Raw genomic sequence first — 113983 nt, forward strand, 5'->3', positions numbered from 1 at the left:
ACCGATGATCACCAGGAGCAGCCAGGCAAGGGCGGAGGCGTACCCCATGTCGAAGTTGCCGAAGCCGCGCTGGTACAGGTAGAGCGTGTAGAACAGGGTGGAGTCCGAGGGGCCGCCGCTGCCGCCCGAGACCACGAACGCCTGGGTGAACGACTGGAAGGCGTGGATGACCTGCAGGACCAGGTTGAAGAAGACGATCGGTGACAGCAGCGGGATCGTGATGCTCCTGAACTGCGTCCACCTGCCGGCCCCGTCGGTGGCGGCGGCCTCGTAGTACATGGCGGGGATCTGCCGCAGACCGGCCAGGAAGATCACCATCGGCGCGCCGAACGTCCACACGTTGAGCACGATCAGCGTCCCCAGCGCGCTGTCCGGGTCGGAGATCCAGCCCTTCCCCTCGATGCCGAACGCGCCGAGCACCTGGTTGAACAGCCCGTCGGCGCCGAAGATCTGCTTCCAGAGCACCGCGATGGCCACGCTGGAGCCCAGCAGCGACGGCAGGTAGAACGCCGAGCGGTAGAACGCCAGGCCGCGCAGCCCCCGGTCCAGCAGCAGCGCCAGGCCGAGGGCGCAGACGAGCTGCAGCGGCACGGAGACGACGACGTAGACCAGCGTCACGCCGAGCGCGTGGTGCAGGCGCTCGTCGCCGAGCATCCGCGTCCAGTTGTCCAGGCCGTTGAAGACCGGCGGCTGGATCAGGTTGTAGTCGGTGAAGCCGAGGATCAGGGAGGCCACGATCGGGCCGGCCGTGATGAGGAGCAGGCCCACGAACCAGGGCGCCAGGAACGCGAAGGCGGCCTTGTTCTCCTTCTTGCCGCCGAGGGTTCCGCCGCTGCCTCTGCGCATGCGCTGCAACTCGCCGAGAGCGCTCACGCGGGACTCCTCGACGCGATCATTCGTGACCTCCTGTTACCAAGAGGCGGGGGGTGGCCGCCTTGGGAAAACGTATTCCGCAGTTTGCATGCCTGTTACGCGAGCGTCAAGAGTGTTACGAGGGATCCACCCCGAGTGTGACGAGATCGCCGGTCACCGGAGTGAGCGCCGCCGCGGCGGCGGCGCTAGGGGCTTCACCTGGGCGAATGTCGCCTGTGGAGTGCGTGGCGGCCCTTCGGGGGTGTGGCCTCGCGCGATCATCGTCCCGCCGCGCGATGACGGCGGCGCCTGCGGTGGCGTGGCCGGCGGGCGGCGGGCGGCCCGGAACGGAGATTACTCAGCGTGACTTTCGACGGGACGGGCGCTGTCACGGACGATCAGGTGGCCCTCCAGGGCCAGCCGCTGCGGGGCGGCCGAATCGCCCAGGGCGAAGCGGATCGCCTCCGCCCCCGCCCGCGCCAGCGGGAGCGCCACGGTCGTCAGCCGCGGCGTCACGTCAGAGGCGAGCGAAATGTCGTCGATCCCCGTCACGGAAACGTCGGCCGGCACCTCCACACCGGACTCGCGAAATCCCGAAAGAGCGCCGATCGCGATGGCGTCGTTGACCGCGAGAACCGCCTGCCCGCCGTCCATTCCGGCCCCGGCCAGTTCGCGCGCCGCGTCGAATCCGCCCTGCCGGTTGACCTCGCAGGAAATGATCCGGATATCCCGCTCGTCAACGCCTCCGGCCCGCAGTCCCGCGATGAATCCGGACGTCCGGTCGGCCATGTTGCGCAACTCCCGGGAGCCCGCGAATATCGCCACCCGCCGGTGCCCGATTTCCGCGACAAAGGCGCCCATCGAGCGCCCGGCGCCGTAATCGTCGAAGACGATCGACGAGAAAGGCATGTCCGTCTCGCCGACCATCACGACCCGCCCGCCCTCCTGCTCGTACGCGCGGAGCTCTTTCAGCAGCCGCCCCTCGGCCGCGCTCGCCAGAAAGCGGCTCGACGTGACGACCAGCGCGCGCGGGCGCAGCGAGCGGAGCACGCGGACGGTCTCGGCCTGCCGCTCGGCCGCGCCCATGGTGGACGACACGGTGACGAAGGCCCCGGCCGTACGGGCCTCGCGCTCCATCGCGGCCACCACCACGCCCATGGACGGCGTCGTGAGGTCGTCGGCGACGAGCGAGACGGAGTCGCCGGCCCGGCGCATCGCCCTGGCGGCAGCGTCCATCGTGTAGCGCAGGGCCGCCGCGGCGGCCAGCACGCGGGCCTCGTACTCGGGGGCGACCTTCCTGGTGCTGCCGCCCAGGACCCGGGAGGCGGTGGAGACCGAGACCCCGGCCGCCGCGGCCACGTCGTGCAGCGTGACCGTGGGCCTCGCCGCGTGGGGCATCCGCAGTGTCCTTTCCGAGAGCCGAACCGACCGGCAATGAAGAGTACTGTGCTCCTGCTCGCCCCGGCTGCGGCAGCGCCACATGATCCATGTCATATGGAACCGATGACACGGTGGACTAACCCGGCCGTCCCGGCGCCACCATGCTGGCGGCATGTCAATTCGCCAGTTCGGTCACAAGACCTCAAATCGTCGCGCCGTCCTCGCCCTGGCTGCGAGCCTGCTGATCGCCGCCGTCCCGGCCCAGGCGGCCGCCGCCGGCACCGACCTCGACGGGCAGGTGTTGCGGCAGTCGCTGGACGCGGTGCACGAAGCCGGCATGTACGGGATCTACTCCCAGGTACGGGACGGAGCCCAGAGCTGGCGGGGCGCCTCCGGCGTCGCGGACGTGGACACGGGCCGCCCGGTACGGCCCGACATGGTGCACCGGGTCGGCAGCATCACCAAGACGTTCACCTCGGTGGCCGTGCTCCAGCAGGTGGCCCGCGGCACGATCGAGCTCGACGCCCCCGTCGCCCGCTACCTGCCCGACCTGGTGCCCGGCGAGCGCGGCCGGCAGATCACCGTACGGATGCTGCTCAACCACACCAGCCACATCGCCGACTACGTGGGCCCGGCGTTCCCGTCGCTGCTGGAGGGCTCGGGCAGGAGCCTGGACGACAACCGCTCGCGCACCTTCACCCCGCAGGAGCTGGTCCGGCTGGGCCTCGGCGCCACGCCGACCGGGCAGCCGGGGGCCACGCCGGGGTCCTACTCCAACACCAACTACGTGCTCGCCGGCCTGCTCCTGGAGAAGGTGACGGGCATGGACGCCGAGCGGTACATCACCCGCAACGTCATCCGCAAGGCGGGCCTGCGCCACACGTCCTTCCCGCGCACGCCGCACATCCCCGGCCCGCACTCCAAGGCGTACGAGTCGCTGTACGGCCTCATCGACCCGCCCAAGGACTACAGCGTCTACGACATGTCCTGGGCCGCCACGGCGGGCGCGGTGACGTCCACGATGGACGACCTCAACCGCTTCTACCGGGCGCTGCTGCGCGGCGAGCTGATCGGCCGGGAGCAGGTCGCCGAGATGCAGAAGACGGTGCCGGTGCTGGCCGGCGGGGCGCCGCTGAACTACGGGCTCGGCATCTACTCCTACGACCTGCCGTGCGGGCGGTTCTGGGGGCACAGCGGCGGCGTGTTCGGCATGGGCACGGAGTCGATCTCCAGCCCGGACGGCGGCCGCCAGCTCTCCATGGGGATCAACCTGATGAAGTACCAGCGCCTGGACGAGAACGGCTATCCCCAGGTGAGCCCGATCGACGTGGCGACCGTGAACCACATCCTGACAGGCCTGTGCGGGCAGAGCGCGGCCCAGGCCAGGGCGGCGCAGCCGTCGTTCGTCCCGTTCGCCGTGGACGGGCTGTCGGTCAAGCGCTGAGGTGTGTCGCTGATCACCCCCTATGTGTGGATTCCTGCACAGATGATCGCGCCAGGTCTCCGTACTGTCTCTTCTGCCGGAGCACCCCGGCAGCACCGACAGGGGAGGAATTCCGAAATGCGTAAGACCTTTGCGATCGCGGCGATGGCCGGCTCGATGGCCCTCACGGGCCTCGCCCTCAGCCCCGCAGCCGCCCAGGCGGCCACCCAGTCCACCGCGACTCAGGCCACCGCGACTCAGGCCACGATCCACACGGGGACGAGCTGGGGCAAGTTCTTCTCCAGCGACCGCAAGGCGTACACGTTCGGCAAGACGTGGAAGTCCGGCGGCAAGGTCCACACGAAGTGGTACGGCGTGGACAAGGTCGGCGGCAAGAAGGGCTGGGTCTGGTTCGAGTACTACCAGAACGGCGGCTGGCACAAGTTCAACAAGTCCTGGGACGGCAAGGTCGTCGGCTCGTGGAGCGGCCGGGGGATCAAGAAGGTGTACACCTACACCTGCTGGGCCGGCAAGTTCGACAACTGCGGCAAGAAGTACCGCATCTACTAAAGGACATGTTGGACAGCTGAGGCCCGGCGAGCGCTCGCCGGGCCTCAGCGCCGTACCAGCTCCAGCACCTCCGCCAGCGCCCGCGGCGTCGGCATGATGCGCAGCGCCTCGTCGATCTCGCGCTCCGCCCACTCGCGGTGCCGCCGCTCGGCCCGCGGGTCGAGGGCCACGCGCGTCTGGCCCAGCAGGAAGTTCAGCCGGGACGCGACGAGCATCGAGAAGTCCGCCGGCTCCGTGATCCGGCCGGGCCCGCCCGCGCGGACGTACGCCTCGTACATGTCCCGCATGGCGCCGAGCTCGGCGACGGGGTCGCAGAACCAGTCGAACAGGGCCCGGGCCAGCTCCCGCCCCGGCGCGGCCGGTCCGAGCTGGTCCCAGTCGACGACCACCAGCTCGCCGCCGGGACCGGCCAGGACGTTCTCCGGATGCAGGTCGCGGTGGCAGACGATCAGCTCGGCGGGATCGGCGGGGCCGACCGCCGCGCACAGCTCGGGCACGGTGGCCAGGCGTTCGCCCAGGCGCGCCGCCCACGCCGCCCCCGACGCCGCCGCCCGCTCCCACTCGTGCGGAGCGGGGGCGCGGTGGTACCAGGCGGCGGGCGGTTCCCCGCCCGGCGCCCCGGTCGGCGCCCCGGTCGGCGCCCCGGTCGGTTCTGTCGCCGCGGCCGGCGCGCACCGGTGCAGCCGCGCGAGCAGCGCCCCGAGCTCTCCGGGAGTGGCCGGCGCCGCGAGATCGACCGGGCGCAGGTCGATCCAGTCGTACAGGCGCAGCCACGCCCCGCCGGGCGCCTCGACCACGTGGCGGCCGTCGCGGGCCGGATGGCCGGCCGGCAGCCGCACCCCGGCCCCGGCCGCCCGCCGGGCGAACGCGAGCTCGGCCTCGACCAGCGCCTCCGGCGGCGGCCCGCCGAAGATCTCCTTCAGCGCGTACGAGACGCCTCCGGCGTCCACCCGCCAGATCTGCCCCAGCGCGCCCCGCCGCCCCGCGGACACCACGGCGTCGACACCCCACCCGAACGCCTCCCGCGCGTACGCCACCAGTTCCTCGGTCACACACCAAGAGTGCACCCGGGAGCCCGCTCAGCGCTCCCCCTGCCGCACGCCTCCTCGCCACACGCCGGCGATCGCGCGGGTGGCGGTGATGTCGGCGGTCGGGTCACCGTCCACGAGCAGCAGGTCCGCCCGCAGCCCGGCCGCGATCCGCCCCCGGTCCGCGAGCCCGAAGCACCCCGCCGTGACGCTCGTCGCGGCCGCCAGCGCCTCCTCCGGCGTCAGCCCCGCCTCGGTCAGGAGCAGCAGCTCGTGGTGCAGGCCCGCCCCGTGCACCGGCCCGAACGGCGTCGCGTCCGTCCCGGCCGGCAGGGGCACGCCCGCCCGCAGCAGCGCCGCCGCCGAGTGCGAGGCGTTGACCACGCCCCGCGAATGCATGGGCACGCCGGTGATCTCGCGCTGGAACGTGGCCTTCGCCCGCTCCGACATCCGCCCGGCCGTCCTCGGGTCGCGCAGCAGCTCGGTCCCGCCGGGGTCGCCGGTGACCGCCTCGATGTAGGCGAGCGTGCTGATGACGAACGCGTCGTACGCGGCGATCCTGGCCGCCATCTCCTCCGCCCCCTCCTCGTCCACGTCCGAGTAGAGGTGCGCCAGGCCGTCGGCCCCCGCGTCCAGCGCGATCAGCGCCTCCCTGGCGGTGACCGTGTGGGCGATGACCTTGAGCCCGGCGGCGTGGCCCGCCGCCACCAGGACGGCGGCGAGCTCGGGCGTGAGGACCGGCAGATCCATGCCGGACACGCCACCGTCGTCGACGGCGATCTTCAGGTAGTCGGCGCCCTCCGCGAGCCTGGCCTCCACGAACGCCCTCGCCTGGCCGGGGTCGGCGACCGTGTCCAGGCCCGACTCCAGGCCGAGCGAGCGCATCAGGTCAGGGGTCATGAGCTGGGTCGGGTGACCGCCCGGGGCCGTGGCGATCATGCCGGAGCTGCGGAAGTCGGCCACGTCGTCGCGCTCGGCGGCCAGGCGGCGCTGGGCGGCCACGATGGGCGGCAGGTTGTTCATCTCCAGCTCGGTGGTGACGCCGAACCTCAGCGCCTCCGCCAGGTCGCCGTCGTAGGCGTGCGCGTGGGCGTCCATCAGGCCGGGCAGCAGGGTCTTGCCCGTGCCGTCCACCTCGACGTCCACGGGCCCGCCCGGCTCCGCGATGCGGTCGCCGTCGATCAGGACGTCGGTGCCGGTCAGGGTCCGCTCGCCGTCGAACACGCGGGCGTTCCGGATCAGGGTACGCATGTCTCCCCCGGAGATAGTTTTACATCGAATTAACCTCTCTTGGGATAGTACGGCGTCTAATCACTTTGGGCAAGGAAAGGGCCCGCGCCCCTCACGCGGAGCGCGGGCCCGGAGATCGATCAGTGCGAGTACGCCTGGAACTCGGCCGCCCTGACCTGATCCCGTTGCGGGCTGGCCGTGGCGCAGTCCGTCGCCGAGTTCGGGTCGGCGTCCTGCTCACCGGCGTACAGCGGGTTGCCGGTGCACTGCGTGGTGAGCGCGCGGAACATCAGGTGGGTGGCGCTCGTGGTCCGCACGTCGAACGACTTGAAGATCATGTCCGCGCCCCGCGGCCGCGGCAGCCCGGACTGGAACGCGTCCGCCGGGCTGGTGTAGATCTTCCGGAAGCTCGCCGGGTCGGCGCAGTTCGCGCTGCAGGCCAGCACCTCGAAGGAGCGCAGGCTGGAGAAGCGGTTCTGCCCGCCAGGGTCGGCCGGGTCGCCGATGTTGGGCCGCAGCATGGTGCTCACCTGCACCCTGCGGATCTTGACCGGCGCGTCGCCCGCCAGGTCCACGACCACCGACTTGCCGGCCGGCGCGCCGGTGAGCGAGGCCCAGTTCGTGGCCTCGGTCTCGTCGATCAGCCTGGCCTGGTTCACGCCGTCGCCCGTGGCCGTCGCCCCGCTCGCCGCCGAGGCGTGGTTGCGGGTCAGGGCCAGCGGGACCGGCAGCGTGATGCCGGGGACGACCGCGTACTTCAGCCGCTTGTGGCCGAAGCCGGCGCCCGCCACGACGAAGTCGTACAGGCCGGGCGTCATCTGGACCGTGTCGCCGAGCGGGGTGGCCGGGTCGGTGTCCGCGACGGGGACGACGCGGCCCTCGTAGTCGCCCACGTACAGCCGCAGCGCCGCGCCCTTCGCCTCGCCCAGCGGCTTGAGCTGCAGCGAGCCGTTCTTGCCCGCCGGGTTGACGAAGCTCGGCGTGGCGTCGGCGTCGTTCTGGCCGTTGCTGGCCGCGCCCTCGCCCAGGCCGTGCTCGGCGAACGCGCGCCACATGATGTCCTGGTTCGCGCCGCCGAAGCGGATCCGGTCCGCCGCCAGCAGCGCGTCGCGGTGATCGACGTAGCTGACCGCGCCCGAGGCCATCAGCAGCAGGGCGTCGAACGAGAGCTGGGCCCAGCGCCGGTTGCCCGGGCACTTGTCGACCGGCGTCTGACCGTCCGCGCACGCCCGCTGCTGCCTGGCCGTGCCCTGGCCGTACCGCTTGACGAAGGCCGCCCGCACGTCGAACTGGGTGGCCGACCAGATCTCGCCGTCGGCGTGCGACTGCGTGCCGACGATGTCGTAGCCCAGGTCGCTGTAGTTGAGCGGCGACTTCGACATGTCGTAGTTCCGGATGCCCGCCGCCTTGTCGCCCGTGACGTACCCGCCGGTGACGTACGGGGTCTGGCCCGAGGGACGGAAGCCGTACTCGAAGAGGTGCTCCATGGCGAACAGGTCGGAGGTGCTCTCGTTCATGGCGCCGGCCTGGGAGCCGCTCCATCCGGCGTTCGGCCCGCCGACCATGCGGCCGGAGATGGCGTGCGTGTACTCGTGGCCGATGACCGACATGTCGTAGTCGCCGTCCACGCAGGGCGCGTAGAACGAGCCGGCGATCGGCTGCCACAGGTACATGTTCGTGATCGGCGCGACCCCGTCCGGCCCGGTGATCTGGTTGGCGTTGTCGCGTACGGACAGGACCCGGGCGCCCGCCTGGGCGTTGCCCTGCTCGGGGTCGTTGCCGAGGCCGCCGCGCTCGCCGTTGTCCGCCTGCATGTTCCAGGCGGTCTCGGTGAACCCGAGCCGGTAGGACCAGTCATGCATGCGGTTGTGCATGGCGTTCAGGTTCGCCATGGCCGCCTCGAGGTCGGCCTCGCCCGGCTGGTCGAACACCGCGGGGTTGCACTTGGCCTCGTACCAGGTGTTCTTCCAGGGGTAGGTGTAGTTCCTGCTCGGCGTGAGCACGTTGGAGCGGGTGCCGACCGTGAACGCGTCGCCGCTGGCCCGGTTCTCGAAGGTCCTGGCCGCGTTGCCGAGGCTGGTGTTCGTGGGCGCGTCCGTCGTGTGGTCCACGTCCCACGCCTTGCCCGTCCCCGGGTCGCCGCCGCTGATGTAGTCGCAGCCCGGGCCGGGCGCGAAGCACCAGGTCTGGCGGGTGTCCTTGGAGGAGTAGTCGTCACGGGGGTTGGCCGGGAAGACGGACCAGTGCGGATTGTCCGGCTCGGCGTGGTGGTCGACCAGGTTCTCCCGCGTGATGATCGCGCCGCTGACCGCGTCCACGTGGGTGGTGAAGCCCGCCTCGGCGCCTTGCGCGCCACCGATCAGGACCACCTGGTACGCGCTGTGCACCCCGTCGGGCGCCGGCACCGCCACCGGGGTGGCCTGCTTGGTGATCGCGGTGGCCAGGTCGATGCCGCCGTCCCTGGCCGCGATCTCCAGGGCCTGCTGCGCGGTGATCGCGGCGGCCGGCGGCGCGCCCGTCTCGCGCGACAGCGAGGACGTGACGTGCCTGATCTGGCCGCCCGCCACGCCGATCGCGACGAGACCGTCCACGCCGGCCGGCAGGTCGCCGAACCGCTGGCGCAGCAGCACCGCGTGCCCCGCGCCGATGGGGTTGACCGCGACCGTCTCCAGAGCGTCCACGGCCTCGGCCGCCAGCCCGAAGACGCTCTCGTTGTTCTTGAGGTAGTCCTTCGCGGCCTGGACCGGGTCGGAGCTCAGGCCCTCGGCCAACGGTTCGGCGCTGACGACGGACGCCGGGGTGCCGAGTGCGTTCCAGCGGACCTCGGCGGCGGGACCGGCGCTGCGCCGGTCGGCCCCGGCCGGGGGCGGCACCCTGCCCTGGCGGTTGTCCACATCGGGTTTGCCGTGGTTCTCCGCCTGGAAGTCGTGGATCACCGGGGCCTGCCCGCCGGGTTCGCCCCGGGCCGCCCCTGTGAGGGGTAGAAGCGTCGCGGTGGCCGCGACGCAGATGAGCGTGCTGCGTAACCAGGACTTGGTCGACACGTTTCCCTCCTGCGTGTCAGGGATGCGCAGATTGCGCGCATCTTCGCAAGAGGTAGCACCCGCATCTCGGGCTGACAAGATCTTGTTAAGTCGGAAATATGAGCGTATAAGCAGTTGAAAAGTGCGGGACAGGTGGCCGGCGCCTCGACGAACCTGCAGAGTCGTTATAGACGACCATCCCTTACATGGAATGAGGGTTTCGTCCGCCGCGCCCGGCGCAGTTCCCGCACTGATCATTCAACCGGCGCCCCCGCGGCCGCCGCAACCGGTTTACCCGCCGGCGAACACCGAGGCGTACACGGTCCGCCCGTGCTCGGTGACCACCTGCCCGGCCAGCCCGCCGCCGGTGAGTGTGGACAGCCGCAGGTCGAGATAGCGCTCCTCCTCGACCAGGCGCACGTCACCGGCCGGGGCCGGCATCCAGGAGGCCACCTCGGCCAGCCGCGCGCCCCGGTCGCGCGCCAGCTCGGCCCGCAGCTCCGCCATGCTCCCGGCGTCGTACGGCTCCGCCGCCGCCCGCCCCGGCTCCGCCTGCCAGGCGGCCACGCCGTACGCGAAGCAGACCAGCGCCATCCACAGCTCGGCGAAATAGGCCGCGTCGGGCGCCAGCTCCAGCCCCGCGAACCGGTCGCGGACGAAGAACAGCGCCCCGAGCTGCCCCGGCATCAGCTCAAGCCGGCTCCGGAACTGGGTGAGCGTCGCCCGCTTGCGCGACAGGATCTGCTCCAGGTGCCCGCGGGACGGCAGCCCGTACGCGCTGTTGAGCGCGCTGATGTCCGGCCACAGCTTGGCGTAGTCGGACCGCCCGCGCAGCCGCAGCGCCTTGGCCCGCAGCTCCAGCGGCAGCACGAAGAACCACTGGTCGCGGCCCTCCAGGTAGCCGCCCTGGCCGGCCTGGACGCAGCAGGCGTCGTCGAAGCGCCTGGTCTGCCCGGCGCCGAGCAGCGCCGCGGAGCACAGGGCGTGGTTCTGCGCCGCGTCCTGGATGTAGCCGAGGTGCAGCGGCACGATGGCCACGCCCTCGCGGGCGCCGTTGTGCAGCTCCACCTGGCCGTAGCCGACGACCCGCTTGAGCTTCAACCCGGAGCGGGGCGGCACGATGCCCGGGCGTTCCGGGCCGTACACCGGCACCATGGTCAGCGCCCCGGCGCGCTGCGGGGTGCCCACCCGGTGGCCGCCCAGGTCGAGCGGCACCGGCATGAGCGTGTCCAGGCTGGTCATGTCCGTCCTCCTTCCAGCCGGTCGAGCATCGTCGTACGGATCCAGTCGCGCCCGGGCGCGCAGTGGCCGAACATCCACGGCAGCAGGCCCGCGAAGTCGTCCTGGTGCCAGAAGGACTGGCGCGGCAGCTCCGGCGCGGGGTCGCGCAGGGTCAGGTCGTCGCCACGGGTGAAGGTCGCCAGGCACAGCACCACGGGCGTGGTGACGCCGGCCCGCGGCAGCGTGGCCGCCACCCTGGACAGGTCGCCCGGCAGGTGGTTCTCGTAGCCGTCGGTCACGATCACCACCAGGTCGGGCGCCGTGTCCAGCGCGTCGAGCAGCCCGCCGGCCAGGTCGGTGGCCCCCGCCGGAACCCCCTCCGTCCCGCCGGTCTCGATCACGGTGAGCCGCTCGCAGACCTCGGCCAGCATCAGCCGCAGCGCCACGGCCTGGGACATCACGGCCCACTCGCGCTCGCCGTACCCGCGCATCGAGCCGGACGTGTCCAGCACCATGGCCACGCTCGCGTCGAGGCGGGGCAGCCCGCGGGTCGCCCGCGCCACGTACCCGGCCAGCGCCGGGCGCAGCTCGGCGGCCGGTCCGCCCTGGTAGAGGTGGACCAGCGTCGCGGCGATGTCACCCCGGTTGGTGGGCGTGACGATCGGCGGGTGCTCCCTGACCGGGTCGAGCGGCGCGGGCGGCTCCTGCGGGGCCGCCGCGCCGTACGTGCCGGGCGCGTAGAGCGCGCGCACCCGCTCGACCGCCCTGGCCGGGTCCGACGTGAAGCGCAGCAGGCTCCTGCGCAGCCGGCCGGACCCGGTGTCGCCCCCGGCGATCAGGCGGGCGCACCCGCGCGCGGTCGCCTTGCCGAGCGCGTGCTCGAAGCAGTCGACCAGGGCGGGACGGCGCGCCTCGATCAGCGCGTCCACGTCCGGGTGCTCCAGGACGAAGGCGACGATGGCCCGGGTGGTGTGCTTGTGGTTGGCGCGCAGCCGGCGCAGCGCCAGGAGGACCGTGAGCGCGTACGCGGGCGGCAGGCCGAACATGAGCGCCCTGGTCACCTTGGCCAGGGTGGCCCGGGTCCGGTCGTCCAGCCCGGCCTGCGAGGCGGCCAGCGTCCGCAGCAGCACGCGGGCGCGCTGCCAGGGGAGCACACCGGGCACCAGCGCGAGCAGCGCGTATCCCTCGGGGTCGCTCCGCTGGGCATTCCGGTGGAGCTCCGCGTCGTCCCAGACCGGCTCGCCGCCCCTGGACAGAACCAGTGGGACATCATGCGTCCGGAAATGCAGGAGAAGAGGTGGGGTGTCCACGGTATGCGAGTTTAAGAATTAGCTCCGGAAAATCACACCGATTTTCTTCCGTCACGATTCGCACGATTTCCGGAAATTCGCCGGGCGGAAAACGCGGTCAGCCGACGGCCATCCTGACGTCGAGCCAGACGAGGCGGTGGTCGGAGCTCGGGAAGGGGAAGACGCCGGTCAGCCGGGACAGCGGGTCGGCCTGCGGCGGCCAGAAGACGCCACCGCCCACGGCCCTCAGCCGCCTGGCCGGCAGCACGTAGTCGGCGCGGAGGTTTCCGGGCGCGGTGTCGGCGAAGTCGGCGGTGTCGTACTTCGGGTCGCCGGTGTGCGTGGCGTTCGCGCCGCCCTGCAGCGCCGCCGCCTCGGCCGCGCCCGCACTCGACGGCGCGGACCGGCCGTCGATCCTCGGGTGGTCGAGGAGCTGGTGGATCGCGCCCTGGTAGCTGTCGCCGTCGCTCGGGTCGGCGTTCTGGTCGCCGGCGATCACGAAGGCCGCCCCCGGCTCCAGCCCGCCGCGCCTGCCCCGGTCGTCGTAGAGGTAGCCGCCCCGGCCCGGATGCGTGTAGTCGGCCCACAGCCTGATCTCGTCGTGGTTGCGGCGGCCGTTGCGGTCCTCCGCGCCGTCGAACGTGGGCGGCGTCGGATGGCTGGCCAGGAGGTGCACGGTACGGTGCCCGACGCGTACGGGCACGTCCCAGTGGCTCTTCGAGGACAGGCGGAGCACCCGCAGCTCCTCGGCCGAGTACCAGCCGGGCGGCAGCGCGGCCCCGGGCATGTCCTTCCAGAGGAACTTCTGGAACGTGCGCACCCCCCGGGTGTCGATCGGGTGCTTCGAGTAGACGACCATGCCGTACTGCCCGGGGAAGGCGCCGAAGCCGTACGCGTCGTCGCCGTAGCCGGGGGCGCCCGGGGTGGTCACGGCGGAACCGTCGTTGTTCAGGTCGAAGCCCGAGGCCAGGCCGGTGTTGCTGGGTGCGGTGAACCGGTACGGATAGCTGATCGGCCGCGCGCCGCCCTGCCCCACCGACAGGTAGTTGTCCTGGAAGAGGCGGGCGGCGGCACCGGAGACGTCGTGGTCGAACTCGTTGATCAGCAGCACGTCGGGCCGCGCCCGCTGGACGATCTCGGCGATGACCTTCGCCTGCGCGTTGTCCGGGGTGGACAGGTCGCTGACGAGCTGCCCCTCCGCGCCCCGGTTGAGCGAGGCGTTGAAGGTGGCGAACCTGACCCGCGTCTGGGCCTGCGCCGGGACGGGGACGAAGACCGCCGCCGCGACGACGACCGCCAGGACACTACGGAAGATCATGGTGTCTCCCCTCGCACGGGCCCGTGGCCGGATCATGGCATCTCGCGACCGGACGCGCCAGTCACCATTCCCCCGCGATCAGCGGCGCGCGCGGTCCTCGATCACGGAGGCCGCCTGGGGCGCGACCCGGTCCGCCCAGACCGCCAGGACCTCCGCCAGCCGGGGCAGCTCGGACTCCAGCACCGCCAGGCCGGGGGTGGGCACGGTCGCGCCCAGCTCCACCAGCAGCGGGCGCAGGTGCACCTCGACCGCCAGCGCGTGCTTGGCGTCCCCCATGACCAGCACCGGCAGCGCCGCCTTGCCCGCCAGCGCCTGGGACGGCAGGCGGTCGAGGAACGACTTGAGCAGGCCGGTGTAGGTGCCCTTGTAGGTCGGGCTGGCCACCACCAGCACGCTCGCCTCCGCCACCAGCTCCAGCGCCACCTCCACGCCTGGGGACGAGCCGGGGGACAGCAGGTGCGGCCCGAGCGCGGACAGGTCCACCACCTCGAACGGCACCGCTTCACCGAGCCCGACGGACCCGTTTCCGGCCGCCCTGATCCCGGCACCCCCGGCACCCCCTGCCACCCCGCCCCCAGCCACCCCGGGCCCGGGTGCGTCGAGGCGTCGCTTGACCGCGCGGGCCGCCTCCGCCGCCACGGTCAGGGTCCTGGAGCCCTCCCGCGGGTTGCCGACCAGTGCGACGACGCTCATCGGCCCACCGCCACGATGGCGCGCGCCCAGCCGGTGACGAGGCCCGGCCACCTCCTGCGGCCGAGGTCCGCGCGGGGTTCCGCGTCGAGCCCGAAACCCTCCTCCGCCTCGTCGTCCGGGAGGTCATACCAGTGGACGTCGCCCTCGCGTTCGCCCGGCGCCGGATCCCAGCGCGATGTCGTCGTCTCAGCCATGGGAGGCCGTCACCTTCCGTTCCCGCGCCCGCGCCGCGGCGAGTTCGTCGCGCAGCAGGCTTCCTACGTGCCGTCGGTGCTCCGCGAACGCCGGATGCGCCCGCGAACCGCCCTCCATGGGATCAATCCCCACTTTCACCACTTCCTTGACACGGCCCGGGCCCGCCGTCATCACCGCGACCCGCCGCCCGAGGTAGACGGCCTCGCCGACGTCGTGCGTGACGAAGACGACGGTCTTGCCCGTGTGCCGCCAGACGCGTACGAACCGCTCCTGCAGCCACTCGCGCGTCCGCGCGTCCAGCCCGGCGAACGGCTCGTCCATCAGCAGCACGCCCGGGTCGAACGCGAGGCTGCGCGCGATGGCCACCAGCTGCCGCTCGCCCCCGGACAGCTCGTACGGATACCGCTCCTCGACGCCGGACAGCCCCACGACCCCGAGCAGCTCGCGCGCCCGCCGCGCCCGCTCCCGCACCGGCACCGCCCTGGCCTCCAGCCCGAACTCCACGTTGGCCTGGGCCGTGCGCCACGGGAACAGGGCGTACTGCTGGACGACGACGCCCCGGTCGAGCGCGGGCCCGGTGACGGGCGCGCCGTCTATGAGGACCTGGCCGGCGGTCGGCCGGGTGAGCCCGGCGATGAGGGCGAAGACGGTGGACTTGCCGCAGCCGCTGGGGCCGACGAGCGTGAGCAGCTCGCCGCGGCGCACGTCGAGGTCGAGGCCGGACAGCGCCGTGAACGGCTCGCCGGCGTCGCCCTGGAACGTCTTGGTCACGTTCCTGAGGCTGAGGTGAAGGCCCTGGCTCATGCGTACGAAGCTACGAGCAGGCACGCATGAAGTCAACATTTCCTACATGAGATATAGAGAATACCCCGGTCGATAGGCTCGTCCCCTGACAACGCTGACGATCGAGAGAGCTCATGATCTTCATCACCGCCAAGTTCCGCACCCTGCCCGAAGACGCCGACCGCTGGCCGGAGATCACCGCCGAGTTCACCGCGGCCACCCGCGCCGAGCCCGGCTGCCTGTGGTTCGACTGGTCCCGCAGCCTCGACGACCCCACCGAGTACGTCCTGGTGGAGGCGTTCCGGGACGGCGAGGCGGGGGCGGCGCACGTGCAGTCGGCCCACTTCAAGCAGGCCCAGCGGACGCTGCCGCCCCACCTCGCCGAGACGCCCCGCATCGTGAACACCACCCTCGACCAGGACGGCTGGTCCGAGCTGGGCGAGATGGCCGTCCCGCCCAAGGCCGAGTGACCCAGCGGGCGCTGCGCACGCCTCGTTACGCGAACGTTACGAGCCCCGTGCATCCTCGATAGGGGCGTTCTTCCAGCTCACAGGCCACGTGTCAGGGCGGATACGTTTTTTTCCGGGTTATTGACGAAAAAGCGGGGGCGTCGGCAGACTCTGCACATGTCACATCCCCGTGGCCCCCTGTCACAACTCCGGCGCGGGCACGAAGAGCTCGTGCTCGGGCTGCTGCGCAAGCACGGCCCGCTAAGCCGGGGCGAGCTGGGCAAGCACTGCGGACTGTCCCGCACGACCCTGTACGACATCCTCGCGGACCTGGTCTCCAGCGGCGCGGTCGTGACCGCGACCGCGCAGGAGGCGCCGCGCGGGCGCGGCAGGCCGGCTGAGACCCTGACCCTCAACCCCGACGCCGGCCAGGCGATCGGCATCGACTTCGCGCGCCGCGGGCTGCACGTCGCCGCCGTCAACCTGGCCCACGAGATCGTCGGCTCGGCCAGCGAGCCGCACGCGGCCGACCTGCCGTGGGAGCAGCGCGTCGCGCTGGCCGAGCGGCTCGTCGGGTCGCTGACGGGCACGGGCTCGGGGACGCTGCGGCTGGGCGCGCTGAGCGCGATCGGCGTCGGCGTGGTCGGCCCAGTCAGCGGTCCCGCCAGCGGACCCGCCGATGGCCCCGCCGATGGCCCCGCCAGCGGCCTCGCCGGGGAGCCCGCTGAGGAGGCGGGGGCGGACCGTGGGGACGGAGACGTTCGCGAGGCGGTCCCGCATCCCGTGCAGACGCTGTTGCGCGAGCGGTTCGGCGTGCCCGTGCTGATCGACAACAACACCCGCCTCGCCGCGCTCGGCGAGGCGATCTGGGGGGCCGCCGCCGGCGGGCGGGACGTGCTGTACCTGCGCCTGTCCCACGGTGTCGGCGGCGGGCTGGTGGTCGGCGGGTCGCTGCACCGCGGCGCGTACGGCCTGTCCGGCGAGTTCGGCCACATCACGGTCGAGCCGGACGGCGCCCGCTGCGACTGCGGCGGGACCGGCTGCCTGGAGACCGTCGCCTCGATAAGGGCCGTGCTGGACGCCTACCGCGCCGCCGGTGGCCGGGCCGGCGACGTGCGCGAGCTGGTGAAGGCCGTGGAGGGCGGCGACGCGAGCGCGCTGACGCTGCTGGACGGCGTCGGCACCAGGATCGGCGAGATGCTCGCGGCCCTGTGCAACGCGATCGGCCCCAGCGTCATCGTGATCGGCGGCGAGCTCGCGGAGACCGGCGACGCGCTGGCCGGGCCGATCGAGCGGGCGCTGCACGACCACGTCATGCCGGTCTCCCGGCATCGGGTGAGCCTGCGCCGGGCCACGCTCGGCGAGGTGGCCGGCGCCCTCGGCGGGATAGCCCTGGTGCTGCACGAATCCCCGCTGCTTTCTCGCTATCCGGCAGGACCGGATCTCGCAACAGAGGACTTGATGAACCCATGACCCAGCTCACCGCGCTGGGCAAGTCGTCGGCGGCTCCGGCCGTGCGGCGCGGCCCGAAGCGCTCGCGGCGCGCCATAGCGCTCAACCTGATCGCGGTCGTCATCGGCCTCCTCATCTGGACGTCGCTGGCCACCATCGGCGTGCAGGGCCTGCCCAACCCGCTCCAGGTGGCGGGCAAGGCCGGCGAGCTGGTCGCCGACGGCACGCTGCTGATGGACTCCCTGGCCAGCCTGCGCCGGGTGCTGCTGGGCTTCCTGCTCGGCACGCTGCTGGCGGTCCCGATCGGCTTCCTGATGGGCTGGTACGCCACCGCGCGCGGCCTGCTGGAGCCGTACGTGCAGTTCTTCCGCACCATCCCGCCGCTGGCGATCATCCCGCTGGCCATCGTGCTCATGGGCATCGGCGAGGTGCCGAAGGTCTTCGTGATCTTCCTGGCGTCGTTCCTGTCCAGCGTCGTGGCGACGTTCCAGGGCGTGGTGGACGTGGACAAGACGCTGATCAACGCCGCCCGCGTGCTCGGCGCGTCGGACCGGACCATCTTCCTCAAGGTCGTGGTGCCGGCCTCGACCCCGTTCATCCTGGTCGGGATGCGGGTGGGGCTCGGCTCGGCCTGGGGCACGCTGGTGGCCGCCGAGCTGATCGCCGCCCAGGAGGGCCTGGGCTTCCGGATGCAGCAGGCCCAGCTCTACTACGACCTGTCCACGATCTTCGTGGGCCTGATCGCCATCGGCGTGCTCGGCCTGCTGATGGACCGGCTGCTGCTGCTGGCCGAGCGACGCCTCACCAACTGGCAGGAGCGCCGATGAACACCAAGATCTCGTTCAGGGACGTGGTCAAGACCTACCCGATGAAGGACGAGACCTTCACCGCGCTGGACCACGTGTCGCTGGACGTCGCCGACCGCGAGTTCGTCACGGTCGTGGGCCCCTCGGGCTGCGGCAAGAGCACGCTGATGAGCATGGCCGCCGGGCTGGTCGAGCCGGACTCGGGCGAGGTGCTCGTGGACGGCCGGCCCGTCACCGGGCCGGGTCCGGACCGGGGGGTGATCTTCCAGCAGTACGCGCTGTTCCCGTGGCTGACCGTGCGCAAGAACGTCGAGTTCGGGCTGAAGCTCATGGAGCTGCCGGCCGATGAGCGCAGGCGGCGGGCCGAGCGGGCGATCGAGCTGGTCGGGCTGTCCGACTTCGCCGACGCGCTGCCCAAGATGCTGTCCGGCGGCATGAAGCAGCGCTGCGCGATCGCCCGCGCGTACGCGGTGAACCCGGGGGTCCTGCTCATGGACGAGCCGTTCGGCGCCCTCGACGCCCTGACCAGGGTGCAGCTCCAGGACCAGCTCCTCGACACGTGGAGCCAGGAGCAGCGCACGGTCATGTTCATCACCCACGACGTGGACGAGGCCGTCTACCTGGCCAGCCGGGTGATCGTGATGGCCGCCAGGCCCGGCCGCATCCAGCAGATCATCGACGTGGACCTGCCCTACCCGAGGACCGAGGAAATGCGGTTGTCGCCCGAGTTCGGGCGGATCCGCAACGAGGTCTGGCACGCCGTGTACCACCAGGCACCCGCCGCATCGGCGGCCTGACAAACCCCCCAGAAAGGACTGATCCGCCATGCGTTCTCTTCGTCGCGCCCTGACGGCCGCCTCGGCGGTGAGCCTGATAGCACTCTCCGTGACGGCCTGCTCCGACGACGGCTCCACGGTCAGGTTCGGCTACATCAGCGACTACAACGGCGCGAGCCTGCTCGCCATCGCCCAGAAGCAGGGCATGTGGGAGAAGCAGGGGCTCACGCCCGAGATCAAGGTGTTCACCAACGGGCCGCTGCAGATCCAGGCGCTCGGCGCGGGTGACCTCGACTTCGGCTACATCGGCCCGGGCGCGATGTGGCTGCCCGCCTCCGGCAAGGCCAAGGTCGTCGCGATCAACACGCTCGCGTACGCCGACCGTGTCATCGGCCGCCCCGGCGTCAAGACCATGCAGGACCTCAAGGGCAAGAAGGTCGGCGTGCCGGAGGGCACGTCCGGCGACATGGTGCTCAACCTGGCGCTGCAGAAGGCCGGCATGACGGCCAAGGACATCCAGAAGGTGCCCATGGACCCGGCCACCGTCGTCTCGGCGTTCGCCGCCGGGCAGATCGACGGGGCCGGCATCTGGTACCCGCTGATCGGCAACATCAAGCAGCAGGTGCCCGACATGGTGGAGATCGCCAGCACCAAGGAGTTCCCCGACAACTCGTTCCCGACCGCGTTCGTGGGCGGCACCGGGGTGGACGCCGAGCTCACCAACAAGGTGATCAAGGTGCTGCAGGAGGCCAACGACTGGCGGGCCGCGCACCCCGAGGAGTCGATCACCGAGGCGGCCGCCCTGCTCAAGCTGGACGCGGCCAAGGTCAAGGCCGACGCCGCCAACGTCCAGACCATGACCACCGCCGACCTGGTCGCCAAGACCAAGGACGGCACCGTGGCCAAGTGGCTGAACAGCCTGGGCGACTTCTTCGTCGGCACCGGCCAGCTCAAGTCGAAGCCGGACCCGGCGACGTACTACACCGGCGACCTCTACGAAAAGGCCTTCACCAAGTGAACCTGCTGTTCCTGATGACCGACCAGCACCGCGTCGACACCCTGGGCTGTTACGGCAACCCGCACGTGGCCACGCCCAACCTGGACAGGCTGGCCGCCACCGGCACGCGGTTCGATCGGTTCTACACGCCGACGGCCATCTGCACGCCCGCGCGGGCCAGCCTGCTCACCGGGCAGGCCCCGTTCCGGCACCGGCTGCTGGCGAACTACGAGCGCAACGTCGGTTATCTGGAGGACCTGCGGGAGGACGCCTTCACCTTCCCGGAGGCGCTGAAGGACCGCGGCTACCAGCTGGGGCTGATCGGCAAGTGGCACGGCGGGACCAGCCGCAACGCCGCCTCGTACGGCTTCGACGGCCCCGACCTGCCCGGCTGGCACAACCCGGTCGACCACCCCGACTACCTGGCGTACCTGGAGGAGCGGGGGCTGCCGCCGTACCGGATCTCGGAGCTGGTCCGGGGCACCACGCCCAACGGCAACCAGGGCAACCTGCTGGCGGCGCGGCTGCACCAGCCGGTCGAGGCCACGTTCGAGCACTACCTGGCGACCCGGGCGATCGAGCACATGGAGCGGTACGCGGCGGACGGTCGCCCGTTCTTCCTGGCCACGCACTTCTTCGGGCCGCACCTGCCGTACCTGCTGCCCGACGAGTACTTCGACATGTACGACCCGAGCCTGGTCGAGCTGCCGCCGTCGATCGCGGAGACGTTCGAGGGCAAGCCCCCGGTGCAGCGCAACTACAGCGCGCACTGGACGTTCGACACGATCCCCATCGAGGTGACCCGCAAGCTGATCGCGGTCTACTGGGGCTACGTGACGCTGATCGACCAGCAGATCGGCCGGATCCTCGACCGCATGGACGAGCTGGGCCTGTCGGACCGGACGGCGGTCTTCTTCACCGCCGACCACGGCGAGTTCACCGGCGCCCACCGGCTGCACGACAAGGGCCCGGCGATGTACGAGGACATCTACCGCATCCCCGGCATCGTCCGCATCCCCGGCCGGCCACCGCAGGTCAGGAACGAGTTCGTCAACCTCACCGACTGCACGGCGACGATCCTCGACCTGGCGGGCTGCGACACCAAGCCGGCCGTGGACAGCCGCAGCCTGGTGCCCCTCGTGCGCGGCGAGCACCCCGAGTGGCCGGCCGAGCTGCTCGCGGAGTTCCACGGCCACCACTTCCCCTACCCGCAGCGCATGATCCGCGACGACCGCTACAAGCTGGTCGTCAACCCGGAGTCGGTCAACGAGCTGTACGACCTGCGGGACGACCCGCACGAGCTGAGCAACCGGTACACCCACCCGGAGCTGGCCCCGGTCCGGCGCCGCCTGATGCGCAGGCTGTACGACCTGCTGCGCGACCGCGGCGACAACTTCTACCACTGGATGACCCCGATGTACGACATCGGGACCTCGGACTACGACCCCACGCTGAGTTCCTTCGAGAAAGAGACCACTGGCCGATGAAGGGAGTCATCCCAAGGACGAGCTCAGGATCGGCCTGATCTCGATGAACAGGACCGGCGCGGTCGCCAAGTTCGACTACGTCCGGACTTATCGCGACTGATCCTCCGATTCCCGTTCTGCGAAACGTGTCCCGTCCGGTACTCCCGGTGTGCTTGACTCCCGCCTGGTAACCACACCCTCTGGGAGGGTTCATGGGGGAGTTCGTAGGGATCGACCCCCGCGGCGCACAAGAACTGATCCGCCGGTTGGAGGCGGGCAAGGGAGTCCTCGGCGGGACGCGGCCCGGGCTCGACGCGGCGATCGCCGAGGCGGGCCAGGACTGGACCGGCCGCCAGGGCACCACGGCCATGCACCGCACCTGGGCGTTCTACCACGAGTCCCAGCAGGACTTGAGGTGGCGCATCGACACGCTGGAGCAGCTCGTGCCGGTGCGCGAGCGAGGCATGCTCACCGGAACGTTCCCCTTCGGCAGCGAGGCGGAGGCCCGGCGGGCCGCCGAGGATACGGCCGTCGCCATCCGCGCGGCCGAAGACGCCGCAGCCGAAGACGCCGCGGCCGGCGGCGAGGTTCCGGACATCGAGGGCAAGGCCGGCGATCCCGCGTACGCGGCGGCGCTGCTGGCGGCCCTCGGACCGGACGCCTTCACCCGGGCGCTGGACGGCGGGCTGGCCGAGGCGTTCGCGAGCGCCGAACGCACCGGGCGGCTCGGGGACGAGTGGTACGCGCTCGTGGAGAGCGCCCCGCCCGACGTGCTGACCCGGCTGGTCACGCTGGCCGGGCAGTCGGGCACGTTCCTCAACCGGGTGGCGGTGGGGCTGCTGAACCGCCTGCCGGATCCGGGCTGGAGCCCGCAGGGCCTGATCGCGGCGTACGGGCGCGACCCGCTGGCCTTCCAGCAGCTGCTGGCCGAGCACCCGCGCGAGACCCGCGTCCTGCTGGCCGCCGCCGCGGCCGACCCCGCGATCGAGGAGGCGCTCGCGGGAGTGCTGCACGAGGCGATGAAGCCCGGCGCCGGCGCCGACGGGCTGCGGGAGCGGGCCTGGGTCAACGTCGTGCGCGGCATCGACGAGATCGACGCCGAGGCCGACGCGGAGACCGAGGGCCGCTGAGCATGCACAACAGGCACCAGTTGCTCCGCGAGGCGGCCGAGAAGGAGTCGCTGGCCGCCGCCTTCACGCGGTACGCCAGGGGCCTGTCGGACGCGTTCGAGGGCATCCCGACGCGCCCGGGCGACTGCGCGTCCTACTGGACGGGCCCGGCCGCGCAGCGGTTCCTGACGCAGGTGCTGCGGCTGCGCCGCGAGATGGACGACCTCGAGGACTCCTGCCTGTCCACCGCCGAGAACCTGCGCCGCCGGGCCAGGCGGCTGCGCGAGGAGGCGGCGGCCGGTCAGTGCGGGCCGACGTCGGACGACAACCGCTGGGCCAGGTAGATCGGCACCACCGAGGTCACGATGAGCGCGGCCGCCACCACGTTCACCACCGGCGCCTGGTTCGGCCGGAAGAGGTTCTCGAAGATCCAGATCGGCAGCGTGCGCACCCCGGCACCCGCCGTGAACGTGGTCACGATGATCTCGTCGAACGACAGCGCGAACGCCAGCAGCCCGCCCGCCAGCAGCGCCGACCGGATCATCGGGAACGTCACCAGCCGGAAGGTCGTGAACGGCCCCGCGCCGAGGTCCGCCGACGCCTCCTCCATGCTCGTCCCCGTACGCCGCAACCGCGCCAGCACGTTGTTGTAGACGGTCACCACGCAGAACGTGGCGTGCCCGACCACCACCGTGAACAGCCCGAGCCCCACCCCGAACGGCTCCAGCACGGTGCGGAAGGCGTTGTTGAGCGCGATCCCCGTCACGATGCCGGGCAGCGCGATGGGCAGGATGATCACCAGCGACACGGTCTGGCGGCCGAAGAAGCGGTAGCGCTGCACGGCGAAGGCCGCCATCGTCCCCAGCACCAGCGCGATCGCGGTGGCCCCCAGCCCGGCCCGCACCGAGGTCCACAGCGCGTCGCGCACCCCCGACGAGGCCCAGGCCGCCTCCCACCAGCGGAGCGTCAGCCCGGACGGCGGCCAGCCGAACGTGCGGTCGGCGTTGACCGAGTTGAGCAGCACGACCAGCAGCGGCACGTAGATCACGACCAGCCCGGCGGCGAGCGCGAGCCGGAGCAGCAGCCGGGACAGGCGGGACAGCTTCACAGGTTCTCCAAGGCCCCGGTACGGCGCACCGCCGCCAGGTAGATCAGCATGATCACGACCGGCACGGTCGCCACGGCCGCCGCGAACGGCAGGTTGTTGGCCGCCCCGATGTTGTCGTAGACCACGTTCCCGATGAGCTGGCTCCGCCCGCCGACGATCTTGACGGCGATGTAGTCGCCCAGCGACAGCGAGAACGTGAAGATCGACCCCGCGATCACGGCGGGGAACGTCAGCGGCCAGATGACCGTGCGTAAGACCCGCCCGGCCCGGGCCCCGAGGTCCCCCGCCGCCTCCAGCATCGAGCCGGGCAGCCGCTCCAGCCCCGCGTAGATGGGCAGGATCATGTACGGCAGCCACAGGTACGCCAGCGTCAGCACCGTGGCCGTCACCCCGAAGCCCCAGCCCAGCAGCCCGCCCGACGACAACATGACCCGCCACGCGTACGCCTTGACCAGGTAGCTCGCCCACAGCGGCGTCAGCACCGCGATCACCAGCCAGCGCCGCGCCCGCGGCGAGGCCAGCTTGGCCATCGCGAACGCCATCGGGAAGGCCACCACCAGGTCGATCGCCGTCACCGCGAGCGCCACCCCGATCGAGCGCAGCGCAATCGTCCGGTACACCTCCACCGTGACCAGGTCACGGAAGTTCGCCCAGGTGAACGTCCTGATCAGCTCGCCGGTGAAGGTGTCCGTGCTGTAGAACGCGGTGACGAGCAGCGCCCCCAGCGCGCCCAGGTAGGCCAGCCCCAGCCACGCCAGCGGCGCCGACAGCAGCAGCGACAGCCGTACGCCCGCCCTGCGGTGCAGGAAGGCCGCGACTCGGGTCAACCCTTGATCTCCGTCCAGGCCCGCGTCCACTCGGAGTAGTCCTTGCACTTCACGTCCGTGCGGCCGTCGAGGCACTGGGCGATCGGGGTGGTCCAGTAGTGGACCTTCGAGAAGTACGTCTCGTCGGTGGCGTGGAAGGTCTCGCAGTGCTTGGCGTCGGCGGTCTCCTCGCACGCCTTGGCGTTCGAGGGGGCCTCACCGAAATACTCGGCGACCTGCGCGTTCGCCGTGGGCGAGATGATCCAGTCGAGCCAGCGGTAGGCGCAGTTCGGGTGCGCGGCCTTGGCGGCCACCATCCACGTGTCCGACCAGCCGGTGGCGCCTTCCTTCGGCAGGACGGCCTCCACCGGGGCCTTCTCGCTCTTGGCCACGTTGACGATGACCTGCCAGGTCGTGCCCACGACGGAGTCGCCGCTCTTGAACGCCTGGATCTCCTTGGTGTAGTCCGACCAGTACTCGCCGACGATCTGCTTCTGCTGCTTGAGCAGGTCGACGGCGGCCTGGAACTGCTTGTCGTCCAGCGCGTACGGGCTCTTGATCCCGAGGTCGGGCTTGGTCGCCATCAGGTAGACGGCGGCGTCGGCGATGTAGATGGGCGAGTCGTAGGCCGTGACCTTGCCCTTGTACGGGGAGTTCGGGTCGAACACCACGCTCCACGAGTCGGGGGCGGGCTTGACCGTGTCGGTGCGCCACATCAGCAGGTTGGCGCCCCTGCCGTGCGGGACCCCGTACGGGACGCCGTCCACGGAGTTCCACGGCTTGCTCTTGAGGCCGTCGAACACGTCGGTGTAGTTCGGGATCAGGCTCGTGTTGACCGGCGCGACGGTGCCGGCCGCGATCAGGCGCAGGGAGGCGTCGCCGGAGGCCGAGACGGCGTCGTACTGGCCGGTCCTCATGAGGGTGACCATCTCGTCCGAGGTGCCCGCGACCTTGGTGTTCACCTGGCAGCCGGTCTCCTGCTCGAACGGGGTGACCCAGTCCACCTTGGGGTCGTTGGTGCCGTCCTCGACGTAGCCGGCCCAGGCCACGAGGTTGACCTCGCCCTCGCCGGTGCCGAGATTCTGCAGGGCGTCGATCTTCGGCGGGACGAAGCCGGTCTGGCCCGGCGCCGGGGCCGCGCCGCCGGTGGGCGTGGTGGAGCCGCCACCGCAGGCCGTGACCAGGACGAGTGCCGCCGCGGTGATGACTGTTCCGGTCGGTCGCATGCCTTCTCCTATTGACGATGCTCCTGCTTCGAGGGCTCCTGCTTGACGGGGACTCCTGCTTGACGGGGGCTCCTGCTTCACGAGGTGATGGCGAACTCGTGCCGCCGCTGCCACACGAGCCGCACCCGGGCCCCTCTCAGCCCCATCACCTCCATGGACGAGACCTCGAGGTTCTGCTGCAGCGCGATCAGCCGCCCGCCGGCGTCGAGGTCGACGACGAACCTGGTGGCCGCGCCCGCGTACACGACCTCGGCGACCGTCCCGGTGGCGGAGTGCTCCCCGGGGCCGGCCCCGCCGGACTCGCCGGGCACCACGCGCAGCTTCTCCGGGCGCACGCTGAACGTGCCCGGACGGCCGAGGATCTTCTCGGCGGCGGCGCCGGAGATGAGGTTGGAGGTGCCCACGAACCCGGCCACGAACTCGGTGGCGGGCCGCTCGTAGATCTCGGCCGGCGTGCCGACCTGCTCGATCCGGCCCCGGTCGAACACCGCGACCCGGTCGCTCATCGTCAGCGCCTCCTCCTGGTCGTGCGTGACGAACAGGAACGTGATGCCGACCTCGCGCTGCAGCTCCTTCAGCTCGACCTGCATCTCCTCGCGCAGCTTGAGGTCGAGGGCGCCGAGGGGCTCGTCCAGCAGCAGCACGCGGGGCCGGTTGACCAGTGCCCGGGCGAGCGCGACCCGCTGGCGCTGGCCGCCGGAGAGCTCGCCGGGGCGCCGGCTCTCGAAGCCCTCCAGGCGTACCGAGCGCAGCGCGGCGGCGGCCCGCTCGCGCCGCTCGGCCCTGGGGATCCGCTTCACGCGCAGGCCGTACTCGACGTTGGCCCGCACGTTCATGTGCGGGAACAGCGCGTAGTCCTGGAAGACGGTGTTGACGTCGCGCTCGAAGGGGGCCAGGCAGGTGACGTCCCGGCCGCCCAGCTCGACCGTGCCGGCGGTCGGCGTCTCGAAACCGGCGATCATGCGCAGGACCGTGGTCTTGCCGGATCCGGACGGGCCGAGCATCGCGAAGAACTCGCCGTCGCGGACCTCGAGATCGATGCCGTCCACGGCCGTGACCGGCCCGAACTCCTTGCGCAGCCCGGTTAACCCCACGGCCGCGTCGCTGCCTGGCATAACCGAAAACATATGATTTCAAATGTTTCGCGATAAGAGTGTTTCCTGTAGCAATGTCGTTGACGTGGGAGGGGTGGGGGCGATGGCGGCGAGCGGGTCCCATCTGGCCGTGTTCGCACCCGTGGGAGGCGCCGGCCGGGTGGACGCCGTCGTACGCCGGCTCGCCGACGCCATCGCCCTGGGCCTGCTGGCCGACGGGGAGCAGCTCCCCTCGGAGGCGGAGCTGGCGGCGCGGCTCGGCGTCTCCACGGTGACGCTGCGGGAGGCGCTCATGGCGCTGCGCCAGCGGGGGCTGGTCGAGACGCGCCGCGGGCGGGGCGGCGGCAGCTTCGTCCGCACGCCGCGGGAGCCGCTGGAGCTCGGGGCGCGGCTGCGCGCGTTCGCCGTGGACGAGCTGCGGGACCTGGGCGACCACTACGCGGCCATCGCCGGCGCCGCCGCGCGGCTGGCGGCCCGGCGGGCGCTGCCCGGGGACGTGGCGCCGCTGTGGCGATCGCTCGACGACATGGCCACGGCCTCGGCGCAGGCCGGCTCGGGGGCCGCGCTCCGGCGGCTGGACGGGCGCTTCCACGTGGAGGTCGCGGCGGCTTCGCAGTCGGCACGACTCACTCAGGAGGAGATCCGGTTACAGGCCGACATCGGGCCGTTGCTGTGGCTTCCGTACGACGAGCCGGGCGGGCACCATGAGGCCACGGCCCAGCATCGCGCCATCGCCGAGGCCATCCGCCGCGGTGACCCCGGCGAGGCCCGCGACCTGGCCGAACGGCATGTGCTCGACGCGATCGAACGGCTGATCGAGCTGCGGCTGCGGCTGGCGGACGCCTGACCGCAGGGCGGATCGGCGGCCGGCGGGTGGTGGCGGGCCCGAACCAGGCACGGAGGTGCACGATGCCCCAGCCCCCGACCCCAGCCCCACCGGATCCCCGCGACGGCGCGGATGGAGAGGTGGGGCGGGCCGTGGCGTGCGTGCGTGCGGCCGTGGAGGGCGTCTTCGCGGCGCTCGACGACGTACGGGAGCGCACGGCGGTCCTGATCGCCGGCCGGACGCGGGCGGGACGGCCCCTGGGCAAGGCGGACCTGGCGACGCTGCGGCCCGCGTTGTTCCGCCGTCTCGGCGGGCTCGTCGCCGGCATCGGGTTCATCGCCGCCCCGGGCCTGCTGGAGGACGCGCCGTGGTGGCTGGAGTGGTGGCAGGACGACCCGTCCGGCCGGCCGGTGCAGCTCCTGCGCGACCTCGACCCGGCCAGCAGCGCCTTCTACGACTACACGCACTGGGAGTGGTACACGGGACCGGCCGGCGGGGCCGAGCGGACGATCTGCGGGCCGTACGTCGACTACCTGTGCACCGACGAGTACAGCCTGACCCTGTCGGTGCCCGTGACCGCCGGGGGCGGGTTCGCCGGGGTGGCGGCGGCGGACGTGTTCGTGCGGCGGTTCGAGGGGGAGATCGTGCCGGTGCTGCGCGAGGTGCCGGTGCCCGCGTTCGTGATCAGTGCGGCCGGGCGGGTGGTGGCCTCCAACACGGCCAGGTGGATCGGCGGGTCGGTCTTCCGGGGTGAGGCGGGGTTCGAGACACACCCGTGCGGCGGGCTGCCCCTGTCGCTCGTCGCCGCAAGCACCGCAAACGGCTTATGGGTTTAACGCAAGAATTTGAGGCATCGCTGAAAGTAGTTCACAGGGCCTTGTGGAGCGGTGTGCGGGGGGCCTAATGTCGCCTCACCCCCAGAACCAGCGCCAGCGAACCGGCGCCGGCGGAACCAGCGAGAATCGAGCACGCGATGCCTCGTACCCTCACCGCGGCGCTCCTCGCCGCCGCCCTGGCCTGCGGCCTCACCGGCCCGGCCCTGGCAGACTCCCCCGGGCCCGCCCCGGTCGTGACGCGGGCGGCCCTGGATCCGGCGCTGGTCGCGGGCCGGGGCGCCGACGTGGCCTTCGCCGAGCAGGAGGCGGAGAACGCCACGACGAACGGCACGGTGATCGGGCCCGACCGCAGCGCGTACACGTTGCCCGCCGAGGCGTCCGGGCGCAGGGCGGTCCGGCTGGCGCCCGGGCAGCACGTGGAGTTCACGCTGCCGGCCAGGGCCAACGCGATCACCGTGCGCTACAGCATCCCCGACGCGCCCGGCGGGGGCGGCATCACGGCGCCGCTCGACGTCACGGTCAACGGCAGGGCCCGCACCACGATGACGCTGACGTCGCAGTACGCGTGGCTGTACAACCAGTACCCTTTCACCAACGACCCCGGCGCCGGCCTGCTGCACCCCGACTGGTGGATCACCGAGTGCTCGTGCGTGCCGAGCGCCACCACGCCGCCGCCCGTGATCGCGAAGCCGTTCCGGCCGAACCACTTCTACGACGAGCAGCGCCTGCTGCTCGGGCGCACCTACCGCGCGGGCGACCGGGTACGCCTGACGGTCCCGGCCGGCAGCAGGGCCGGATGGACGGTCGTCGACCTGCTCGACTCCGAGCTCGTCGGCCCGCCGAAGGTCGAGCTCCTGGCGGCCGACGTGCTGGCGTTCGGCGCCGACCCCACCGGGCGGCGCGACTCGGCGAACGCGATCGACAAGGCCATCGCGTTCGCCAAGCGCAAGGGGCTGAAGGTGTACCTCCCGCCGGGGACGTACCAGGTGAACCGGCACATCATCGTGGACGACGTGACCATCACCGGCGCCGGGAGCTGGTACACGATCGTCAAGGGCCGCGAGGTCGCCCTCCCGAGCCCGGCCCCCGACGGGTCCTTGCACACGGGCGTCGGCTTCTACGGCAGGCCCGCCGCCGAGGGCGGCAGCCGCGACGTGCACCTGTCGGACTTCGCGATCGAGGGCGACGTACGCGAGCGCATCGACACCGACCAGGTCAACGGCATCGGCGGCGCGATGAGCGACTCCACCATCGACGGCCTGCACATCCGCCACACCAAGGTCGGCATCTGGCTCGACGGCCCGATGACGAACGTGCGGATCACCAACAACGTCATCGTCGACCAGATCGCCGACGCCCTCAACTTCCACACCGGCGTCACGAACTCGGTCGTGTCGAACAACTTCATCCGCAACACCGGCGACGACGCCCTGGCCATGTGGTCGGAGAAGAGCGCCAACTCCGGAAACACGTTCGACCACAACACCGTGCAGACGCCCACGCTGGCCAACGGCATCGCCGTCTACGGCGGCGGGGACAACACGATCTCCGGCAACCTGATCGCCGACCCGATCAGGGAGGGCAGCGCGCTCCAGGTGGGCTCCCGCTTCGGGGCCGAGCCGTTCACCGGGCGGCTGGACATCACCGGCAACACGACGGTCAGGTCCGGCACCTACGAGCTGAACTGGAACATCGGCCTGGGCGCCATCTGGTTCTACGCGCTGGAGCGGGACATCTCCGCCGACATCAGGGTGACCGGCAACCATTTCCTGGACAACACCTACAACGCGATCATGCTGGTGAGCGAGTGGTCGGTGAAGGACCTCTACTCGATCGACAACGTGCACTTCAAGGACATCCGGGTGGACGGCACCGGCACCTCGGTGGTCAGCGCGCGGGTGAAGGGGTCGGCCACGTTCGAGAACGTCGACGCGCGCAACGTCGGCGCGGTCGGGGTCAACAACTGCGGGTCGTTCGGCTTCCCCGCCACCGGCTCGGAGTTCTCCCTGGCCGATCGCGGCGGCAACGACGGGGGCTGGCTGGCGCCGTGGCTGCTGCCGAACACCATCACCTGCGACGACCGCCCGCCGGTCGTGGCGCCCCCGCCCCCGTCACCCTGGTGAGGCGGGGAACAGCGAGCAGAAGTTCCGCACGAGCGGGTTCGGGTCGCCGGTGCGCCAGGTCACGTCCAGCGTGACGACCCTGGTCTCCGGCGACAGCGGCCGGAACACCACGTCACCGCGCCGCAGCCGGGCCACCGACTCGGGCACGATCGACACGCCGATCCCCGCCGCGACCAGGCCCACGATGGTCTGCATCTGCACGGCCTCCTGGACGATCCCGGGCTCGAACCCGGCCGCCCTGGCCACGGCGGTGATCTGGTCGTACAGGCCGGGCCCGTACCGGCGGGGGAACATCACGAACGGCTCCCCCGCCAGCGCCGCGGCCGGGAGCGGCGTGCGGGTGGCCAGCGGATGGCCGCTGGGCAGGGCGGCGAGCAGCAGCTCGCGGGCCACCGTCCGGGTGGACAGCATTTCGGCGGCCGCCCCGGCCAGCGGCGCGTGCAGCAGGCCGACGTCGAGCAGGCCCTGCCGCAGCTCCTCGGCCTGCTGCGCGGTGGTCAGCTCGCGCAGCTCCACCTGCACGGCGGGGTAGCGGGCGCGGAAGCGCCGCAGCACCCTCGGCAGGGTCAGGTTGGTCGCCGACCCGACGAACCCGATCGCCAGCCGCCCCGCCTCGCCCCGGCCCGCCCGCCTGGCCGCCTCGGCGGCCAGCTCGGCGTGCGCCAGGCTCGTACGCGCCTCCGCGACGAACGCCTCGCCCGCCGGCGTGAGCCGCACCTGCCTGGTCGTCCGCTCGAACAGCTGCACGCCCAGCTCCTCCTCCAGCTTGCCGATCTGCTGGCTGAAGGGCGGCTGCCGGACACCCTCGCGCAGCGCCGCGCGGCCGAAGTTGAGCTCCTCGGCGAGCGCCACGGCGTAGCGGAGCTGCTGCAGGTTCACGCCATCACCGTACGGTCACCGCACGGTCACCGCATGGCCGCCAGGCCCCTGACCACAGTGGTGGCCAGCGTGCCGATCTCGGCGATGCCGATGGTCACCGTGTCGCCGTCCTGGAGCGTGAAGGGCAGGTCGGGAACCAGGCACGTGCCCGTGGCCAGGATCGCGCCGTCCGGGAAGGCGTCGGCCCGGAACAGGTAGCCGGCCAGGTCGTCCAGGCGCCGGTTGAGCTGGGAGGTGCTGGCCTTGCCCGCCCACACGGTCTCCCCGGCCCTGGCGATGCTCAGCGAGATGTCCAGCGCGTACGGGTCGGCGACCTCCCACGCGGGCCTGATCGCCGGCCCCACCGCGCAGCCGCCCAGGTAGATCTTGGCCTGCGGCAGGTAGAGCGGGTTGACGCCCTCGATGGTGCGCGAGCTGACGTCGTTCACCACGGTGTAGCCGACGATCTCGCCGTGCGCGTTCAGCACCAGGCCGAGCTCGGGCTCCGGCACGTCGATCTCCGAGTCCTCGCGCACCGCGATGCGGCCGCCGTCGCCGGAGACCTTCCACGCGACCGACTTGAAGAACAGCTCGGGCCGCTCGGCGTCGTAGACCAGCTCGTACACGTCGGCGGCCCGCTCGCTCTCCAGCACCCGGGCCTCGCGCGAGCGCCGGTAGGTGACGCCGGCCGCCCACACCTCCATGCGCCCGTCCACCGGGGCGAGCCGGCTCACGGACCCGGACGGGTGCCGCGGGCCGTCCGCCGCCGCGCACCGCTCGCGCAGCCCATCGGAGGACAGCCGGAGCAGCTCGCCCACGGTGGTGACCCCGGACAGCTCCACCACCTGCTCACCGTCGTCGACTCCGACCGCGTCGGCGCCGGTCAGGGGGCTGGTGAACCGTACGATCTGCATGCCTGCTCCTAAGCTCCGTCAGAAGAGGGGCACAATGTCATCCGATGAATTGTCCCCTACGGGATCAACTTAGTAGTTTGCCGGGGTTGATCGGGAGGGTCCTGGGCCGATCAGATCACCTCGAAGTCCGCCATCATCGCCATGTCCTCGTGTTCCAGGTTGTGGCAGTGGAGCATGTACCGGCCACGGTAGCCGTCGAAGCGCAGGAGCACGTCCACGACCTCGTACGGGCGCACGTCCACCGTGTCCTTCCAGCCCGCGTCCGTCGCGGCGGGCGGCCGGCCGTTCCTGGCCAGCACCTGGAAGTGGGCCAGGTGCACGTGCACGGGGTGGTGGAAGTCGCTGGTCAGCCGCCAGACCTCGGCGGTGCCCAGGCGCGCGCGGGCCAGCGGGACGCCGGGACGGTAGGGGTGGCCGTTGACCGTCCAGAGGTCGTCCGTCCTGCGGAAGTCGAACGCGCGGGTCGTGACGGCGCGCGGCCGGTCCGGCGGGCGGGACAGGCGGGCCGGGACGGCGCTGTCGTCGGGGGCCCGGCGGGTGACGACGAAGCGCATGACGTTCCCGGCCGGGCCGCCGGCCAGGGTGTTGACCAGGGTGACCGCCGTGCCCACCGGGTACGCGGAGAAGTCCACGACGACGTCGTAGCGCTCGCCCGGGGAGATCGGGATCGTGTCGTGGACCACGGGCGCGGCCAGCAGGCCGGCGTCGCTGCCGATCTGGATGAACCGGCCGCCGGGGGTGAGCCGGAGGCGGTACCTGCGGGCGTTGGAGGCGTTCAGCAGCCGCAGCCGGTAGCGGGTGGCGCTCACCTCGGCCACCGGCCAGGGCGCGCCGTTGACCAGGATCACGTCCCCCTCGACGCCCTCCATGTAGTCGCCGTCGAGCGCCTGCCAGTCACCGCCGCGTCCACCGCCGTGCCCACCGCCATGCCCACCGCCGTGCCCACCGCCATGCCCGCCGCCGTGGGCGGCCCCGTGCGCGGCCGTCCCGCCGCCGTGGGCGGCCGGGTCGCCGCCGTACGCCTGGGGGTAGCGGAAGGAGCCGTCCTCCTCGAACGCCCGGTCGCAGATCAGCAGCGGCAGCTCCCGCTCGCCCCCGGGCAGCGGCAGCGCGTCCTCCTCCGCGTCGCGGACGAGCGCGAACCCCGCCAGCCCCCGCCACACCTGCGGCGCGGTGAAGTCCATGCGGTGATCGTGGTACCAGAGCGTGGCGGCCCGCTGCTCCACCGGGTAGCGGTAGTCCTTCACCACCTGGTGCAGCACCTCCCCCGGGTGACCGCGGTGCGGGGCGTGGCCGGCCGGCACGACCAGGTCGGTCGGGTAGCCGTCGGAGGCGGGCGGGGTGACGCCGCCGTGCAGATGGGTGGAGGTGGGTACGGGCAGCTCGTTGCGCACGCTGACCGTGACGGGGACGCCGCGCCGCAGCTCGAACGTGGGGCCGGGGAAGGTGCCGCCGTAGCCCCACACCTCCGTGCGCAGGCCGGGCAGGATCTCCGCCGCGGCCACCCGCTGCGTCACCTCGTAGTGCCCGGGACGTACCGGCCGGGCGGCCTCGGGGATCGGCAGCGGGACCGTGAAGGGCTCTGGCAGGGGAGCCCGGCTGGTCAGAAGCTCCCCCGCGCTCTCGTGCGGCCCGCCGCACCCGGCGACGGCGGCGACCCCGGCCGCGCCCAGCACCCCGAGAAACGCCCGCCGGGAAACGCCCGCGCTCATGCCGCGCCCGCGCCCGCGGCGGCGGGGGTGCGGAAAGCGCGCCAGGCCCAGGCGGTGAAGGCGGCGGACAGGCCGAAGACGGCCATGCCGAGCGGGAAGTGCGGCGCGACGAGCCGGGACTGCCCCAGCACCACCTGCACCGTCTCCGCCGCTACGATGCCCAGGCTGGCCGGCGCCGGCCACAGCGGCCCCCGGCCCGGCCGCCACAGCAGCACGGCGGCCACGAGCTGCAGGTAGAGCAGGCTGTGGGTGACGCCGGCGTTGTCCCGGTGCCAGGTCAGCAGGTCAACGTCGCCGGTGACGAACAGCCCGGCGAGCACGGCCTGCGCCAGCACCCCGGTCAGGTGGGCGGCGGCCAGGACCCGCAGCGACCAGACGATCCAGCCGGGCGGCGGTGCGGTGTTCAAGGAGGTCATGGCCGACATGCTCCAAGGAGGAGCCCCTGGTCACATCCCACGCGGGAGGGCCTCCCCGCGTACTCCCGGGGTCGTACGCAGGACGTCCTGAGCCGGGAACGTACGACCGGGGGATGACGCCCGGTCTGAACGCGGTCGCCTACCTTGTTCTGCATGAACCCCCGGAAGATGGACGCGCTCGTCGCGCTGGGCGCCCTGGTGGCGATCGTGCCGGGCACGTACGCGAACCTGTCGTGGACCGGGCCCTTCGAGCGGCCGCTCGACCCGCTGGGCCTGACGCTGATCACGGTCGCGGCCCTGTCGCTCGCCTTCCGGCGCACCGCCCCGCTGGCCGCGGGCATCGTCGCGGCGGCCTGCGGGGTCGTCTACTACGCGGCCCACTACCCGGGCGTGTTCGCCGCCGCGCCCGCGCTGGCCTCGATCTACACCCTCGCCGTGCTCGGCCGCCGCCGGGCCGCGATCTGGCTGGCGGTGGCGCTGGCCGGGGCGGTGTACGGGCTGATGGCGCTGTCGCCCGCCGATCCCGCCGCCGGCAACTCGATGACGCTGCTGAGCGGCTGGCTGGTGGCGATGGTGGTGGCCGGCGAGGTGATCAGGGGCCGCCGGGCGTACCTGCGGGCGGTGGAGCAGCGGGCGGAGGAGGCCGAGCGCACCCGGGAGGAGGCCGCGCTGCGCCGGGCGGGCGAGGAGCGGCTGTGGATCGCGCAGGAGCTGCACGACTCGCTCACCCACAGCATCTCGGTCGTCAACGTGCAGGCCGCGCTGGCCATGGAGCTGCTGGAGCGGCATCCGGAACGGGTCAGGGAGGCGCTGGCGGCGATCAAGGAGTCGGGGCACGAGGCGATGCGCGAGCTGCGTTCCACGCTGGGCGTGCTGCGCCACCCGGAGGAGGTCGAGACCGGGCTGTCGGAGCTGCCCCGGCTGGTCTCCAGGGCCGAGGGGGCGGGGCTGCGGGTGGCGCACACGGTCTCCGGCGACCCGTACGCGCTGCCGCCGGCCGTGGACCGGGCGGCCTACCGGATCGCGCAGGAGGCCCTGACCAACGTGCTGCGGCACGCGGGCGCGGCGGCCGTCACGGTGGCCGTCGAGTACGATCCCTCGATGGTCGTGCTGCGGGTGGAGAACGACGGCGAGCCGGGTCCCGTCCCCGGCCCCGGGATGAGTCCCGGGATGGGGCTGATCGGGATGCGCGAGCGCGCGGTCGCCGTCGGCGGCTCGCTCACCGCGGGTCCCGGCGAGGGCGGCGGCTTCGCGGTCCGCGCCGAGCTCCCCGTCCGGGTCGCCGCATGATCAGGGTGCTGCTGGCCGACGACCAGCCGCTGATCCGTGCGGGCTTCAAGGCCCTGCTGGAGCTCACCGACGACATCACGGTGGTCGGCGAGGCGGGCGACGGCGCGCAGGCCGTCGAGCTGGCCCGGCGGCTGCTGCCGGACGTGGCGCTGCTCGACGTGCGCATGCCGCTGATGGACGGCATCCAGGCCACCCGCAGGATCGGCGCCTCCCGCGACCTGGACGCCGTACGCGTGGTGATCCTCACCAACTACGCCCTCGACGAGTACGTCTTCGCCGCCCTCAGGGCCGGCGCCAGCGGCTTCCTGCTCAAGGACATCGAGCCGGGCGACCTGCTGCAGTCGGTGCGGGTGGCCGCCCGCGGCGACGCGCTGCTGTCCCCCTTGGTGACGCGCCGCCTGATCGAGGAGTACGTCAGCACCCCGCCCCGCCCCGTCGCCTCCCCCGGGCTGGACCTGCTGACCGCCCGCGAGCAGGAGATCGTCACCCTGGTCGCCAAGGGCATGTCGAACGACGAGATCGCCGCGCACCTGGTGATCAGCGGCGCCACCGCCAAGACCCACGTGAGCAGATCGATGATCAAGCTCGGGGCGCGCGACAGAGCCCAGCTGGTGGTCTTCGCGTACGAATCGGGCCTGGTCGTCCCCGGGACGAGCGCCTAGAAGGCCACCAGGAACTCGTACGCGTTCAGCAGCCAGACCAGCAGCCACAGGGCCATGGCCGGGAGCCGGAACAGCCCTCGGCCGGTTCCGTCAGCAGGCACCCGCAATCACAACGCCTTCCTTCGACGCCGGTGTCATCCTCCCAGTCTGCGCCCCGCGCTCCGTACCCGCGCGAAGCGCCCGACCGGTGCTATCCATTGACCGGTTCGCCCAGTGCGCTACCGGCCAGCCACTCCTCCCATGACTTCGCCCACGGCGTCGGCCCGTTGCCGAACTCCAGCTTCCTGGAGGTGCCGGTGACCTCGATGATGTCGCCGCGCTGGGTGAACTCGTAGAACCAGCGGGCGTTGGCGGGGCTGGCGTTCACGCAGCCGTGGCTGACGTTGGAGCTGCCCTGCGCGCCGGTGGACCAGGGGGCGGCGTGGAAGAAGGTGCCGCTGTAGGTCATGCGGACGTTCCACTTCGTCTTGATGCGGTATTCGCCGGGCTCGCCGATCGTGGCCGAGTCCATGACGATGTCCGCGGCCTTCTCCTGGGCGATCATGACGCCGGAGTAGCTGTCGTCGCCCGGCCTGCCCAGGCTGACCGGGATGGTCTTGACGACCTCGCCGTCCTTTCGGACGACCGCCCGGTGGGTCGCGGCGCTGACCTTGGTGATGTGCTCGGGCCCGACGGTGAAGGTCAGGCTGCGGTCCTTGGTCCCCCACAGGCCGGGCCCGGCCCGCAGGCCGGCCAGGTGCGCCACGACCGTCACCTTCTGGCCGACCGGCCAGTATTCTCGCGGCCTGAACTGGACCTCCCGGTCGCTCACCCAGCTCCACGCGCCCTCGACCGGCTGCGACATCCGCACCACCAGCGACCGCTCGACCGCGGCCCGGTCCTTTCTGGCCGTCACCGGCTGCGAGAGCAGCAGCTGCACGGGCATCCCGACGCCGACCTTCTCGCCGTCCAGGGGCGACATGCCGCTGTCCAGCACCCGTTTCGGCTTGAGCGTGGTGAACGTGGACTCCCCCGTCACCTGCTTGCCGTCGGTGCCGGTGGCCTGCGCGCTGACCGTGTACGCGGTCGAGGGACGCAGTGGCCACTGGGGCCGCCACATCCCGTCCGCGCCCACCGATCCCTTCACCGTACGGCCCTTGGCGTCGGCCACGGTCATCTTCGTGACCTGCCCGCCGGTGGCCTTGACGCTGATCCCGGTGTCCGGGGCCACCTTCTTCGTCCCGTCGGCGGGCGTGATCGACAGCCTGGCCACCGGGCCCTGGGTCCGCGGGGACGTGCCCGGCTCCCCGGCGCCGCCGCCCGAGGAGGTGCAGCCGGCGGTCACGAGCAGCGCCGCCGTGAGGGTGCTCACGAGTATCTTGCTGGTCCGGCCGTTCCGCATCGCCGATGCCTCCCGCGCCTGACTTGTAGGCAATCATTCACATTAGACCGTTTTCGGAGATTCGGCGGGACTCCTGCCCGCATCGGCCTCGCCCATGCAGGCCGGCACCGAAGGATGGCGCTCAGGCGGGCGTGAGCGCCCCGTCGGTGCCCAGGCTGACGAAGGACCTGGCCGAGACCTGCGCGGCCGGGCCGCCGGAGGCCGACATCTGGGCGCCGGCCAGCGCCTGCGCCGCGGTCCTGCCGGCGGCCAGCAGGCGGTGGAAGGCGATCATGACGGGCGCCGTCCCGAGGTCGGGGATGGAGATCACCGGGACGATGATCTGGCGGGTCCCCTGGGCGAGCAGGGTGGCGCACAGCCCGAGGATCTCGTCGCCGGCCAGCACGGCGGACCGGCCGACGTCGCAGGCCGCGAGGACCACCAGCTCGGGGGCGCGGGGCAGGGTCTCCAGGTCGTAGGCCGTCAGCGGGCCGTCCGACAGCAGGATCGAGGAGAACAGCGGGTTGGTGGAGTGGACGCGGCCGTGGGCCGCCAGGTGCGCGAGCGCGGCACCGTCCAGCGCCGCCATGACGTCCCGCACGCCGGCTCCGGGTCCCAGCATCGGCGGGACGCCGTGGAGGGCGGCCACGCCCCTTGCCTCCTCGTACGCCCCGGGCAGGTCGGTGCCGCCCCGGTCGGGGCCGGCGACCACGACGACGCCCCCGCGACCGGCCGGCCGGTCGCGCCCGGCCTGCCACAGGGCGGCGGACGGAGAGACGGTCACCGGGCGCCCCGCGCAGGAGGGCAGCAGTGACCAGGGCACGGACTGCAGGAGCCCGGTGGGCACCAGCACGAGCGGCCGGTCGCCGGCGAGCCGGGCCAGCGGGGCGAGCAGCACTCGGTCCACGCGGGAGGTGATGTCGGCGAGCAGGGAGCGGGCCGCCACCCGGCTCGGCTCCAGCGTGCGGGGGCTGACCAGCCGCTGGAGCACGAACGGGAGGAAGGCCAGCGCGTCGCGCAGCTCGGCGGCGGGCCCGAGGCCGGTCAGCCGCAGCCGTCCGCCCGCCAGCGTGATCGCGTGGAGGGTCTCGTCCAGGTGGACGAACTCGACGAGCGCCGCCTCGCCCAGCGCCGCCTCCAGCCGGGCGACGCTGACACCGGGCAACCGGCCATGGCCCGTTCCGGCCGGATGCGTCCTGCGGTGATCGCGGATCCGCCGCTCCAGCGCGACCTGCTGCTGCACGAGCCCCGCCGGGACGCCGCGGCCGGCGGCGTCCCTGATCTCCCCCATGACCAGCCGCAGATCGGCCAGCAACGCGGCCAGCGCCGGATCGGCGGACGGCCGGACCGGGCTGGAGGTGAGCCGGCCGGCCCGCCCCTGCTCGGCCCATTCGAGCACCTGACGGGGCCGCCCGCCCTCGAGGGCCAGGCGCAGCCCGAACTCGGCGAGCTCGACCCGGTGGGCCGCGGCGTGCGCGCGCAGGTCCGTGGCGCCCAGCGTCGCATGGTGCTCGGCCAGGATCCTGACCCCGGTACGCGCCGCCAGCGCGGCCCCGCGCCGGTTCCCGGCCGACAGCCGGAGCAGGGCCTCCGCGTGCCAGCCGAGCGCCCGCAGCCGGGCGGGCCCCCGGCGGCGCCGGGCGCTCACCTCGGCCAGCTGCCGCTCGCCCCGCCCGGCCCGGCCACGCGCCAGTGCCAGCCGGCCCGCCACGATGCCGGTCTCGGCCGCGGGCGTCTGCCAGCCCGCGGCCGCCAGGGCCCGTGCCAGCTCCTCCACCCTGGCCAGGGGCATCCGCGCGGGCCCGTCCCGCCGTAACCGGGCCTGGAGCGCGGTGAAGCGCGCGAGCGCCGCCCACCCGGGCCGCTGCTGCCGGGTGAGCTCGCGGACCGCGAGCCCCGCCTGGCGCAGCGCCGAGTCGGGATCACCGTCGAGCGTCAGCGCCTGGGCCAGCATCAGGCGCGCCTCCGGCAGTCCGATCCGGCGCCGCTCCTGCTCGAACGCGGTGACGGCCGCCTGCGCGCTCTCGCGCGCCTCGGCCGTGAGCCGCAGGGAGAGCAGCAGGTCGGTACGGTCCATCAGCAGCCACGCCACCTGCGCCTTCTGCTCCCGCAGCCGCTGCTCGGCCTCCTCGAAGAGCTGGAGCGCGGGCAGCGCGTGACCCTGCACGGCCTTGATCCAGCCGTGGTTCTGCAGCACGAACGCCAGCCTGAACCCCAGGTCGTGCTCGACGCAGATGCGGCCCGCCTCGGCCAGGTCCGCCTCGGCCCGGGCGAACTGCTGCCGGCGACCGCGCACGATGGCCCGGTTCAGCAGGACCCGCTGGACCCAGAGGTGGTCTCCGGCGTGACGCAGGATCGGCAGGGCCGTCTGGTAGCTCTCGTGGGCCTCCTCCAGCCGGCCGAGCTGGGTCAGGATCGCCCCCCGCTGGGCCTGCGCCCGCGCCCACGCGACCCCGTTCAGGGCGGTCAGCGCGGCGTCGATCTCGCCCAGCGCCGGCCCCGGCTTGCCGCGCACGTTCAGCACGAACGCGAGCGTCATGCGCGCCTCGGCCGCGACGAGGCCGGAGCCGGAGCGGTTGCCGAGCTCGACCGCCTCGCGGAGCCGGCGCAGCGACGCGTCGGGATCCTCCAGGTGCAGCAGGGCTAGGCCCACCGCGCGCAGCGCCACCGCGGCGGAGGCCAGGTCACCGGCGGCCCGCGCCTCCCTGGCGATGCCCTCCGCCAGCTTGACCGACCGCGCCGGGTCGGTGTCCGCCAGGCGCAGCGCCTCGCGGGCTCGCTGCTGGCCGGGGCTGACAGTCACACCTGAGAGAAACGCGGAAACGAATGCGGTGTCAAATGCATATTTACCGGCCGCGGGTGTATCAAGGCCGGGCGAGCGCTTTCTGATTCTGGCGAGACGGTGACCGTCCACCACGGAAGGAGCGCTCACCATGTCACGTGTGTTCGGCGCCAGAGAGATCTACGAATCGGGTCAGCTCGTGGTGGCCCTGCCCTACGAGGACTTCGTCTGCCGGGAGCTGAACAGGCTGGCCACCAGCCGCTACGCCTCGGTCGCCGACCGGAGCGAGCTGCTCGGGCTCGCGCTGGTGGAGATCGAGGACACGGACGCGGTGCCGGACAAACTCCTGGTCCATTATCCGGATTTCGAAATGGATCAGGCGTACACCCGTTCCCCGAATGCCATAGATCGTATTCTCGCGCTGCTGCGGCACCACTTCGACCGGACGCTCGAAGGTTATGTGCCGGAGATGGGGAAGAACCGCGTCGCCCAGGTCCGCGGCGAGCCGTACGTCGACGGCGGCGGCGAGGGCGACCCCGACCCGGCCGAGGCCGCGGGCTGGGACATCAGGCCCGGAGGCGAGGGGAAGGGCATCTCGATCGGCGTCTTCGACACGCAGATCGACGACGAGCACCCCTACTTCGCGGACAAGACCGTCGAGACCCGGCCGCAGGATCGGCTCCGGAGGACCGGCGGCCCGCCCAAGCACACCGAGGGGCACTCGACCATGATCACGGGGATCATCCTCAGGGAGGCCCCGGGAGCGGGCGTGACCGTCCGCCAGGTCCTCGACTCGGTGGCCTCCGTCAACGCGTGGACGCTGGCCAAGGCGCTGGCCGATTTCGCCTGGCAGGCACCCGACCTGCTCAACCTCTCCCTCGGGGAGTTGCACACCGACGACGGCAGGACGCCGCTCATCTTCGAGGCGATCGTCCGGTTGTTCCCCAACACGCTGATCCTCGCGGCGGGCGGGAACCACGGGAACATCGACCCCGGGAAGATGCCCGGCCTGCCGCAGGGCCTCAGCAGGAGCGCGCCCACCTGGCCGGCGGCGATGCCCGAGGTCGTCTCCGTGGGCAGCCTCACCGCGGACATGAAGCTCGCGCCCTTCACGCCGAAGATCGTCCCTGCGGGTGCCGAGGAGCCGGTGGCGCCGCCGTGGCTCAGGTACGGGATCTGCGGCGTCCAGGTGCGCGGCACGTATCTCAGGGGTGAGGTCAGCATCGAGCGCCGGGGCCCGATGGGCCAGCTCCTCGTCGACCTGCGGACCAAGAACGGCAAGACGATCCCGAACCCCGAGCCCCGCGAGTTCCCCAAGGACGGCTACGCGACGTGGTCGGGCGCCTCGTTCGCCACGGCCAGGCTGACCGGGATCGTCGCCCGCACGATGGCGGCCAACCGGCTGAAGGGCCGCAGCGGCGCGCTCAAGGCCCTTGACATGTTGACGCCCCAGGACGGCATCCTCAAGTTCAACCCGTAGACGGCTCTCAGGGGGTCCCCATGGGTGACGAATCGGCAGTCATCAATCTCGTCGTCCGAGCCCGCGACGGGGACCAGAGCGCCTGGGACGCCATCATCGACCGGTACGCCTCGCTGGTCTGGTCGATCTGCCGCCGCTACGGCCTCGGCCGGCTCGACACCGACGACGTCGGGCAGACCGTCTGGTTACGCCTGCTGGAGAACCTCGCCCGGCTGCGGGAGCCGGCGGCGCTGCCCGGCTGGCTGGAACGGACGACCAGGAACGAATGCCTGCGCGTGCTGAAGTCGACGCGCAGGCTCGAACGTACGGAGGAACGGATCAAAAGGGAGCCGCACGAGCACGTCGACCCCTTCGACGAACTACTCCGAGAAGGCATCGCCCTGCGGCACAACGCGATGCTCCGGGAGGCGTTCGCGCAGCTCCCGGATCGCTGCCGGGAGCTGCTCCACCTGCTCATGGGAGATCCGCCGGCGAGTTACGAGGAGATCAGCCGGCGGCTCGGGAAGCCGATCGGCAGCATCGGCCCCCAGCGGGCCCGATGCCTGGCGGCGCTGCGGAAGAAGCTCGCCGAGATGGAACCGGCCGGTGTAGGCACCGAGTCCACGGGAAGGTGAAAATCATGTCAAGCCCGTGGAAGAGCGAGAGCGACGACGTCCTCCTGGCCGCGTTGAAAAGGGCTCTGGCGGAGCCAGACGGTGTCCCCGCCGAATTCGTGACGACCGGGAAAGCGCTTTTCGGCCTGCAGTCGCTGGAGGCCGAGCTGGCCGCTCTCACCTACGACTCCTCCGCCGCGCCGCTGGAGGAGCCGGCCGGGAGCCGGGGTGACGTCGCGATGGTCCGGCTGGTGACGCTCTCCTCGTCGGCGGCGATCATCGAGCTCGGGTTCGCGGAGCAGGAGGTCGTCGGCCAGATCATCCCCACGGCCCCCGACTCCTCCTGCGGCCCGGGCGACGTCGACGTCAAGACGCTCTCCGGCCACGTCATCACGGTCCCGCTGGACGAGGCCGGCCGCTTCCGGGTCCGGCCGACGCCGGCGGAGGCGTTCCGCCTGGTCTGCCGGCCCGCGGACGCCGCGGAGGTGCCGACCGTCTGGATCCCGCGCTAGCCGCCGTCCGGATCGCGCGCCGGGCGCGCGACACCCGCCGCCGCGCGGGTCAATGATCTTGATCCGGCGCTCGGCCGACCACAATCATGGCCCGGTGGACTACTACCTGATCTCCGCGACAGCGGGCGACCGATCGCCCGCAGGCCTCCTGGTGGAGGAGTTCGTCCTGTGTGACGACTACACGGCGGCCGGCATCGACGGCGCCGAGTGGAGACCGGACACCGGAGCCTGGTCCGCCTCGGCCGAGCTGAGCCGGGCCATCCGCGCCGACACCGCGCTGCGCGGGCGGGTGACGCCGGTGAGCAGGCAGGAGGCGTGCGCCGCCTTCGCCCGCCTCGGGGGCGGCGAGCTGCCGGAGGAGGCCGGGCTGCGCACCCTGTTCCAGGAGCGCCGCCACCTGCCCACGACGGCCCCGCTCAACCTGGGCAACGGCTCCGGGGCGCGCCGCTACCGCATCCTGTTCGCCGGGGAGCTCGGCGCCGACGGGCTGGCGAACGCGCGTACGGCCCTGCGGCTGGAGCCCACCGGCGACCCGCGCGTGGTCGGCAAGGCCTCGGCCAGCTCCGGCGGCCACGGCTTCACCTGGGAGCTGCGCCGGATCGGCGCCGGCATCGCCTGGTGCGTGGACGTGACCGCGCGGCTGGGCGCGGGCCCGGTCACCACGCTCGGCGCCCTGCTGCACCATCACCGGCAGGCGGTCCGCGAGCAGGGCCTCATCCCCGTCACCGTGGAGCGCTTCGCCTAGGAAAGCAGCGGCATAACCCGGCAACTGTCACATTTCGCCGCCCTAATCGGTCGTACTCATGACGATGCAACCGAGCCGGGTGCGGGGTGACGATGAAAGTCGGCTCATTGGCCAGGGCGCTGGACGACCGCGTCGGCGGCGCCCGATTCCTGAACAGGGCGATGCGCAAGGCGTTCGCCAACCACTGGACGTTCCTGTTGGGGGAGATCGCCCTCTACGCGTTCGTGGTCGTCCTGATCACGGGCGTCTTCCTCACGTTCTTCTTCAAACCGAGCATGCAGGAGGTCGTCTACAACGGCGCGTACGTGCCGCTGCGCGGCGTCACGATGAGCGAGGCGTACGCGTCCTCCCTCGAGATCAGCTTCGAGGTGCGCGGCGGCCTGCTGATCCGACAGATGCACCACTGGGGCACCCTGATCTTCCTCGGCGGGATCGTGGTGCACCTGCTGCGCAACTTCTTCACCGCCGCCTTCCGCAAGCCCCGCGAGCTGAACTGGCTGATCGGCGTGACCCTGTTCGGGCTGGTGATGCTCAACGGGCTGTTCGGCTACTCGCTGCCCGACGACCTGCTGTCCGGCGCGGGGCTGCGCATCCTGCACGGCGTGCTGATCTCGATACCGCTGGTGGGGACGTACCTGGCGATGTTCCTGTTCGGCGGAGAGTTCCCCGGCGGCGACATCATCCCCCGGCTCTACAGCCTGCACGTGCTGCTGATCCCCGCCCTGCTGCTCCTGCTGATCCCGCTGCACGCGGTGGTGCTGACGTGGTACCAGACGCACACGCAGTTCCGGGAGAAGGGGGTCGGCAACCGCCAGGTGAGCGGGATCCCGTTCTACCCCGCGTTCCTGGCGAAGACGACGGCGTTCCTGCTGTGGGTGACCGGGGTGGTCGCGCTGCTGGCCACGGTGTTCCAGATCAACCCCATCTGGCTGTACGGGCCGTACGTGCCCAGCACGGTCAGCGCCGGCTCCCAGCCTGACTGGTACATGGGGTTCCTGGAGGGCGCGCTGCGGCTCATGCCGCCGTGGGAGTTCACCGTGTCCGGCTTCACCGTGACCATGAGCGTGCTGATCCCCGCGCTGGCGGCGCCGGGGCTGCTGTTCACCGGCCTGGCGCTCTACCCGTTCGTGGAGCGGTGGGTCACCCGTGACAACACCGTGCACAACCTGCTCGACCGGCCGCGCAACGCGCCGAAGCGGACGGGGCTCGGGGTCGCGGGCGTCGTGTACTACGGGGTGCTGTGGGCGGCCGGGGGCAACGACGTGATCTCCTCCACCTTCGACATCTCGCTGAACGCGACGACGTGGATCTTCCGCGTGGCGTTCGTCGTGGGGCCGGTGCTGGCGTACGAGGTCACCCGGCGGATCTGCCTGGGGCTGCAGGAGCGTGACCGGCACACGGTCGAGCACGGCGTGGAGACCGGCGTGATCGTCCGCGGGCCCGAGGGCGGGTTCACCGAGGTCGAACGGCCGGTCACCGAGGAGGAGCAGGTGGCGCTCGTGCCGCCGGCCTCCCCTGCCCCGCCCGCGCTGACACCGGCGGCCAACGGGGACGTCCCTCCCCCGGCCGGCCGCCGGATCCGCGACGCGCTCCAGCGCTCCTGGAGCCGCGACTGATCGCCGTCCCCGCGGTCCCGGGGTCAGGGGACCGGGACCGCGGGGACGGTCACCGGGCCGAGGAGCGGGTTGAGCACGTCCGCCTGCGACTGCCCGGCCGGGACGATCACGTCGAGCGCCTTCGGCACCGTGCCCGGGTCCACCGCGCACAGCGGGCCGGTGCCGCCGGGCGCGCACACCCCGAACTGGTACGGCTGCGGCGTCGCGGCGAACCCCCTGGCCTGGTCGGCGCTGAACCCGTCCTGGCCGGTGAGCACCACGGCGAAGCGCCACCCCGGCCCCGGCGTGCCGAAGGCCGTCCTGGGCAGGGCGATCGTGATCGTCCGCGTGGTGCCGGACGCCCGGACCGCCGCGCCCGCCACGGCCGTTCCCGCGGCGGTCACCCACACCGGCGCGGCGAACCCCTGCGCCTCCACCCGCTGCGACCAGGCGTCCTGCTCGGCGATCCGGTGGTTGCGCTGCGGGAACGCCGCCTCCGTCGAGGTCGTGGCCACGGCCGGGTCCCGCACGTAGACGTCGAGGAGTTGGGCGCCCATCTGGTTGCCGAAGGTGGGGCTGAGGTCGCGCAGCTCGGCGCGCAGGTAGACGGTGCTCGCGTCCGTGATGACCTGGAACCTGCGCAGGTCGAACGCCCCGTCGTGGAAGTCGGCGGCCGTCGGGTAGGCGTAGGTGCCGGGGCCGTCGTCGTCGCCGTCCGGGTCGGCGACGTCGAGCACGGTCGTGGCGCCCACGATGTCGCCGATGACCGTGCGCCGCGCGTACGCGGTGCGGCCGTCGGGGGCGGTCGCCGTGACGGTGAGCACGACCTCCCCGAACGAGACCGGGGCCACGGCCGAGAAGGCGCCGTCCGAGCCGGCACGCACCGAGACGACCCGGGTGGGGGCGCCGGTGTCGATGGGCGTGGCGGCGAGGTCCACCCGCGCTCCCGGGGCCGTGGTGCCCTCGACGGCCACCGACGAGCCGGGGACCGCGGTGCCGTCGGCCGGGGCGGTGACGGTGAGCGGGGCGGCCTGCGGCATGGTCGCGTAGCGGCGCCGTACGACGTCGGGCTGCTCGACGGGCCTGGTGGAGCCGAGGGACAGGACGAGCCGGACGACCTGGGCCTGCGCCCACGTCAGCGGGGACGCCGAGCCGGCGGGCCCGCCGTCGCGGAAGCCGATGGAGGCGGTGGCCGGGTCGGTGCCGTACGGGGAGGCGGCCAGGTCGGGGTTCTCCCACGCCTGCTCGGGCATCAGGCCGGTGCCCGACGCCATCCCGCGCATGGCCGACAGCAGCGCGGCGGCCGTGCCGGGGTCGCGGGTCTGCAGCGCCTGCTCGGCCCGCTCGCCGGCCAGGACCGGCCACACGTGGCCCGAGCCCGTGTTGCCGGTGGGCCACGGCCGGCCGGACGGCGCGCAGGAGGTGGGGTCGGGCTCGTGGCAGTCGCCGTAGCCGTCCTCGGTGCCGGGGGTGTCGGAGCCGTAGCGGTACCAGCCGGGGCCGCGGGCGGTGGTGCGCCGGAGCACGCGGTCCACGACCGGCAGGCTGGCCAGCACGTCGGGATCGCCGGGCGGCAGGATGCCCAGCCGGGTCAGCTCCAGGAAGCCCGCGTCCACCACGCGCCGCTGGTCCTCGGAGGGACCGCCGTTGCCCAGGTTGTACGACACCGCCGCGTCCGGGTCGCCGGTGCGCGACAGGCGCAGGAAGTAGCGGGGCGCGTACGGGCCGGTCGTGGTGACCGTCCACGCCTTGACCGAGCGGGCGAAGTGGTCGGCCGTGGCCCGGTAGATCCTGGCCCGATCCTGGTCGCCCTGCCGGACGGCGATCTCCCCGGCCGCGACCAGCCCGGCGATCTGGGCCGCGATCGTGGACGGCGAGAATCCGGACTGCTCCTCCCACCGCTCCACGCCGAACGCGGGCCCGTGCGAGACCACGAAGTCGGCCGCCGCCCGCACGTGCGGCCACAGCCCGGCGTCGCCCGCCAGCCCCGCCTGGTAGGCCATGAGGAGCGGGTACGCGGTCTCGTCGAGCTGGTCGCCGCCGGAGTCGGGGGCCAGTTTCCCGTTCAGCAGGGAGTTGCGCGGCAGCCGGCCGTCGGGCAGCTGCTGGCGTTCCAGCAGGAAGCGGGCCGTGGCGCGGGCGGTGGCCACGTCGCCGGCGGCGAGGAAGCCGGTGAACGCCTCGTACAGGTCGCGGGAGAACACCTCGCGGTAGGAGCCGAAGTAGACCGCCTTGCCGCCGACCAGCTCCCCGGCGCCGACCGCCTGCCCCCACGGGCTGGCCAGGGACGCCACGACCGCCCCGGGGAACGTCTTGTCCTCGCTGGCCTTCAGCACGTTCGCCGACAGCCGGTAGAGGTCGCCCAGCCCGTCCGGCGGCCTGCGGAGCCCGGCGTCGTAGGCGGCCCAGCCGGCCTCGTACCGGGCCCGGGTGCTCTCGAACGGGCGGGCGGCGGCCTCCCCGGCGGTGCGCAGCGCGGCGGCCCGGCTCCGCCCGAAGCCGAGCGCGAACGTCACCTCTCCCCTGCCGTCGATCGGCAGCCGGGCGGTGGCGGCCACGTTGCCGGAGGGGGCCTCGGTGTAGGGGGTGAGCTCGCGGGCGGCGTCGAGCTGGGCGATGCCGTCGCCGGGCGTGCCGGCGTACCCGACGCTCGCCCGCGGCAGGCGCCGCTCGGCCCGCAGCGCCAGGTACGTGGGGACGGCGTAGTCGCGGGCCGGGGCGGAGGTCTCGGTGTTGGCGTCCCAGACGACGGGGGCGCCGGTGGGGCCGTCCACCACGCCGCTGTCGGCGCCGCCGTTGGGCTGCCCGCCACCGCCGTTGCCGTTCACGCTCGCGTCGAGCCGCACGTACAGCCGCAGGCCGGCGGGCTGGAGGCGGGTGCGCACGACGACGGCGTCGCTGCCCGGGTCGGTGACGTAGGTGGTGGTCAGGCGGTAGCGGCCGCTCCGGCCGGCCGAGGTGATCGTGCAGGTCATGCCGGAGCGGTCGGTGCTCACCTGGTAGGTGGTGTCACGGGCCTGCAGCTCGGTGAACGTCTTCCCGTCGGTCACGACGAACTGCATGGTCTCGACGTTGGTGTTGTCGATCGTGGGCTCGTACACGTCGGACAGGACGCCGCCGGCGACGGTGTACCAGACCTTGGAGGCGCGGCCGGCGGCCGTGCCCACGCAGTCCTTGCGGGCCATCCCGAAGTGCGACGCCGCGCCGGGCGCGCCCGGCGCGGGCGCCCCGGCGAGCGCCGGACCGGCCGGTACGACGACCGGCGCGCCCGCGGCGACCAGAGCGATGATCAGGGCAAGGACGGATCGACGGATTGGCATGCCAGGGCTCCCCTCCCGACCCCGATGGGTCGAGAGAAGACCAGCCCCGGCCGGCTGTCAAGCCCGCGCGGCCGGCGCCTTCGCGTCCACCCCGCGGTCCAGGCGCAGCCCGCGCGTCTCCTTGAACGACGTCAGCACCACGATCAGCGACACCACGGCGATCACCACCATGTAGAAGGCCGGCGCGATCGCGCTGCCCGTCGCCGCGACGAGCCCGGTCGCGGCGAACGGGGCGGTGCCGCCGAACAGCACGTACGCGGCGGTGTACCCGATGGCCGAGCCGCTGGCCCGCACCTTCGCCGGGAACATCTCCACCAGCGCCGGCACGTTCGAGGTGCCGATGACCGACACCAGCATCGCCAGCAGCGACGTGCCGACCATCGCCCCGGCCAGCCCGGAGCCCATCAGCCAGAACGCCGGCAGCGGCAGCAGCACGAAGCCCGCGCACGCGATGATCAGCATCGGCCGCCGCCCGTACCGGTCGCTGGCCGCGGCCGCGAACAGGCAGGCGATGCTGTAGGCGAGCATCGACACGACGTTCGTGAGCTGCGACTCGCTCTTGGAGTAGCCCAGCTCCTCCGACATGTACGCGATCATGTAGCTGCTCATCAGGTAGTACCCGACGGCGTTGGTGATGCTGTAGCCGAACAGCGTGGCGATCTGCCGGCCGCAGCGGCGCACGGCCGCGCGCAGCGGCGCCGGCTCCACCGCGTCGTGCTGCTCCAGCGACCGGAACACGGGCGTGTCCTCGACCTTGGAGCGCAGGTAGAGCCCGATCAGCCCGAGCGGCGCGGCCAGCAGGAACGGGATGCGCCAGCCCCAGCTCTGCAGCGCCTCGGCGGTCACCGTCGAGGTGATCAGGAACCCGACGCCGGATCCGGCCACGCTGGCCAGGCCCACCGTCACGGGCACGGCGGCGGCGAAGCGGGCCCGGCGGCCCTCCGGCGCGTACTCGACGATGAACGCCGACGCGCCGGTGTACTCGCCGCCGGTCGAGAAACCCTGGGCGCAGCGCAGCAGGAACAGCAGGATCGGCGCCGCCATGCCCCACGAGGCGTAGGTCGGCAGGATGCCGATGAGGAACGTGGCGCCGCTCATGGTGAGGATGGTCAGTGCCAGCATGCGGTTGCGGCCGAGGCGGTCGCCGTACCGGCCGAAGAAGGCAGCGCCGAGCGGCCGGGCGACGAATCCGCCGGCGAAGATCGCCCAGGTGGCGAGCAGCGCGGCCGACTTGTCGTAGTCGGGGAAGAACAGGCCGGCGATCGTCGCGGACATCACCGCGTACGCCGCCGAGTCGAACCATTCGACGAAGTTGCCGATCGCGGAGGCCATGGTGACCTTGCGCCGGACGGCCGCGGAATCCTGGGGGGTCATGCTCGCTCCTTACTTGGCGTTCCGTTGGCGGAGCCGCGCGCGCTGGATCTTCCCGGTCGCCGATCGGGGCAGCTCGTCGACGAACTCGATCTCCCGGGGGTAGGCGAAGCGCGAATGCGTGGTCTTCGCGAACTCGCGGATCTCCCGTGCCAGCTCCTCGCCCGGCCGGTGACCGGGCGAGAGCAGGACCCACGCCTTGACGGCCTGGCCGCGTACGGGGTCCGGCACCCCGGCCACCCCCACGTCGGCGACGGCGGGGTGGGCGCGCAGCGCCTCCTCGATCTCGTCGGGGCCGACGCGGTAGCCGGAGGTCTTGATCACGTCGTCGACGCGGCCGAGGAACCAGTAGTAGCCGTCCTCGTCCACCCGCGCGTGGTCCTTGGTGCGGAACCACTCGCCGCCGAACACCTCGCGGGTGGCCTCCGGGCGGTTCCAGTAGCCGAGCGGGAACTGCGGGTTGCTCCGCGCCCGCAGGCAGATCTCGCCGACCTCGCCCGCGGGGACCGGCCGCTCCTCCTCGTCGAGCAGGGCCACGTCCCAGCCGGGCAGCGGCCGGCCCATGGAGCCCTCCTTGACCGGCGTGCCGGGGAAGTTCCCGATCAGCGGGTACGACTCCGTCGAGCCGTAGTAGTCGAGCAGCGTGACCCCGAACTGGTCGCGGAACCAGCGGATCAGGTCGGCGGTGAGCGGCTCGTTGGCGCAGCAGATCGTGCGGAAGCGCTGTGGGTGCAGGATGCCCGCGTCCGGCACCCGCTCCCGCATCTTGCGCAGGAACGTGGGATTGACCAGGCCGGTCGTCACCCCGTTCCGCGCCATTCCGGCCAGCAGCCCGGCCGGGTCGAACCCCGCGGCGGGACGGTAGACGTAGTGCGTGGCCCCCGCCCGCAGCGGCCCCATGAGCTTGGCCATCGACCAGGCCCACTCCCCCGCGCCGTAGAAGACGTCGCCGGGGCGCAGATCGTGGCAGACCTCGAACTCGTTGTGGCCGAGCAGCGTGCGGTGCGCGTGCACGATGCCCTTGGCGGGGCCGGTCGTGCCGGAGGTGTAGAAGATCAGCGCCGGGTCGTCGGCGGCGGTGTCGGCGTCCTCGAACTCCGGGACGAACCGCCCGATCGCCGGGTCGTCCACGTCCACCACGACGCCCTCGTAGCCGCCCGCCCTGCGCACCGCGCCGGCCTCGGTGACCAGCACGGACGCGCCGGAGTCGGCCAGGCGGTAGGAGATCTGGTCGTCGGCCCACAGCAGCGACATGGTCACCAGCACGGCCCCGGTGCGCAGGACGCCGAGATAGGTGGCGGGCGTGTCGGTGCGCTGCGGCAGCATGACGGCGACGCGGTCGCCCGGGCGTACCCCGGCACCGTGCAGGCAGGCGGCGATCCGGCGGGAGCGGTCCTGGATCTCGCCCCAGCGGATCTCCTCGTGGGCGCCGGTGTGGTCCTCGAAGATCAGGGCCAGGTTCTCGCGCGGGTGGCGGTCGGCCACGTCCACGGCCATGTTGTAGCGCTCGGGAACGCTCCACCCGGTCATCGGGCACGCTCCCGCAGGAATCGGGTCATCTCCCGCTGCGGCTCGCCGGAGGCGTACGCGGTGGCGTGCACCTTCTTGGCCGCCTCCACCGCGTCGGCCAGCGCCTCCCGCTCCAGCTCCCGGAGCCGTCCCTTGGTCAGGGCCACGGCGCCGGGCGGCAGCGCGGCCAGCTCCTTGGCCTGCGCTAGGGCCGCCGTCAGCACCTCTCCCTCGCCGACGAGCCTGGTCAGCAGGCCGAGCCGCTCCGCCTCCGGCCCGTGCACCAGCCGCCCGGTCAGCGCGAACTCGGTGGTCCTGGCGCGGCCGAGGACGTGCCACATGGCCCAGATGCCGGTGATGCTCGGGATGCCGGACAGCACCTCCGGCTGGCCCATCCGGACGCCGGCGTGGCCGATGCGCAGGTCCGCCAGCAGCGCGAACTGGAACCCGGACCCGGCCGCCACCCCGTTCACCGCGGCCACGACCGGCTTGTCGAGGTCGAGCACCGCCCGGTAGAGCCGGTCGAAGCCGTCGATCCAGGCGTCGGAGGCCGCGTGGTCGTCGGGGTCGATCGTGGCCGTCTCGCCGAGGTCCTGGCCGGCGCAGAACGCCCGCCCGGCGCCCGTGAGGACGACCGCGCCCACCTGGGGGTCGGCACCCGCCTCGCGCAGGAGCTCGATCAGCCGTTCCCGCATGTCGGCGGTCCAGGCGTTCAGCTTCTCCGGCCGGTTCAGGGTGATCACCGCGACGGGTCCATCGCGGTCCAGCAGCACAGTCACAAGCGTCCCTTCGCAGGTCAACGGGCTTGCCGGGATACAACCAGGTGGGACCGGGCGGTGGCCAACACCAATGTCGACCCTTGGCCATACCAGAGCGATATGGTGAGGCCGATGGAGCTACGCCACCTGCGCTACTTCGTCGCCGTGGCCGAGGAGCTGCACTTCGGGCGGGCGGCGGAGCGGCTGCACATGGCACAGCCGCCGCTGTCCCAGCGCATCCGCGACCTGGAGCGGGAGCTGGGGATGCGGCTGTTCGACCGCAACCCGCACCGCGTCTCGCTGACCGAGGCCGGCGCGCTGCTGCTGGAGCACGCCCGGGGCGTCCTCGACCGCGCCGACGCCGCCCGCGAGGCCATGCGCCGCATCCGGCCGGGCGCGTCGGGGGTGCTGCGCGCGGGCGTGCCGCCGGACACCACGCCGATGGCGCTCAGGACGCTGGTGACCGGGTTCACCGAGCGCGTCCCCGACGTGCTGCTGGAGCTGCACGAGCTGACCACCGCCGGCCAGCTCGCCAAACTGCGCGCGGAGGAGCTGGACGCGGGCCTGGTCAGGCACCCCTGCGACACGGTGGGGCTGGAGTCGAGCCAGGTCGTGCACCGCAGGCTGGGCGTGGTGCTGCCGGTCGGCCACCGGGCCGCCTGCCAGGACGTCGTACGCCTGCGCACCCTCGACGGCTCACCCCTGGTGATCTTCCCGCGCGAGATGGCGCCGCACCTGTACGACCACATGCTGGAGGCGTGCCGCGACAACGGCTTCCTGCCCAGCGCCATCCGGCACGCCCGCAACCCCGACTTCGTGCACGGCCTGGTCATGTCCGGCCTGGGCGCGCACCTGAACGAGGAGCCCTACGACGAGCTGCCGGCCGGGCTGGTCTGGCGGCCGATCGACGAGCCCCGGCTGACCTGGTCCACCTCGGTGGTGTGGCCGCCGGTGCAGGGCGGCGAGGTGGTCACGGCGTTCGCCGAGGCGGCCCTGGCGGGGCTGCGCGAGGTCGGCCACACCTGACCGGTCCCGGGTCGTCGCCCGCGTGCTGCCGCCGATTTGCCTGTCGCCGCCCGCGTGCTGCCCCAGCCCCCTGTCGGCGCCCCCGCCGCCCCCGCTGCCCCCGGCCGGCTCCTGATCCGGCGGGCGTGTCATCCGGGAAGCGGTCTCCCGCGAACCAAGGGCGAACGACGGTAGTCCAATCCGTTGGAACGGTCCTGGCGGCTGCCAGGGTCGTCGCTCAGGGGTGACGCACCGGGGGCGGTGCACAAGGGGGATCGATGAACATCGGCGCGATGTCGCCGCGGCCTGCCCGGGCCGGGGCGAGACAGGGGACGGCGAGGACGATCGCCACGGCCGTCCTGCTGACGGCGACCTGCGGCGCGGGCCACCTCGCCACGACCGCGGACCCGGCCCAGGCCGGCGCCGGCGGGACCCCGGGGATCTTATCCTCGGGCGCGCGGGCCCAGTGGCTCAGCTCGTCACACGCGGCCGCCCGGAACGTGTGGGCCGAGGCGACCCGGGCGGCCTCGCTCGAACCGCTGATCACCACGATCCACGCGGCCTCCGCCAAGCCGGTCGACTGCCGCCGCGCCAAGTGCGTGGCGCTCACCTTCGACGACGGCCCCGGCCGGTACACCGACGCGCTCCTGCGCCACCTGTCGGCCTACCGGGCCCGGGCCACGTTCTTCGTCGTCGGCCAGAACGTCGCCGCGAACCCGTCCGTCGTCCGCAGGGCGTACGCGGCCGGGCACGAGATCGGCAGCCACACCTGGTCGCACCCCGACCTGACGAAGCTGTCGGTCGCCGGGATTCGCGCCCAGTTCGCCCGTACCGACCAGGCCATCAAGGCGGCCACCGGCGTCCGGCCGAAGCTCGTCCGCCCGCCGTACGGCGCGCTCAACGCGACCGTCCGCCTGCAGACCACGCGGCCGATGGTGCTGTGGAGCGTGGACACCCTGGACTGGCGTCACCGGGACAGCGCCAAGGTGGCCCGCAAGGCGATCAAGTCGGTGCGGCCGGGCAGCGTCATCCTGTTCCACGACATCCATCCCACGACGGTGGCGGCGATGCCGAAGGTGCTGAAGAGCCTGTCCAGGCGCGGCTACAAGTTCGTCACCGTCAGCCGGCTCTTCGGGGGCAGGCCGCCGAGGATCGTCTACAGCGGCGGCCCGCTCGGCCTGACCTGACCCGCCGGCTCAGGCCGTCCGGACGAGGAGGAGCGCGTCCTGTCCCGAGGCGGCGCCCCATACCTCGCCCGGCCTGCCGTGGATCTGGCGCACCCCCGCGGCCTCACCGCTCGCGGGGGTGAACCGCTCCGTGGCGGGGTCGAAGCCGAGCAGCCGGTCGCTGCCGAAGTCGCTGACCCAGACGGTGCCGCCGGTGTCCACGTACACGGCGTACGGCTGCGGGGCGTCGCCCGGCAGCGGCCACTCCTTCCACCGGTCGGTGGCCGGGTCGTAGCGGGCCAGCCGGCCGCCGGTCCACTCGCTGACCCAGACCCGGCCCTCCTCGTCGGACCAGACGCGGCGCGCGCCCTGCCCGGAGGTCGGGGGTTCCAGGACCGTGGCGCGGCCGGTGTCCCGGTCGATCCTGGCGATGTGGCCGCCCGCCAGGGATGCGTAGTAGACGTCGCCGTCCGGCGTGACCGTGATGCCGTACGGGCCCGGTCCTCCGGGGGCGTCGTACACGTCCATGCGGCCGGAGTCGGGGGCCAGCCGCCCGTACACGCCGCTCTGCCCGGTGAACCAGAGCACGCCCGCCCGGTCGAACGCCGCCGTGTTCAGGTCGGCGCCGGCGCGGTCCCCGGGCAGCGGGTAGGTGCGCGGCCGGAGGGTGGCCGCGTCCACGCGGACGATGGCGTTGAGCCCGCTGTCGGTCACCCACGCGTGCCCGCCGGGGCCCGTGATGACGCCGTGCGGCCGGGAGCCGTCGCCGAGCGGGACCTTGGTGACCTCGCGGGTTCCGGGGTCGAGCAGGCCGAGGTAGCCGGCGTTCTGGGCGGTGAACCAGACGCCGCCGTCCTGCGCGGGGGCGACGTCGTGCGGCCCCGCGCCCTGCGGCACGTCGAACCGCTCGACGGCCGGCCCGGCCGGCTGTGGCCGCGCCGTCGCCGACTGCTGCGGGCTGGGCCGGGTCGCTGACGGCTGCTCACCGGCGCAGGCGGCGAGCGTGATCAGCATCGCGAGTACGGCTGCCAGGCGGGTCACGGCTACTCCTTCAGTGATCGCCAATCGTCCACCCCGATCGTCGCCACCGGCTCCCCGCGGCCGGGCGAGAAGACGAACATGTCTCCTTCGGCCGAGGTCAGGCCCGTGGCGCGGTTCAGGTTGAAACCGTGCGAGACCAGCACGGTGTTGGTGCCCGGATCCGGCGGCCGGCGCAGGAGGCCACGCAGGGCGCGGGCCAGCTCCTCGTCGTCGGCGCCGGGGTAGATCTCGTTGATCAGCTCGCGTGTCTCCCGTACCCGCCCGAACGCCAGCTCGGCGGTCTCCCTGGTACGGCGGTAGGGGCTGGCCAGCACCTGCCCGATCGGGATCTCCAGGCGGCGCACGGCCCGCCCGATCTCCCGCGCCTGCTCCCTGCCCCCGGCGGACAACTGGCGCTGGGTGGCGGGGTCGGCCAGGTCGGGGGCGGGGTCGTCCTGGGTGCTCTCGGTCGCGGTGTGGCGCAGGTAGAGCACGTGCCCGCCCCCGCGCAACAACCGCACCAGCCCGGCCCCCGCAACCGCCGACGCGGACCCCGTGGCGCTCGGCGCAGCGCTCGCCGTAGCGGTCGGCACGACGGTTGTCGCGGCGGTCGGTGCGGCGCTTGTGGCGGCGGTCGGTGTGGCGGGTGGCGCGGCAGTGGGTGTGGCGGGTGGGGGCGGTGAGGTCGGGCGCACGGGTGCGGCTCCGCCGCCGCATCCCGTCAGGAGGCAGACGGACGCGAGCAGCGCCAGGCCGGACCTCACCCTCCGGACATTACGCCCACCCACCGCAAACCCATGTAAAGGACCTCCAACAGCTCCAGCCGCACCCCGTGGGAGCCGGGCCGTACCTGAATCCCTGTCACATCCCTTGAACTCCGGCCGCCTGCCCGCCGTATCTGTCGGTGTGAGCGGTGATCGCGCATGAACCCCGACGAGAAAGGAAGCGGCACCGGCAGCAGGGACACCGCGCAGGCCGGGCGGCCCGGCCTGCGCGGGCTGCGTGCGGCGGTGTTCGCCGTCGTCTGCGTGCTCGCCGCTCTGGGCATGCACGTGCTGGCCGGGGGCCCGATCGCCGACCTGGGCACGGTGGTCGCGGCGACCGTGGTGACGGGAGCGGGCGCGTTCGTCCTGGCCCGCCGCCGCAGATCCACCGGTACGCTGCTCGCCGCCTCCTTCGCCGCCCAGTACGGCATGCACCAGCTCTTCACCACGGGCCCCGGCATGGGCCCCGGCATGGGCCCCGCCGCCCTGCCCGATCACCATGGCGGCGGCGGGTTGTATGCCGGGGCCGGGATGCTGCTGGCCCACGTGCTGGTGGCGACGCTGTCGGCCTGGTGGCTGGACCGCGGCGAGACCGCGCTGGCGGCGCTGCTGCGGCTGCTGGCCTGCTCGCTGCACGACCTGTGGGCGTTCCTGACCGCCGCCCGCGACAGCCTGCCCCCGGTGCCCGCCCGCCGGCCACGACCGGTGGCGGCGGGCCCGGCCGCGGGAATCCGCACCTCCCAGGTGCTGGCCTGGGCTCTGTGCCGCCGGGGACCACCGCGCTAGGGGATCGACACCTCGACCTCGCGTGACGTACGGCCGTCTGATGCCGGGCGTCCGCGTGCCCTCATCACGTGACGTACGGCCGTCTGACGCCGGGCGTCCGCGTGCCCCCTCATCCCCTTCGCGCATCCGCGTGGCGTAACGCGCGACCTTCGCCGCACCGCCACGCCCTCACCCCCAGCTCGCAACGCGGCGCGCGCTGTCCACGTACGCGTGCGCGCCTCCGGAACGGAGCCCCCCATGACCTCTGTCGAGACCCGGCCGGAAACCATCCCGCCACCCTCTGCTCCCACCGCCTCCTCCGCCTCCCAGCGTTACCGGGCCGTCTGGCGCTGGCACTTCTACGCCGGGCTGTTCGTCGCGCCCGTTCTCCTCGTCCTGGCCATCACCGGCTCCATCTACCTCTTCAAGGAACCCTTCGAGGAGTGGCGCTACCAGGACGTCCGCACCCTCGCCAGCCCCGTCACCACGGCACTCCCCCTGTCCGAGCAGATCGCCGCCGCCCAGCGCACGCTTCCCGGCTCGCCCGTCATGTCCGTCATCCCGCCCACGTCCCCCGACCGCACCACCCGCGTCATCCTCCAGGGCGCCGACTCAGGCCCCTGGGCGCAGGGCATCTCCGTGTACGTGGACCCGGGCACGGCGGCCGTGGTCGGCCAGATCGACGACGGTGCCACGTTCATGCGGGTCGTGCGGACGATCCACGGCGAGCTCATGTCCGGCACGATCGGCGACCGGGTGGTGGAGATCGCCGCGTGCTGGGCGCTGATCCTCGTCGCCACGGGCACGTACCTGTGGTGGAGCGGCCGGCGTACCCGGAAGAGGGCGACCCGCTCGGCCCGAGGGCGGCTGCGCAGGCTGCACATCCTGGCCGGGGTCGGCGGGGGCGCGGTGGTCGTGTTCCTGGTCGTGTCCGGTCTGCCGTGGTCGGGCGTGTGGGGTGACGGGCTGCAGCGCATCCAGGACCGTACCGGGTCGACCTACCCGAACGCCGACGACTACCCGCACACCTCCACCCCGCCCCTGTCCGGCGACCTGTCCGCCAACCCGGACGCCAAGGTGCCGTGGGCGGCGGAGCGGCTGCCCGTACCCGCCTCGCAGGACGGGCACGCCGGGCACGGCGGGACCCACGGCGTGCTGCAGCCCGGCGCGCTGCCCGTCGAGGCCGCCCTCGCCACCGCCAGGCCCGCGATCAGGGCGTGCCCGCCCGTCGAGTGCGACCTCAAGGTGCTGCTGCCCGACGGTCCCCGGGGCGTCTACACGATCGTGGCCGAACCGCGCCGCGACCCGTCGGCCGCGCAGACCCTGCACGTCGACCAGTACAGCGGCCGGGTGCTGGTCTCCTACGGCTGGGCCGAGTACGGCGTCCTGGCCAAGGCCGTCGAGCAGGGCGTCGCGCTGCACGAGGGCCGCCGCTACGGCACGGCCAACCTGATCGTGATGCTCGGCGCCTGCCTGACACTGATCACGCTGGTGGTCACGGGGGCGTGGATGTGGTGGAAGCGCCGCCCCCGCGGCCGGGCCGGTGCCCCGGCCCGTGCTACGGACCGGCGGACGGCGTACGGGGTGATCGCCATCATGGCGCTGCTCGGCCTGCTGTTCCCGCTGGCGGGCGCCACGATGGTGGCGGTCCTGCTGCTGGACCGATTGGTGCTGCGCCGCATCCCGGCGGCCACCCGCGTACTCGGCTGACGATGCCCCCGGCACCCCAGCGCTCCGGCACGCCCCGGTGACGCGGTGACGCGGTGACGCGGCACCCGACCACCCCGGTGACGCGATACCTCAGCACTCCGGCACCCCAGCACCCCGGTGACGCGGGGCGCCGGACGCGGGACGCGGGGCGCCGGACGGGCGGGGACCGGATCGGAGCCAGGAGCGGGCGGAGCTGGTCCGGAGTAGGGACGCTCAGCGGTAGGGACGCTCAGGGGGCTCAGGGCCGGGGGTGCTCAGCGGGCTCAAGGCCGGGGGCGCTCGGCGGGTCCAGGGCAGGGGTGCTCAGCGGGCGAGGGTCCAGGTGCGGGCCGTCTGGTCGCGGCTGGCGCTGACGGCGATCGGCCGGCCGTCGAGCAGGCCGATCGCCACCGACCAGACGGCATCGTCGTGCCCCGTGAACGGCGTGCCGAGCTGCTTCCTGGTGCGCAGGTCCCAGACCCGGGCCGTCTTGTCCTCGCTGCCCGTCACCGCCACCGGCACCTCGCCCAGGTTGCTGATCGCCACCGACCAGACCGGGGCCGTGTGCCCGGTGAGGGGTGCGCCGAGGGGCTTCCGGGTGGTCAGGTCCCAGACCCGCACGGTCATGTCCTCGCTACCGGTGATCGCCACGGGAACCCCGTCGAGGTTCCCGATGGCGACCGACCGCACCCATCCGGCGTGCCCGGTCATCGGCGCGCCGAGCTGCCTGCCGGTGGCCAGGTCCCAGACCCGCACGGTCTTGTCGTCGCCGGCGGTCACGGCGATGGCCGCACCTCCGACCTGCCCGGCGGCCACCGCCCAGACGGCACCGTCGTGGCCGGTGAGCGGCTTGCCGTACTGCTTGCCCGTACGCAGATCCCACACCCGGGCCGTACCGTCGGCGGAGGCGGTGACGGCGACGTGCCGCCCGCCCATCCGGGCGGTGGCCACCGACTTGACGTCACCGGTGTGGCCGGCCAGGGTGCGCGACCGGCCGGTCCGCAGGTCCCAGACGCGGGCGGTGTCGTCGTCGCTCGCGGTGACGGCGATCGGCGCGCCGTCGAGCTGGTCGAGCACGACCGACCGCACCCATTCCGTGTGGCCGGTCAGCGGGGAGCCGAGCTGCTGGGAGGTACGCAGGTTCCACAGGCGGGCGCTCTCGTCGTCCGAGCCGGTCAGGGCGACGGGCACCCCATCGACCGCCCCCACGGCCACCGCCCGCACGTCGTTGGTGTGTCCCGCCAGGGGGTCGCCGATCTCCGTACCTGGTGGGGTGGCGGCCACGGTGGCCGGCCCGGTGACGAGAACGGGGCTCGGACCGGTCGTCCGTGGCCACATCGACACCACGAGAACGGCGATCACGGCAAGAACAGCGACCCCAGCGGCCAGCACCGCTTGAGGCGGCACCCGTCGCCAGGACGGCGAGGGCGGCGGGGGCGGTTGAGGGAGGGGCGAGGTCACGGCCGGGCTCACAGCGGAGACCGCACTCTCCGCCGCCACCGACCCCGGCACAGCGGCCGAGGCACCCGGCACCGCCACACCCGCCGTGGGCGCCGAGGTGGAGGCGCCCGGCGCTGCTGGGCCTGGAACCGTGGGCGCCGTCGCACCTCCTCCCGGCGCCTGGCCTGAGACACCTGGCGCATCTGCGTCTGCCGCCGGCACGGCGACCGTCCCCGGCTCGGTGGCTGTGGTTTCCGGCGGCGCCGTCGATCCGGCTGAGGCTCCCAGTGCAGTTGCGCCTACGCCTGAGGCTGCGGCTCCAGGTGCCCCTGTCCCTGCCCCTGACGCCGCGCCCGCTCCAGGCGCGGCGGCTGAGGGTGCTGTCGCTGAAGGTGCGGTGGCTGGAGGCGCGGTGGCTGGAGGCGCGGTGGCTGGAGGCGCAGTGGCCGGGGTCAGGGCGCTTGAGGGCGCGGTGGTCGAGGTCGGGGTGGCTGAGGGCGGGGTGGCTGGAGGCGCAGTGGCTGAGGGCGCGGTGGCCGGGGTCGGGGTGGTGGGGGTGGGGTGGCCGGTCAGGGTGCGGACGAGGTCTTCGGCCGTGAGGCGGTGTGCCGGGTTCTTGTCCAGGCAGGCCACCACCAGCCCCCGCAGCGAGTCCGGCACCCCCGACACGTCCGGTGCCTCGTACAGGAGGGCCCGCAGCACCGCCGGCACCGAGTCGCCGGCGAACGCGCGGCGCCCCGTGGCCGCGAACACCATCGTGGCAGCCCAGCTGAACACGTCCGCCGCCGGGCCGACCGAATCCATGCTGACCTGCTCCGGCGCCATGTAGCCGGGCGTGCCGACCGCCCCGGTCTGGGTGACGGCGTGGTCGAGAGCGCGGGAGATGCCGAAGTCGATCACCACCGGCCCCTCGGGCCCGAGGATGACGTTGCCCGGTTTGAAGTCGCGGTGCACGACTCCGGCGCGGTGGATGGCGGCCAGTGCGGTCGCGGTCGCCACCGCCAGCCGCTCCAGGCCGCCGCCGGTGCGGGGCCCGTCCTGCCTGACGGCCCGTTCGAGGGAATCGCCGCGTACGAATTCGCTCACGATGTACGGCCGCTCGTCGTACATCCCCATGTCGAGCACCCGGGCCGTGCAGAAGGGGGCGACCCGGCGCGCCAGCTCCACCTGCCGGAAGAACCGGCGGCGCTCCTCGGCGTCCTCCGACATCCTGCCATGCAGCACCTTGATCGCGACCTGGTCGCCGGACGGGTCGAGCCCCAGGTAGACCGCTCCCTGCCCGCCCTCTCCGAGAAACCCGGTGAGCCGGTATCCGGCGATCCGCCCGAGGTCCTGTCCCGGTCGCGGACGTGACAATGCCCACCTCTTCACCATCTGCGGAAGCCTCAGCACTGGATACTACGATTCACCGCACCCCACCGGATTACCCCAGAAGGCGATATAGACGGTCGAGGCCGAATTTCCGGGAAATAGTCAGAGAAAAGTCACTTATTATTTCCTGGCCCTTCATTTTCCGCGTATGGAAAGTAGTCCAGGCACTACCTCCAAGACGGGCCGTACCGCGATCGAGATCGGCGCGCGGAGCGGCGAGCGTAGGGGGCATGAAACTCATGGCGATCGGTGCGCTGCTCGGCGCGCTCACGACCGTTCCCCCGGCCACCGGCGAGGGCTGGGACGCGTGCCAGGGCGCCGAGCGGCCCAAGGACCTGGAGTGCTCGTCCGTCGAGGTGCCCGTGGACTGGGCCCAGCCCGGCGGCCGCACCATCACGCTGCGCATCGCCCGGCTGCCCGCCACCGGGCAGCGCATGGGCACCGTGTTCAGCATCCCCGGCGGCCCCGGCGGGTCGGGGATCGACGATCTCACGTACTACCGGGGCAGCTTCTCGAAGCTGCGCGAGCGGTTCGACGTGGTCAGTCTCGAACCGCGCAACGCCACCACGTACGGGCGGCTGCCGCAGAAGTGCTTCGCCACCGGGCCGTGGCTCAGCCGGCCCGACACGCGGGGCGAGTACGCCCGGCTCGGAGCGCAGGTGCGCCGGAGCGCGCAGGAGTGCCGGAAGGTCGACCCGGGCTTCTTCGACCGTCTCGACTCGGCCTCCGTGGCGCGCGACATCGACGCGATCCGGGCCGCCCTCGGGGAGGAGCGGCTGAGCTTCGTGGCCACCTCGTACGGCGGGGTGCCGGCCGTCGCCTACGCCCGGCTGTTCCCGGAGCGGATCAGGGCCATGTACCTGGACGGGGCGGTCAACCAGCTCCGGGACGCGATGACGGACGCGCGGGTGCGCTACCGGACGTACGAGGCGCAGTTCGGGCGGTTCCTGGACTGGTGCCGGTCCGGCGGGGACGCGTGCGGCACCGGCATGGAGGCGCGCTGGCGGAAGCTGGTGGCCGCCGCCGACCGGACGCCGGTTCCGGTGAAGGGCGAGCCGGTGACGTACAGCGGGTTCGACCTGCAGGTGGCCGCGATGCCCAACGTGGTGGGGCCGGGGCCGGCGCCGGAGTACCCGCGCTGGCGGCAGCTCGCGCAGGCCATCCGCCAGGCCGAGGACGGGGACGCGGCCGGGTTCGCCAAATACGTGCAGGCGGGCATCGGGAGCCTGAAGCCGCCGTCGTTCGTGGGCATGAACGCCACCCAGTGCGCCGACGGCCTGCGCTTCCGGGACTATCGCGACTACCGGGCCGTACGGGCGATGGGTGAGCGGGTCTCGCCGAACCTGGCCGGGATGGGCCTGTGGCACCGGCTCGGCTGCACCGCCTGGCCGACTCCCGTGACGAACCCGCCCGCCCCGCTGCCCTCCGGCCTGCCGCCGTTCCTCGGCGCGGGCACCTGGACCGACTACGAGGACACGGCGGACATCGTGCGCAGGGTGCCGGGGTCGGAGACGGTCCGGTTCGACGGGCACGGCCATGGGCTGTATCTCACGGGCAACGCCTGCGTGATCGAGCACGCGAACGCGTACCTGACCGATCTTCGCCTGCCCCCGGCCGGAACCACCTGCCGCCCCGCCTAGAGTCATGGAGGCGGGACGGCAGGCGGGCTCAGGCCAGCAGGCCCGCCACCGCCAGCGCCGGTTCGGGGTGGGCGGCGAGCAGGGCGCTCACCTCGGGGTGGCCGCCGCCGCTGCCGGGCGAGCGCCACTCGCCCGCGCAGCCGAGCAGCTCCGCCACCGCGTCGCAGGCCGCCGGATTCCCCATGAGCAGCTCCGCCACCGGCCCCGCCGCCACCGGGGCGGACGCGGCGGGAGCGGGCCTGGGGCGGGCGGTCCACGGCGGCACCCAGGTGTCCACGGCCGTCAGCGAGCCGGGGAACGTGCGCCCGGCCTCGCGTACGAGCACCGGCACCAGCTCTCCCGCCCCGTCCTTCAGCGTCGTGATCAGCTTGGGCAGCCACGGCAGCAGCACGTTGTCCGGCAGCCGCCCGAACGCCTTGGAGATCACCTCCACCACGAACCCCGACAGCGCCGGAGCCGGCTCCATCGCCTGCACGAACCCGGTGATGTACTGCGGGAACGACGGGATGACCAGCGGGTTGGCGAGCAGCTCGTCGCAGCGCGCCCGCAGCTCCTCCAGCGGCAGCAGCCCGAGCTGGTGGCGGGCCGCCCACAGCAGCGCGACCTTGGCCGGCGCCTCCGGATGCGACTGCTGCACCGCGATCTCGAGCTGGGCCCGGTCGCAGCCCAGCGCCAGGGCCAGGCTCTCCATCGAGAACAGGAACCCCAGCATGGCCGCCACCTGCCGCACGCCGGTGTCGTCGTCCACGAAGGACGTCGGCAGCAGCGTGCAGTAGTGCGCGTAACCGGCCGTCACGAACGCCTCGCACCAGGCCGGCAGCTCGGGCTCGTTGGCCCGGTAGTACGCCAGCAGCCGCCGGATCCGGCGCAGCACCTCCGGCGCGTCGTCCACGGTGCGCTCGGCGGCGAGCAGCTCCACCGCCCGCGCCCCGAGCTCGTCGGTGAAGCGCCGGCTGCCCAGGAACAGCACGGCGTCCTCCACCGCCGCCAGCGCCACGGCGGCGGTGGCCTTGGGGTCGCGCACCGAGCGCCGCAGCCGCTGCTCCAGCACCTGCTCGATGGTGACGCCCTCGTAGCCGAGCTCGATGATGGAGCGCTGGTGCTTGCCGAACGACAGGTCCCAGCTCTCCTGGATCGAACGCTCCCCCAGCCTGCGCTCGCCCATGATGGGCCGCACCGCGTCGGAGGGCAGCAGGTAACGCAGCATCCACAGCACATCGGAGCAGGGCACCAGGTCCGGCTCGGCGTTGAGGTCGAGCAGCGCCCGCTGGATCGTCCGCTTCTCCAGGTCGAGCCCGAGCGGCGCGAGCCGGTCGTAGACGTCCCTGGCCAGCGGCGGCAGCGCGTCGTAGCCGACCTCGCCGGCGCGGTCGCCGCCGAGCAGGATCTCGCACAGCCGCCGCACGTCGCGCCGGCCCGGCACGACGTCCTTCTCGATGCAGGTGACGGCCGCGTCCTGGAAGTCGTACGGGGTGGGCCTGGCCCGGTTGCGCATGCCGGCGAGCAGGATCGAGGTCTCGTAGACCGCGATCGCGTCGGCGGTGCTGGCCAGGTAGCCGTTGCGGCGGGCCAGCCGCACGATGTCCACGGACCAGCCGAGCAGCTCGGCCTCGTCGAGGGCGTCGAGAGCGGGCGGCCTGGACAGGAACCCGGTCAGCCTGTCGGCCACCTCGCCCGGCGCCACCGGCGCGGGCAGCTTGGCCGCGCGCTTGCGGGCGCCCTTCTGCCCGGCCAGCTGGAACGGGGTCAGCCTGCTCCGCGTCAGCGCCTTGGCCCACGTCGCCGCCGCGATGGACACCGAGCCGGAGGCCAGCCCGAACTGCGCCTCGATGGCCGAGTGGCTGGACGGGATGAGGCCGTACAGCCATTTCGTCCCGGTGCGCGGGCTGATCTCGAAGGTGGCCGTGGACCGCACGCCGAACTGCTCGACGTGGCTGGCGGCGTGGAAGGCGCCGCAGACGTAGAGGCAGTCGGCCGGGTCGGCGCCGGACGCGGCCAGGTGCTCGCGCATCCTGGTCCACATGTAACGCTCGCGGTCCTCGTCCACGGCCAGCCGGTCGCCGCCGGGGCCGAGCCGGCGGAACAGGCTGCCGATCAGCACCATGACCTGGCGGTAGGTGTCGTAGTCGGCCCCGGACAGGGGCTGCTCGACGTACTGGTCCCACCACTCCGACCAGTGGCGCACCTTGCCGTGGTGCAGCAGGTGCTCCTCCAGCTCGGCGAAGCGGGGGCGCAGGTCGCCGATCTCGACGCCGACCGCGTCGCCGTGCAGGCCCGTCTCCTCCTGCTCCTTGGGGGCGGCCTGCGGATCCTCCTTGGGCGCCCACTGGAAGACGTGGTCGGTCGAGCGGTCCACCAGCACCAGCTCGACGCCCGGGGTCTCCAGCGCGTAGGAGATGGCCTGGTATTCGGCCGACGCCTCGGTGATGGGCGCCACCACGCTGAGCGGCGCCCACTCCTTCGGGAAGCCGTCGATGTCGGTCGCGAACGCCTGCACCGCCACCGGCAACCGGCAGTTGCGCAGCTCCGTCAGCAGCGGCTGCAGGTCCTCGCACAGCTCCAGGTAGATGACCTTCGGCTGCTTCTCGCGCAGCCTGCGCACCATCGCCAGCCCCGAGGCCGGCGAGTGGTGGCAGACCGGGAAGATCTCCAGCTCCTCGCGCAGCGCCCGGTCCACGTCGTCGACCAGGCCCGCCAGGATCTCGGACACGGCGACGGGACCGCCGGCGAACTTCTCGGCGGCGTCGAGGAGCTGCCCCCGGAGCTCGCCGAAGGGGCTCGTCCGACCGGTCATGAGAGCGTGGAGATGGCCTCGCGGCCGCCCTCGAGGAACTCCGGCCACTCCCCGCCGTCCTTCTTGCTGCGCGGCTCGACGACGCCGTGCCAGTATTTGTTGAGGATCGCCAGGTCCTCGGGGCTGCGCCGGGCCAGCGAGCCGACCAGCGACCCGGCCAGCGTCTGGGCGCGCAGCACCCGGTCGCCGAAGAAGTGGCTGTGCAGGATGGCGTCCTCCAGCACGCCGATCTGCTCGGCGGTGGACAGCGCCGACTCCAGCTTCTCGTCGTCGCTGGTGGCCGAGGCCGCCGCCGAGCGCAGGTCGGCGAAGCTCTGCAGCAGGATGTCCAGCAGCGTGGGCGGCAGGTCCAGCTCGATCCGGTGCCTGCGCAGCAGCTCCTCCGTACGGAAGCGGACGATCTCCGCCTCGCTCTTCTTGTTCGTCACGACCGGGATGCGGACGAAATTGAAGCGGCGCTTGAGCGCGGACGACAGGTCGTTGACGCCCCGGTCGCGGCTGTTGGCCGTGGCGATGATGGAGAAGCCGGGCTGGGCGAAGACGATGTTGTCGTCGTCGAGCTCGGGGATGGAGACGTACTTCTCCGAAAGGATCGAGATGAGCGCGTCCTGCACGTCGCTCGTCGAGCGGGTCAGCTCCTCGAAGCGGCCGATCACGCCCTGCTCCATCGCCGTCATGATCGGCGAGGGGATCATCGACTGGCGGGACTGGCCCTTGGCGATGACCATGGAGACGTTCCACGAGTATTTGATGTGGTCCTCGGTGGTGCCGGCGGTGCCCTGGACCACGAGCGTGGAGTTGCGGCAGATGGCCGCCGCCAGCAGCTCGGCCAGCCAGCTCTTGCCGGTGCCCGGGTCGCCGATCAGCAGCAGGCCCCGGTCGGAGGCCAGCGTCACGATGGCGCGCTCGACGAAGCTGCGGTCGCCGAACCACTTCTGCGCGATCTCCCGGTCGAGCCCGTCGGAGCGCTCGGAGCCGAGGATGAACAGCCTGATCATGCGGGGGCTGAGCCGCCACGAGAACGGCTTGGGGCCGTCGTCGACCGACTCCAGCCAGTCGAGCTCCTCCGCGTACTTCACCTCTGCGGGGGCGCGCAGCATATCGTCACTCATTCGCGGGTCTCCTAGGTGAGGAAGTTCTTGAGCTCGAACACGAGCTTGTGGATGTGGCCCGAGATCACCGGAGTGCCCAGGTCCTTGAATTTCTTGCGGAACCACGGCTCGACGCTCTGGACGCCCGAGCTGTTGACCGAGCCGACGGGGATGAACTTCACGCCCGAGCGGTGCACGGCCTCGATGCCGTCGTACAACGGCTGGGAGCGGTCGAACTCGTAGAAGTCGGAGATCCACACCATCACGGTGTTGCGCGGATCGCTGATCTTCGGGCGCGCCATGGCCATCGCCACCGGCCCGTCGTTGCCGCCGCCGAGCTTGGTACGCAGCAGCACCTCGAACGGGTCCTGCACCCACGGGGTCAGGTCGATGGCCCGGGTGTCGTAGGCGATCAGGTGCACGTCGACCTTCGGCAGCCCGGCGAAGATCGAGGCCAGGATGGTGCAGTTGACCATCGAGTCCACCATCGAACCCGACTGGTCGACGACCACGATCAGGCGGGCCGGGGTGGTGCGGTGGGCCGTCTGCTTGTAGTAGAGCCGGTCGACGTAGAGACGCTGGTCCTCGGGGCTCCAGTTGGTGAGGTTCTTCCAGATCGTGCGCTCGACGTCGAGGTTGCGGAAGACCCGCTTGGGCGGCACCGACCGGTCGATGACGCCCGCGCTGGTCTTCTCCACCTGCGTGCGCAGCACCTCGGCGACCTCGTCCACGTATCGGCGGATCAGCGCCTTGGCGTTGGCCAGCGCGACGCCCGACAGGTTGGACTTGTCGCGCAGCAGCTGCTCGATGAGCGACATGCTCGGCGTGAGTTGCTTGGCCAGGGCCGGGTCGGCGAGCACCTCGCGCAGGCGCATGCGCTTGACCAGGTCGCCCTCCAGGCCGGCGAGCACCTTGGCCAGCTCTTCGCCGCCCGGGCTGTGGCGCAGCCCACCGGCCTCGCAGCCCATGCCGCGCTCGAACCAGGCCGCGTCCTGCTTCCAGCTCTCCAGCTGGGCGGCGGTGACGTTGCCCGAGCCCGTCGAGAACACGTTCAGCAGCAGCTTGGAGACGAGTGCGGCGCGACGCACCTCGTCGCCCGCCTCGTGCCCCGTCTCGGCCATCAGGCCCTGGAACTCGGCGGCCAGCTCGGGGAAGCGCTGCACCAGGTTGTCCACCGACACCCCGGGGTCGAGCAGCGCGAGCGGCAGGCCGAGATCGCCGACGATGCCGAGGCTGGAGGTCTCCAGCGCGGGCTGCTCGTCGGAACCGAACAGCCGGGACAGCAGGCGCCAGTAGAGCACCTGGCGCCGGGTCTGGTCGGCGGTCTGTGACGCTTCGGTCGTCTCGGTCATTTCCGCAGCAGCCGTCCCGCCCGTTCGCGCAGCACGGCGACCACGTCACCGGCCCTGGCCTCGGCCTTGACCACCTTGGGGTCGGTGGGGCCCATCGCCCAGTCGCCGTTGTGCGCGGTGACCGGCTTCTTCTTGACCGTCGCCTGCACGGCGAGCGGCTGGAGCGACCACTGCCCGGCGTCCCAGCGCAGCAGCCCTAAGCAGGCCGTGGAGGCCTTGACCAGCTCGGGGGTGAGCGGGCCCGCGGACGGCAGCCGGTCGAGGTCGAGCCTGATCGTGTGACCGCCCAGGTCGAACACCCGGCCGTCGGTCTTGTAACCCTCGACGAGGACGGGCTCGGCGATGCGCACGGGATGCCGGTCGAGCGGCGTCACCGGCGGCGCCGTCACCTCGGCGAGCTGCACGCGCGCGATGGCGAACGGGTCGGCCTCCTCGCCCGCGCGGGCCCGGTCGTCGTGCCACACCAGGTCGCCGCCGGACAGCAGCGGCATGTCCGTGATCTCCACGGCCCGGTGCTCGGCCAGCGCGGCCAGCAGCACGGGGTGGCCGCCCAGCAGCCGCCACAGGGTCGGGCCGACGATGGTGTCGACCTTGGCGGCGGCCACGCTCGTGCGTACGAGCCGGGCGGGCGCGCCTCCGGCGGCCTCCAGGATGCCGTGGACCTGGACGCGTACGGCGGTGGCGTGCTCGTGGACGTCGGCGCCCAGGATCAGCAGCCGCCCCGAGACCCGCTCGCCCCCGGCGCTCCAGGGACCCCGCTGGGACAGCAGCATGGCGCGCGTCCACAGGTCGGCCCATCTGCGGACGGGCACGCGCTCCATCGTCGCGACCGGGCACGAGGCCCGCAGCTCGGTCGCCAGCCCGTCGAGCAGCACCGCCAGCCCGCGCAGCTCGGGCACGGCCAGCAGCGCCTCGATCGTCTGGTCGGCGGAGGAGACCAGGTCGTGGTCGACGCCGCGCCAGCCGACGATGGCCAGCTCGCGCAGCCAGACCCGGCACCCGGCGAGCAGGTTGTCCGCCACCTCCGCCGTGTCGCCGTCGGGGTCGCCGGCGGGCTCCCAGGCCGCTCGCGTGCGGCCCAGCGCCGCGTCCAGGCGGCCGAGCAGCGCGTCGTGGACCGCGCCGAACAGCGCCGCCCGCGCCCCGGCCAGCGCGGCCAGATGCTCGTCGCCGACCGACCCCGCGCTCACCTTCTCCACGGCCTCGCTCACGCGCTCGCCGACGGGGGTGCCCGCCAGCGCGCCCGCCAGGGCGGACAGCGCCGCGGCCGGCTCCTCCCCGATCCGGGCGAACCCGTGGGTGAGCGCGCCGTCGAACCCCGCCACCAGGTCGAGCGCCTCGCCGGCCCCGGAGGGAGCCGCGCCGAGCAACTCGCTCAGCTGTACGTCGAGCATCAGCAGACCACCTCGCCAGCAGATCGGTCGGGCATCAGCGCACCGCCCCCATCGACGGGAACCAGTGCAGTTCGGCCAGCGGCGCGGTGCTGTCGGGCACCTCCAGGTAGGCCAGGTGGCGCAGGAACCGGCTGAACACGACGGCCGCCGGGGTGCGCTCGACGTGCCCGCTGACGTGCTGCATCAACCGGCCGCCCTCGGGGACCTCGACCCGCAGGTAGCGGGCCACCCGGTCGAGCCCGTACTGCACGACCGCCTCGTCGGCCAGCTGGTTGATGTGCTTGCACGCGTAACCGTGCAACGCGCCGCACGGCCGGTTGTTGTTGGTGCTGCAGCTCAGCGCATGAGTGCCGGCGGTGATCGACGAGACGTAGACCCGCTCGATGTCGGACCCGCTCGACACGACGCCCTGCAGCCGGCCGTCGGCCAGCTCGACGAAGGGCACCTTCGCCAGCTTGCGCGGCTCCACGGGTGGCACCACCCGGAGCACGCTGCGCTCTTCCCACGCGGTTGTGTCCGCGTCCACGGCCTCAGAACCTCCCGCCCCGGCCGGTTCGCGGGCGCGGGCGGGGGTGCCCGGGCCTGCACGACCGGCTGATCGAATGATCCGGGAACTTACCGGAGGGCACCGACAGATCGGGGCTAAATGATCAAACCCTGTGGCGGGCCGGGTTTCCCGGCTTTCGGGCGCGCGCCTGTGCTCCGGAAATTGTCCATAATATTGTCAACCGAGACATGTACGCACGGCGCCGGGAGGATCGCGTGACCCCAGGGTCCCCGCGGGAGGAAACGCTGACCGACCGGGTCAGGTCGGCCATACTCGACGGCGATTTCGTGCCCAACCAGCGGCTCGTCGAGGCCGACGTCTGCGAGCAGTTCGGCGCCCCGCGGGCCGCCGTGCGCGAGACGTTCAAGGAGCTCGCCGGGGAGGGGCTCGTCGAGATCCTCCGGAACAAGGGGGCCCGGGTCCGGGCGATCTCGAAGGCGGAAGCCGTGGAGATCACGGAGGTGCGGATGGTCCTCGAGGGCCTGTCGGCCGCCAAGGCGGCGGAACGGGTCACGCCCGAGCAGGCCGGGGAGCTGCGGGAGATCGTCACCGACATGCGCACGGCCGTGGAGGCGGGGGACCTGGACCGCTATTCGGAGCTGAACGCCGCCCTGCACGCCAGGATCCGCGCGATCGCCGGGCACCGTACGTCGGCGGCGATCATCGAACGGCTGGGGGCGCAGGTGGTGCGGCACAAGTTCCGGCTGGCCCGGCAGCCGGGGCGGGCCGGGGTGTCGCTGCCGCAGCACGAGCTGATCGTGGCGGCCATCGTGGCCCGCGACCCGGAGGCGGCACAGACGGCCATGCAGCAGCACCTCCGCAGCGTCGCCAAGGCCCTGGAGGCCAGCCCCGACTGACGCCCCCATCGCCCCGGCACCCCCGCCCCGCCGGACGCACCCGCCCGACACACCCGTCCGGCACCCGTCCGGCACCCGCCCCACGCCTCGTCTGACGCCCGCCCGACGCCCGTCCGGCACCCCGCCCGACGCCCGCTCGACACCGTGTCCCACGCGCCGTCGGCTCGGGACGCCAAGGTCCCGGGAGGGTGACGGTCCGGAGGGCAGGCCGGCGGGGGTGCGGCGGGTGCGGCAGGTGCGGCGGGTGCAGCGCGGCGGGGCGGTTACGTGGGGGGGCGGTTACGTGGGGGGGCGGTTACGTGGTGGGGCGGTTACGTGGTGGGGCGGGTGTTCGGGGCGGGGATGGGTGGGGTGCCGGTGCGGGTCGCGTGGTCGAGGGTGACGGTGGTGGCCTCCGTCATCGTGCGGGGTACGCCCAGCTCCTCCAGCATCCGCGTGGCCGCCTCCATCTCGTGCACCCGCCGTACCCCGTGCTGCCCCGCCCCCCGCAGCAGCCGGACCACGAACTCCTCGTCCGCCTCCGTCACCGTCTCCAGCGCGTGCTCCCAGAACCACTCCCCCAGCCCCGCCGCCCGCGCCGCCCGCTGCGCCTCGATGACCAGCGCGCTCAGGCCCTTCACCAGCACGCTGCGCAGCAGCTTCCGGGCGGCGGCGTCCCCGGGTGAGCCGCCGATCGGCGTGACGTCCATGCCGTGGCCGCCGGCGAAGGCGGCGAACCGGTCCGCGTGCTCCCCGCTGGCCAGCACCGGCGTGGCCAGGCCGCGCAGCGGGATCGGGGCCATGATCGCGCCGTCCACGACCGCCACCCCGTCCGGCTCCAGCAGCTCCGCGATCCGCCGCTTGTCGCCGGGCGCCCCCGTGGACAGGTCGGCGTAGAGGACACCGGGCTTGAGATGGGGCCGGGACTCGGCGCAGGCGGCGAAGCTGTCGGCCCCCGTGGTCACGGCGATCACGACGTCGGCCCCGCGCACCGCATCGGCGTTGCGGGCAACCAGCTCGCAGGAGGGCAGGCTCCCCGACGGGTGGGCCGGGTCGTACACGCGTAGGCGCACGCGTGGTGCGAGGCCGTCCGCGAGGACGTGGCCGACCTCGCCGTAACCGAGCAGCGCCACCTGGGGTCCGTCCATGAGCATCCTCCACCACCACGGCTCCCCGCCTCAGAGGAGCCACATGGTTGACAATATTGTCGGATCTTCCCGCCAGCCAGCCAGATACCCACCCACAACGCCCACATTGGCGATGAAAGTGTTGACAATCCGTCCGTTCGGCTCTTAGCGTCGGCAAGTGACCTCGGAAAAGACCTTCCCCCGCACCCTCCTGGTGATCAGTGCCCACGCGGGCGACTTCGTCTGGCGCGCCGGCGGCGCGATAGCCCTCGCCACCGCCCGCGGCGAGCACGCCAAGGTCGTCTGCCTCAGCTTCGGCGAGCGCGGCGAGTCCGCGAAGGCGTGGCGCGCCGGCCGCACGCTGGAAGAGATCAAGGCGATCCGCCGCGAGGAGGCGCGGAACGCCGCCGCGGCCCTGGGCGCCGAGATCGAGTTCTTCGACGCCGGCGACTATCCCCTGGTGGAGAGCCAGGAGCTGGTGGACCGCCTGGTACGCGTCTACCGCGACACCGAGCCCGACGTGGTGCTCACCCACCCGCTGGCCGACCCGTACAACGGCGACCACCCGGCGGCGGCCCGCATGGCGCTGCAGGCGCGCGTGCTGGCGCAGGCCGCGGGCTACGACGCGCCCGGCGAGCCGCTCGGCGCTCCGCCCGTGTTCTTCTTCGAGCCGCACCAGCCCGAGCAGTGCGACTTCAAGCCGGACCTGCTGCTCGACATCACCCCGGTCTTCGACCGGAAGCGCAAGGCGATGGAGTGCCTGCCGGCCCAGCAGCACATGTGGGACTACTACACCGACCTGGCCAAGCGCCGCGGCGTGCAGCTCAAGCGCAACGCGGGCCCCAACCTGGGGCTGGCGCACGACACCATGGGCGAGGCGTACATGCGGCTGTACCCGCAGGTGACGGACGTGCTCGCATGAGGAACGTGGTCGTCACCGACATCCCGCGCTCGGCTCCCGGCCGGGTCGACGCCCTGGCCGCGTACGGCGTGGCGACCGTGCACGAGGCCCTCGGCCGCACCGGCTACCTGGGCCCCGGGCTGCGTCCCGCCTGGCCGGGAGCGAGGACGGGTGGCAACGCGGTCACCGTGCTGTGCTGGCCGGGCGACAACCTGATGATCCACGTCGCGGTCGAGCAGTGCCGCGAGGGCGACCTCCTGGTCGTCGCCACGACCTCGCCGTCCACGGACGGCATGTTCGGGGAGCTGTTCGCGACCGCGCTGAGGCACCGCGGGGTGCGCGGGGTGGTGATCGACGCGGGCGTGCGCGACGTGGCGGAGCTGCGGGCGATGGGCTTCCCGGCCTGGAGCGCGGCCGTCAGCGCGCAGGGCACCGTGAAGGCGACCCCGGGCGCGGTCAACGTGCCCGTCACGATCGGCGGCCAGCTGGTCCGGCCGGGCGACACGGTCATCGCCGACGACGACGGGGCGCTGGTGTGCCCACGCGCGGACCTGGAGCGCGGCATCGAGGCGGCCGCCGCGCGGGCCGCCAAGGAGGCCGCCACGCGCGAGGCGTTCGAGAAGGGCGAGCTCGGCCTCGACCGGTACGGGCTGCGCGAGCGCCTGCCGGAGCTCGGCATCACGTACATGACGGCGGAGGAGTACGACCGTGCCCGATGACGGTGTGCCCTGCATGCCGATGCGGGGGCGGCACCTCGAAGGGCGCCTACATCCTGTACGTCTACGAGCCCGGCGGCCACCGCATCGAGCTGTGCAACCCGGGGACCAGGCTGATCCTGGCCCCGCCGGTCAGCCCTGCTTGACGGCCTCCCAGGTGGGGTGCTCGCCGGGCGCCAGCTCGACGAAGTCCGGCAGGTCGCGCAGCGCCTCCTCGGCGCCGCCCGGCGTGTACGTCGCGATGATCCGCATCGGCCGCCACCCCGTGTTGAACGTCGAATGCATGGTCCCCATGGGGATCCACACGGCGTCACCGGCCCTGACCGCGAACTCGGGCCCGTCGCCGACCGTCTGGCGCCCCTCTCCCTCGATGATGTAGAGGATCTCGTCGGAGAAGGGGTGCTGGTGGCGGTCGTGCCCCTTGTTCGGGTTGATCACGACCTCGCCCAGCGTGGACGAGGCGCCGGGCACGCTGCCGGGCGTCACGTGCCATTTGATGGAGCCCCAGTCGAAGAGCATCGTGGGTACGGAGTCCGGTTCGCGGTGCATGGCGTGGTCCCTCCTACGCGGGCAGGTTCTTGAAGGCGCGGAGCTGGTCGGCGATGGCGCGCTCGGCGGGCAGGCGCTCCATCGACGAGGCGCCGAAGAAGCCCGCGACGCCGGAGGTGCGCTCCTGGATGTAGCGGACGTCGTCCGGCTCGGCGATGGGGCCGCCGTGGCACAGGACGATGACGTCGGGGTTCACGGCCACGGCGGCGTCGTGCATCTCCTGGACGCGGACGGCCGACTCGTCGAGGGTGAGCGCGGTCTTGGCCCCGATGCTGCCCTTGGTGGTCAGGCCCATGTGCGGCACGAGGATGTCGGCGCCCGCCTCCGCCATGGCCGTGGCCTGCTCGGCGTTGAACACGTAGGGGGCGGTGAGCAGGCCGCGCTCGGCCGCCAGCCTGATCATCTCGACCTCCAGGTCGAAGCCCATGCCGGTCTCCTCCAGGTTCGCCCGGAAGACGCCGTCGATGAGGCCGACGGTGGGGAAGTTCTGGACGCCGGTGAAGCCCATCGCGTTCAGCTGGTCGAGGAACTGCGGCATGAGCCGGAACGGGTCGGTGCCGCACACCCCGGCCAGCACGGGGGTGTCCTTGACCACCGGCAGCACCTCGCCGGCCATCTCGACCACGATGGCGTTGGCGTCCCCGTACGGCAGCAGCCCCGCCAGCGAGCCGCGCCCGGCCATCCTGAACCGGCCGGAGTTGTAGATGATGATCAGATCCACGCCGCCGGTCTCGGCCGCCTTGGCGGACAGCCCCGTGCCCGCGCCGGCCCCGATGATCAGCCGGCCGGCCTTCCGCTCGCCGTGCAGCCTGCCGAGCGCCTCGTCCCGGTTCATGCTCTTCCCTTCTGGATCAGCTCGTGCAGCCGGTCGGCGGCCGCAACCGCGAACCGGGGCCGGTTGATGTCGTCCTCGCTCTCCACCACCTGCACGTCGCTGCCCGCCACGGCCCGCAGCACGGCCTCGAAGCAGGCGGCGTCGGCCGCCGGGTCGTGGAACGGGCCGCCCTCGACGTCCACGGCGGAGACGCCGCCGCGCGGGACGAACAGCGCGACCGGCCCGGTGGCGGCGGCCAGCTTGGCGCCGATCGTCCGGCCGAGCTCCGCGTTCTCGGCCGGCGTGGTCCGCATCAGCGTCACGGTGGGGTTGTGCACCAGCAGCAGGCGGTCCCTGAACCGCTCGGGCACGGTGTCCATCGGGCCGAAGTTGACCATGTCCACCGCGCCCAGGCTGACCACCTGCGGCACGCCGGCGGCCCCGGCGGCGGTCAGGCGGTCGGGCCCGGCCGACAGGACACCGCCGACCAGCTCGTCGGCCAGCTCGGTGGTGGTGAGGTCGAGCACGCCGGCGAAGTAGCCGCTCGCGACGAGCGCCTCCATGGTCCGCCCGCCGGATCCGGTGGCGTGGAACACGAGCACCTCGTAGCCCAGCTCCTCGAGCCGGGCGCGGGCGGCGTCCACGGCGGGCGTGGTGACGCCGAACATCGTGGCCGCCACCAGCGGCCGGTCGTCCTGCCCCGCCTCGCGCGGACGGCGGTCGTCCTGCCGCGCCCCGCCCGGGCGGCGGTCGTCCTGCCGCGCGCCGCCGGGGCGGCCGGCGGCCGCGCGGGCGTCGTACGCGGCCGCCATCGCGGCGATCGCGGCCGCCGCGTTGCCGAGGATCTGGCGGGAGATCGAGTTGATCCCGGCCACGTCGACGACGCTGTACATGAGCGTCACGTCGCTCTGGCCGACGTACGCCGACACGTCGCCGCCGGCCATGGTGGAGACGAGCAGCTTGGGCAGCCCCACGGGCAGTGCCGCCATGACGGCCGCCGCGATCGAGGAGCCGCCGCTGCCGCCCAGCGCCAGCACGCCGCTCAGCCGCCCCCGCGCGTACAGGTCGCGCGCGACGGCCGCCGCCCCGTCCGCCATCGCCCGCAGCGCGGCGCCACGGTCGCCCGCGCTCCTCAGCCGCTCCAGATCGCTCCCGCCCGCCTCGGCGACGTCCGCCGCCGTCACGTCGGGGGTCAGGGACGGGGTGCCCATGACGCCCGCGTCGAGCAGCACCACCTCCTGGCCCGCGGCGGTGACCAGGTCACGGACGTAGGCGTACTCGCCGCCCTTGGTGTCGAAGGTCCCCAGCAACAACACGGCCATGCGCCGACCCTCCTTCGAGCCCCGGTTCGCTGCCACAGCGCCACAGCGCCACCCTGCAGCCTCCCCCGAGGCGGGGACGGTCACGCCTCCACGGGCACGTGGGCCTTGATCGCCACGCTCGTGAGGGCGAACAGCAGCTCCAGGTCCGGCTCCGCGTCCACCTGCACGGCCACCCAGGCGCGGTCGGGGCAGGCGTGCACCTGGTCGCATTCGCTCAGGTAGGGCCCGAGCCGGTCGATCGCGGGGGCGGTCAGGCGCACCTGCACCTCGGCCGAGCCGGTCAGCCGCAGGATCTCGGTGCCGCGCACGGCGAAGACGGGGCCGCGCCGGGTGTCGCTCACCACCAGCGCCGGCCAGGACCGCAACTCCGCCACCGCACGGGCCACGTACGGCCCCCGGCGTTCAGCCGCCCGCCACCGGGCGGTAATTCCTGCCACACCTCAATGCTGCGCCACGGCCGCACCCCGCGTCAGCGTCCGTTCCGCAACCGTTATCCACGCCCTCGACCGCAGGGCGAGTACGCCGCGCCGCGATTTCACGATCTGACCGCTACGTATTGACGCCTTCCGCAGCCCGGAGTTAACGTCGTCTCATAATTAAAAGGAAACTTTCCTAATAGTTTCCTAGGCATCCCACCCCCCGTACACCCCCCAACCGGATGTCGGAGCATCATGAGACACACCATCCTGAGCAAGGTCCTCGCCGGGCTGGCGGCCTTAGTGCTGCCCCTCACAGCGGTCGTCGCCGCCCCGGCCGGGGCTTCGGCCGCGTCCGCGGCGCAGGCCGCGTTCGCCGACTGGGCGCCGTGGACGGCGTACCCGGCGGGCACGCGCGTCACGTACAACGGCGTCGAGTACGAATGCGTCCAGAGCCACACCTCCCAGCCCGGCTGGGAGCCCCCGAACGTGCCGGCCCTGTGGAAGACCACGGGCGGCGGCGGCACGGACACGGCCGCGCCGACCGTCCCCGGCAACCTGCGCTCCACCGGCGTCACCAACACCAGCGTCTCACTCGCCTGGAACGCCTCCACCGACAACGTCGCCGTCACCGGCTACGAGATCTACCGCGGCGGCACCCTCGTCACCACCGTCACCGGCACCACCCACACCGACACCGGCCTGACCGCCAACACCGCCTACACCTACACCGTCCGCGCCCGCGACGCCGCCGGCAACCGCTCCGCCAACAGCAACACCGTCAGCGCCACCACGACGGGCGGCGGCACGGACACGGCCGCGCCGACCGTCCCCGGCAACCTGCGCTCCACCGGCGTCACCAACACCAGCGTCACACTCGCCTGGAACGCCTCCACCGACAACGTCGCCGTCACCGGCTACGAGATCTACCGCGGCGGCACCCTCGTCACCACCGTCACCGGCACCACCCACACCGACACCGGCCTGACCGCCAACACCGCCTACACCTACACCGTCCGCGCCCGCGACGCCGCCGGCAACCGCTCCGCCAACAGCAACTCCGTCAGCGCCACGACCACGGGCGGCACCGGCGGCGGGGGTAACAAGGTGCTCGGCTACTTCGTGCAGTGGGGCGTCTACCAGCGCGGCTACCACGTCAAGAACATCGACACCAGCGGCTCCGCGGCCAAGCTGACCCACATCAACTACGCCTTCGGCAACGTGCAGAACGGCCAGTGCACGATCGGCGACAGCTACGCCGACTACGACCGCTTCTACCAGGCGGGCGAGAGCGTGGACGGCGTCGCCGACACCTGGGACGCCGGCGCGCTGCGCGGCAGCTTCAACCAGCTGCGCAAGCTCAAGCAGAAGCACCCGCACCTGAAGGTGCTGTTCTCCTTCGGCGGCTGGACCTGGTCCGGCGGCTTCGGCCAGGCCGCGCAGAACCCGGCCGCCTTCGCCAACTCCTGCTACAACCTGGTCGAGGACCCGCGCTGGGCGGACGTCTTCGACGGCATCGACATCGACTGGGAATACCCGAACGCCTGCGGCCTGACCTGCGACACCAGCGGACCGGCCGCGTTCAGGAACGTCATGTCGGCCCTGCGCACCCGCTTCGGCTCCAACTACCTGGTCACCGCCGCCATCACCGCCGACGGCAACAACGGCGGCAAGATCGACGCGGCCGACTACGGCGGCGCCGCGCAGTACGTGGACTGGTACAACGTCATGACCTACGACTACTTCGGCGCCTGGGCGGCCCAGGGCCCGACGGCCCCGCACTCGCCGCTCAACAACTACAGCGGCATCCCGATCGCCGGCTTCTACTCCGACAACGCGATCCAGAAGCTCAAGAGCAAGGGCGTGCCGGCGAGCAAGCTGCTGCTCGGCATCGGCTTCTACGGGCGCGGCTGGACCGGCGTCACGCAGGCCGCACCAGGAGGCACGGCCACGGGGGCGGCGCCGGGGACGTACGAGCAGGGCATCGAGGACTACAAGGTCCTCAAGACGCGCTGCCCGGCCACCGGCACGGTCGCGGGCACCGCGTACGCTCACTGCGGCAACCAGTGGTGGAGCTACGACACGCCGGCCACGATCGGCGGCAAGATGAGCTACTCGAAGAACCAGGGCCTCGGCGGCGCGTTCTTCTGGGAGCTCAGCGGTGACACCACCAACGCCGAGCTGCTCACGGCCATGAAGACCGGCCTGGGCTGACCGGACGGGGCCGGCCCTCCGCGCCTGGGGGCCGGCCCACCCCTCAGCCCAGCTCGCTCAGCTGGTCGGCCGTCAGCGACACCGTCGAGGCGGCCAGGTTCTCCTCCAGGTGGGCGATCGAGGAGGTGCCGGGGATCGGCGCCACGACCGGGGAGCGGGCCAGCAGCCAGGCCAGGCTGACCTGCGAAGGCGTGGCCCCGACGGCCTTGGCGACGTGCTCCACCGGGCTGCCGGGCGCGGCCAGGGCGCCCTTGGCGACGGGGCTGTAGGGGATGAACGCGATGCCCTGCGCCGCGCAGTGGTCCAGCACGCCCTCGGAGTCCCTGAGGGTGAGGTTGTAGCGGTTCTGGACGCTGGCGATCTCGACGACGCGCCGCGCCCGCTCCAGCTGCTCGACGGTCACCTCCGACAGGCCGATCGCGTCGATCTTGCCCTCGTCCCGCAGCGCCTTGAGCTCGCCGACCTGGTCCTCCAGTGGCACCTGCGGGTCGACGCGGTGCAGCTGCAGCAGGTCCAGCCGGTCCACGCCGAGCCGGCGCAGGCTCATCTCGACCTCCTGCCGCAGATACTCCGGCCGCCCCACGGCATGCCACTGGCCGGGCCCCGTGCGCACGAACCCGGCTTTGGTCGCGACCAGCAACCCCTCCGGGTACGGGTGCAGCGCCTCGCGGATCAGCTCCTCGTTGACGTACGGGCCGTAGGAGTCGGCGGTGTCGATCAGGTTCACACCCAGCTCGACCACCCTGCGCAGGACCCGGACGGCCCCGTCGCGGTCGCCGGGCGGCCCCCAGACGCCGGGCCCCGTGAGGCTCATGGCCCCGTATCCGAGGCGGTGCACGGTCTTGCCGCCGATGGCGATCGTGCCGGTGGACGGGAGCGATATGGGCATGCGGTCTCTCACCTCGTGTGTGACGTTCCAAGTCCGTGATGCAACGGATACGTGGTCAATCTTCCCTATCACCCCACCGATGAATACCTTTCGGGGCACGTGCGAATTTTGACCCGGTTCACCCTCCACGTTTCGAGGAGCAGCATGCGTTCCCGTTTACGTAAAGGCGTGCTCGGCACCATCACCGCCATGGCCGTGGCCCTGTCCCCCCTCACCCTCGCCGGCCCGGCGGAGGCGCACTCGGGCGCCCATTCCGTCCGCAAGCTGGTGCAGGCCGTCTCAGGCAAGAACGTCAAGAAGCACCTGTACGCGTTGCAGGCCATCGCCAACGCCAACGGCGGCACCCGCGTCTCCGGGACCCCCGGCTTCGACGCCTCCCGCGACTACGTGGCCCGCAAGCTGCGCGGCGCCGGTTACGACGTGACGATCCAGCCCTTCGAGTTCACCTTCGACGGCTACGTCACCCCGCCCGTGCTCAAGCGCACCAGCGGGGAGCAGAAGACGTACACGTACGGATTCTTCAGCGACTACGTCGCCATGCAGGACTCCCCCGCGGGCGCCGTCAGCGGCACGCTGCAGCCGGTGGACCTGGTGCTGCCGCCGGGGCCGGCCGCCAACTCCTCGTCCTCGGGCTGCGAGGCGAGCGACTTCGCCGGGTTCGTCGCCGGCAACATCGCGCTGATGCAGCGCGGCACGTGCAGCTTCCGCATCAAGGTGGACAACGCCATCGCCGCCGGGGCCTCCGGGGCCGTCGTGTTCAACGAGGGGCAGGAGGGCCGCACCGAGATCGACTTCAACCCGGTGCTCGGCGGGCCGGGCGTGACGATCCCCTCCTTCTTCACCAGCTTCGAGGTCGGCGACGAGCTGGCCGCCACGGCGGGCACCACCGTGCAGATGAACTGGGACCCGATCGTGGAGACCAGGACCACGTACAACGTGATCGCGCAGAGCAGGAAGGGCGACCCGGACAACGTCGTCATGCTCGGCGCCCACCTGGACAGCGTCCAGGAGGGGCCCGGCATCAACGACAACGGCTCGGGCAGCGCCGGGGTCCTGGAGGTCGCGCTGCAGATGGCCAAGACCAGGCCGAAGAACCAGATGCGCTTCGCCTTCTGGGGCGCCGAGGAGTTCGGGCTGCTCGGCTCCGACCACTACGTGACCTCGTTGACGGAGGAGGAGCGGGCCAGGATCGCCCTCTACCTCAACTTCGACATGATCGCCTCGCCCAACTACACGTTCGGGATCTACGACGGCGACGGCGACGCGTTCGGCACCGCCGGGCCCGCCGGATCCGACGTGATCGAGGAGGACTTCGAGAAGTTCTTCGCCGGGCGCGGGCTGCCGTTCACGGCGACGGCCTTCACCGGCCGATCCGACTACGGGCCGTTCATCGAGGTGGGCATCCCGTCGGGCGGGCTGTTCACCGGGGCCGAGGTGCTCAAGACCGAGGAGGAGGCGGCGATCTTCGGCGGGACGGCGGGCATCCCGCTCGACCCGTGCTACCACAGCGTCTGTGACACGATCAGGAACGTCAACGACCGGGCGCTGGACGTGAACTCGGACGCCATCGCGACGCTGGCGGGGACGTACGCGTACTCCACCGGCAGCATCGGCGCCACGACGCCGGCCCCGGCCGCCCGCACCGCCCACACGCCCCATACCCACAAGCCGGCCGACGCCGCCGGCTGACCGGCCCCGCCCCGCGCCTCCCCCGCCCGCGGCACTCCGGTTGCGGTCCTTGAGGAGGGGGAGGCGGGGGGTGCGCCGACCGCGGTGCGGCGGCCACCGCCCGCTCCGCCGGAAGGATCCCGGCCGAAGCACGGGCCGGCGGTGTCAGGGGGTGCCGGGGCGTTGGTGGCCGAAGCGGACCGGTTTGGGGCCGTGCAGGCGGACCTCCGGGTCCGGCATCGCCTGCTCGCGCCCCGCCCGCTCCACTGCGGCCTCCACGACCGCCGGCTCCTCCCCGGCGGCCACGATCCGGCGGACCAGCCGCTCGCGCAGCCCCGCCGCCACCTCCGCGTGCGACGCGTACCCGGCCAGGTTGACCAGCTCGTGCGGGTCGTTCTCCAGGTCGTACAGGGCCTGCTCGCGGTAGCGGGAGGCGGCCGACACGTCCCAGGGGTGGGCGTCCTCGGCGACGGCGTAGTACTTCCACCGCGACGTGCGGATGCCGCGTCCCACCTCCGACTCGCTCACCTGGAAGAACACCTCCTCCGGCCACTCGGCGGACCGGGGGTCGCGGATCAGGGGCAGGAAGGAGCGGCCCTGCATCTCCTCGGGCACGGGCAGCCCGGCGGCCTCCAGCAGCGTGGGCGGCAGGTCGATGGTGCTGACCGGGCGCGAGATCGCGCCGCCGCCGTCGAAGCCGGGCCCGCGCAGCGCCAGCGGCACGCGCAGGGAGGCGTCGTGGCAGGAGCGCTTGTACTCGCCGTTGCGGGTCTTGAAGTGGTTGCCGTGGTCGGAGGTGTACGCGACGATCGTGTCGTCCAGCAGGTCCATGCTGCGCAGCGCGTCCAGGAGCCGGCCCAGGCCCTCGTCCAGGCGCTTGACCTGGCCCAGGTAGCCGCCCATGTGCTGGTGGGCCGTGCCGCCGAGCGCGGCCAGGTCCGGCGGCATCCAGCGGCCCTGATAGCGCTCCTCGTAACCCTCGGGCGCCGGGTAGTTGTCCACCTCGTTCTGGTGGTGCGGCTCCAGGAACGACAGGAACAGGTAGAACGGGTCGTCGGCGTGGTCGGCGACGAAGCGCACGGCCGCGTCCACGAGGGCGTCGGAGCGGTAGCCGGGCAGCAGGACGGGGTCGTTCGCCTCGTCGAACACGATGGTGCGGTAGGCGTCGGAGGTGTGCTCCAGGGCGTTGGCCGCCAGCCACGACCGGTAGCCGCCGCGCTGCTCCTCGGGGACCGGCTCGCTGCCGGCCAGGTGCCACTTGCCGATGTAGCCGGTGGCGTAGCCGGCCGCGCCGAAGTGGTGGGCCAGCGTGCGCTCCTCGGGGCGCAGCACGCGGCCGTTGCGGTAGACGCCGGTCGTGGTCGGGTAGCGGCCCGTCTGCAGGGCCGCGCGGGCCGGCGCGCACACCGGCTGCGGGGTGAGCGCGACCGTGGCCTGCGTACCGTTCCTGGCCATTCTGTCGAGGTTCGGGGTGAAGGGACCGACGGTGTCCCACCGCTGCTGGTCGGTGAAGACGACGATCACGTTCGGGCGCAAAAGGAGGACTCCTGTCGAACTATTTGAGGCCGGTCAGCGCGATACCGCGTACGAAGTATCTCTGGGTCAGGATGAACAGGACGGCGGTGGGGACGAAGAGGATCACCGAGCCGGCGGCGGTGAGGTGCCACAGCGTGAAGTACTCCTGGTTGAACAGGGTGAGCCCGACCGGGATGGTGCGCATCTCGGGCGTGCTGGTGGCGACCAGCGGCCAGAGGAACTCGTTCCACTGGAAGACGAACGTGAACAGCCCGAGCACGGCCAGCGCCGGCCGCGTCTGCGGCAGGATGACGCTGCGGTAGATCCGCAGCTCGGAGGCGCCGTCGATACGCGCGGCGCTGATCAGGTCGTCGGGGATGGGCTGGATGAACTGTCGCATGAGGAAGATCCCGAACGCGTCCATGAGGAACGGCGTGATCAATCCCTGGTACGTGTTGAGCCAGCCCATGTTGGCCATCAGCACGTACAGCGGGATCATGCGCACGAAGAACGGCACCATCAGCGTGGCCAGCAGGGCCACGAACAGCGTGTTGCGCAGCGGGAACCGGAACTTGGCGAACACGTACCCGACGAGCGGGTCGAACAGCAGGTGCGCCAGCGTGATGAGGCCGGCCACGACGAGGCTGTTGACGATGAAGTTCCCGAACGGCGCCCGGGTGAACAGCTCGGCGTAGTTGCCCCACTGCGGCGACTCCGGCACCAGGACGGCCTCGGCCGACAGCGTCTCGGCCTCGGTCTGCAGCGACAGCGAGAGCATGTAGAGCAGCGGCACGACGGTGACGAGCGAGGCCACGCCGAGCAGGGTGTAGAGCAGCGCCTTGCGCATCAGTACGTGACCTCCCCGCGCCGCCCCGCCCGCAGCTGGACCAGGGTGAACGCCACGATCACGACCAGCAGCAGCACCGACTGCGCCGAGGAGTAGCCGAAGTCCCTGGTGCGGAAGGCGACGTTGAAGATGTGGAAGACCGACAGGTCGGTGGCGTCGCCGGGGCCGCCGCCGGTGATGATGTACGCCTGCCCGAACGCCTGCAGCCCCGAGATGACCGCCATCACCGACACGAACAGCGTGGTCGGGGCGAGCAGCGGCAGCGTGATCCGCCAGAACCGGCGCCAGGCGTCCGCCCCGTCGATCTTGGCGGCCTCGTGGTAGGTCTCCGGGATGCCCTGCAGCCCGGCCAGGAACAGCACCATCGTGTAGCCGACGCTCTGCCAGAGCGTGACGGCGGCGATCGTGAGCAGCGGCGAGGTGTTGAGCCACTGCTGCTCGGGCAGCCCCATCGCGTCCAGCGCCCGGTTCAGCACGCCCAGCTCGGGGTCGAGGATGTTGCGCCACAGCAGCCCGACGATCGCCACCGAGGTCAGGTAGGGCACCAGCAGCAGCACCCGGAAGGCCACCCGCCCCTTGAGCGGCTGGTCGATCGCCATCGCCAGGGCCAGCCCGAGCACGATCGACCCGATCACCACCATCACCGCGAAGCCCACCGTGACCAGGAACGAGTGCCGGACGGAGGGGTCGGCCAGGGCCTGGGTGTAGTTGCCCAGGCCCGTCCACTGGTCGGCCATCGGCCCCGTGCGGAAGCTCGTGGCCACCACGTTGCCGATCGGCAGGTAGAAGAAGGCCGCGAAGAACAGGATCGCCGGGAGCAGGAAGAGGTAGGCGGTCCTGGCGTAGCGGCCGGACAACGTGCGGGGCCTCACTTCAGGAAGCCCTCCGCCGTCTCGGCGAACTTGGGCAGCACCTCGGCGGCCGGCTGGTTCTGGATGATCACCTGCTGGTACATGACCTTGAGCTGCTCGTCCCACTTGCCGAGCTGGCCGGTCAGGCGCACCTCCTGGGAGGAGTCCTTCGCGTACGGCAGCGCGTCGGCGAAGACCTTAATGACCTCGTTCGACTGCACCTCGGGCAGCTCGGTCCAGGAGACGCGCGGCATGAGCATGCCCGTCTCCTTGGTGGCGGCCTGCTCGACCTCGATGGCCGTGATGCGCTTGATGAAGTCCCACGACAGGTCGGGCCGGGCCGCCTTGGCGGGCACGAACATGCTCACCCCGGCCGCCTGCGTGGCCTGCGTCTTGTGCTTCAGCGGCGGCGCGACGCCGAGCTCGATGTCGGGGCTGGTCTTCTTGATCGGGTCCAGGTCCCAGGGGCCGGTGAAGATCATCGCGGCGCGCTTGGCCGAGAACAGCTTCTGCGGTCCCGAGTAGTCGGTGCCGGACACCGGCACGGGGGCGACCTTGTGTTTGTGGATCAGGTCGGCCTGGAACTGCAGGGCGGCGACCGCGTCCTCGATGGGCGTCATGACCTTGCCGGTCTGCGGGTCGTACGGGGTGACGCCGGCCTGGGTGAGCCAGGGCCAGACGTAGAGGTAGTCCTGGTTGAGCGCGACGCCGTACACGCCGTCCTTGGTCAGCTTCTTCGCCGCGTCGAGGAACTCCTCCCAGGTGGTCGGCACCTCGACCCCGGCGTCCCTGAGCATGGCCTTGTTGTAGAAGAGGGTGTTGCAGGTCAGGTGGAGCTGCACGCCGTACACCTTGCCCTGGTACGAGTTGCGCTCGACCGTCACCGGCTGCCAGTCCGAGGGGAAGCCCATGGCCTGGCCGTCGCGGTCCACGTAGTCCTGCAGCGAGCGGGCGTTGCCGGAGACGGCGAACTCCTGCACCCACCCGCCGGGCTCCTCCACCAGGTCGGGCACGGTCCCGGAGGCGAAGTCGGCCAGCAGCCTGGTGCGCAGGTCGGGCCACTGGTACTTCTGCAGGTTGACCTTGACCTTGTTGGCCTGCTCGAACTCGGCGATCACCTTGCGGTAGGCCTGGTAGTCGTGGCCCGCGTTCCAGTAGACGGTGAAGGTGCCGGGGGCGGCGGAGCTCTGCGTGGTCGGCGCTCCCGCGCAGGAGGACAGGACGGGCACCGCGGCGGCCGCCCCGACGAGTCGGAGCAGGTCACGGCGTGAGGGGTGGGAAGGCATCTCGGATTTCCCTTCTAGGACGAGCCCCGCCGCATGAAGGTCCAGGAGCGGACGATCTCGCGGGCGGGCGGCGGCTCCTCGGCCTGGAGGCGGTCGAAGAGCAGGCGTACGACGTCGGTGTAGTCGTGCCGGATCGGGCCGACCGTGCTGAGCTGCGGATTGCTGATGAGACCCTCGTCGATGTTGCCCGCGCCGACGATCGCGACGTCGCCGGGCACGCTCAGCCCCAGGTCCCGGGCGGCCCAGATGGCACTGATCGCCGCCCGGTCGGAGGCGGCGAAGATCGCGTCGGGCCGGTCGGGGGAGCGCAGGAGCTCGGTCGCCGTCTGGTACGCCGACACGCGGTCGTCGGCGCCCCCGGTGACGATCCGCTCCTGCACGCCGTGCCGGTCCAGGGCGGTGCTGTAGCCGAGGAGCCGCCCCGCGGGCCGGTCGCGGTAGAGCTCGTGCCGGTGCGCCATGAACGCGATCCGCCGCCGGCCCGTGGCCAGCAGGTGCTCGACCGCCTCGGCGCACGCCTCCGTCTCCGGGGTGCGTACGACGTCGCAGCCCGCCAGCCCGCTCTCGTTGCTCAGCACCACCATCGGCAGCCCGGTGGCGGCCAGCCCGCCGAGCAGGTCCTGGGTGAGGTGGTCGCCGACGACGTTGATCAGGGCGCCGTCGGCGATGCCGCCGCGCAGCACGTCGATGGCGGCGTTCGCGCGGGCCTCGGAGTAGACGGCGAGCGAGACCACGGAGTAGCCCCGCGCGTCGGCCATCTCGTGCAGGTCCGTGGCCAGCCGCTCGTCGGTGGGCACGCCGCCGAACGAGCTCAGCACCAGGCAGACCCGCTGGGTGCGGCGCTTGCGCAGGCTCCTGGCGGCCTGGTTGGGGGTGTAGCCGAGCTGCCTGGCGGCATCGAGCACCCGCTGCCTGGTCTCGGCGGCCACGGGTCGGTCGCGGCCGCTGAGGACGTAGGAGACGGTCGCCACTGACACGTTCGCCAGCTCGGCCACTTGTCGCGCTGTTGGTCTCATGTTAGTCGAATAACCTAGCATTCCCTACAGGGATATGGGGAAATTTGTCGGCTCGGATCTCGGTGAGCAGGTCAATGTATGGAGAGTCTTCACCTCTCGGCCGCCGGCCGGTGTGAAACGATTAACACCGTATTCCTCACGTGCCGCCCGGGCAATAGGTGAGCGCGTTTCAGCCGAGAACGCGGACGGGGTCGGCCAGCAGGCCGAGGAACGCCTCCATCCAGGCGGCGGCCACCGCGCCGTCGACCGCACGCCGATCGACCGACAGCGTCACCCGCAGCACCGGGCCGGCCTTCACCCGGCCGCCCCTGACCACCGGCTCCTCCCGCACCGCCCCCACGGCGAGGGCCGCGGACCGGGCCGGGCCGACGGTGGCGGCGACCTCCGCCACGTCGTGCGGGCCGAGGCTCGTCACGGTCATGACCCCGCCCTCCAGCTCGTCGCTCCGGAGCGTCCCGGCCCTGGCCCGGCCGGCGAGCTCCTCGACGGCGGCGGCGACGGAGGTGAGGGACTGCCGCTCCACCGACCTGAGCACGGGGGCGACCGGGCCGCCGTCGGCGGAGACGGCCAGGTCCACCGTCTCGAACGTCCTGGTGCCCTCCGGGGTCCGGGCGACGTTCATGGCGGGGACCAGCCGGTACGCGTGCGCGGCCGCCTTGATCACGAAGTCGGTGACGGAGACGGGTCGGCCGGTGCCGTCGCCGAGGCGCCGGCGGAGCTTGAGCAGCCTGTCCAGCTGAGCCGTGCCGCGCAGGCAGAGGTGCTGCTCGCCCCCGGCCTCCCGGCCGCTCGGATGCGCCGTCATCTCGGTGAGCGCGGCGGCCACCTCCTCGTCCCTGGCGATGGCCGCCCGCTCCAGCACCTTGCTGATGCTCGGCGACGCCTCCCCGCCGGTCACCCGCCGCACCGGCTGCTCCAGCCGGCCGAAGAAGCGGCGCTGGAGTTCGTCGGCCAGCCACCCGCCGTAGGACGGCCCCACCGGCCCCTGCTCGGCGATGAGCACGTTGCGCGTCTTCCCGACGCTGGCCCCGATCGTCTCCCAGTCCAGGCTGGCCCGGTCGAGCCAGCGCAGGTCGATCACCTCCGCGTCCACCCCGGACGCCTCGACCGCCCGCAGCACGTACGAGGTCATCGCCAGGTACGTCAGCACGGTCACCCGCGACCCGGCCCGGCGCACGGCCGCCCGCCCGACCGGCAGGCAGTAGTCCAGGTCGTCCACCGGGCACTCCCCGGTCGAGTTGTACAGGTCGACGTGCTCCAGCACGACGACGGGGTCGCGGCAGAGCAGCGCGCTGTTCATCAGCCCCACGTAGTCGAACGGCGTCGTGGGCGCCACGATCCGCCAGCCGGGGGCGGTGGCGAAGAGGCCGGCGGGGTCCATGGAGTGCTGGGAGCCGTACCCGGTTCCCATGGCGACCTTGCTGCGCAGGACGAGCGGCATGGCGTCGTCGCCCCCGTACATGTGCCTGGCCTTGGCGATCTGGTTGAAGAGCTGGTCGGCGGCGACCCACATGAAGTCGGCGTACATGAGCTCGACCACCGGCGTGTACCGGCCGTCCGAGGCGATGCCGCCGGCCAGGCCGGTGAAGGCGTTCTCGCTGATGGGGGTGCCCAGGACGCGGTCGGGGAAGGACTCCTTGAGCCCGCGGGTGGCGCCGTTGGTGCCGCCGTTGAGCCGGTGCACGTCCTCGCCGAGCACGACGATCGACTCGTCCGTACGCATGCGCCGCGCCATCACCTTGGCCACGGCGTCGATGAACTTCCGCTCGGCCAGCTCCCCCGTGAACGTGTCCCGGTCCGCCGTCCGCGCGCCCGCGAACTCGGCGAGGTCGCCGCGCACGCCCACGTGCGCGAATCCCGGGTCGGGCCACTCGGCCGGCCGGATCCTGCGCTGTCCCGGCCGGCCGCCGGGGACGGGCTCGATCAGGACGCCGCCCACGTCCGCCATGAGCTCCCTGGCCCGCGCGGCGGCGGCGTCGACGTCGGGGCGCCCGAGGAGGCCGCGGCGCGACAGGTGGCCGGCCAGCCGCTCGATCGGGTCGCGGGCCCGCCACTCCCGCTCCTCCTCCTTGGTCCGGTAGCCGAAGGCGCTGCCGGGCAGGGGGCCGTTCTGGTGGAAGTAGCGGTAGACGTCCGCCTCGACGAGGGCGGGGCCGCGGCCCGCCCGCAGGTGCCCGAGCACCTCGCGCATGGCCAGGTGGACGGCCAGCGGGTCCATGCCGTCCACCTTCCAGCTGGCCACGCCGAAGCCGGGGCCGCGGGCCGACAGGCGCGGCTCGGCGGTCGCCTCGGCCACGCCGGTGGAGACGGCGTAGCGGTTGTTCTCGACGAAGAAGCAGAGCGGCAGCCGCCAGGCGGCGGCCAGGTTGAGCGTCTCCAGCGTGGAGCCGATGTTGGCGGCCCCGTCGCCGAAGTACGTGACCGCGACCGCCCCGGTCCCCGCCCGCCGGTGCGCCCACGCCGACCCCGCCGCGAACGGCACGCCGCCCCCGACGATCGCGTTGGTGCCGATCGCCCCGGCCTCCTCCCAGCGCAGGTGCATGGAGCCGCCCCGGCCGTGGCTGAAGCCCCGGTCCAGGCCGCAGATCTCGGCGAGCGTGCGCAGCAGCACCTCGCGCACCTCGGGCGAGAAGTCCCTGGTCGGATCGATGCCCTTCGGCTCCACGTACGCCAGCGCCTTGGCCAGGAACTGGTGGTGCCCCCGGTGGGAGCCGTTGACCGTGTCGCCCGGCGCCAGCGACAGGACCGAGCCGACCGCGCCGCCCTCCTGGCCGATGCTGGAGTGGGCCGGGCCGTGCACCAGGCCCGACCGGGCGAGGTCGAGCACGTACTCCTCGAACGTCCTGATCAGCAGGAGCTGGCCGAGCATGCTCGTCAGCAGGTGGGGGTCGGCGGCGTCCCAGTCCTCGTCGGTGGCGACGACCTCGACCCAGGGCGCGGGCGGTTCGAGCCCGTGATGCTGGGGCATTCCTCAGCCTTACACGCTCTGGATCCAAAGAACAGTCCTTACAGCCCTCCGAGGGCGGACGTAGGCTGGATTGGATCCAAAAGGGAAGGGGCCGGTATGAGCGGACTTCCAGGGCTGAGCCGGGTGGACCACATCGGCTTCACGGTGCCCGATCTGGAGGAGGCCAGGGAGTTCCTGGTGGACGTGCTCGGCTGCGAGTACATGTACTCGCTCGGCCCCTACCGGCACGACGACGGCCCGTGGATGAAGGAGCACCTCAACGTGCATCCGCGGGCCGTGATGGAGCGGCTGCACTTCTTCAGGTGCGGCGGCCAGGCGATCTTCGAGGTGTTCCAGTACTCGGCGCCGGGCCGGCATCCCGAGGTGCCCAGGAACAGCGACGTCGGCGGGCACCACGTGGCGCTGTACGTGGAGGACATCGACGCCGCCGTGGCCTACCTGCGGGAGCGCGGGGTCCAGGTGCTCGGCGAGCCCACCGCCAGCAGGGGGCCCAGCGAGGGGCAGCGGTGGGTGTACTTCCTGGCGCCGTGGGGAATGCAGTTCGAGCTGGTGTCGTACCCGGGTGGCAAGGCGTTCGACCGTGCGGGTGCCTGAGAGCGAGCGGGTGGCCGCGCACCTGCGCGAGGCCATACTCAGCGGCGCGATCGCGCCCGGGGAACGCATCCGGCAGGAGGAGCTGGCCGAGCGGCTCGGGGCCAGCCGGCTGCCCGTGCGCGAGGCGCTGCGCATGCTGGCGGCCGAGGGGCTCACCGAGCACCACCCGCGCAGGGGCGCGAGGGTGCCCCGGCTCGGCGGGCACGAGGTGGACGTGATCTACCAGATGCGCGAGCGGCTCGAACCCCTCGCCCTGACCGAGAGCATCCCCCACCTGACCGCCGGCGACCACCGCAGGCTCGGGCTGATCCAGGACAAGATCGAGGCCAACACCGACATCGGCGAGTTCCTGGCGCTCGACCGCGAGTTCCACCTGCTGACCTACTCCGGGTGCGGCATCGAGCAGCTCTCGTCGATGGTCGTGCGGATGTGGAACGCGACCCAGCACTACCGGCGGGCGTTCATGCGGCTGACCGGCCCGTCGCGGCGGTGGGTGGTCAACGCCGAGCACCGGCTGCTGCTGGACGCGATCGAACGGCGCGACGCCGTGGATGCGGAACGGTACCTGAGCGGTCATATCAGGCGTACCCGGGTAGAGCTTTCACAGCACCCGGAAGTGTTCGGGGACGGAGGTAAACGGGGATGACGGGGATGATCGTGAACGGCGCGGCCGTGGAGGCGGGGTCCGATCCGGACACCCCGCTGCTCGACGTGCTGCGCGGCGAGCTGGGGCTGGTGGGGACCCGGTTCGGCTGCGGGGTGGGGTTGTGCGGGGCGTGCTTCGTGCTGCTCGACGGGCGGGTCACGGCGGCCTGCGACACACCGCTGTCGGCCTGCGAGGGGCGGGAGGTGGTGACGGTCGAGGGGCTGGCTGCCGGTGACTCCCTGCACCCGGTGCAGCGGGCGATCCTGGAGGAGCAGGCGGGGCAGTGCGGCTACTGCCTGTCGGGGATCATGGTCAGCGCCGCCGCGCTGCTGGCCGCCGACCCCCGGCCGGACGAGGAGGCGGTGGTGGCGGCGCTCGACCGCAACCTGTGCCGCTGCGGGGTCCAGCGGCGCGTGGTCCGCGCCGTGCTGAAGGCGGCGGAATGAGCGGCGACGACGCGGTCACGGTGCGGGACGACGGGATCGTCCTGGTCCGGGCCGGGAAGGTGGAGCTGGGGCAGGGGGTGCTCACGGCGCTGGCCCAGATCGCGGCCGACGCGCTGGGGGCCGACCTGGGGCAGGTGCGAATCCTGCCCGCCCGTACGGGTGCGGGGCCGGACGAGGGGATCACGGCGGGGAGCCGGTCGATCTCCCACTCGGGCCCGCCGCTGCGCGAGGCGTGCGCCCGCGTCAGGGCCGCCTGCGCCGCCGAGGCAGCCCGCCGCTGGGGCGTCGCCCCCGGCGAGGTGACGGTACGGCGCGGCGAGTTCCGCTGCGGCGACCTGACCGCGACCTACGCCGACCTGGCCAAAGCGGCCGGCCCGGGCGCACACCCCGGTGGCCCGCCCGTCGGCCCCGCCCCGGAGGCCACGGTGAACGCCGTGGAGGCGGCGCCGGTGTACGTGGGGGTCAGCGTGCCCAGGCTCGACCTGCCCGACAAGGTCGCCGGGCGGCCCAGGTTCGTCCACGACCTGCGCCTGCCGGGCCAGCTCTACGGCCGGGTGCTGCGCCCGCCCTCCCCCGCCGCCCGGCTGCGCCACCTCACCCCCCAGCCGGACCTGCGCGTGGTGCGCGACGGCTCGTTCCTGGGCGTGCTGGCCGAGACCGAACCCGAGGCGGACCGCGCCCTGAACCGGCTGCGCAAGGCCGCCGAATGGGACGACCGCGACACCCTGCCCGACGAGCACGACCTGCGCACCTTCCTCCGCACCGGCCCGCACGAAACCGTCCGCGTGCGGGAACCGGCCGGGGAAAGACCTGACGGGGAGCTACGGACGGCCACCTACAGCAGGCCCTTCATCGCCCACGCCTCGATCGCCCCGAGCTGCGCCGCCGCCCGCTGGAACGCCGACGGCACCCTGGAGGTCTGGAGCCACACCCAGGGCGTCCACCCGCTCAGGACGGCCCTGGCCCGGATCCTGGGCCTGGACGAGGAGCGGATCGAGGTGCGCCACGTCGAGGGCGCCGGCTGCTACGGCCACAACGCCGCCGACGACGTGGCGCTCGACGCGGCCCTGCTGGCCCGGGAGGCCGGCGGCCGGCCGGTGCAGGTGCGGTGGAGCAGGCGGGACGAGCTGACGTGGGCGCCGTTCGGCTCGGCCATGTCGGTGGACGTGGCGGCGGTGGTGGACGAGGCCGGGACGGTGCGGTTCTGGGACTACGACGTGTGGAGCCAGGGCCACATCAGCCGCCCGGGTTACGCCGGGGTGCCCGGCCTGCTCGCCGGGGCCCACCTGGAGCGCCCGTGGACGTACCCGGCGGCCACCGACCCGCCGGAGCGGGGAGGCTGGGGGATGACCCGCAACGCGGCGCCGATCTACGACTTCCCGCGGGTCGCGGTGACCGGCCACCGCGTGCTGGAGACGCCGATCCGCTCGTCGGCGCTGCGGTCGCTGGGGGCGTTCATGAACGTCTTCGCGATCGAGTCGTTCATGGACGAGCTGGCCCTGGCCGCCGGGCGCGACCCGCTGGCGTACCGGCTGGACCACCTGGGCGACCCGCGCGGGCAGGAGGTCCTGCGGCGGGCGGCCGCGGCGGCCGGCTGGGGCGCCCCCGGGCTCGGGCTGGGGTTCGCGCAGTACAAGGGTGTGGGCGCGTACTGCGCGGCCGTGGCGGAGGTGGAGGCCGAGCAGGACGTACGGGTGCGCCGCCTGACCATCGCCGTGGACGTCGGCCAGGTCGTCAACCCCGACGGCGTGCGCAACCAGATCGAGGGCGGCGCCACCCAGGCGGTGAGCTGGACGCTGAAGGAGCGGGTGCGGTTCGACCGGCACGCGATCACCAGCGGCGACTGGGAGGCCTACCCGATCCTGCGCTTCAGCGAGGCGCCGGAGGTGGTGGTGGAGCTGGTCGAGCACCCGGGCACGCCGTCGGTGGGCGCGGGCGAGGCGGCTCAGGGCCCGGTGGCGGCGGCGATCGCGAACGCGGTGGCCGCCACGATCGAGGTCCGCGTCCGCGACCTCCCGCTGGACCGGGAAGCGGTGATCAGGGCCATCGAGTGACTCAGTAGGCGTTGGCCACGACCAGGTCCTGTGCCGGGAACAGCGTCAGCACCCGGCACCCCTCCGGCGTGACCACGACCTCCTCCTCGATCCTGGCCGCCGAGAACCCGTCGCTCGCCGGGCAGTACGTCTCCAGCGCGAACACCATTCCGGCCCGCAGCTCGATCGGCTCCCGCATGCTGTTGAGCCGCGAGATGATCGGCCGCTCGTGCAGCCCGAGCCCCAGCCCGTGCCCGAACTGCAGCCCGAACGCCGCCATCTCGTCCTCGAACCCGAACTCGGTGGCCGGCGGCCACACGGCGGCCACCTGGTCGCTCCCCACACCCGGCTTGATCATGCCGATCGAGGCGTCCATCCACTCCCGCGCCCTGGCGTACGCCTCCCGCTGCGCGGCCGTCGCGCTCCCGACGCCGAACGTGCGGTAGTAGCACGTCCGGTAGCCGTTGAAGGAGTGGATGATGTCGAAGAACGCCTGGTCACCGGGCCGGATCAGCCGGTCGGAGAAGTTGTGCGGATGCGGGTTGCAGCGCTCGCCGCTCACCGCGTTGACCGCCTCCACCTGGTCGGAGCCCATCTCGTAGAGGCGCTTGTTGACCAGCGCGACGATCTCGTTCTCCCGGATGCCGGGCTTCAGCGCCTCCATGACGTCCTGGTAGACGCCGTCCACCATGGCGGCCGCCTGGGTGAGCAGCATGATCTCGTCGGTGGACTTGATGACGCGGGCGTCCAGCATGAGCTGCTGGCAGTCCACCACGCGTAATCCCTGCCGCTGCATCTCGAACAGGAACGGCGGCTCGACGATGTCCACCCCCACGGGCGCGCCGTCCAGCCCGGCGTCGCTCAGCAGGCCTTTGATCTGGCGGACCGCGTCGGCCATCAGCCCGGCCGTGGGGGCGATGGCGCCGCGCAGGCCCAGCATGCCCGCGTGGCAGTCGGCGGGGTCCAGCCAGGGGCTGTGCAGGCGGTGGTGGCGGGCGGCGGAGCCGAAGTCCCAGAGTCTCGGCGGGGCGTCGCGGGCGAGCAGGGCGTACCTGGTCATCTTGTCGCCGAGGGCGCCGCCGATCCAGGTCTGGGTGACGTACCTGATGTTGTAGAAGTCGAACAGCAGGAACGCCCCGCACTCGCTGCCCTCCAGCGCGGCGCGGGCGCGGCGCAGCCGGTGGTCCCGGAGCCGGTCGAAGTCGACGCGCCGCTCGTAGTCCACGGACATGTGCCCGGGCGCGGGCAGCGGCCCTGCGACCGGCCCAGTGATCGGCCCAGTGATCGGCCCAGTGATCGGCCCAGTGATCGGCCCAGTGATCGGCGCGCTCACGAGCCGAGCCCGTCGTCCACGGCCACGTCCTCGGGCTTGAGCTCCAGCCCGGAGGCGGCGGCCTGGAGGTCGAGCAGGATGGCGAAGTCCTCGCCGGTCCGGCCGGTGCCGACGGCGGCCTGGACGAGCTGCGCGGTGAGCGCGGTCACCGGCATGGGCACGTCGAGGGCGCGGGCGGCGGCCAGGCCCAGGTCGAAGTCCTTGCGCAGCAGGACCGGGGTGAACGTGGGCGTGTAGTCGAGGTGCACGAACGCGGGCGACTTGTAGCGGGTGAACGCCGAGCCCACCACGCTGTCGTTGAGGAACTCCAGGAACGCGTGCCGGGGCACCCCGCCCTTCTCGGCCAGCACGGTGATCTCGGCGAGCGTCTGGGTGACGACGCCGAGCAGCAGGTTGTGCGCGATCTTCACCAGGCGGGCGGTCTCGCCCTCGCCCGCGTACGTGGCCGACCGGCCGAGCCGGGCCAGCAGGCCGGCCACCCGGTCGTAGGTCTCGCGGGGCCCCGAGCAGACGATGCTCAGCAGGCCGGCCCGCACCACCTTGCCGTTGCCGCTGACCGGCGCGGCCAGGAACTCCGTGCCGTTGCGCGCGCACTCCTCGCGGGCGGCGGCCGACGCCTCCGGGGAGATCGTGGAGCAGTCCACGACCACGCCGGGGCCGCCGTCGCCCAGCAACTCGGCGAGGACCTGCGTGAGGTCGGCCGACGTGGCGACCATGGTGAAGACGACGTCGCGGTCGCGCAGCCCGGCGATCGTGTCCGACACCAGCGCGCCGTGCTCGCGCAGCGGCTCCGCCTTGGCCCGCGTACGGTTCCACACGGCCAGCTCCACGCCGTCCCCGGCCAGCCGCGCGGCCATGGGGAAGCCCATGCGGCCGGTGCCGATCCAGCCCACCCGCCGTAGTCCTGCAGTCATCGGAAGTCGCCTTTCGCGAGCCGCTGGGCCAGCCAGTCGGCGGTGTAGGGACGGTGCCAGGGGGTGAGGTTGGCGCAGCCGTGATTGCCCTCCTCCAGCATGAGCAGCTCGCTGTCGCCGCCCGCCGCGGTGGCCAGCCGCTCGGCCTGCCGCCAGGGGATGAGCCGGTCCTTGCGCCCGAACACGACCAGCAGCGGCGCGGTGATCGCCTGCGCCGAGCCCTCCATGGTCAGCGTGTACGCGATGCGCCGGGCCTCCTCCTCGGTGGCCGCCCGGGCCCTGACGCGGAAGGTCTCCCTGGTCAGCTCGGGCAGGCCGGACCAGCAGTCGCCGAAGTCGTACGGCCCGGCGAGCGCCACGCACGCCTTGACCCGGTCACCCGCGGCCGCCGCCACCCGGGGCGCGTAGTACCCGCCCAAGCTGACCCCCCACACCCCGATCCTGGACGCGTCGATCCGCGGCTCGGCGGCCAGCGCGTCGAGCAACGCCTTGCCCGGCTGGGTCCAGTCGGCCCTGATCGGCAGGTCGTACTCGGCCTCCCCCTGCCCGGGCCCGTCCACGGCGAACGTGGCCAGCCCCCGCTCCAGGAAGAGCTGCTCGACCACCCGGTGCTCCTCCTTGGCCGAGTCCAGCCCGGACAGCATGAGCACCGCCGGGTGCGGCCCGGGCCCCGGGGGCAGCCGGAGGATCCCGACGAGCGCGGTGCCCTCGAAGCCGGCCTCGACCCGGCGGCCCGGCGGGGACAGGTGGGGCAGGGCGTCGTCGAGGCAGGCCACCGCCCGCAGGTGGGCGCGGCGCATCTGGTCGGGGTCGGCCACGAACACGAACTTGGCGAAATGGAAGTAGAGGGCGGCCTGTGCCAGGTGCCCGCCCGCCGACAGGTGCCGGCCGGTGGCCAGCGCCTGCCGGCCCAGCTTCTCGTGCTCGGCGGCCACCGACGACCAGGCGGCGCACCAGCCGTCCCAGTCGTCCAGGTCGCGGGTGACGCGCTCGAAGTCGGAGGCGGTCACGCCGTTGGCGGTGAACCGGGGTCCCCAGTGCTCGACGGCGGACGCGACTCGCTCGTCCACGATGGATCACCGACCTTTCCGCCCAGGTAGAGCGAGGCGATCTCGGGGTTGTCCCGCACGGCGGCGGCGGTGCCGGTCAGGCGTACCTTCCCGCCCTCCATGACCACGCCGTGCGTGGCCAGGCCGAGGCCGAGCCGGACGTTCTGCTCGACCAGCAGCACGGTGGTGCCCGCCCGGCCGAGGTCCTGGACGACCTCCGCCACGCCGGCCAGCCCGCGCGGGTCCAGGCCGAGCGACGGCTCGTCGAGCAGGACGAGCCGCGGGTCGAGCATGAGGCAGCGGGCGATCTCGACCATCCGCCGCTGGCCGCCGCTGAGGTTGCCGGCATGGTCGCGGGCGCGCTCGGCGACGATGGGCAGGCGCTGCTTGACCTGGTCGAGGCGCTCGCGCAGGAGCTTCTTGTCCCTGCGGATGAGGTAGCCGCCCATGAGGACGTTCTCCTGCACGGACATGGCGGGGAACAGGGCGTGCGACTGCGGCACCTGGGCGATGCCGCGGCGCAGGATCTCGTCGGGGGCGCGCCCGCCGATGGGCTCGCCGTCCATGCGGATCTCGCCCTCGGTGGGGACCAGCAGGCCGCTGATGACGCGCAGGACCGTCGACTTGCCCGCGCCGTTGGGGCCGACCAGGCAGGTGATCGTGCGCTCGGCGCACTCCAGGTCCACGCCGCGCAGCACGCTGCCGCCGCCGTAGCCCGCGACCACCGCCTTGAGCTGCAGCATCTATCTCACCACCGGCATCCAGTCGGTCCCGAGGTAGGCGTCCAGCACCGCCGGGTCCTCCCTGACCAGCCCCGGCGGCCCCTCGGCGATCAGCCGGCCGCCGGCCAGCACCGCGACCGGGTCGCACAGGTCGAGCACGAGCGGGATGTCGTGCTCGACGACGAGGAAGGTGACGCCGGCCGCGTTGAGCTCGCGGATCACCTCGGTGATGCGGCCCAGCAGGCTCGGGTTCACGCCGCCGGCGGGCTCGTCGAGCAGGATCAGCTTGGGCTCCAGCATCAGCACCTGGGCCAGCTCGACCAGCTTGCGCTGCCCGTACGACAGCGCGCCGGCCTGCCGGCCGGCGAAGCGGCCGAGCCCGACCAGGTCGAGCAACTGGCCGGCGCGCTCCGCCTCGTGGCCGCGCACGGCGTCGGACAGCATGGTCCGCCAGCGGGAGTCGGCCAGCGGTGCGACCACGTTCTCCCGTACGGTCAGGTCGTCGAAGAGCCTGGTCACCTGGTACGACCGCCCGAGCCCGAGATGGCACCGCCGCCACGGCCGCAGCCGGTCGACGCGCCGCCCGTCGAACCAGATCTCGCCGGAGTCCGGCGGCAGCCCGCCGGTGACCAGGTTGAACAGCGTGGTCTTGCCCGACCCGTTCGGCCCGATCAGCGCCGTGATCGTGCCCTGCCGCACGTCGAGCGAGACGTCGTCCACCGCGACCAGGCCGCCGAACCGCTTGGACACCCCGCGCACCGACAGCAGCACGTCCCTCTCGACAGGGACCGGGGGCACCCGGTCACGGGCGACCGGCCGGTCGATGTACTCCACGGGCGCCGGATGCCTGCGCCGCCACCACTCCCCCACGGTCGGCAGCAGGCCCTTGGGCAGGAACAGCACCACCAGGACCAGTGCGCCGCCGAAGAGCAGCACGCGCGACTGGACGCCGCCCGCGTAGACGGTGGCCGCCTCGCTGACCAGGTTGACGGCGAAGGCGCCCACGACGGGCCCGTACAGGGTGCCCCGGCCGCCGGCCAGGGCGGCCAGCACGATCGTCACGCTGCCGAGGATGGCGAAGGAGCCGACCGGGTTGATGTAGGTCAGGTAGTAGGCGTAGACGCCGCCGGCCACGCCGATGAAGAAGGCGCTGGCCGCGTACGCGACGATCTTGAAGCGGGTGGTGTTGACGCCGATCGAGGCGGCCTTTCCCTCGTCCTCCCGGATCGCCACCAGCCCGGTCCCGAGCTTGGTGCGCATGATCCATGCGCTGAACAGCACCGTCAGCACGAGCAGCAGCAGGAAGGCGTAGTAGAACGGGATGTTCTGGAAGTCGCGGTGCCAGAACGGCAGCTCCAGCGTGATCCCGTCCGAGCCGCGCGTCAGCTCCCTGGAGTTGACCGCGATGATCTGCGCCGCCAGCAGCATCGCGATCGTGATGATGACGAACGCGTGGCCGCGCGTCCTGAGCACGACCGCGCCGATGAGCACCGCGATGACCGTCGCGACCACCCCGCCGAGCGGCGCCACCCACAGCGGGTTGACACCCCACCGCAGGGCGAGGATGCCCACCGTGTACGACCCCACCCCCAGGAACATGCTGTGCCCGAGCGAGATGTAGCCGGCGTACCCGGAGATGATGTTCCAGCTCGTCGCCTGGATCGCCAGCAGGAACCCGAGCAGCAGCACCGCCTGCGGGTACGGCTGCCACGGGTTGACGACCGGGTAGAGGAGCAGTGCCACCAGGCACGCCCCCGCGACGAGGTGGGCCCGCCTCATGGCGCGTCCTCCCGCAGCCGCGCCCCGAACAGCCCCTGGGGCCTGACCAGCAGCACCGCCATGATCACCAGGTAGAACACGAGCGTGGACCAGCCGAGCGAGCCGTAGGTCGCGGTCAGCGTCTCGGCCAGCCCCAGGATGGCCGCCCCCACCAGCGCGCCGGGCAGGCTGCCCAGGCCGCCGAGCACCACGATCCCGAGCAGCCGCGAGATCCACTCGTAGTGCGAGGCCGGGAAGAAGGGATAGAGCACCGACAGGATGGACCCGCCGACCCCGGCCGTCGCGCTGCCGATCGCGAACGCCAGCGCCGCCGTGCCCGCCGCGCCCACCCCCACCAGCGCGGCGCCGGACGGGTTCTGCGTGGCGGCCCTGATCGCCCGCCCGGTCCAGGTCCGGTTGAGCACGTAGTACAGGACCGCCAGCACCCCCATCGCCGCCACGAACCCGAACACCTGCGCCTTCGGCAGCGACACCGACCCGACCCGGAACGACTCCTCGAAGTACGACGGCCCCGCCGACTTGAACTTGTTGCCCGCGGTGAGGTTCAGCACCCCCTCGATGACCAGCGCGAACCCGAACGTCAGCAGCACCGACATGGACGGCGACGACCCGCGGATCCGCGAGACGAGCAGCCGGTACGACAGCCACCCGAACCCGAACATCATCGGCGTGGTCACCACGGAGGCCACGATCGGGTCGATCCCGGTCCGGTTCCACAACCACCACGTCACCATCGCCACCAGCACGAGGAACGCGCCCTGCGCCACGTTGATGATCCGCATCACCCCGAAGATCAGCGTCAGCCCCGACGCCATCAGGGCGTAGACCCCGCCGATCAGCAGGCCCAGCGCGACCGCCTGCGCGAAGTGCGCCATGGCTCACTTCCAGTCCGGCTTGGGGTTCACCACGGTCCTGGTGGTGGCCAGCTCGGGCGGGCCGACGACCTCGACCTTCCCGCCCTGCCACTGGGCGAGCAGGAAGCTGCCCTTCGGCTCGCCGTTCTCCTTCCAGCTCAGCGGGCCGAGCAGGGTCTGCACGGTGTTGGCGTGCAGCCAGTCCTTGATCCGGTCCTGGTCGATCGCGCCGACCGCCTCGACCGCGGCCTGCAACACCTGCGCGGCGGCGAACGCGTCGGCGGCGTCCTCGGCGGGCGCGGCGTCGTGCGCCTTCCGGTACGCGGCCACGAACTCGGCGTTCAGCGGCGTGGTCGCCTTCTCGTTCCAGCTCACCGTGTAGAAGACGCCCTCGGTGTTGGCCGGGCCCACGCCGTCGCTGTACTGGCTGGAGTTGCTCGGGGCGGAGGTCTGGAACAGCAGCTTCGGCGAGAACCCGAGCTGCTTGAGCGAGCGCACCATGCCGACGCCGTCCTCGAACACCGCGCCCTGCGCGACCAGGTCCGGCTTCCGGTCGGCCAGCGTGCCGGCGACGCTCTGGAAGTTCGTGGTGTCGGCCGGGTAGACCTCGCTGTAGACGGTCTTCACGCCCAGCGCTTCGAGCTGCTCCTGCATGGACTTGATCACGGGCAGCGCGAACGGGTCGTCCTGGCTGGGGTAGGCGGCCGTCTTGGGCCGGTCGGCTTCGGGCAGCGACTTCACCCAGTTCACGAACACGTCCGCCTGCCGGGGTGCGGTGGCGGGCTGGGCGAAGAAGAGGTACTGGAAGCCGCGCGCGAACATGTCCGGCGCGCCGCCGGCCGGCTCCACGAAGACCATGCGGTTCTTCTCGGCCACGGCGGAGGCCGGGTAGTTCAGCAGCGAGGAGAACGTGCCGAGCAGCAGGTCCACCTTGTCCTGGGTGATCAGCTTGGTGTAGTCGGCGACCACGGTGTCCTGGTTGCTCGCGTCATCGACGATCTTCAGCTCGACCTGCCGGCCCAGGACGCCGCCCTTGGCGTTCACCATGTCGCGCCAGATCTCGTAACCGCGCTTGGCCTCGCTGCCCGGCTGGGCGAAGTCCCCGGTCAGCGGGAGCGAGACGCCGATGACGACGGGCCTGCTCGCCTCGCCCGCCCGGGTCTCCGACGGGCGCTGCCCGCACGCTGCCAGGGCCAGGGCGACGGCCGCGACGACCGTCACGGCCAGGCGGGCACGGCGGGCGGGGGGTTGGGCGCTCATGAGCCCTCCTTCGCTGAGCTTTCGCGTCCCCCGCAAACGATTGCACTGCCCTGGAGCATCCGTTTCCATGCGGTTACTGTCAAGAGCTGACGGCGTTGTCGTGCAAACGAGTGCACGGATGGAGTGGTCGGTCGTGCGAAGAACTCTGGTGGTGGGCGCGTTCAGCCCGTCCGTGCTGCTGCGCACCGGCCGGCGGCTCGGCCTGGTCGATCCAGGCGTCCGCGAGGTGCCGGTCGCCTCCTCCCCCGCCCAGTTCGCCGCCCTGCTCGACGGGGACATCGGCGCCGCGCTGACGAGCCCCGACAACGTCATCGCCTACCGCTTCGTGCCCGCCAACCCGCTCGGCAGGACGGCCGACGTGCGGATCGTCTCAGCCGTGGACCGCGGGCTCGGCCTGGCGCTCTACGCCCGCCCCGGGCTGAGCTCGGCGGCCGACCTGGCGGACGCGCTGTCCGGCCCGTCGGCGGGCTCGGCGGGGGGCGATGCCGTCGGGGTGGACGTGCCGGGCTCGGGGTTCGCGTTCGCGCTCTACGCGGCGCTGGAGGCGATCGGGCTGCGGCCGGGCGACTACCGTACGGTCGCGCTCGGGTCCACGCCGCGCCGCCTGGAGGCGCTGCTGGGCGGCCGCTGCGCCGCGACCATGCTCAACGCGGGCGCCGACCTGCGGGCGCGGGACGCGGGCGCGGTGCGGCTGGCCGGGGTCCCCCGCCCGTACCTGGGGACGGTGCTGTGCTCGCTGGGCCCGGACCCCGCGGTCCGCGACCTCGCCGCGGCCCTGCGCGCCACCGCCCGGGCCATCGTCGGCGGCGAGGCGGACGGCGTCGTCACCGAGGAGGCCGCCGCGGCGCTGCGCCTGCCGCCCGCCACCGCGGCGCGCTACCTTCAACGGCTGAAGGACCCCGGCGAGGGCCTCGTGGCCGACGGCCGGGCGGACGCGGCGTCGCTGTCCACGGTGCTCGGCCTCCGGCGCCGCTACGGCGACGCCCCCGCCGGGGACCTGCTCGACCAGGGATTGCTCGACTCACCGGACTCAGGAGAAGATCGCGGCCGATGACCAACCCCAGCCCGCCGCCGGCCCCGACACTCCGCGACGTCGCCGAGGCCGCCGGCGTCCACACCGCCACGGCCTCGCGCGCCCTCAACCCCAAGACCCGCCAGCAGATCAGCGCCGAGACCGCCCGCCGCGTCATGCGGGCCGCGCAGGCGCTCGGCTACCAGCCCAACTCGGTGGCCCGCAGCCTCAAGACCTCCCGCTCCAGCACGGTCGGCCTGGTCATCCCCGACCTCACCAACCCGCTGTTCCCGCCGATCGTGCGCGGCGTGGAGAGCGTCCTGGAGTCCGACGGCTACAACGTCTGGATCGTCAACACCGACAACGACGAGGAGCGCGAGCGCGCCACGATCGAGTCGCTCCGCTCCCGCCAGGTCGAGGGGCTCATCATCGCCACCGCCCGCCTGGACCACCCCCTGCTCCGGCAGCTGCACGAGCAGGGCGTCACCATGGTGCTGGTCAACCGCCAGGTCGAGCACCTGCCGCTCCCGGCCGTCACCGGCGACGACGCCACGGGCGTGGCCGCCGCCGTACGCCACCTCGCCGGCCTCGGCCACACCCGGATCGCCCACCTGTCCGGCCCCCTCACCACCTCCACCGGCCGCGTCAGGTCACAGTCCTTCCGCCATGCCGTCCGCGACCTCGGGCTGGCCGGTGACCTGGTGGTGGAGTGCGCCCGCTGGAACGAGCAGGACGGCGCGGCGGCCATGCGCGAGCTCCTGGCCAGGGCCGGCGACGTCACGGCGGTCGTGGCCGGCAACGACCTCATCGCCCTGGGCTGCTACGACGTCTTCGCCGAGCGCGGCCTGTCCTGCCCTGGCGACGTGAGCGTGGTCGGCTTCAACGACATGCCGTTCCTGGACAAGCTCCGCCCGCCGCTGACGACGGTCGCGGTGCCGCACCACGAGCTGGGGGCCGAGGCCGCCCGCATGCTCCTGGACTGCATCGACGAGCCGGACCGCCCCGCGCGCTCGCTCCTGCTGCCGGTCTCCCTGGTCGTACGCGGCTCCACGGCCCCGCCGCGAGCTTGATCACCTCCGCGTGGCGCACGGATTTCACCGTCACTCTCCGTTACCTTGCGAGGTGGATGGGGGGATCTGTTGTGAATGGTTCGTGGGCTCCGGTGTCCCGGAGGCTGTTCGTCACCGGCCTGTTCGCCGGTCTGGGCGCCGCCCCGGCAGTGAGCACAGTAGTGAGCACAGTAGTGGGCACGGTAGTGGGCACGGTAGTGGGCACAGCGGCGGGCGCCGCCACGGGGCGGCCGTCGAGGGGCGTGGTGCTGCGGGCCGCCCCCGCGACCGTCTCGCTGGGCCGGCGCACGGTCTCGACCTGGGCGTACGACGGCATGCTCCCCGGCCCGCTCATCGGGGCCACGGCCGGCGGCGTCGTACGCGCGAGGCTCGTCAACGACCTGCCCGCGCCGACCACCGTGCACTGGCACGGCATCAGGATCGACCCGAGGATGGACGGGGCCCCCGGCTACTCGCAGGCGGCGACCCGGCCCGGCGGGATGTTCGACTACGTGTTCACCGTGCCCGACCCCGGGACGTACTTCTACCACTCGCACGTCGGCATGCAGAACGACCGCGGCCTGTACGGCCCGCTGATCGTGGCCGACCCGCGCGAGCCGCTCGGGTACGACGAGGAGTTCACGGTCGTGCTCGACGACTGGCTGGACGGCGTCAACGGCACCCCCGACGACGTCCTGCGCAGGCTGAACGCCTCCACCACCCACGACGACACCATCCGCAGCCACGTGCTCGGCGGGGTGGCCGCCGAGCTGCGCCACCCGTACTACCTGGTCAACGGCCGCACGGCGGACGACCCCGCGACGTTCGCCGTGCGGCCCGGCAGGCGGGTGCGGTTCCGGGTGATCAACGCGGCCGCCGACACCGCCTTCCGCGTCGCGCTCGGCGGCCACCGCATGACCGTCACCCACACCGACGGCTTCCCCTGCTCGCCCGTCACCGTGGACACGTTCCTCATCGGCATGGGCGAGCGCTACGACTTCGTGGCGACGCTGGACGCGGGGGCCTTCCCCCTGGTGGCGATGGCGGAGGGCAAGGCGGGGCGGGCGTTCGCGGTGGTGCGGACCACGCGCGGGGCCCGTACGCCCGAGGCGAACGCCAAATGGCCGGAGCTCGGCCGGCAGAGACTGAAATATCAGGACCTGGACGCACGACCCAGCGACCACCTGCCCCGCCCGACCAGGACCGTCACGGTGACGCTCGGCATGCGCCCGTCGGGCAACGAGTGGACGCTCAACGACCGGCTCGCCGCCGACCCGCTGCGGGTGCGCGTCGAGCGGGGCGAGACGATCCGGATCGTCGTGGACAACAAGTCGCCCATGTGGCACCCGATGCACCTGCACGGCCACACCTTCCAGGTCCGCTGGACGGGCCGGCGCGGGCCGCGCAAGGACACCGTGAACATCCTGCCGCGCGAGCGCCTGAACCTCGACGTGCTGGCCGACAACCCGGGCGAGTGGATGTTCCACTGCCACAACCTCTACCACCAGGAGCAGGGCATGATGGGCGTCCTGGGCTACGGCGAGGCCCCGCCCGGCACGGGACACACCGGCCACGGCACCGGCACCGGCACTGGTACCGGCACTGGTACCGACCGCCCGGAGCCCCGGCCCCGCGCCGCCGCGCACGGCCACGGGCACGCGCAGGGCCGCCGCTGATCGGGTGAGGCGGGACGGCGGGGGGACGGGGCTCAGGTGCCCCCGCCGGCCACCATCTTCCCGACGCTCTCGGCGGCCGCCCGCTCGAACGCCGCCTCGACCGCCGTGCCCAGGGGATCCCGCCCGGCGAGCTCCGCCGCGCGCTTCCGGTCGGCCCCCGGGAACGCCTTGCCGATCAGCCGGCACGCGTGCGCCAGCGAGACCAGCGCCACCGTACGCGCGTCGGGCTCGACCCCGGCCAGCGCGGCGAGCACCCGCTCCCGCACCGACTCCCTCAGCGCCGGGTCGGCCTCGGGGAACAGCTCCTCCTTGAACACCTTGAGGTACGTGCGCCGCTTCACGGTGACGGCCCCGCGCCCCGCGAGCCGCTCCAGCAGGCGCTCGCGCCGCCGCGGCGTGTACATGGCGGTCCACCAGCCGCCGAACTCCGGCGGCTCCTCCGGCACGCAGAGCCTCCGCAGGGCCCCGTCCAGCTCCGCGTCCCCCACGGGGGCGGGGTCGGTCACGCCGAGGCGCCCGTCCCGGAAGGCGAGCCGCTCCAGGAGGACCAGCTCGGAGAGCACGGCCGCGCCGAGCGCGTGGTCGAGCATCTCCAGGTGGACGAGCGGGTTGCCCTTGGGCCGGTAGGCGAGCAGGAGGAGCTCTTCCGCGATCAGAACGTCCATGGCTTCCAGACTGTCGCATCCGCCCGCCCTCGTGCGCATCCCCGCCACCGGTCTTGCGACGTGACCCCGGCTGCGGAAGGATCACCGAATCGAACCCCCCACGCATGCATGACGACTGGAGAGGCCTGTCGTGCGCTCACAACAGAACATCGAGCAGTTCGGTTACCGGCAGGAGTTACGTCGCGGGGTCGGGCAGACCGACCTCGTGTTCTACGGCCTGGCGTTCATGGTGCCCATCGCGCCGTTCGCGATCTTCGGCACCGTCTATGCGGAATCCGGCGGGATGCCGGCGCTGGCGTACCTCGTCGGGATGATCGCGCTGCTGTTCACCGCCGCCTCGTACGCGCAGATGGTCAAGGCGTTCCCCCTGTCGGGCTCCGTCTACAACTACGCGGGCCGCGGCATCGCCCCGCCGGTCGGGTTCCTGACCGGATGGATGGTCCTGCTCGACTACCTGCTCGTCCCGAGCCTGCTCTACCTGGTCGCCTCCGTCGCCATGCACGCCAGCGTGCCGGAGGTCCCCGTCTGGGTCTGGGTGCTCATCTTCGTGGCCGTCAACACGGCGATCAACCTGCGCGGCATCCGGATGACGGTCAAGCTCACCAGAATAATGATCATCTTTGAGCTCGTGGTCCTGGCGGTGTTCCTGCTCATCGGCATCTGGGCTTTGCTCCAGGGCAAGGGCAGCGGTTTCGGCCTCTCCCCGCTGTTCGACCCGGAGACCTTCTCCTGGCCGGTGATGTTCGCGGCGGTGTCGGTGGCCGTCCTGTCCTTCCTCGGCTTCGACGGGATCAGCATGCTGGTGGAGGAGTCCACCGGCGGTTCGGCGCAGGTGGGCAGGGCCATGCGGCTGGCCCTCGTGCTGGCCGGCGTGCTCTTCGTCACCCAGGTCTGGGTCGCCGCCCTGCTCGTGCCACCCGCCGGGCTGCCGGCCGGGGCGAGCGACACGGCGTTCTACGACGTCGCCGCCGTCGCCGGCGGCGAGTGGCTCAGGCACCTCACCTCGGCCGCCACCGCGCTCTCCTGGGGCCTGGCCAACACCATGGTCGCCCAGGTGGCGGTCTCGCGGCTGATGTACGCGATGGCCCGGGACCGGCAGCTGCCGTCGTTCCTGGCCAAGGTCTCGGTCAGGCACTCGGTCCCGACGAACGCCATCGTGGTCGTCTGCCTGCTGTCGGCCGGCCTGGGCATCTGGACGGCCGGCCTCCGCGACGGCATCTCCCTGCTCCTCAGCCTGGTCAACATGGGCGCGATGGTGGCGTTCATCGTGCTGCACGTGTCGGTCATCGTGCACTACTCGCTCCGCGTCGGCTCGGACAAGGTGTGGTCGCACCTGGTCGCGCCGCTGATCGGGGCGGGGATCCTGGTCTTCGTGGTGATCAACGCGAACGTCCTGGCGCAGTTCCTGGGCCTGGCCTGGCTCGTCGTCGGGGTGGTGGTGATGGCCGTCCTGTACGCGCTCGGCCGCCGCCCGGCCGTGCGGGGCATGCCCGTCGGATCGGGATCCAAGTAGCGAGCAGCAAAGGACCTGCGTCTCATGAACCGGCTACCGCTCCACCAGGACCTGTACCTCATCGCCCACGACCAGGCCGGCAAGCTCCTGACCCACCAGTCCTCGCTGGCGCTGGGGCTGGCCGGGGCGGCCCTCCTGGACGTGATCCTGGCCGGCCGCCTCACCCTGTCAGCCGGCCGCGTGACCGGGGGCCCCGCCGGCTCGCCCCTCCCTGACGGGACCGGCGCCATCGCCGACGGCCTGGCCGCCCTCACCGCGCGGGATGGCGACGCCGGATGGGAGACGGGCACCGGGCGGGAGACGGGCGCCGGGCGGGAGACGGGCGCCGGGCGGGGGGTGGGCGCCGGGGCGCTGCTCAAGCGGGCCGCGGCCGGCGGCATCAACGACCGCACGCGCGAGGAGCTGCTCGCCTCCGGGGTGCTCGTGCGGGTGAGCGGGCGGCGCATGGGCATGCTGCCGTACACGCGGTACCAGCTCGCCGACATCGCCTCCGTCGTACGCGCCTCCTCGGGGGTGCGCTCGGCGGTCGAGGGCTGGAAGGCGCCGGACGCGCGCTGCGCCGGGCTGTGCGGGCTGGTGGCGGTGCTGCGGCTGGAGGCGGAGCTCTACCTCGACCGGCCGGCGAGCCGGCTGGTCGGCCACCTGCGCGAGATCGCCGCGACCGCCACCCCGCCCGTCGGCGAGCTCGTGGAGCTGGTGGACACGCTCGTCGCGGAGGCGGCCGTCGCCGTGTACCGCTAGCCGGTACGTCGTTACCCCTGTACCACTGTCCGTTGCGTAGACGATGCCCTATATGCGAGTTACGCTCCGCTGGCTACCAGTCGGGGGACTCTCAACGAGCATGGATGGGGGGCATTCATGAGCTACACGCTGTTACGCGGCAGCTTCGTGATCCGGTATCCGGATCTGCCGCGCCAGGGCCCCGAGCCCGACGGCGACACCGTCAAATTCCTGCCCGACTCTCCGGCCCTGGTCGAGGCGCTGCCGCGGCGCTCCGGCACGCCGCCGAACATCAACCGCCGCGGCATCTCCGTACGGCTGGAGGCCGTCGACGCGCTGGAGACCCACTTCGAGGAGACCCACCAGGAACTGGCCGGGGCCGACGCGGCCCGCGACGAGCTGCTGCGCCTGCTCGGCTTCACGAACGTGCGCTTCTGGGAGGACCTGCCGAACAAGGTGCGCTCCGCCGACCAGGACTCCCTCCGCGGCCACGTGCTCACCAACGGGATCGACGGGAACGGGCGCCTGATCGCGTTCGTGTACGCGGGCGATCACCCGGGGGCCGACGGGACCACGGTGTTCGTGGACGGGCCGCTCGTGGACCGTTCCGTGAACGGGCAACTGCTGGCCGGCGGCCTGGTCTACCCGGCGTTCTACGCCACGCTGCCGGCCGAGCTGCGTACGCACCTGGCGGAGGTGTCGCAGGCGGCCCGGCGCAAGGCCATCGGCATCTGGCCCCGCTCGGCCGCCGACCCGAACGGCGCGGCCACGATACGGGACCTGGAGGAGCTGGAGCGGCTGGTGATGTGGCCGAAGCTGTTCCGGCGGATCGTGCCGTACCTGGCGGCGGGGTTCACCGGCTTCGACGGCTTCGACGCCTGGCTGCGCGCGGACCCGGTCAACCGGGACGACGAGCTGTTCCTGATCCCCAAGCTGGAGCGGGGCAACCTGCACGACGTGGTCAAGGGGACGGGACAGCAGATCCAGCTCACGATGTGGCCGGAGGACTTCATCATCAGCCCGGACCCGGCGCCGCCGGGGACGCCGGTCAAGCCGCCGCTCGTCGCGACGGGCGACCTGCTCATCGTGGCGGCCCTGCCGGATCCGGTGGGGGCGGACCGGGGCAACGAGACCGTCACGCTCCTGAACCTCACGGCCGCTCCGATCGACCTGTCGGGCTGGGCCCTGTCGGACGCCGCCGGGGGCCGCAGGGCGCTGGCGGGCCCGATCGAGGGCGGGGCCGCGCTCCGGGTGACGCTGGACGGGGCGGTGCAGCTCGGCAACCAGGGGGACACCATCGTCCTGGTGGATCCCCAGGGGGTGTCGATCGACCAGGTGACGTACAAGGCGGACGCGGTCAGGGCGGGCCGGACGATCTTCTTCGACCGGTGACCACCGCACGGCGCCGGGGCCCGCCCCCGGCGCCACCCCCGCGCTCCCGCTGGTGCCCCTTGGGGGGATGGGAGGCGGGGGCTTCCCGCCGTGCGCCGCACCCTCGCACTCCGGCTGATGTCCCTCGGGAGGGACAGGGGCGGCCGGCGGGGCGGGGTCAGGGGAACAGGGACTGGATCTGGGAGACCACCTCGACGATCACGGACACCTCGGCCGCCCGTACCGACAGCCGTTTGAGCGCGTCCAGGATGCGGGACCGGTCCGGCTCCGCCTCCTCCAGCTCCCGCCGTACGTCCCCCACGTCCCGCCGCGCCCGCGCCGGCTCGGTCAGGGCGGCCTCGTGCTCCGCGAGCAGCCGCTCCAGCACGTCCAGCAGCCGCCCGGCCTCCCCGCCCGCCGGCCCAGTGTGGTGCACGGTGTTGTGCACGGTGGCGCGGGCGTGCGGGCCCATCGCGATCGGCCCGCTGACGTTCCCGCCGCTGACGTGCACCCCATACTCGTTACCGCCGCTCATGACAGCCTCCCTGCCGATCACTCAGCTGTTGTGGACCGTGGCCGCCGCGTGCGGGCCGAAGGCGATGGGGCCGCTCACCGTGCCGCCCGCGCCCACCGTCACCGTGTTCATGGTCACCCCGGCCGCCTGCAACCGGTACGCACCCGTCTCCACGTCCCGCTCCTCCAGGAAGTCCAGGACCGCCTCGGTGAGGCGCTGCTCGATCATCCTGACGTACTTGGCCACGTCGAGCACCTGGATGTACGTCTGCAGATCCTCGCTCGCCCCCAGCTCGCGCACGCTGCGACGGGCCCCGTACGGATAGACGATGTGCTTGCGCGGGTCGGGCTCCGCCATGTTCTGCCGCACGGCCTGCACGCCCGTCCGCACCACCCGCAGCGGCGCCGCCAGCACGTCGCGCAGCAACCGCAGCCGCAGCACCTTGACCGCCTCCCACGCGACCCGCCCGCCCGTCATCGTGGGCAGGCGGTCCACCACGTGGTACGGCCCGGACACCGGAGGCAGCACGGTCACCACGAACTGCGTGTAGAGCATCCGCCCCTCGACGGCGAGGTAGATGAACGCCGAGGTCAGCGCTTCCTGGTCTTCGGCGGGCGCGACGAGGTTGCCCTGGAGGTCGCGGATCTCCTGGCCGGCGTTGTTGATCGTGACCCGCTGGTAGTAGCGCACCCCGCCCTGCGGGTGCCGGGCGATGGCCGCGATCTCCTCCGGCGTCGCCTGGAACCTGGGCAGCCCGTCCTTGCCGATGAACGGGTGCGGCACCGCCTCGCCGTGCCAGTCCGCGACCGTGAAGAGCCCGCGCGTCACCACGTGGTCGCCGAGGTCCAGCCGCTGGATGCCCTCGTTGGGGCGCAGCACCCGGTCGCGCATCTCCGCCAGCCGCCGCCGGACGAAGGCGTGCAGCTCCACCGGGTCGATGTCCACCGGGTCGTCGCGCCGCCTGCTCCCCATCGCGTCGCGCACCCGGTCCAGCTCGACGGCGATGGACCAGCTCCGCTCGATCGACCCGGCGCCCATGAACGCGTCCTCGTTGCCGTACATGGTGACGTTGCCCCACTGCGCCCGGCGGAGGTAGTCGAGGCGGCGGCCGGTCTTGGGATGGGTCGCCCGGGTGTCCGGCTCGGGCGTGCCCGGCCTGAGCGAGCCGGCGAGGGTCAGGTAGATCGCGATCCGGTACACGACCGCGACGCCGAGCGTGACGACCGGTACGAGCAGCACCTGCGTCAGCGAACCGGCGCCCGCCCCGAGCAGCCCCAGCGGCGTGCTCTCGACGCCGTAGATCTCGGCGTACGACGCCTGCCCGTCGGTCAGGTCGTTCACCGTGGCCACGACCTGGGCGAGCAGCACGAGGAAGAGCAGCACGAAGACGGCGTAGGCCGCCCAGAGCCAGATCAGCAGCCGCACGAACAGCGGCCCCCGCCGGACCCTGCGCATGGTGAGCAGGGCGAAGGGCACGAGCGCGAACACCCACGCGATCGTGCTCAGCGGCGCGAGCACCAGCCCCAGGACGAGGATCGCGGCGATCAGGCAGTCACGCACCAGGAGCATCGCCCGCGAGCGCCGGCAGTGGTGGATCACCGGCATCACGTCGAACCCGCCGTAGGAGGGCGGGACCGCGCGGTACGGATCGGTCAGCAGCTCGTCGAGCACCCTGTCGCGAAATCCGCTGTCGAGGTATGCGGCGGCGCAGAGGTAGCGCGTCACGTTGCTCATCCGGGGACCGCCGGTATTGACGACCATGGCCCTCTCCCGTCGTTTATCGGGGTGCGGGGCGAGCATATGAGCGACGATTGCTTCGAGGGTACGTTGTTATCAAATAGTCTCGTGCCGACCGGGAAAGCGAGGGCAATCCGCAAGTCGGGCATCCAGCATTTTGCCCCAATTTCTTGTGTTATTCCGGGAGGGTGCTTTGGCGTACGAATCGGGCTCCAACCGCTTCTGCCGGCGCTGCGGATCACACGTCGGCACCCTCGCCCAGTGCCCCCGCTGCCGCGCCCAGCAGACCCCGCAGGGCGGCGAGCCCTCCGCGACGGGCCCCGGCGACGATGCGGAGCCCCTCCGGCTGCGGCGGAGCCGGCCCTGGCGGCGCCCGCCGGTGCTGATCAGCCTGGTCGTGGCCGCCCTGGCGCTCGCCCTGACCTGGTGGATCGTGACCGCCGACCGGTCCGGGCCGCAGCAGGTCCCGAGTGCGGGCCAGGGCAGGGCCCCGGTCCTGACCCCCGCGAGCCCAGGGGCCGGCACCGAGGCAGGCACGGGAGCCAGCCCAGGAAGCAGCCCCGAGACCGGCCCAGAAACCGGCCCGGAAACCGGCCCGGAGACCAGTCCGAGCACCAGCCCGGGGACCGGCGACGGGGGCACGCCCTCCCCTTCGAGCCGGATGGCCCGGCAGCAGGCCGAGGCGATGGATGAGCTGCTGTCGAGCAGCAGTTCGGCCCGCTCCAACCTGTCCGAGGCCATCACCGACGCCACCCGCTGCGAGCGCGGCGGCGTGGAGACCATCCGCGACATCACCGGCAGCCGCCGCGATCAGCTCGCCGCCGCCAGGGCGCTCGCCGTGACCGCGCTGGCGGGCGGGGCGGAGCTCAAGGGCGCGCTGGTCGACGCGCTCGGCGCCTCCTACGAGGCCGACGCCGCCTTCCTGGCCTGGGCCCGCCGCCACGTGGCCGCCGGGTGCACGGGAGCGGTCACGAGCGACCGCGACTACCGGCTCGGCCTGGACCGTTCCGAGGCGGCCCAGAAGGCGAAAACCCGATTTGTCAGGGCATGGCGGCCGATCGCGGAAACGTACCATCTGACCGCCTGGAAGCCAGATCAGATCTGATCTCCCAATATTTCCGACTAAACAGAAAATATGGTTTTGTCGGCGAATTTGCGGCAGTTCAGGTTGATCGCGAGAGCCGCGCGTCGGAGACTGGGCGTCCGACCAGTGAACGAAGGAGTCCGTATGTTCATGTTCATGCCGCGCTCTCTGTTCAGGCTGGCGGCCGGCGCGGCGGCAGGATATCTGTTCGCCGTCCGCCCGTGGCACCTCCGCTGGGGTGCCGACGACCGCGAGGCGCACGCCGAGATGCCCGGCGACGACATCGTCCGGCACGCGCAGTACCAGGCCACCCGCGCCATCACGATCGACGCTCCCCCGGCCGCCGTCTGGGCCTGGGTGGTCCAGCTCGGCGGCTACCGCCCAGGGGGCACCTTCGACCGCCCGGCCGGGCACGAGGCCGAGCAGGGGCTGAAGGTCGGCGACGTGCTGCACGGGGCGGCGGACGGCAGCGGTTACGTCGTGGAGCAGATCGACCCGCCGCACACGCTCGTGCTGGCCCTGCGCGGCACCGACGCCACCACGTCCTGCTCCATCTCGCTGCGCGACCTGGAGGACGGCCGGACCCGGATGGTCTTCCGCCTGCGCATCCGCGCCCAGCCCGGCCTGCGCGGCACCAGTTACCTCGCGATGATGGACGTCGGCGACTTCGTGACCATGCGCCGCCAGATGCTGACCATCAAGGAGCGCGCGGAGTCCGCCCGCTGACGCCGGCGCGGACGGCGACCGCCCCGGGGGAAGGCCCCCGGGGCGGTCTGGTTGACGGCGGCGTTGACGGCAGTGTTGACGGCGGTGCCTTCCTGCGCTTACGGTTCCGGCGATCGGCGAAATATATCGTCACGATGCCGAAATTTTCGGAGGCACCATGTTACGAGGAGTTGTCGCGATCACCCTGCTCGGCCTCCCGGCGGCGCATCCGGCCCAACCGACCGATCCCCCGGCCATCACGGTGAACGAGCGCCTCCGCCACCAGGAGATCGACGGCTTCGGCATCTCCCAGGCGTTCCGGCGCAACGAGCTGCTCAAGGCCCTGTCGGCGGAGCAGCAGCGGGAGGTCCTCGACCT

General features: G+C 72.5%; 99 protein-coding genes (2 of these 99 only partly in view). 44 read left to right on the top strand and 55 right to left on the bottom strand.

From position 1 onward, the window contains the following. Both ACBJ59_RS19730 and ACBJ59_RS19735 read right to left on the bottom strand, forming a co-directional pair. Nucleotides 1–846, bottom strand: partial view of a carbohydrate ABC transporter permease gene (locus tag ACBJ59_RS19730; protein WP_375111983.1) — the 5' portion only. Its footprint begins 57 nt before the window's first position; the window shows 846 of its 903 coding nt (coding positions 1–846); it begins with the start codon at nucleotides 844–846; the stop codon falls past the left edge of the window. 360 nt (nucleotides 847–1206) lie between these two features. Further along, entirely contained in the window at nucleotides 1207–2250 is a 1044-nt protein-coding gene (locus ACBJ59_RS19735) for a LacI family DNA-binding transcriptional regulator (protein WP_375111664.1), read from the bottom strand. A 154-nt stretch (nucleotides 2251–2404) separates the two neighbouring features. Here ACBJ59_RS19735 and ACBJ59_RS19740 point away from each other — a divergent pair, with 154 nt between their 5' ends. Together ACBJ59_RS19740 and ACBJ59_RS19745 are read left to right on the top strand one after the other, a co-directional pair. Further along, nucleotides 2405–3676, top strand: coding sequence for a serine hydrolase domain-containing protein (locus ACBJ59_RS19740; protein ID WP_375111665.1), 1272 nt, complete (start codon nucleotides 2405–2407; stop codon nucleotides 3674–3676). A gap of 117 nt (nucleotides 3677–3793) precedes the next feature. Beyond that, the gene (locus ACBJ59_RS19745) at nucleotides 3794–4225 is read left to right on the top strand and encodes a hypothetical protein (protein ID WP_375111666.1); all 432 of its coding nucleotides are present in this window, start codon (nucleotides 3794–3796) and stop codon (nucleotides 4223–4225) included. Nucleotides 4226–4269: 44 nt separating this feature from the next. On the opposite strand, the gene ACBJ59_RS19750 is transcribed toward ACBJ59_RS19745, so the two are convergent. From ACBJ59_RS19750 to ACBJ59_RS19790, 9 genes are all read right to left on the bottom strand, one after another. Further along, a complete protein-coding gene (locus tag ACBJ59_RS19750) occupies nucleotides 4270–5277 on the bottom strand; it encodes a phosphotransferase (RefSeq protein WP_375111667.1) in 1008 nt (335 codons plus the stop codon). A 27-nt stretch (nucleotides 5278–5304) separates the two neighbouring features. Beyond that, nucleotides 5305–6504, bottom strand: coding sequence for an amidohydrolase family protein (locus ACBJ59_RS19755; RefSeq protein ID WP_375111668.1), 1200 nt, complete (start codon nucleotides 6502–6504; stop codon nucleotides 5305–5307). Between the two features lie 119 nt (nucleotides 6505–6623). Then, on the bottom strand, nucleotides 6624–9527 hold the full coding sequence (locus ACBJ59_RS19760; RefSeq protein ID WP_375111669.1) for a M36 family metallopeptidase: 2904 nt from the start codon (nucleotides 9525–9527) through the stop codon (nucleotides 6624–6626). A gap of 270 nt (nucleotides 9528–9797) precedes the next feature. Then, complete coding sequence (locus tag ACBJ59_RS19765; RefSeq protein ID WP_375111670.1) at nucleotides 9798–10748, bottom strand: ARPP-1 family domain-containing protein; 951 nt, start codon at nucleotides 10746–10748, stop codon at nucleotides 9798–9800. After that, on the bottom strand, nucleotides 10745–12037 hold the full coding sequence (locus ACBJ59_RS19770) for a hypothetical protein (protein WP_375111671.1): 1293 nt from the start codon (nucleotides 12035–12037) through the stop codon (nucleotides 10745–10747). Before ACBJ59_RS19770 ends, ACBJ59_RS19765 begins: the two co-directional genes overlap by 4 nt. 97 nt (nucleotides 12038–12134) lie before the next feature. Next, nucleotides 12135–13334 carry an endonuclease/exonuclease/phosphatase family protein gene (locus ACBJ59_RS19775; protein ID WP_375111672.1) on the bottom strand — a complete coding sequence of 400 codons (1200 nt, stop codon included), beginning with the start codon at nucleotides 13332–13334 and terminating at the stop codon, nucleotides 12135–12137. A 78-nt stretch (nucleotides 13335–13412) separates the two neighbouring features. Next, nucleotides 13413–14027 carry an NADPH-dependent FMN reductase gene (locus ACBJ59_RS19780; protein WP_375111673.1) on the bottom strand — a complete coding sequence of 205 codons (615 nt, stop codon included), beginning with the start codon at nucleotides 14025–14027 and terminating at the stop codon, nucleotides 13413–13415. Beyond that, nucleotides 14024–14221 carry a hypothetical protein gene (locus ACBJ59_RS19785; protein WP_375111674.1) on the bottom strand — a complete coding sequence of 66 codons (198 nt, stop codon included), beginning with the start codon at nucleotides 14219–14221 and terminating at the stop codon, nucleotides 14024–14026. Before ACBJ59_RS19785 ends, ACBJ59_RS19780 begins: the two co-directional genes overlap by 4 nt. Beyond that, nucleotides 14214–15026, bottom strand: coding sequence for an ABC transporter ATP-binding protein (locus tag ACBJ59_RS19790; RefSeq protein ID WP_375111675.1), 813 nt, complete (start codon nucleotides 15024–15026; stop codon nucleotides 14214–14216). Before ACBJ59_RS19790 ends, ACBJ59_RS19785 begins: the two co-directional genes overlap by 8 nt. A gap of 113 nt (nucleotides 15027–15139) precedes the next feature. Between ACBJ59_RS19790 and ACBJ59_RS19795 the strand changes: the two genes are divergently transcribed. The 8 genes from ACBJ59_RS19795 to ACBJ59_RS19830 all read left to right on the top strand — a co-directional run bounded on the left by ACBJ59_RS19795 (nucleotide 15140) and on the right by ACBJ59_RS19830 (nucleotide 22404). Then, complete coding sequence (locus ACBJ59_RS19795; protein ID WP_364122127.1) at nucleotides 15140–15475, top strand: putative quinol monooxygenase; 336 nt, start codon at nucleotides 15140–15142, stop codon at nucleotides 15473–15475. 156 nt (nucleotides 15476–15631) lie between these two features. After that, a complete protein-coding gene (locus ACBJ59_RS19800; protein WP_375111676.1) occupies nucleotides 15632–16927 on the top strand; it encodes an ROK family protein in 1296 nt (431 codons plus the stop codon). After that, on the top strand, nucleotides 16924–17733 hold the full coding sequence (locus ACBJ59_RS19805) for an ABC transporter permease (RefSeq protein WP_375111677.1): 810 nt from the start codon (nucleotides 16924–16926) through the stop codon (nucleotides 17731–17733). Before ACBJ59_RS19800 ends, ACBJ59_RS19805 begins: the two co-directional genes overlap by 4 nt. Further along, nucleotides 17730–18509, top strand: a complete 780-nt coding sequence (locus tag ACBJ59_RS19810) for an ABC transporter ATP-binding protein (protein WP_375111678.1) — start codon at nucleotides 17730–17732, stop codon at nucleotides 18507–18509. Before ACBJ59_RS19805 ends, ACBJ59_RS19810 begins: the two co-directional genes overlap by 4 nt. 28 nt (nucleotides 18510–18537) lie before the next feature. Continuing rightward, nucleotides 18538–19506 carry an aliphatic sulfonate ABC transporter substrate-binding protein gene (locus ACBJ59_RS19815; RefSeq protein WP_375111679.1) on the top strand — a complete coding sequence of 323 codons (969 nt, stop codon included), beginning with the start codon at nucleotides 18538–18540 and terminating at the stop codon, nucleotides 19504–19506. After that, complete coding sequence (locus ACBJ59_RS19820) at nucleotides 19503–20972, top strand: sulfatase-like hydrolase/transferase (protein ID WP_375111680.1); 1470 nt, start codon at nucleotides 19503–19505, stop codon at nucleotides 20970–20972. Before ACBJ59_RS19815 ends, ACBJ59_RS19820 begins: the two co-directional genes overlap by 4 nt. 191 nt (nucleotides 20973–21163) lie before the next feature. Then, a complete protein-coding gene (locus tag ACBJ59_RS19825) occupies nucleotides 21164–22081 on the top strand; it encodes a hypothetical protein (protein ID WP_375111681.1) in 918 nt (305 codons plus the stop codon). 2 nt (nucleotides 22082–22083) lie between these two features. Beyond that, nucleotides 22084–22404 (top strand): hypothetical protein, encoded by a 321-nt coding sequence (locus ACBJ59_RS19830; protein WP_364122107.1) that lies wholly within the window; start codon nucleotides 22084–22086, stop codon nucleotides 22402–22404. Here ACBJ59_RS19830 and ACBJ59_RS19835 read toward each other — a convergent pair. The 4 genes from ACBJ59_RS19835 to ACBJ59_RS19850 form a co-directional block, all read right to left on the bottom strand. Next, nucleotides 22362–23168: an ABC transporter permease gene (locus ACBJ59_RS19835; protein WP_375111682.1), complete on the bottom strand. Its 807-nt coding sequence runs from the start codon at nucleotides 23166–23168 to the stop codon at nucleotides 22362–22364. The two genes, ACBJ59_RS19830 and ACBJ59_RS19835, sit on opposite strands and share 43 nt — an antisense overlap. Continuing rightward, nucleotides 23165–23995 carry an ABC transporter permease gene (locus ACBJ59_RS19840; protein ID WP_375111683.1) on the bottom strand — a complete coding sequence of 277 codons (831 nt, stop codon included), beginning with the start codon at nucleotides 23993–23995 and terminating at the stop codon, nucleotides 23165–23167. Before ACBJ59_RS19840 ends, ACBJ59_RS19835 begins: the two co-directional genes overlap by 4 nt. Beyond that, nucleotides 23992–25200: an ABC transporter substrate-binding protein gene (locus ACBJ59_RS19845; protein ID WP_375111684.1), complete on the bottom strand. Its 1209-nt coding sequence runs from the start codon at nucleotides 25198–25200 to the stop codon at nucleotides 23992–23994. Before ACBJ59_RS19845 ends, ACBJ59_RS19840 begins: the two co-directional genes overlap by 4 nt. Nucleotides 25201–25277: 77 nt before the next feature. Continuing rightward, entirely contained in the window at nucleotides 25278–26315 is a 1038-nt protein-coding gene (locus ACBJ59_RS19850) for an ABC transporter ATP-binding protein (RefSeq protein ID WP_375111685.1), read from the bottom strand. A 64-nt stretch (nucleotides 26316–26379) separates the two neighbouring features. Here ACBJ59_RS19850 and ACBJ59_RS19855 point away from each other — a divergent pair, with 64 nt between their 5' ends. The 3 genes from ACBJ59_RS19855 to ACBJ59_RS19865 all read left to right on the top strand — a co-directional run bounded on the left by ACBJ59_RS19855 (nucleotide 26380) and on the right by ACBJ59_RS19865 (nucleotide 30079). Beyond that, a complete protein-coding gene (locus tag ACBJ59_RS19855; RefSeq protein WP_375111686.1) occupies nucleotides 26380–27141 on the top strand; it encodes a FadR/GntR family transcriptional regulator in 762 nt (253 codons plus the stop codon). A 62-nt stretch (nucleotides 27142–27203) separates the two neighbouring features. After that, the gene (locus ACBJ59_RS19860) at nucleotides 27204–27956 is read left to right on the top strand and encodes a hypothetical protein (protein ID WP_375111687.1); all 753 of its coding nucleotides are present in this window, start codon (nucleotides 27204–27206) and stop codon (nucleotides 27954–27956) included. A gap of 137 nt (nucleotides 27957–28093) precedes the next feature. After that, a complete protein-coding gene (locus ACBJ59_RS19865; RefSeq protein WP_375111688.1) occupies nucleotides 28094–30079 on the top strand; it encodes a glycosyl hydrolase family 28-related protein in 1986 nt (661 codons plus the stop codon). On the opposite strand, the gene ACBJ59_RS19870 is transcribed toward ACBJ59_RS19865, so the two are convergent. The 4 genes from ACBJ59_RS19870 to ACBJ59_RS19885 form a co-directional block, all read right to left on the bottom strand. Next, nucleotides 30068–30958 carry a LysR family transcriptional regulator gene (locus ACBJ59_RS19870; RefSeq protein ID WP_375111689.1) on the bottom strand — a complete coding sequence of 297 codons (891 nt, stop codon included), beginning with the start codon at nucleotides 30956–30958 and terminating at the stop codon, nucleotides 30068–30070. The two genes, ACBJ59_RS19865 and ACBJ59_RS19870, sit on opposite strands and share 12 nt — an antisense overlap. 26 nt (nucleotides 30959–30984) lie before the next feature. Beyond that, nucleotides 30985–31851, bottom strand: coding sequence for a fumarylacetoacetate hydrolase family protein (locus ACBJ59_RS19875; protein ID WP_375111690.1), 867 nt, complete (start codon nucleotides 31849–31851; stop codon nucleotides 30985–30987). Between the two features lie 110 nt (nucleotides 31852–31961). Next, nucleotides 31962–33563 carry a multicopper oxidase family protein gene (locus ACBJ59_RS19880; RefSeq protein WP_375111691.1) on the bottom strand — a complete coding sequence of 534 codons (1602 nt, stop codon included), beginning with the start codon at nucleotides 33561–33563 and terminating at the stop codon, nucleotides 31962–31964. Beyond that, complete coding sequence (locus ACBJ59_RS19885) at nucleotides 33560–33979, bottom strand: hypothetical protein (RefSeq protein ID WP_375111692.1); 420 nt, start codon at nucleotides 33977–33979, stop codon at nucleotides 33560–33562. Before ACBJ59_RS19885 ends, ACBJ59_RS19880 begins: the two co-directional genes overlap by 4 nt. 153 nt (nucleotides 33980–34132) lie before the next feature. On the opposite strand from ACBJ59_RS19885, the gene ACBJ59_RS19890 reads away from it, so the two are divergent. Further along, nucleotides 34133–35269, top strand: coding sequence for a sensor histidine kinase (locus ACBJ59_RS19890; RefSeq protein ID WP_375111693.1), 1137 nt, complete (start codon nucleotides 34133–34135; stop codon nucleotides 35267–35269). Continuing rightward, nucleotides 35266–35931 carry a response regulator gene (locus ACBJ59_RS19895; RefSeq protein WP_375111694.1) on the top strand — a complete coding sequence of 222 codons (666 nt, stop codon included), beginning with the start codon at nucleotides 35266–35268 and terminating at the stop codon, nucleotides 35929–35931. Before ACBJ59_RS19890 ends, ACBJ59_RS19895 begins: the two co-directional genes overlap by 4 nt. Before the next feature lie 190 nt (nucleotides 35932–36121). Here the strand turns inward: ACBJ59_RS19895 and ACBJ59_RS19900 are convergent, their stop codons facing one another. Both ACBJ59_RS19900 and ACBJ59_RS19905 read right to left on the bottom strand, forming a co-directional pair. Then, nucleotides 36122–37282 carry an Ig-like domain-containing protein gene (locus tag ACBJ59_RS19900; protein WP_375111695.1) on the bottom strand — a complete coding sequence of 387 codons (1161 nt, stop codon included), beginning with the start codon at nucleotides 37280–37282 and terminating at the stop codon, nucleotides 36122–36124. A gap of 151 nt (nucleotides 37283–37433) precedes the next feature. Next, nucleotides 37434–40094: a CHAT domain-containing protein gene (locus ACBJ59_RS19905; protein WP_375111696.1), complete on the bottom strand. Its 2661-nt coding sequence runs from the start codon at nucleotides 40092–40094 to the stop codon at nucleotides 37434–37436. 130 nt (nucleotides 40095–40224) lie between these two features. On the opposite strand from ACBJ59_RS19905, the gene ACBJ59_RS19910 reads away from it, so the two are divergent. The 5 genes from ACBJ59_RS19910 to ACBJ59_RS19930 all read left to right on the top strand — a co-directional run bounded on the left by ACBJ59_RS19910 (nucleotide 40225) and on the right by ACBJ59_RS19930 (nucleotide 45019). Further along, complete coding sequence (locus ACBJ59_RS19910) at nucleotides 40225–41553, top strand: S8 family serine peptidase (protein ID WP_375111697.1); 1329 nt, start codon at nucleotides 40225–40227, stop codon at nucleotides 41551–41553. A 20-nt stretch (nucleotides 41554–41573) separates the two neighbouring features. Next, on the top strand, nucleotides 41574–42167 hold the full coding sequence (locus ACBJ59_RS19915) for an RNA polymerase sigma factor (RefSeq protein WP_375111698.1): 594 nt from the start codon (nucleotides 41574–41576) through the stop codon (nucleotides 42165–42167). 5 nt (nucleotides 42168–42172) lie between these two features. After that, a complete protein-coding gene (locus ACBJ59_RS19920) occupies nucleotides 42173–42658 on the top strand; it encodes a hypothetical protein (RefSeq protein WP_375111699.1) in 486 nt (161 codons plus the stop codon). Between the two features lie 94 nt (nucleotides 42659–42752). Further along, a complete protein-coding gene (locus tag ACBJ59_RS19925) occupies nucleotides 42753–43403 on the top strand; it encodes a hypothetical protein (protein ID WP_364133846.1) in 651 nt (216 codons plus the stop codon). 92 nt (nucleotides 43404–43495) lie between these two features. Continuing rightward, a complete protein-coding gene (locus ACBJ59_RS19930) occupies nucleotides 43496–45019 on the top strand; it encodes a cytochrome bc complex cytochrome b subunit (RefSeq protein WP_375111700.1) in 1524 nt (507 codons plus the stop codon). 23 nt (nucleotides 45020–45042) lie between these two features. On the opposite strand, the gene ACBJ59_RS19935 is transcribed toward ACBJ59_RS19930, so the two are convergent. The 4 genes from ACBJ59_RS19935 to ACBJ59_RS19950 are packed head-to-tail and all read right to left on the bottom strand — an operon-like array spanning nucleotide 45043 to nucleotide 51977. Then, nucleotides 45043–48318, bottom strand: a complete 3276-nt coding sequence (locus ACBJ59_RS19935; RefSeq protein WP_375111701.1) for a glucodextranase DOMON-like domain-containing protein — start codon at nucleotides 48316–48318, stop codon at nucleotides 45043–45045. Between the two features lie 57 nt (nucleotides 48319–48375). After that, the gene (locus tag ACBJ59_RS19940; RefSeq protein ID WP_375111702.1) at nucleotides 48376–49692 is read right to left on the bottom strand and encodes an MFS transporter; all 1317 of its coding nucleotides are present in this window, start codon (nucleotides 49690–49692) and stop codon (nucleotides 48376–48378) included. 9 nt (nucleotides 49693–49701) lie between these two features. Then, on the bottom strand, nucleotides 49702–51219 hold the full coding sequence (locus tag ACBJ59_RS19945; protein ID WP_375111703.1) for an acyl-CoA synthetase: 1518 nt from the start codon (nucleotides 51217–51219) through the stop codon (nucleotides 49702–49704). Beyond that, nucleotides 51216–51977, bottom strand: coding sequence for an enoyl-CoA hydratase/isomerase family protein (locus tag ACBJ59_RS19950; RefSeq protein WP_375111704.1), 762 nt, complete (start codon nucleotides 51975–51977; stop codon nucleotides 51216–51218). Before ACBJ59_RS19950 ends, ACBJ59_RS19945 begins: the two co-directional genes overlap by 4 nt. Nucleotides 51978–52088: 111 nt before the next feature. On the opposite strand from ACBJ59_RS19950, the gene ACBJ59_RS19955 reads away from it, so the two are divergent. Further along, nucleotides 52089–52982: a LysR substrate-binding domain-containing protein gene (locus ACBJ59_RS19955; protein WP_375111705.1), complete on the top strand. Its 894-nt coding sequence runs from the start codon at nucleotides 52089–52091 to the stop codon at nucleotides 52980–52982. Nucleotides 52983–53239: 257 nt separating this feature from the next. After that, nucleotides 53240–54148, top strand: a complete 909-nt coding sequence (locus ACBJ59_RS19960; RefSeq protein ID WP_375111706.1) for a polysaccharide deacetylase family protein — start codon at nucleotides 53240–53242, stop codon at nucleotides 54146–54148. Nucleotides 54149–54157: 9 nt separating this feature from the next. On the opposite strand, the gene ACBJ59_RS19965 is transcribed toward ACBJ59_RS19960, so the two are convergent. Both ACBJ59_RS19965 and ACBJ59_RS19970 read right to left on the bottom strand, forming a co-directional pair. Continuing rightward, nucleotides 54158–55168 (bottom strand): hypothetical protein, encoded by a 1011-nt coding sequence (locus ACBJ59_RS19965; protein WP_375111707.1) that lies wholly within the window; start codon nucleotides 55166–55168, stop codon nucleotides 54158–54160. A 2-nt stretch (nucleotides 55169–55170) separates the two neighbouring features. Then, nucleotides 55171–55668, bottom strand: coding sequence for a histidine phosphatase family protein (locus ACBJ59_RS19970; RefSeq protein WP_375111708.1), 498 nt, complete (start codon nucleotides 55666–55668; stop codon nucleotides 55171–55173). 402 nt (nucleotides 55669–56070) lie between these two features. Between ACBJ59_RS19970 and ACBJ59_RS19975 the strand changes: the two genes are divergently transcribed. Together ACBJ59_RS19975 and ACBJ59_RS19980 are read left to right on the top strand one after the other, a co-directional pair. Next, nucleotides 56071–56697 carry a hypothetical protein gene (locus tag ACBJ59_RS19975; RefSeq protein WP_375111709.1) on the top strand — a complete coding sequence of 209 codons (627 nt, stop codon included), beginning with the start codon at nucleotides 56071–56073 and terminating at the stop codon, nucleotides 56695–56697. 237 nt (nucleotides 56698–56934) lie between these two features. Beyond that, on the top strand, nucleotides 56935–58386 hold the full coding sequence (locus ACBJ59_RS19980; protein ID WP_375111710.1) for a PepSY-associated TM helix domain-containing protein: 1452 nt from the start codon (nucleotides 56935–56937) through the stop codon (nucleotides 58384–58386). A 303-nt stretch (nucleotides 58387–58689) separates the two neighbouring features. Here the strand turns inward: ACBJ59_RS19980 and ACBJ59_RS19985 are convergent, their stop codons facing one another. Then, entirely contained in the window at nucleotides 58690–61161 is a 2472-nt protein-coding gene (locus ACBJ59_RS19985; protein ID WP_375111711.1) for a protein kinase, read from the bottom strand. A gap of 245 nt (nucleotides 61162–61406) precedes the next feature. Between ACBJ59_RS19985 and ACBJ59_RS19990 the strand changes: the two genes are divergently transcribed. Then, nucleotides 61407–62816, top strand: a complete 1410-nt coding sequence (locus tag ACBJ59_RS19990) for an alpha/beta hydrolase (protein ID WP_375111712.1) — start codon at nucleotides 61407–61409, stop codon at nucleotides 62814–62816. 28 nt (nucleotides 62817–62844) lie between these two features. Here the strand turns inward: ACBJ59_RS19990 and ACBJ59_RS19995 are convergent, their stop codons facing one another. From ACBJ59_RS19995 to ACBJ59_RS20015, 5 genes are read right to left on the bottom strand one after another with little or no spacing between them, the layout of a single operon-like run. Next, nucleotides 62845–65610, bottom strand: a complete 2766-nt coding sequence (locus tag ACBJ59_RS19995) for a DUF5682 family protein (protein ID WP_375111713.1) — start codon at nucleotides 65608–65610, stop codon at nucleotides 62845–62847. Then, nucleotides 65607–66722, bottom strand: coding sequence for an AAA family ATPase (locus ACBJ59_RS20000; RefSeq protein ID WP_375111714.1), 1116 nt, complete (start codon nucleotides 66720–66722; stop codon nucleotides 65607–65609). Before ACBJ59_RS20000 ends, ACBJ59_RS19995 begins: the two co-directional genes overlap by 4 nt. An 11-nt stretch (nucleotides 66723–66733) precedes the next feature. Next, nucleotides 66734–68053 (bottom strand): VWA domain-containing protein, encoded by a 1320-nt coding sequence (locus ACBJ59_RS20005; RefSeq protein WP_375111715.1) that lies wholly within the window; start codon nucleotides 68051–68053, stop codon nucleotides 66734–66736. Further along, nucleotides 68050–69447 carry a hypothetical protein gene (locus tag ACBJ59_RS20010; RefSeq protein ID WP_375111716.1) on the bottom strand — a complete coding sequence of 466 codons (1398 nt, stop codon included), beginning with the start codon at nucleotides 69445–69447 and terminating at the stop codon, nucleotides 68050–68052. Before ACBJ59_RS20010 ends, ACBJ59_RS20005 begins: the two co-directional genes overlap by 4 nt. 34 nt (nucleotides 69448–69481) lie before the next feature. Then, nucleotides 69482–69973, bottom strand: a complete 492-nt coding sequence (locus tag ACBJ59_RS20015; RefSeq protein ID WP_375111717.1) for a hypothetical protein — start codon at nucleotides 69971–69973, stop codon at nucleotides 69482–69484. Nucleotides 69974–70209: 236 nt separating this feature from the next. Here ACBJ59_RS20015 and ACBJ59_RS20020 point away from each other — a divergent pair, with 236 nt between their 5' ends. Continuing rightward, nucleotides 70210–70851 (top strand): GntR family transcriptional regulator, encoded by a 642-nt coding sequence (locus ACBJ59_RS20020; RefSeq protein ID WP_375111718.1) that lies wholly within the window; start codon nucleotides 70210–70212, stop codon nucleotides 70849–70851. A 311-nt stretch (nucleotides 70852–71162) separates the two neighbouring features. On the opposite strand, the gene ACBJ59_RS20025 is transcribed toward ACBJ59_RS20020, so the two are convergent. Beyond that, nucleotides 71163–71978, bottom strand: coding sequence for a DUF1932 domain-containing protein (locus ACBJ59_RS20025; protein WP_375111719.1), 816 nt, complete (start codon nucleotides 71976–71978; stop codon nucleotides 71163–71165). Between the two features lie 157 nt (nucleotides 71979–72135). Between ACBJ59_RS20025 and ACBJ59_RS20030 the strand changes: the two genes are divergently transcribed. From ACBJ59_RS20030 to ACBJ59_RS20040, 3 genes are read left to right on the top strand one after another with little or no spacing between them, the layout of a single operon-like run. Continuing rightward, nucleotides 72136–72879, top strand: a complete 744-nt coding sequence (locus ACBJ59_RS20030; RefSeq protein WP_375111720.1) for a PIG-L deacetylase family protein — start codon at nucleotides 72136–72138, stop codon at nucleotides 72877–72879. Next, complete coding sequence (locus ACBJ59_RS20035; protein WP_375111721.1) at nucleotides 72876–73577, top strand: 4-carboxy-4-hydroxy-2-oxoadipate aldolase/oxaloacetate decarboxylase; 702 nt, start codon at nucleotides 72876–72878, stop codon at nucleotides 73575–73577. The genes ACBJ59_RS20030 and ACBJ59_RS20035 overlap by 4 nt, the downstream gene beginning before the upstream one ends. Further along, entirely contained in the window at nucleotides 73574–73720 is a 147-nt protein-coding gene (locus ACBJ59_RS20040; protein WP_375111722.1) for a hypothetical protein, read from the top strand. Before ACBJ59_RS20035 ends, ACBJ59_RS20040 begins: the two co-directional genes overlap by 4 nt. Here ACBJ59_RS20040 and ACBJ59_RS20045 read toward each other — a convergent pair. From ACBJ59_RS20045 to ACBJ59_RS20060, 4 genes are all read right to left on the bottom strand, one after another. Next, nucleotides 73707–74123, bottom strand: a complete 417-nt coding sequence (locus ACBJ59_RS20045) for a cupin domain-containing protein (RefSeq protein WP_375111723.1) — start codon at nucleotides 74121–74123, stop codon at nucleotides 73707–73709. The genes ACBJ59_RS20040 and ACBJ59_RS20045 overlap by 14 nt on opposite strands. 13 nt (nucleotides 74124–74136) lie before the next feature. Beyond that, nucleotides 74137–74958 carry a phosphoenolpyruvate hydrolase family protein gene (locus ACBJ59_RS20050; RefSeq protein ID WP_375111724.1) on the bottom strand — a complete coding sequence of 274 codons (822 nt, stop codon included), beginning with the start codon at nucleotides 74956–74958 and terminating at the stop codon, nucleotides 74137–74139. Continuing rightward, nucleotides 74955–76259, bottom strand: a complete 1305-nt coding sequence (locus ACBJ59_RS20055) for a Tm-1-like ATP-binding domain-containing protein (protein WP_375111725.1) — start codon at nucleotides 76257–76259, stop codon at nucleotides 74955–74957. Before ACBJ59_RS20055 ends, ACBJ59_RS20050 begins: the two co-directional genes overlap by 4 nt. A gap of 80 nt (nucleotides 76260–76339) precedes the next feature. Then, entirely contained in the window at nucleotides 76340–76696 is a 357-nt protein-coding gene (locus ACBJ59_RS20060; RefSeq protein WP_375111726.1) for a luciferase family protein, read from the bottom strand. Nucleotides 76697–76930: 234 nt separating this feature from the next. Between ACBJ59_RS20060 and ACBJ59_RS20065 the strand changes: the two genes are divergently transcribed. Next, nucleotides 76931–78889, top strand: coding sequence for a glycosyl hydrolase family 18 protein (locus ACBJ59_RS20065; RefSeq protein WP_375111727.1), 1959 nt, complete (start codon nucleotides 76931–76933; stop codon nucleotides 78887–78889). Between the two features lie 43 nt (nucleotides 78890–78932). Here the strand turns inward: ACBJ59_RS20065 and ACBJ59_RS20070 are convergent, their stop codons facing one another. After that, nucleotides 78933–79778, bottom strand: a complete 846-nt coding sequence (locus ACBJ59_RS20070; RefSeq protein WP_375111728.1) for an aldo/keto reductase — start codon at nucleotides 79776–79778, stop codon at nucleotides 78933–78935. Between the two features lie 144 nt (nucleotides 79779–79922). Here ACBJ59_RS20070 and ACBJ59_RS20075 point away from each other — a divergent pair, with 144 nt between their 5' ends. Continuing rightward, entirely contained in the window at nucleotides 79923–81467 is a 1545-nt protein-coding gene (locus tag ACBJ59_RS20075) for a M28 family metallopeptidase (protein ID WP_375111729.1), read from the top strand. Nucleotides 81468–81611: 144 nt separating this feature from the next. On the opposite strand, the gene ACBJ59_RS20080 is transcribed toward ACBJ59_RS20075, so the two are convergent. From ACBJ59_RS20080 to ACBJ59_RS20105, 6 genes are all read right to left on the bottom strand, one after another. After that, nucleotides 81612–82982, bottom strand: coding sequence for a sulfatase-like hydrolase/transferase (locus ACBJ59_RS20080; RefSeq protein ID WP_375111730.1), 1371 nt, complete (start codon nucleotides 82980–82982; stop codon nucleotides 81612–81614). 19 nt (nucleotides 82983–83001) lie between these two features. Continuing rightward, nucleotides 83002–83808, bottom strand: coding sequence for a carbohydrate ABC transporter permease (locus ACBJ59_RS20085; RefSeq protein ID WP_364136177.1), 807 nt, complete (start codon nucleotides 83806–83808; stop codon nucleotides 83002–83004). After that, nucleotides 83808–84680 carry a carbohydrate ABC transporter permease gene (locus ACBJ59_RS20090; RefSeq protein ID WP_375111731.1) on the bottom strand — a complete coding sequence of 291 codons (873 nt, stop codon included), beginning with the start codon at nucleotides 84678–84680 and terminating at the stop codon, nucleotides 83808–83810. Before ACBJ59_RS20090 ends, ACBJ59_RS20085 begins: the two co-directional genes overlap by 1 nt. After that, a complete protein-coding gene (locus ACBJ59_RS20095; protein WP_375111732.1) occupies nucleotides 84677–85945 on the bottom strand; it encodes an extracellular solute-binding protein in 1269 nt (422 codons plus the stop codon). The genes ACBJ59_RS20090 and ACBJ59_RS20095 overlap by 4 nt, the downstream gene beginning before the upstream one ends. Nucleotides 85946–85959: 14 nt before the next feature. Further along, the gene (locus tag ACBJ59_RS20100; protein WP_375111733.1) at nucleotides 85960–86961 is read right to left on the bottom strand and encodes a LacI family DNA-binding transcriptional regulator; all 1002 of its coding nucleotides are present in this window, start codon (nucleotides 86959–86961) and stop codon (nucleotides 85960–85962) included. A 169-nt stretch (nucleotides 86962–87130) separates the two neighbouring features. Further along, complete coding sequence (locus ACBJ59_RS20105; protein WP_375111734.1) at nucleotides 87131–89929, bottom strand: thiamine pyrophosphate-dependent enzyme; 2799 nt, start codon at nucleotides 89927–89929, stop codon at nucleotides 87131–87133. 96 nt (nucleotides 89930–90025) lie between these two features. On the opposite strand from ACBJ59_RS20105, the gene ACBJ59_RS20110 reads away from it, so the two are divergent. The 4 genes from ACBJ59_RS20110 to ACBJ59_RS20125 are packed head-to-tail and all read left to right on the top strand — an operon-like array spanning nucleotide 90026 to nucleotide 93669. After that, nucleotides 90026–90523 (top strand): VOC family protein, encoded by a 498-nt coding sequence (locus ACBJ59_RS20110; RefSeq protein ID WP_375111735.1) that lies wholly within the window; start codon nucleotides 90026–90028, stop codon nucleotides 90521–90523. After that, nucleotides 90510–91169, top strand: coding sequence for a GntR family transcriptional regulator (locus tag ACBJ59_RS20115; RefSeq protein WP_375111736.1), 660 nt, complete (start codon nucleotides 90510–90512; stop codon nucleotides 91167–91169). The genes ACBJ59_RS20110 and ACBJ59_RS20115 overlap by 14 nt, the downstream gene beginning before the upstream one ends. Then, complete coding sequence (locus ACBJ59_RS20120) at nucleotides 91166–91615, top strand: (2Fe-2S)-binding protein (RefSeq protein WP_375111737.1); 450 nt, start codon at nucleotides 91166–91168, stop codon at nucleotides 91613–91615. The genes ACBJ59_RS20115 and ACBJ59_RS20120 overlap by 4 nt, the downstream gene beginning before the upstream one ends. Beyond that, on the top strand, nucleotides 91612–93669 hold the full coding sequence (locus ACBJ59_RS20125) for a molybdopterin cofactor-binding domain-containing protein (RefSeq protein ID WP_375111738.1): 2058 nt from the start codon (nucleotides 91612–91614) through the stop codon (nucleotides 93667–93669). The genes ACBJ59_RS20120 and ACBJ59_RS20125 overlap by 4 nt, the downstream gene beginning before the upstream one ends. Nucleotide 93670: 1 nt before the next feature. Here the strand turns inward: ACBJ59_RS20125 and ACBJ59_RS20130 are convergent, their stop codons facing one another. The 7 genes from ACBJ59_RS20130 to ACBJ59_RS20160 all read right to left on the bottom strand — a co-directional run bounded on the left by ACBJ59_RS20130 (nucleotide 93671) and on the right by ACBJ59_RS20160 (nucleotide 101559). Continuing rightward, a complete protein-coding gene (locus ACBJ59_RS20130; protein WP_375111739.1) occupies nucleotides 93671–94879 on the bottom strand; it encodes a M24 family metallopeptidase in 1209 nt (402 codons plus the stop codon). Nucleotides 94880–94977: 98 nt separating this feature from the next. Continuing rightward, on the bottom strand, nucleotides 94978–95895 hold the full coding sequence (locus ACBJ59_RS20135; RefSeq protein WP_375111740.1) for an NAD(P)-dependent oxidoreductase: 918 nt from the start codon (nucleotides 95893–95895) through the stop codon (nucleotides 94978–94980). Then, on the bottom strand, nucleotides 95892–96965 hold the full coding sequence (locus ACBJ59_RS20140; RefSeq protein WP_375111741.1) for an alpha/beta hydrolase family protein: 1074 nt from the start codon (nucleotides 96963–96965) through the stop codon (nucleotides 95892–95894). Before ACBJ59_RS20140 ends, ACBJ59_RS20135 begins: the two co-directional genes overlap by 4 nt. Next, a complete protein-coding gene (locus ACBJ59_RS20145; RefSeq protein WP_375111742.1) occupies nucleotides 96902–97687 on the bottom strand; it encodes an ABC transporter ATP-binding protein in 786 nt (261 codons plus the stop codon). Before ACBJ59_RS20145 ends, ACBJ59_RS20140 begins: the two co-directional genes overlap by 64 nt. Then, a complete protein-coding gene (locus ACBJ59_RS20150; RefSeq protein WP_375111743.1) occupies nucleotides 97688–99445 on the bottom strand; it encodes an ATP-binding cassette domain-containing protein in 1758 nt (585 codons plus the stop codon). Next, nucleotides 99442–100320, bottom strand: a complete 879-nt coding sequence (locus ACBJ59_RS20155) for a branched-chain amino acid ABC transporter permease (protein ID WP_375111744.1) — start codon at nucleotides 100318–100320, stop codon at nucleotides 99442–99444. Before ACBJ59_RS20155 ends, ACBJ59_RS20150 begins: the two co-directional genes overlap by 4 nt. Before the next feature lie 3 nt (nucleotides 100321–100323). After that, nucleotides 100324–101559 (bottom strand): amino acid ABC transporter substrate-binding protein, encoded by a 1236-nt coding sequence (locus ACBJ59_RS20160; RefSeq protein ID WP_375111745.1) that lies wholly within the window; start codon nucleotides 101557–101559, stop codon nucleotides 100324–100326. 133 nt (nucleotides 101560–101692) lie between these two features. Between ACBJ59_RS20160 and ACBJ59_RS20165 the strand changes: the two genes are divergently transcribed. From ACBJ59_RS20165 to ACBJ59_RS20175, 3 genes are all read left to right on the top strand, one after another. Continuing rightward, on the top strand, nucleotides 101693–102613 hold the full coding sequence (locus ACBJ59_RS20165; RefSeq protein ID WP_375111746.1) for a hypothetical protein: 921 nt from the start codon (nucleotides 101693–101695) through the stop codon (nucleotides 102611–102613). Beyond that, the gene (locus ACBJ59_RS20170) at nucleotides 102610–103641 is read left to right on the top strand and encodes a LacI family DNA-binding transcriptional regulator (RefSeq protein ID WP_375111747.1); all 1032 of its coding nucleotides are present in this window, start codon (nucleotides 102610–102612) and stop codon (nucleotides 103639–103641) included. Before ACBJ59_RS20165 ends, ACBJ59_RS20170 begins: the two co-directional genes overlap by 4 nt. Before the next feature lie 92 nt (nucleotides 103642–103733). Then, nucleotides 103734–105296, top strand: a complete 1563-nt coding sequence (locus tag ACBJ59_RS20175) for a multicopper oxidase family protein (RefSeq protein WP_375111748.1) — start codon at nucleotides 103734–103736, stop codon at nucleotides 105294–105296. A gap of 32 nt (nucleotides 105297–105328) precedes the next feature. Here the strand turns inward: ACBJ59_RS20175 and ACBJ59_RS20180 are convergent, their stop codons facing one another. Then, entirely contained in the window at nucleotides 105329–105961 is a 633-nt protein-coding gene (locus ACBJ59_RS20180) for a GPP34 family phosphoprotein (RefSeq protein WP_375111749.1), read from the bottom strand. Nucleotides 105962–106091: 130 nt separating this feature from the next. Here ACBJ59_RS20180 and ACBJ59_RS20185 point away from each other — a divergent pair, with 130 nt between their 5' ends. From ACBJ59_RS20185 to ACBJ59_RS20195, 3 genes are all read left to right on the top strand, one after another. Beyond that, nucleotides 106092–107474, top strand: a complete 1383-nt coding sequence (locus tag ACBJ59_RS20185) for an APC family permease (RefSeq protein WP_375111750.1) — start codon at nucleotides 106092–106094, stop codon at nucleotides 107472–107474. A 24-nt stretch (nucleotides 107475–107498) separates the two neighbouring features. Further along, nucleotides 107499–108215 (top strand): GPP34 family phosphoprotein, encoded by a 717-nt coding sequence (locus ACBJ59_RS20190; RefSeq protein ID WP_375111751.1) that lies wholly within the window; start codon nucleotides 107499–107501, stop codon nucleotides 108213–108215. A gap of 117 nt (nucleotides 108216–108332) precedes the next feature. Then, nucleotides 108333–109586: a lamin tail domain-containing protein gene (locus tag ACBJ59_RS20195; protein WP_375111752.1), complete on the top strand. Its 1254-nt coding sequence runs from the start codon at nucleotides 108333–108335 to the stop codon at nucleotides 109584–109586. 157 nt (nucleotides 109587–109743) lie between these two features. On the opposite strand, the gene ACBJ59_RS20200 is transcribed toward ACBJ59_RS20195, so the two are convergent. After that, nucleotides 109744–110100, bottom strand: coding sequence for a hypothetical protein (locus ACBJ59_RS20200; RefSeq protein ID WP_375111753.1), 357 nt, complete (start codon nucleotides 110098–110100; stop codon nucleotides 109744–109746). A gap of 21 nt (nucleotides 110101–110121) precedes the next feature. Further along, nucleotides 110122–111840 (bottom strand): hypothetical protein, encoded by a 1719-nt coding sequence (locus tag ACBJ59_RS20205; protein ID WP_375111754.1) that lies wholly within the window; start codon nucleotides 111838–111840, stop codon nucleotides 110122–110124. Between the two features lie 169 nt (nucleotides 111841–112009). Between ACBJ59_RS20205 and ACBJ59_RS20210 the strand changes: the two genes are divergently transcribed. The 3 genes from ACBJ59_RS20210 to ACBJ59_RS20220 all read left to right on the top strand — a co-directional run. Further along, a complete protein-coding gene (locus ACBJ59_RS20210; RefSeq protein ID WP_375111755.1) occupies nucleotides 112010–112921 on the top strand; it encodes a hypothetical protein in 912 nt (303 codons plus the stop codon). Between the two features lie 135 nt (nucleotides 112922–113056). After that, nucleotides 113057–113626 (top strand): SRPBCC family protein, encoded by a 570-nt coding sequence (locus ACBJ59_RS20215; RefSeq protein ID WP_375111756.1) that lies wholly within the window; start codon nucleotides 113057–113059, stop codon nucleotides 113624–113626. Between the two features lie 157 nt (nucleotides 113627–113783). Continuing rightward, nucleotides 113784–113983, top strand: the beginning of a protein-coding gene (locus ACBJ59_RS20220) for a glycoside hydrolase (RefSeq protein ID WP_375111757.1). The gene runs 1132 nt beyond the window's last position; the window shows 200 of its 1332 coding nt (coding positions 1–200); the start codon lies at nucleotides 113784–113786; its stop codon lies off the right edge, out of view.

The organism is Nonomuraea sp. MTCD27 (assembly GCF_041950495.1).
Lineage (GTDB): Bacteria > Actinomycetota > Actinomycetes > Streptosporangiales > Streptosporangiaceae > Nonomuraea.

Bases quoted from the DNA above. Each gene is read 5' to 3' on its own strand.
- ACBJ59_RS19735 (WP_375111664.1), bottom strand. From the start codon at position 2,250: ATGCCCCACGCGGCGAGGCCCACGGTCACGCTGCACGACGTGGCCGCG.
- ACBJ59_RS19740 (WP_375111665.1), top strand. From the start codon at position 2,405: ATGTCAATTCGCCAGTTCGGTCACAAGACCTCAAATCGTCGCGCCGTC.
- ACBJ59_RS19745 (WP_375111666.1), top strand. From the start codon at position 3,794: ATGCGTAAGACCTTTGCGATCGCGGCGATGGCCGGCTCGATGGCCCTC.
- ACBJ59_RS19755 (WP_375111668.1), bottom strand. From the start codon at position 6,504: ATGCGTACCCTGATCCGGAACGCCCGCGTGTTCGACGGCGAGCGGACC.
- ACBJ59_RS19765 (WP_375111670.1), bottom strand. From the start codon at position 10,748: ATGACCAGCCTGGACACGCTCATGCCGGTGCCGCTCGACCTGGGCGGC.
- ACBJ59_RS19775 (WP_375111672.1), bottom strand. From the start codon at position 13,334: ATGATCTTCCGTAGTGTCCTGGCGGTCGTCGTCGCGGCGGCGGTCTTC.
- ACBJ59_RS19780 (WP_375111673.1), bottom strand. From the start codon at position 14,027: ATGAGCGTCGTCGCACTGGTCGGCAACCCGCGGGAGGGCTCCAGGACC.
- ACBJ59_RS19785 (WP_375111674.1), bottom strand. From the start codon at position 14,221: ATGGCTGAGACGACGACATCGCGCTGGGATCCGGCGCCGGGCGAACGC.
- ACBJ59_RS19790 (WP_375111675.1), bottom strand. From the start codon at position 15,026: ATGAGCCAGGGCCTTCACCTCAGCCTCAGGAACGTGACCAAGACGTTC.
- ACBJ59_RS19795 (WP_364122127.1), top strand. From the start codon at position 15,140: ATGATCTTCATCACCGCCAAGTTCCGCACCCTGCCCGAAGACGCCGAC.
- ACBJ59_RS19800 (WP_375111676.1), top strand. From the start codon at position 15,632: ATGTCACATCCCCGTGGCCCCCTGTCACAACTCCGGCGCGGGCACGAA.
- ACBJ59_RS19805 (WP_375111677.1), top strand. From the start codon at position 16,924: ATGACCCAGCTCACCGCGCTGGGCAAGTCGTCGGCGGCTCCGGCCGTG.
- ACBJ59_RS19810 (WP_375111678.1), top strand. From the start codon at position 17,730: ATGAACACCAAGATCTCGTTCAGGGACGTGGTCAAGACCTACCCGATG.
- ACBJ59_RS19815 (WP_375111679.1), top strand. From the start codon at position 18,538: ATGCGTTCTCTTCGTCGCGCCCTGACGGCCGCCTCGGCGGTGAGCCTG.
- ACBJ59_RS19825 (WP_375111681.1), top strand. From the start codon at position 21,164: ATGGGGGAGTTCGTAGGGATCGACCCCCGCGGCGCACAAGAACTGATC.
- ACBJ59_RS19830 (WP_364122107.1), top strand. From the start codon at position 22,084: ATGCACAACAGGCACCAGTTGCTCCGCGAGGCGGCCGAGAAGGAGTCG.
- ACBJ59_RS19845 (WP_375111684.1), bottom strand. From the start codon at position 25,200: ATGCGACCGACCGGAACAGTCATCACCGCGGCGGCACTCGTCCTGGTC.
- ACBJ59_RS19850 (WP_375111685.1), bottom strand. From the start codon at position 26,315: ATGCCAGGCAGCGACGCGGCCGTGGGGTTAACCGGGCTGCGCAAGGAG.
- ACBJ59_RS19860 (WP_375111687.1), top strand. From the start codon at position 27,204: ATGCCCCAGCCCCCGACCCCAGCCCCACCGGATCCCCGCGACGGCGCG.
- ACBJ59_RS19865 (WP_375111688.1), top strand. From the start codon at position 28,094: ATGCCTCGTACCCTCACCGCGGCGCTCCTCGCCGCCGCCCTGGCCTGC.
- ACBJ59_RS19875 (WP_375111690.1), bottom strand. From the start codon at position 31,851: ATGCAGATCGTACGGTTCACCAGCCCCCTGACCGGCGCCGACGCGGTC.
- ACBJ59_RS19880 (WP_375111691.1), bottom strand. From the start codon at position 33,563: ATGAGCGCGGGCGTTTCCCGGCGGGCGTTTCTCGGGGTGCTGGGCGCG.
- ACBJ59_RS19885 (WP_375111692.1), bottom strand. From the start codon at position 33,979: ATGACCTCCTTGAACACCGCACCGCCGCCCGGCTGGATCGTCTGGTCG.
- ACBJ59_RS19890 (WP_375111693.1), top strand. From the start codon at position 34,133: ATGAACCCCCGGAAGATGGACGCGCTCGTCGCGCTGGGCGCCCTGGTG.
- ACBJ59_RS19895 (WP_375111694.1), top strand. From the start codon at position 35,266: ATGATCAGGGTGCTGCTGGCCGACGACCAGCCGCTGATCCGTGCGGGC.
- ACBJ59_RS19910 (WP_375111697.1), top strand. From the start codon at position 40,225: ATGTCACGTGTGTTCGGCGCCAGAGAGATCTACGAATCGGGTCAGCTC.
- ACBJ59_RS19915 (WP_375111698.1), top strand. From the start codon at position 41,574: ATGGGTGACGAATCGGCAGTCATCAATCTCGTCGTCCGAGCCCGCGAC.
- ACBJ59_RS19920 (WP_375111699.1), top strand. From the start codon at position 42,173: ATGTCAAGCCCGTGGAAGAGCGAGAGCGACGACGTCCTCCTGGCCGCG.
- ACBJ59_RS19930 (WP_375111700.1), top strand. From the start codon at position 43,496: ATGAAAGTCGGCTCATTGGCCAGGGCGCTGGACGACCGCGTCGGCGGC.
- ACBJ59_RS19935 (WP_375111701.1), bottom strand. From the start codon at position 48,318: ATGCCAATCCGTCGATCCGTCCTTGCCCTGATCATCGCTCTGGTCGCC.
- ACBJ59_RS19940 (WP_375111702.1), bottom strand. From the start codon at position 49,692: ATGACCCCCCAGGATTCCGCGGCCGTCCGGCGCAAGGTCACCATGGCC.
- ACBJ59_RS19945 (WP_375111703.1), bottom strand. From the start codon at position 51,219: ATGACCGGGTGGAGCGTTCCCGAGCGCTACAACATGGCCGTGGACGTG.
- ACBJ59_RS19955 (WP_375111705.1), top strand. From the start codon at position 52,089: ATGGAGCTACGCCACCTGCGCTACTTCGTCGCCGTGGCCGAGGAGCTG.
- ACBJ59_RS19960 (WP_375111706.1), top strand. From the start codon at position 53,240: ATGAACATCGGCGCGATGTCGCCGCGGCCTGCCCGGGCCGGGGCGAGA.
- ACBJ59_RS19975 (WP_375111709.1), top strand. From the start codon at position 56,071: ATGAACCCCGACGAGAAAGGAAGCGGCACCGGCAGCAGGGACACCGCG.
- ACBJ59_RS19980 (WP_375111710.1), top strand. From the start codon at position 56,935: ATGACCTCTGTCGAGACCCGGCCGGAAACCATCCCGCCACCCTCTGCT.
- ACBJ59_RS19990 (WP_375111712.1), top strand. From the start codon at position 61,407: ATGAAACTCATGGCGATCGGTGCGCTGCTCGGCGCGCTCACGACCGTT.
- ACBJ59_RS19995 (WP_375111713.1), bottom strand. From the start codon at position 65,610: ATGACCGGTCGGACGAGCCCCTTCGGCGAGCTCCGGGGGCAGCTCCTC.
- ACBJ59_RS20000 (WP_375111714.1), bottom strand. From the start codon at position 66,722: ATGAGTGACGATATGCTGCGCGCCCCCGCAGAGGTGAAGTACGCGGAG.
- ACBJ59_RS20005 (WP_375111715.1), bottom strand. From the start codon at position 68,053: ATGACCGAGACGACCGAAGCGTCACAGACCGCCGACCAGACCCGGCGC.
- ACBJ59_RS20010 (WP_375111716.1), bottom strand. From the start codon at position 69,447: ATGCTCGACGTACAGCTGAGCGAGTTGCTCGGCGCGGCTCCCTCCGGG.
- ACBJ59_RS20025 (WP_375111719.1), bottom strand. From the start codon at position 71,978: ATGGACGGACCCCAGGTGGCGCTGCTCGGTTACGGCGAGGTCGGCCAC.
- ACBJ59_RS20035 (WP_375111721.1), top strand. From the start codon at position 72,876: ATGAGGAACGTGGTCGTCACCGACATCCCGCGCTCGGCTCCCGGCCGG.
- ACBJ59_RS20040 (WP_375111722.1), top strand. From the start codon at position 73,574: ATGACGGTGTGCCCTGCATGCCGATGCGGGGGCGGCACCTCGAAGGGC.
- ACBJ59_RS20045 (WP_375111723.1), bottom strand. From the start codon at position 74,123: ATGCACCGCGAACCGGACTCCGTACCCACGATGCTCTTCGACTGGGGC.
- ACBJ59_RS20050 (WP_375111724.1), bottom strand. From the start codon at position 74,958: ATGAACCGGGACGAGGCGCTCGGCAGGCTGCACGGCGAGCGGAAGGCC.
- ACBJ59_RS20055 (WP_375111725.1), bottom strand. From the start codon at position 76,259: ATGGCCGTGTTGTTGCTGGGGACCTTCGACACCAAGGGCGGCGAGTAC.
- ACBJ59_RS20065 (WP_375111727.1), top strand. From the start codon at position 76,931: ATGAGACACACCATCCTGAGCAAGGTCCTCGCCGGGCTGGCGGCCTTA.
- ACBJ59_RS20070 (WP_375111728.1), bottom strand. From the start codon at position 79,778: ATGCCCATATCGCTCCCGTCCACCGGCACGATCGCCATCGGCGGCAAG.
- ACBJ59_RS20075 (WP_375111729.1), top strand. From the start codon at position 79,923: ATGCGTTCCCGTTTACGTAAAGGCGTGCTCGGCACCATCACCGCCATG.
- ACBJ59_RS20085 (WP_364136177.1), bottom strand. From the start codon at position 83,808: ATGCGCAAGGCGCTGCTCTACACCCTGCTCGGCGTGGCCTCGCTCGTC.
- ACBJ59_RS20095 (WP_375111732.1), bottom strand. From the start codon at position 85,945: ATGCCTTCCCACCCCTCACGCCGTGACCTGCTCCGACTCGTCGGGGCG.
- ACBJ59_RS20100 (WP_375111733.1), bottom strand. From the start codon at position 86,961: ATGAGACCAACAGCGCGACAAGTGGCCGAGCTGGCGAACGTGTCAGTG.
- ACBJ59_RS20105 (WP_375111734.1), bottom strand. From the start codon at position 89,929: ATGCCCCAGCATCACGGGCTCGAACCGCCCGCGCCCTGGGTCGAGGTC.
- ACBJ59_RS20110 (WP_375111735.1), top strand. From the start codon at position 90,026: ATGAGCGGACTTCCAGGGCTGAGCCGGGTGGACCACATCGGCTTCACG.
- ACBJ59_RS20120 (WP_375111737.1), top strand. From the start codon at position 91,166: ATGACGGGGATGATCGTGAACGGCGCGGCCGTGGAGGCGGGGTCCGAT.
- ACBJ59_RS20125 (WP_375111738.1), top strand. From the start codon at position 91,612: ATGAGCGGCGACGACGCGGTCACGGTGCGGGACGACGGGATCGTCCTG.
- ACBJ59_RS20130 (WP_375111739.1), bottom strand. From the start codon at position 94,879: ATGTCCGTGGACTACGAGCGGCGCGTCGACTTCGACCGGCTCCGGGAC.
- ACBJ59_RS20135 (WP_375111740.1), bottom strand. From the start codon at position 95,895: ATGACTGCAGGACTACGGCGGGTGGGCTGGATCGGCACCGGCCGCATG.
- ACBJ59_RS20145 (WP_375111742.1), bottom strand. From the start codon at position 97,687: ATGCTGCAGCTCAAGGCGGTGGTCGCGGGCTACGGCGGCGGCAGCGTG.
- ACBJ59_RS20150 (WP_375111743.1), bottom strand. From the start codon at position 99,445: ATGAGGCGGGCCCACCTCGTCGCGGGGGCGTGCCTGGTGGCACTGCTC.
- ACBJ59_RS20155 (WP_375111744.1), bottom strand. From the start codon at position 100,320: ATGGCGCACTTCGCGCAGGCGGTCGCGCTGGGCCTGCTGATCGGCGGG.
- ACBJ59_RS20160 (WP_375111745.1), bottom strand. From the start codon at position 101,559: ATGAGCGCCCAACCCCCCGCCCGCCGTGCCCGCCTGGCCGTGACGGTC.
- ACBJ59_RS20170 (WP_375111747.1), top strand. From the start codon at position 102,610: ATGACCAACCCCAGCCCGCCGCCGGCCCCGACACTCCGCGACGTCGCC.
- ACBJ59_RS20180 (WP_375111749.1), bottom strand. From the start codon at position 105,961: ATGGACGTTCTGATCGCGGAAGAGCTCCTCCTGCTCGCCTACCGGCCC.
- ACBJ59_RS20190 (WP_375111751.1), top strand. From the start codon at position 107,499: ATGAACCGGCTACCGCTCCACCAGGACCTGTACCTCATCGCCCACGAC.
- ACBJ59_RS20195 (WP_375111752.1), top strand. From the start codon at position 108,333: ATGAGCTACACGCTGTTACGCGGCAGCTTCGTGATCCGGTATCCGGAT.
- ACBJ59_RS20200 (WP_375111753.1), bottom strand. From the start codon at position 110,100: ATGAGCGGCGGTAACGAGTATGGGGTGCACGTCAGCGGCGGGAACGTC.
- ACBJ59_RS20205 (WP_375111754.1), bottom strand. From the start codon at position 111,840: ATGGTCGTCAATACCGGCGGTCCCCGGATGAGCAACGTGACGCGCTAC.
- ACBJ59_RS20215 (WP_375111756.1), top strand. From the start codon at position 113,057: ATGCCGCGCTCTCTGTTCAGGCTGGCGGCCGGCGCGGCGGCAGGATAT.